109 protein-coding genes, 1 tRNA gene, 1 rRNA gene and 2 pseudogenes (2 of these 113 cut by a window edge) are annotated in these 115,343 nt (G+C 50.7%); 28 read left to right on the forward strand and 85 right to left on the reverse strand.

Annotation, left to right across the window (positions count from 1 at the left end; all coding sequences use genetic code 11):
• Together ade and E5336_RS00280 are read left to right on the forward strand one after the other, a co-directional pair.
• Positions 1-885, forward strand: the 3' portion of a protein-coding gene (ade, locus tag E5336_RS00275) for an adenine deaminase (RefSeq protein ID WP_135979091.1). It extends 789 nt beyond the left edge of the window; only the last 885 of its 1,674 coding nucleotides appear in the window; its start codon lies off the left edge, out of view; its stop codon occupies positions 883-885.
• A gap of 73 nt (positions 886-958) precedes the next feature.
• Entirely contained in the window at positions 959-1,639 is a 681-nt protein-coding gene (locus E5336_RS00280) for a FadR/GntR family transcriptional regulator (protein ID WP_135979092.1), read from the forward strand.
• A 55-nt stretch (positions 1,640-1,694) separates the two neighbouring features.
• Here E5336_RS00280 and E5336_RS00285 read toward each other — a convergent pair whose 3' ends face one another.
• From E5336_RS00285 to E5336_RS00330, 10 genes are all read right to left on the reverse strand, one after another.
• On the reverse strand, positions 1,695-2,801 hold the full coding sequence (locus E5336_RS00285; protein ID WP_135979093.1) for a tyrosine-type recombinase/integrase: 1,107 nt from the start codon (positions 2,799-2,801) through the stop codon (positions 1,695-1,697).
• Positions 2,802-2,952: 151 nt separating this feature from the next.
• Positions 2,953-3,441 carry a dUTP diphosphatase gene (locus E5336_RS00290; RefSeq protein WP_135979094.1) on the reverse strand — a complete coding sequence of 163 codons (489 nt, stop codon included), beginning with the start codon at positions 3,439-3,441 and terminating at the stop codon, positions 2,953-2,955.
• 19 nt (positions 3,442-3,460) lie between these two features.
• Positions 3,461-3,964, reverse strand: a complete 504-nt coding sequence (locus tag E5336_RS00295) for a DNA-deoxyinosine glycosylase (protein ID WP_135979095.1) — start codon at positions 3,962-3,964, stop codon at positions 3,461-3,463.
• A gap of 9 nt (positions 3,965-3,973) precedes the next feature.
• The gene (locus E5336_RS00300) at positions 3,974-4,213 is read right to left on the reverse strand and encodes a hypothetical protein (RefSeq protein WP_135979096.1); all 240 of its coding nucleotides are present in this window, start codon (positions 4,211-4,213) and stop codon (positions 3,974-3,976) included.
• Positions 4,214-4,246: 33 nt separating this feature from the next.
• Entirely contained in the window at positions 4,247-5,539 is a 1,293-nt protein-coding gene (gene rimO / locus E5336_RS00305; RefSeq protein WP_135979097.1) for a 30S ribosomal protein S12 methylthiotransferase RimO, read from the reverse strand.
• The gene (locus E5336_RS00310; protein ID WP_135979098.1) at positions 5,536-6,471 is read right to left on the reverse strand and encodes a 3'-5' exoribonuclease YhaM family protein; all 936 of its coding nucleotides are present in this window, start codon (positions 6,469-6,471) and stop codon (positions 5,536-5,538) included. The genes rimO and E5336_RS00310 overlap by 4 nt, the downstream gene beginning before the upstream one ends.
• Complete coding sequence (locus E5336_RS00315; RefSeq protein ID WP_135979099.1) at positions 6,461-8,437, reverse strand: glycosyltransferase; 1,977 nt, start codon at positions 8,435-8,437, stop codon at positions 6,461-6,463. The genes E5336_RS00310 and E5336_RS00315 overlap by 11 nt, the downstream gene beginning before the upstream one ends.
• Positions 8,428-9,480, reverse strand: a complete 1,053-nt coding sequence (locus E5336_RS00320) for a lysylphosphatidylglycerol synthase transmembrane domain-containing protein (RefSeq protein WP_135979100.1) — start codon at positions 9,478-9,480, stop codon at positions 8,428-8,430. Before E5336_RS00320 ends, E5336_RS00315 begins: the two co-directional genes overlap by 10 nt.
• A 25-nt stretch (positions 9,481-9,505) precedes the next feature.
• Positions 9,506-10,561 carry a glycosyltransferase family 4 protein gene (locus E5336_RS00325; RefSeq protein WP_277820709.1) on the reverse strand — a complete coding sequence of 352 codons (1,056 nt, stop codon included), beginning with the start codon at positions 10,559-10,561 and terminating at the stop codon, positions 9,506-9,508.
• A 308-nt stretch (positions 10,562-10,869) separates the two neighbouring features.
• On the reverse strand, positions 10,870-11,790 hold the full coding sequence (locus tag E5336_RS00330) for a helix-turn-helix domain-containing protein (RefSeq protein ID WP_135979101.1): 921 nt from the start codon (positions 11,788-11,790) through the stop codon (positions 10,870-10,872).
• On the opposite strand from E5336_RS00330, the gene E5336_RS00335 reads away from it, so the two are divergent.
• Genes E5336_RS00335 through E5336_RS00350 form a run of 5 tightly spaced genes read left to right on the forward strand, consistent with a single transcriptional unit; the run spans position 11,759 to position 17,335 of the window.
• Positions 11,759-14,446 (forward strand): glycoside hydrolase family 31 protein, encoded by a 2,688-nt coding sequence (locus E5336_RS00335; RefSeq protein ID WP_277820710.1) that lies wholly within the window; start codon positions 11,759-11,761, stop codon positions 14,444-14,446. The two genes, E5336_RS00330 and E5336_RS00335, sit on opposite strands and share 32 nt — an antisense overlap.
• A gap of 19 nt (positions 14,447-14,465) precedes the next feature.
• Positions 14,466-15,500, forward strand: coding sequence for a TRAP transporter substrate-binding protein (locus tag E5336_RS00340; protein WP_135979102.1), 1,035 nt, complete (start codon positions 14,466-14,468; stop codon positions 15,498-15,500).
• A 4-nt stretch (positions 15,501-15,504) separates the two neighbouring features.
• Entirely contained in the window at positions 15,505-16,017 is a 513-nt protein-coding gene (locus tag E5336_RS00345) for a TRAP transporter small permease (RefSeq protein WP_135979103.1), read from the forward strand.
• Positions 16,014-16,349, forward strand: a complete 336-nt coding sequence (locus E5336_RS12510; RefSeq protein ID WP_277820711.1) for a TRAP transporter large permease subunit — start codon at positions 16,014-16,016, stop codon at positions 16,347-16,349. Before E5336_RS00345 ends, E5336_RS12510 begins: the two co-directional genes overlap by 4 nt.
• A 5-nt stretch (positions 16,350-16,354) precedes the next feature.
• On the forward strand, positions 16,355-17,335 hold the full coding sequence (locus E5336_RS00350) for a TRAP transporter large permease (RefSeq protein WP_277820712.1): 981 nt from the start codon (positions 16,355-16,357) through the stop codon (positions 17,333-17,335).
• A 231-nt stretch (positions 17,336-17,566) separates the two neighbouring features.
• On the opposite strand, the gene E5336_RS00355 is transcribed toward E5336_RS00350, so the two are convergent.
• The 14 genes from E5336_RS00355 to E5336_RS00420 form a co-directional block, all read right to left on the reverse strand.
• A complete protein-coding gene (locus E5336_RS00355) occupies positions 17,567-17,887 on the reverse strand; it encodes a hypothetical protein (protein WP_135979104.1) in 321 nt (106 codons plus the stop codon).
• Between the two features lie 67 nt (positions 17,888-17,954).
• Positions 17,955-18,770, reverse strand: a complete 816-nt coding sequence (locus E5336_RS00360; RefSeq protein ID WP_135979105.1) for a PTS system mannose/fructose/sorbose family transporter subunit IID — start codon at positions 18,768-18,770, stop codon at positions 17,955-17,957.
• Positions 18,771-18,772: 2 nt separating this feature from the next.
• Positions 18,773-19,612: a PTS sugar transporter subunit IIC gene (locus tag E5336_RS00365; RefSeq protein ID WP_135979106.1), complete on the reverse strand. Its 840-nt coding sequence runs from the start codon at positions 19,610-19,612 to the stop codon at positions 18,773-18,775.
• 61 nt (positions 19,613-19,673) lie between these two features.
• Positions 19,674-20,165, reverse strand: coding sequence for a PTS sugar transporter subunit IIB (locus E5336_RS00370; protein ID WP_135979107.1), 492 nt, complete (start codon positions 20,163-20,165; stop codon positions 19,674-19,676).
• A gap of 63 nt (positions 20,166-20,228) precedes the next feature.
• Positions 20,229-20,660 (reverse strand): PTS sugar transporter subunit IIA, encoded by a 432-nt coding sequence (locus E5336_RS00375; protein WP_135979108.1) that lies wholly within the window; start codon positions 20,658-20,660, stop codon positions 20,229-20,231.
• Positions 20,661-21,055: 395 nt separating this feature from the next.
• Positions 21,056-21,664 carry a metallophosphoesterase family protein gene (locus E5336_RS00380; protein WP_277820713.1) on the reverse strand — a complete coding sequence of 203 codons (609 nt, stop codon included), beginning with the start codon at positions 21,662-21,664 and terminating at the stop codon, positions 21,056-21,058.
• Complete coding sequence (locus E5336_RS00385; RefSeq protein WP_168353480.1) at positions 21,657-23,564, reverse strand: BMP family ABC transporter substrate-binding protein; 1,908 nt, start codon at positions 23,562-23,564, stop codon at positions 21,657-21,659. The genes E5336_RS00380 and E5336_RS00385 overlap by 8 nt, the downstream gene beginning before the upstream one ends.
• A 101-nt stretch (positions 23,565-23,665) precedes the next feature.
• Positions 23,666-23,998, reverse strand: a complete 333-nt coding sequence (locus tag E5336_RS00390) for a hypothetical protein (protein ID WP_135979110.1) — start codon at positions 23,996-23,998, stop codon at positions 23,666-23,668.
• Complete coding sequence (locus E5336_RS00395; protein ID WP_135979111.1) at positions 23,991-24,779, reverse strand: HAD-IIB family hydrolase; 789 nt, start codon at positions 24,777-24,779, stop codon at positions 23,991-23,993. The genes E5336_RS00390 and E5336_RS00395 overlap by 8 nt, the downstream gene beginning before the upstream one ends.
• Complete coding sequence (locus tag E5336_RS00400) at positions 24,779-25,336, reverse strand: hypothetical protein (RefSeq protein ID WP_135979112.1); 558 nt, start codon at positions 25,334-25,336, stop codon at positions 24,779-24,781. Before E5336_RS00400 ends, E5336_RS00395 begins: the two co-directional genes overlap by 1 nt.
• A 165-nt stretch (positions 25,337-25,501) precedes the next feature.
• On the reverse strand, positions 25,502-25,891 hold the full coding sequence (locus tag E5336_RS00405) for a DUF956 family protein (protein ID WP_135979113.1): 390 nt from the start codon (positions 25,889-25,891) through the stop codon (positions 25,502-25,504).
• A 39-nt stretch (positions 25,892-25,930) separates the two neighbouring features.
• A complete protein-coding gene (locus E5336_RS00410) occupies positions 25,931-26,842 on the reverse strand; it encodes a PTS system mannose/fructose/sorbose family transporter subunit IID (RefSeq protein ID WP_135979114.1) in 912 nt (303 codons plus the stop codon).
• Positions 26,843-26,854: 12 nt separating this feature from the next.
• The gene (locus E5336_RS00415) at positions 26,855-27,661 is read right to left on the reverse strand and encodes a PTS mannose/fructose/sorbose transporter subunit IIC (protein ID WP_135979115.1); all 807 of its coding nucleotides are present in this window, start codon (positions 27,659-27,661) and stop codon (positions 26,855-26,857) included.
• Between the two features lie 18 nt (positions 27,662-27,679).
• Positions 27,680-28,675 carry a PTS sugar transporter subunit IIB gene (locus E5336_RS00420; protein ID WP_135979116.1) on the reverse strand — a complete coding sequence of 332 codons (996 nt, stop codon included), beginning with the start codon at positions 28,673-28,675 and terminating at the stop codon, positions 27,680-27,682.
• 352 nt (positions 28,676-29,027) lie between these two features.
• On the opposite strand from E5336_RS00420, the gene E5336_RS00430 reads away from it, so the two are divergent.
• Positions 29,028-29,498 (forward strand): PaaI family thioesterase, encoded by a 471-nt coding sequence (locus E5336_RS00430; protein WP_277820714.1) that lies wholly within the window; start codon positions 29,028-29,030, stop codon positions 29,496-29,498.
• 51 nt (positions 29,499-29,549) lie between these two features.
• The gene (locus tag E5336_RS00435) at positions 29,550-30,419 is read left to right on the forward strand and encodes a YihY/virulence factor BrkB family protein (protein WP_135979118.1); all 870 of its coding nucleotides are present in this window, start codon (positions 29,550-29,552) and stop codon (positions 30,417-30,419) included.
• Here E5336_RS00435 and E5336_RS00440 read toward each other — a convergent pair.
• From E5336_RS00440 to hrcA, 10 genes are all read right to left on the reverse strand, one after another.
• A complete protein-coding gene (locus E5336_RS00440) occupies positions 30,413-31,336 on the reverse strand; it encodes a diacylglycerol/lipid kinase family protein (RefSeq protein ID WP_135979119.1) in 924 nt (307 codons plus the stop codon). The two genes, E5336_RS00435 and E5336_RS00440, sit on opposite strands and share 7 nt — an antisense overlap.
• Positions 31,337-31,408: 72 nt before the next feature.
• A complete protein-coding gene (locus tag E5336_RS00445) occupies positions 31,409-31,774 on the reverse strand; it encodes a DUF1667 domain-containing protein (protein ID WP_135979120.1) in 366 nt (121 codons plus the stop codon).
• Between the two features lies 1 nt (position 31,775).
• Positions 31,776-33,035, reverse strand: a complete 1,260-nt coding sequence (locus tag E5336_RS00450) for an NAD(P)/FAD-dependent oxidoreductase (protein ID WP_135979121.1) — start codon at positions 33,033-33,035, stop codon at positions 31,776-31,778.
• Positions 33,025-34,461 carry an NAD(P)/FAD-dependent oxidoreductase gene (locus E5336_RS00455; RefSeq protein WP_135979122.1) on the reverse strand — a complete coding sequence of 479 codons (1,437 nt, stop codon included), beginning with the start codon at positions 34,459-34,461 and terminating at the stop codon, positions 33,025-33,027. The genes E5336_RS00450 and E5336_RS00455 overlap by 11 nt, the downstream gene beginning before the upstream one ends.
• Positions 34,462-34,500: 39 nt before the next feature.
• Positions 34,501-36,003: a glycerol kinase GlpK gene (gene glpK, locus E5336_RS00460; protein ID WP_135979123.1), complete on the reverse strand. Its 1,503-nt coding sequence runs from the start codon at positions 36,001-36,003 to the stop codon at positions 34,501-34,503.
• Between the two features lie 103 nt (positions 36,004-36,106).
• Positions 36,107-36,820 (reverse strand): MIP/aquaporin family protein, encoded by a 714-nt coding sequence (locus E5336_RS00465; protein WP_135979124.1) that lies wholly within the window; start codon positions 36,818-36,820, stop codon positions 36,107-36,109.
• Between the two features lie 400 nt (positions 36,821-37,220).
• Complete coding sequence (gene dnaJ / locus E5336_RS00470) at positions 37,221-38,378, reverse strand: molecular chaperone DnaJ (protein ID WP_135979125.1); 1,158 nt, start codon at positions 38,376-38,378, stop codon at positions 37,221-37,223.
• Positions 38,379-38,481: 103 nt separating this feature from the next.
• Positions 38,482-40,287, reverse strand: a complete 1,806-nt coding sequence (dnaK, locus tag E5336_RS00475; protein WP_135979126.1) for a molecular chaperone DnaK — start codon at positions 40,285-40,287, stop codon at positions 38,482-38,484.
• Positions 40,288-40,303: 16 nt separating this feature from the next.
• Positions 40,304-40,882, reverse strand: coding sequence for a nucleotide exchange factor GrpE (grpE, locus tag E5336_RS00480; RefSeq protein WP_135979127.1), 579 nt, complete (start codon positions 40,880-40,882; stop codon positions 40,304-40,306).
• Positions 40,857-41,912, reverse strand: coding sequence for a heat-inducible transcriptional repressor HrcA (gene hrcA / locus E5336_RS00485; RefSeq protein ID WP_135979128.1), 1,056 nt, complete (start codon positions 41,910-41,912; stop codon positions 40,857-40,859). The genes grpE and hrcA overlap by 26 nt, the downstream gene beginning before the upstream one ends.
• A 182-nt stretch (positions 41,913-42,094) precedes the next feature.
• Between hrcA and E5336_RS12315 the strand changes: the two genes are divergently transcribed.
• From E5336_RS12315 to E5336_RS00495, 3 genes are all read left to right on the forward strand, one after another.
• Entirely contained in the window at positions 42,095-42,271 is a 177-nt protein-coding gene (locus tag E5336_RS12315) for a hypothetical protein (protein WP_168353481.1), read from the forward strand.
• Between the two features lie 16 nt (positions 42,272-42,287).
• The gene (locus tag E5336_RS00490) at positions 42,288-43,064 is read left to right on the forward strand and encodes a purine nucleoside phosphorylase YfiH/LACC1 family protein (protein WP_135979129.1); all 777 of its coding nucleotides are present in this window, start codon (positions 42,288-42,290) and stop codon (positions 43,062-43,064) included.
• Between the two features lie 325 nt (positions 43,065-43,389).
• On the forward strand, positions 43,390-44,148 hold the full coding sequence (locus tag E5336_RS00495) for a DeoR/GlpR family DNA-binding transcription regulator (RefSeq protein ID WP_135979130.1): 759 nt from the start codon (positions 43,390-43,392) through the stop codon (positions 44,146-44,148).
• On the opposite strand, the gene E5336_RS00500 is transcribed toward E5336_RS00495, so the two are convergent.
• Complete coding sequence (locus E5336_RS00500; RefSeq protein ID WP_135979131.1) at positions 44,145-45,314, reverse strand: cation diffusion facilitator family transporter; 1,170 nt, start codon at positions 45,312-45,314, stop codon at positions 44,145-44,147. The two genes, E5336_RS00495 and E5336_RS00500, sit on opposite strands and share 4 nt — an antisense overlap.
• Positions 45,311-45,739: an RrF2 family transcriptional regulator gene (locus tag E5336_RS00505; protein ID WP_135979132.1), complete on the reverse strand. Its 429-nt coding sequence runs from the start codon at positions 45,737-45,739 to the stop codon at positions 45,311-45,313. Before E5336_RS00505 ends, E5336_RS00500 begins: the two co-directional genes overlap by 4 nt.
• 178 nt (positions 45,740-45,917) lie before the next feature.
• On the opposite strand from E5336_RS00505, the gene E5336_RS00510 reads away from it, so the two are divergent.
• Positions 45,918-47,216, forward strand: a complete 1,299-nt coding sequence (locus E5336_RS00510; protein WP_135979133.1) for an O-acetylhomoserine aminocarboxypropyltransferase/cysteine synthase family protein — start codon at positions 45,918-45,920, stop codon at positions 47,214-47,216.
• A gap of 3 nt (positions 47,217-47,219) precedes the next feature.
• On the forward strand, positions 47,220-48,152 hold the full coding sequence (gene cysK, locus E5336_RS00515) for a cysteine synthase A (RefSeq protein ID WP_135979134.1): 933 nt from the start codon (positions 47,220-47,222) through the stop codon (positions 48,150-48,152).
• 319 nt (positions 48,153-48,471) lie between these two features.
• Here the strand turns inward: cysK and E5336_RS00520 are convergent.
• The 11 genes from E5336_RS00520 to E5336_RS00565 form a co-directional block, all read right to left on the reverse strand.
• Positions 48,472-48,560, reverse strand: a tRNA-Ser gene (locus E5336_RS00520).
• Positions 48,561-48,650: 90 nt separating this feature from the next.
• Complete coding sequence (locus E5336_RS00525; RefSeq protein ID WP_135979135.1) at positions 48,651-49,883, reverse strand: MFS transporter; 1,233 nt, start codon at positions 49,881-49,883, stop codon at positions 48,651-48,653.
• A gap of 116 nt (positions 49,884-49,999) precedes the next feature.
• Complete coding sequence (locus tag E5336_RS00530) at positions 50,000-51,136, reverse strand: helix-turn-helix domain-containing protein (RefSeq protein WP_168353482.1); 1,137 nt, start codon at positions 51,134-51,136, stop codon at positions 50,000-50,002.
• Positions 51,123-51,761, reverse strand: coding sequence for an HAD family hydrolase (locus tag E5336_RS00535; RefSeq protein WP_168353483.1), 639 nt, complete (start codon positions 51,759-51,761; stop codon positions 51,123-51,125). Before E5336_RS00535 ends, E5336_RS00530 begins: the two co-directional genes overlap by 14 nt.
• The gene (locus E5336_RS12320) at positions 51,758-52,348 is read right to left on the reverse strand and encodes a hypothetical protein (protein ID WP_168353484.1); all 591 of its coding nucleotides are present in this window, start codon (positions 52,346-52,348) and stop codon (positions 51,758-51,760) included. Before E5336_RS12320 ends, E5336_RS00535 begins: the two co-directional genes overlap by 4 nt.
• A 75-nt stretch (positions 52,349-52,423) precedes the next feature.
• Positions 52,424-53,257, reverse strand: coding sequence for an Rpn family recombination-promoting nuclease/putative transposase (locus tag E5336_RS00540; RefSeq protein WP_135979138.1), 834 nt, complete (start codon positions 53,255-53,257; stop codon positions 52,424-52,426).
• Positions 53,254-53,688 (reverse strand): hypothetical protein, encoded by a 435-nt coding sequence (locus tag E5336_RS00545; protein ID WP_135979139.1) that lies wholly within the window; start codon positions 53,686-53,688, stop codon positions 53,254-53,256. Before E5336_RS00545 ends, E5336_RS00540 begins: the two co-directional genes overlap by 4 nt.
• Positions 53,685-54,581 (reverse strand): MSCRAMM family protein, encoded by an 897-nt coding sequence (locus E5336_RS00550; RefSeq protein WP_135979140.1) that lies wholly within the window; start codon positions 54,579-54,581, stop codon positions 53,685-53,687. Before E5336_RS00550 ends, E5336_RS00545 begins: the two co-directional genes overlap by 4 nt.
• Positions 54,563-55,336, reverse strand: coding sequence for a class C sortase (locus E5336_RS00555; RefSeq protein ID WP_135979141.1), 774 nt, complete (start codon positions 55,334-55,336; stop codon positions 54,563-54,565). The genes E5336_RS00550 and E5336_RS00555 overlap by 19 nt, the downstream gene beginning before the upstream one ends.
• Positions 55,320-56,984, reverse strand: a complete 1,665-nt coding sequence (locus E5336_RS00560) for an isopeptide-forming domain-containing fimbrial protein (RefSeq protein WP_135979142.1) — start codon at positions 56,982-56,984, stop codon at positions 55,320-55,322. The genes E5336_RS00555 and E5336_RS00560 overlap by 17 nt, the downstream gene beginning before the upstream one ends.
• A 14-nt stretch (positions 56,985-56,998) precedes the next feature.
• Positions 56,999-59,308 carry an MSCRAMM family protein gene (locus E5336_RS00565; RefSeq protein WP_135979143.1) on the reverse strand — a complete coding sequence of 770 codons (2,310 nt, stop codon included), beginning with the start codon at positions 59,306-59,308 and terminating at the stop codon, positions 56,999-57,001.
• An 89-nt stretch (positions 59,309-59,397) separates the two neighbouring features.
• Here E5336_RS00565 and E5336_RS00570 point away from each other — a divergent pair, with 89 nt between their 5' ends.
• Positions 59,398-60,069: a nitroreductase family protein gene (locus tag E5336_RS00570; protein WP_135979144.1), complete on the forward strand. Its 672-nt coding sequence runs from the start codon at positions 59,398-59,400 to the stop codon at positions 60,067-60,069.
• A gap of 263 nt (positions 60,070-60,332) precedes the next feature.
• Here E5336_RS00570 and E5336_RS00575 read toward each other — a convergent pair whose 3' ends face one another.
• From E5336_RS00575 to tilS, 10 genes are all read right to left on the reverse strand, one after another.
• Positions 60,333-60,545, reverse strand: a complete 213-nt coding sequence (locus E5336_RS00575; RefSeq protein ID WP_135979145.1) for a hypothetical protein — start codon at positions 60,543-60,545, stop codon at positions 60,333-60,335.
• A 71-nt stretch (positions 60,546-60,616) separates the two neighbouring features.
• Positions 60,617-61,201, reverse strand: coding sequence for a class I SAM-dependent methyltransferase (locus E5336_RS00580; protein WP_135979146.1), 585 nt, complete (start codon positions 61,199-61,201; stop codon positions 60,617-60,619).
• A complete protein-coding gene (locus tag E5336_RS00585) occupies positions 61,201-62,127 on the reverse strand; it encodes a transketolase family protein (RefSeq protein WP_135979147.1) in 927 nt (308 codons plus the stop codon). Before E5336_RS00585 ends, E5336_RS00580 begins: the two co-directional genes overlap by 1 nt.
• 3 nt (positions 62,128-62,130) lie before the next feature.
• Entirely contained in the window at positions 62,131-62,946 is an 816-nt protein-coding gene (locus E5336_RS00590; RefSeq protein WP_135979148.1) for a transketolase, read from the reverse strand.
• Between the two features lie 129 nt (positions 62,947-63,075).
• Positions 63,076-64,923 (reverse strand): 1,4-alpha-glucan branching protein GlgB, encoded by a 1,848-nt coding sequence (gene glgB / locus E5336_RS00595; RefSeq protein ID WP_135979149.1) that lies wholly within the window; start codon positions 64,921-64,923, stop codon positions 63,076-63,078.
• A gap of 75 nt (positions 64,924-64,998) precedes the next feature.
• Positions 64,999-65,967, reverse strand: a complete 969-nt coding sequence (gene dusB / locus E5336_RS00600; RefSeq protein WP_135979150.1) for a tRNA dihydrouridine synthase DusB — start codon at positions 65,965-65,967, stop codon at positions 64,999-65,001.
• Positions 65,960-66,823, reverse strand: a complete 864-nt coding sequence (gene hslO, locus E5336_RS00605) for an Hsp33 family molecular chaperone HslO (protein ID WP_135979151.1) — start codon at positions 66,821-66,823, stop codon at positions 65,960-65,962. Before hslO ends, dusB begins: the two co-directional genes overlap by 8 nt.
• 110 nt (positions 66,824-66,933) lie before the next feature.
• Complete coding sequence (ftsH, locus tag E5336_RS00610) at positions 66,934-68,898, reverse strand: ATP-dependent zinc metalloprotease FtsH (RefSeq protein WP_135979152.1); 1,965 nt, start codon at positions 68,896-68,898, stop codon at positions 66,934-66,936.
• Between the two features lie 12 nt (positions 68,899-68,910).
• A complete protein-coding gene (gene hpt / locus E5336_RS00615; RefSeq protein WP_277820715.1) occupies positions 68,911-69,453 on the reverse strand; it encodes a hypoxanthine phosphoribosyltransferase in 543 nt (180 codons plus the stop codon).
• A 23-nt stretch (positions 69,454-69,476) separates the two neighbouring features.
• Positions 69,477-70,676 carry a tRNA lysidine(34) synthetase TilS gene (gene tilS / locus E5336_RS00620; protein ID WP_168353486.1) on the reverse strand — a complete coding sequence of 400 codons (1,200 nt, stop codon included), beginning with the start codon at positions 70,674-70,676 and terminating at the stop codon, positions 69,477-69,479.
• 79 nt (positions 70,677-70,755) lie between these two features.
• Here tilS and E5336_RS00625 point away from each other — a divergent pair, with 79 nt between their 5' ends.
• The gene (locus E5336_RS00625) at positions 70,756-71,130 is read left to right on the forward strand and encodes an SdpI family protein (protein ID WP_168353487.1); all 375 of its coding nucleotides are present in this window, start codon (positions 70,756-70,758) and stop codon (positions 71,128-71,130) included.
• Positions 71,117-71,302 carry a hypothetical protein gene (locus E5336_RS00630; RefSeq protein WP_135979155.1) on the forward strand — a complete coding sequence of 62 codons (186 nt, stop codon included), beginning with the start codon at positions 71,117-71,119 and terminating at the stop codon, positions 71,300-71,302. The genes E5336_RS00625 and E5336_RS00630 overlap by 14 nt, the downstream gene beginning before the upstream one ends.
• A gap of 105 nt (positions 71,303-71,407) precedes the next feature.
• Here E5336_RS00630 and E5336_RS00635 read toward each other — a convergent pair whose 3' ends face one another.
• From E5336_RS00635 to lepB, 12 genes and pseudogenes are all read right to left on the reverse strand, one after another.
• Positions 71,408-72,352 (reverse strand): hypothetical protein, encoded by a 945-nt coding sequence (locus E5336_RS00635; RefSeq protein ID WP_135979156.1) that lies wholly within the window; start codon positions 72,350-72,352, stop codon positions 71,408-71,410.
• A 134-nt stretch (positions 72,353-72,486) separates the two neighbouring features.
• The gene (locus E5336_RS00640; RefSeq protein WP_168353488.1) at positions 72,487-79,200 is read right to left on the reverse strand and encodes a Spy0128 family protein; all 6,714 of its coding nucleotides are present in this window, start codon (positions 79,198-79,200) and stop codon (positions 72,487-72,489) included.
• 297 nt (positions 79,201-79,497) lie between these two features.
• Positions 79,498-82,071, reverse strand: a pseudogene (locus E5336_RS12680) (DUF7601 domain-containing protein); the annotation flags it as partial.
• A gap of 903 nt (positions 82,072-82,974) precedes the next feature.
• Positions 82,975-83,961: a MucBP domain-containing protein gene (locus E5336_RS00645; protein WP_135979158.1), complete on the reverse strand. Its 987-nt coding sequence runs from the start codon at positions 83,959-83,961 to the stop codon at positions 82,975-82,977.
• Between the two features lies 1 nt (position 83,962).
• The gene (locus E5336_RS00650) at positions 83,963-84,694 is read right to left on the reverse strand and encodes a hypothetical protein (protein WP_135979159.1); all 732 of its coding nucleotides are present in this window, start codon (positions 84,692-84,694) and stop codon (positions 83,963-83,965) included.
• An 18-nt stretch (positions 84,695-84,712) separates the two neighbouring features.
• Entirely contained in the window at positions 84,713-85,504 is a 792-nt protein-coding gene (locus E5336_RS00655) for a hypothetical protein (protein ID WP_135979160.1), read from the reverse strand.
• Positions 85,501-86,010 (reverse strand): hypothetical protein, encoded by a 510-nt coding sequence (locus tag E5336_RS00660; protein ID WP_135979161.1) that lies wholly within the window; start codon positions 86,008-86,010, stop codon positions 85,501-85,503. The genes E5336_RS00655 and E5336_RS00660 overlap by 4 nt, the downstream gene beginning before the upstream one ends.
• 3 nt (positions 86,011-86,013) lie before the next feature.
• On the reverse strand, positions 86,014-87,027 hold the full coding sequence (locus tag E5336_RS00665; RefSeq protein ID WP_135979162.1) for a hypothetical protein: 1,014 nt from the start codon (positions 87,025-87,027) through the stop codon (positions 86,014-86,016).
• A 21-nt stretch (positions 87,028-87,048) separates the two neighbouring features.
• On the reverse strand, positions 87,049-87,870 hold the full coding sequence (locus E5336_RS00670; RefSeq protein WP_135979163.1) for a class C sortase: 822 nt from the start codon (positions 87,868-87,870) through the stop codon (positions 87,049-87,051).
• 110 nt (positions 87,871-87,980) lie between these two features.
• A complete protein-coding gene (locus E5336_RS00675; protein WP_135979208.1) occupies positions 87,981-89,690 on the reverse strand; it encodes a SpaA isopeptide-forming pilin-related protein in 1,710 nt (569 codons plus the stop codon).
• Positions 89,691-89,819: 129 nt separating this feature from the next.
• Complete coding sequence (locus E5336_RS00680) at positions 89,820-93,914, reverse strand: DUF7601 domain-containing protein (RefSeq protein ID WP_135979164.1); 4,095 nt, start codon at positions 93,912-93,914, stop codon at positions 89,820-89,822.
• Positions 93,915-93,939: 25 nt separating this feature from the next.
• On the reverse strand, positions 93,940-94,530 hold the full coding sequence (gene lepB / locus E5336_RS00685) for a signal peptidase I (protein ID WP_135979165.1): 591 nt from the start codon (positions 94,528-94,530) through the stop codon (positions 93,940-93,942).
• A 308-nt stretch (positions 94,531-94,838) separates the two neighbouring features.
• Here lepB and rrf point away from each other — a divergent pair.
• Together rrf and E5336_RS00695 are read left to right on the forward strand one after the other, a co-directional pair.
• Positions 94,839-94,952: ribosomal RNA gene (gene rrf / locus E5336_RS00690) — 5S ribosomal RNA — on the forward strand.
• Between the two features lie 151 nt (positions 94,953-95,103).
• Positions 95,104-96,092 (forward strand): annotated as a pseudogene (locus E5336_RS00695) (IS30 family transposase).
• Here E5336_RS00695 and E5336_RS00700 read toward each other — a convergent pair.
• From E5336_RS00700 to E5336_RS00710, 3 genes are all read right to left on the reverse strand, one after another.
• Positions 96,084-96,650: a MurR/RpiR family transcriptional regulator gene (locus E5336_RS00700; RefSeq protein WP_168353489.1), complete on the reverse strand. Its 567-nt coding sequence runs from the start codon at positions 96,648-96,650 to the stop codon at positions 96,084-96,086. The pseudogene E5336_RS00695 and the gene E5336_RS00700 overlap by 9 nt on opposite strands.
• 137 nt (positions 96,651-96,787) lie before the next feature.
• A complete protein-coding gene (locus tag E5336_RS00705) occupies positions 96,788-98,134 on the reverse strand; it encodes an ATP-binding protein (protein ID WP_135979167.1) in 1,347 nt (448 codons plus the stop codon).
• Between the two features lie 79 nt (positions 98,135-98,213).
• Positions 98,214-99,299, reverse strand: a complete 1,086-nt coding sequence (locus tag E5336_RS00710) for a 6-phosphofructokinase (RefSeq protein ID WP_277820716.1) — start codon at positions 99,297-99,299, stop codon at positions 98,214-98,216.
• A 156-nt stretch (positions 99,300-99,455) separates the two neighbouring features.
• Between E5336_RS00710 and E5336_RS00715 the strand changes: the two genes are divergently transcribed.
• Complete coding sequence (locus E5336_RS00715) at positions 99,456-99,779, forward strand: PadR family transcriptional regulator (protein ID WP_135979168.1); 324 nt, start codon at positions 99,456-99,458, stop codon at positions 99,777-99,779.
• Entirely contained in the window at positions 99,772-100,686 is a 915-nt protein-coding gene (locus E5336_RS00720; protein WP_135979169.1) for a DUF4097 family beta strand repeat-containing protein, read from the forward strand. The genes E5336_RS00715 and E5336_RS00720 overlap by 8 nt, the downstream gene beginning before the upstream one ends.
• A 43-nt stretch (positions 100,687-100,729) precedes the next feature.
• Here the strand turns inward: E5336_RS00720 and E5336_RS00725 are convergent, their stop codons facing one another.
• Positions 100,730-101,710, reverse strand: a complete 981-nt coding sequence (locus E5336_RS00725; RefSeq protein WP_135979170.1) for an aldo/keto reductase — start codon at positions 101,708-101,710, stop codon at positions 100,730-100,732.
• A gap of 114 nt (positions 101,711-101,824) precedes the next feature.
• On the opposite strand from E5336_RS00725, the gene E5336_RS00730 reads away from it, so the two are divergent.
• On the forward strand, positions 101,825-102,601 hold the full coding sequence (locus E5336_RS00730; RefSeq protein WP_168353490.1) for a LysR family transcriptional regulator: 777 nt from the start codon (positions 101,825-101,827) through the stop codon (positions 102,599-102,601).
• A gap of 156 nt (positions 102,602-102,757) precedes the next feature.
• On the opposite strand, the gene E5336_RS00735 is transcribed toward E5336_RS00730, so the two are convergent.
• From E5336_RS00735 to E5336_RS00765, 7 genes are all read right to left on the reverse strand, one after another.
• Positions 102,758-103,738 carry a hypothetical protein gene (locus E5336_RS00735; protein ID WP_135979172.1) on the reverse strand — a complete coding sequence of 327 codons (981 nt, stop codon included), beginning with the start codon at positions 103,736-103,738 and terminating at the stop codon, positions 102,758-102,760.
• A gap of 185 nt (positions 103,739-103,923) precedes the next feature.
• Entirely contained in the window at positions 103,924-104,382 is a 459-nt protein-coding gene (locus tag E5336_RS00740) for a pyridoxamine 5'-phosphate oxidase family protein (RefSeq protein ID WP_135979173.1), read from the reverse strand.
• Entirely contained in the window at positions 104,379-104,972 is a 594-nt protein-coding gene (locus E5336_RS00745) for a histidine phosphatase family protein (RefSeq protein WP_135979174.1), read from the reverse strand. The genes E5336_RS00740 and E5336_RS00745 overlap by 4 nt, the downstream gene beginning before the upstream one ends.
• Complete coding sequence (locus E5336_RS00750) at positions 104,923-105,903, reverse strand: SIR2 family NAD-dependent protein deacylase (protein ID WP_277820717.1); 981 nt, start codon at positions 105,901-105,903, stop codon at positions 104,923-104,925. The genes E5336_RS00745 and E5336_RS00750 overlap by 50 nt, the downstream gene beginning before the upstream one ends.
• The gene (locus E5336_RS00755; RefSeq protein WP_135979175.1) at positions 105,833-106,621 is read right to left on the reverse strand and encodes a protein-ADP-ribose hydrolase; all 789 of its coding nucleotides are present in this window, start codon (positions 106,619-106,621) and stop codon (positions 105,833-105,835) included. The genes E5336_RS00750 and E5336_RS00755 overlap by 71 nt, the downstream gene beginning before the upstream one ends.
• 17 nt (positions 106,622-106,638) lie before the next feature.
• Complete coding sequence (locus tag E5336_RS00760) at positions 106,639-107,004, reverse strand: nuclear transport factor 2 family protein (RefSeq protein WP_135979176.1); 366 nt, start codon at positions 107,002-107,004, stop codon at positions 106,639-106,641.
• Positions 107,005-107,100: 96 nt separating this feature from the next.
• Positions 107,101-107,550 carry an Rrf2 family transcriptional regulator gene (locus E5336_RS00765; RefSeq protein WP_135979177.1) on the reverse strand — a complete coding sequence of 150 codons (450 nt, stop codon included), beginning with the start codon at positions 107,548-107,550 and terminating at the stop codon, positions 107,101-107,103.
• Positions 107,551-107,702: 152 nt separating this feature from the next.
• On the opposite strand from E5336_RS00765, the gene E5336_RS00770 reads away from it, so the two are divergent.
• Together E5336_RS00770 and E5336_RS00775 are read left to right on the forward strand one after the other, a co-directional pair.
• Positions 107,703-108,416 (forward strand): C39 family peptidase, encoded by a 714-nt coding sequence (locus tag E5336_RS00770; protein WP_168353491.1) that lies wholly within the window; start codon positions 107,703-107,705, stop codon positions 108,414-108,416.
• Between the two features lie 193 nt (positions 108,417-108,609).
• Positions 108,610-109,014: a hypothetical protein gene (locus tag E5336_RS00775; protein ID WP_135979179.1), complete on the forward strand. Its 405-nt coding sequence runs from the start codon at positions 108,610-108,612 to the stop codon at positions 109,012-109,014.
• Between the two features lie 42 nt (positions 109,015-109,056).
• On the opposite strand, the gene E5336_RS00780 is transcribed toward E5336_RS00775, so the two are convergent.
• The 3 genes from E5336_RS00780 to E5336_RS00790 all read right to left on the reverse strand — a co-directional run bounded on the left by E5336_RS00780 (position 109,057) and on the right by E5336_RS00790 (position 110,387).
• Entirely contained in the window at positions 109,057-109,356 is a 300-nt protein-coding gene (locus tag E5336_RS00780; RefSeq protein WP_135979180.1) for a Txe/YoeB family addiction module toxin, read from the reverse strand.
• A gap of 2 nt (positions 109,357-109,358) precedes the next feature.
• Positions 109,359-109,643 (reverse strand): hypothetical protein, encoded by a 285-nt coding sequence (locus E5336_RS00785; protein WP_135979181.1) that lies wholly within the window; start codon positions 109,641-109,643, stop codon positions 109,359-109,361.
• Between the two features lie 99 nt (positions 109,644-109,742).
• Positions 109,743-110,387, reverse strand: coding sequence for a hypothetical protein (locus E5336_RS00790; protein ID WP_135979182.1), 645 nt, complete (start codon positions 110,385-110,387; stop codon positions 109,743-109,745).
• Between the two features lie 923 nt (positions 110,388-111,310).
• Here E5336_RS00790 and E5336_RS00795 point away from each other — a divergent pair.
• The 4 genes from E5336_RS00795 to E5336_RS00810 all read left to right on the forward strand — a co-directional run bounded on the left by E5336_RS00795 (position 111,311) and on the right by E5336_RS00810 (position 113,859).
• Positions 111,311-111,988 carry a hypothetical protein gene (locus tag E5336_RS00795; RefSeq protein WP_135979183.1) on the forward strand — a complete coding sequence of 226 codons (678 nt, stop codon included), beginning with the start codon at positions 111,311-111,313 and terminating at the stop codon, positions 111,986-111,988.
• A gap of 660 nt (positions 111,989-112,648) precedes the next feature.
• Positions 112,649-112,861 (forward strand): hypothetical protein, encoded by a 213-nt coding sequence (locus tag E5336_RS00800; RefSeq protein ID WP_135979184.1) that lies wholly within the window; start codon positions 112,649-112,651, stop codon positions 112,859-112,861.
• Complete coding sequence (locus E5336_RS00805; RefSeq protein ID WP_135979185.1) at positions 112,861-113,415, forward strand: flavodoxin; 555 nt, start codon at positions 112,861-112,863, stop codon at positions 113,413-113,415. The genes E5336_RS00800 and E5336_RS00805 overlap by 1 nt, the downstream gene beginning before the upstream one ends.
• A gap of 72 nt (positions 113,416-113,487) precedes the next feature.
• A complete protein-coding gene (locus E5336_RS00810) occupies positions 113,488-113,859 on the forward strand; it encodes a hypothetical protein (RefSeq protein ID WP_135979186.1) in 372 nt (123 codons plus the stop codon).
• An 18-nt stretch (positions 113,860-113,877) separates the two neighbouring features.
• Here the strand turns inward: E5336_RS00810 and relB are convergent, their stop codons facing one another.
• On the reverse strand, positions 113,878-114,081 hold the full coding sequence (gene relB, locus E5336_RS00815; protein ID WP_135979187.1) for a type II toxin-antitoxin system RelB family antitoxin: 204 nt from the start codon (positions 114,079-114,081) through the stop codon (positions 113,878-113,880).
• 104 nt (positions 114,082-114,185) lie between these two features.
• Positions 114,186-115,343, reverse strand: the 3' portion of a protein-coding gene (locus E5336_RS00820) for a zinc-binding dehydrogenase (RefSeq protein WP_135979188.1). It continues 99 nt past the right edge of the window; the window shows 1,158 of its 1,257 coding nt (coding positions 100-1,257); the start codon falls outside the window, past its right edge; the stop codon is at positions 114,186-114,188.

Genomic DNA, 115,343 nt, shown 5'->3' on the forward strand with positions numbered 1-115,343 from the left:
GACCGGCATCTGGACGACATTTTGAACGAGGGACACATTTCGCACTGCATTCAAAAAGCGATCGCGCTGGGCGTCGACGAGTTTACCGCCTACAAAATGGCGACGCTACATCCGGCGACCATTTACGGACTGCGTCGCAAAGGCGCCGTGGCGGCGGGCTACCAGGCGGATCTGGTCGTTTTAAACGATCCCAAAACCGTGGCGATCGACTGCGTGTACAAAAACGGCCACAAAGCGACGCTCAAACATTTAAAGGCGATCGAGCCGAGCGAGGATTTGCTGCATACGGTTGTCATTCCGGAGGTATTGAAGGAAGACATTCAAATCAAGCGCCGGGATAAAAACCACGTGATCGAGGTGGAGAGCGACTCGCTGCTGACAAAGCATGTGGAGGAAGAGGTGCCCGGATACGTGTATTTTGAGCCGGAAGCCCCATACAACAAGGCGGTCGTCGTGGAGCGTCACGGCAAAAACGGCAACATCGCCACGGCAATCCTGAAGGGATTCAACTTGACGCAAGGCGCGATTGGCTCGACGATCGCCCATGATTCCCACAACATGATTCTCGTGGGGGACAACGACGACGACATCCTGCTGGCGGCCAAGACGCTCGAGCACTTCCAGGGCGGCTACGTGCTCGTGCAAAACCACGAGGTCAAGCACATCATCCCGTGCCCGATCGCGGGATTGATCAGCACGCAAAAAGCCCAGGTCGTCTCCGGCTTGCTGAAGGAGCTAAAAGAAGACGCGCATAAGATGGGCGTGCCGGCTTCCCTGGATCCGTTTCAGGCGCTTTCGTTTTTGGCGCTGCCCGTCATCCCGGAGATCCGCCTTTTGGATGGCGGCTTGTACGATGTCGTGCAGGAACAATTTATCAAGCCTTAGTATTTCTTAGGAAAAGTCAAAAAAACTTGATCAAAAGATCAAGGTTTTTTTGTGGTTGCGTTATAATAATGACATGAAGGAAAAGAAGGATGACACAAGAGATCCTTTGTATAAAGAGATCTCCTTAAAAATTATTGACTTTATGATTGAGCAGCACTGGCAGGAAGGAGACAAGATCCCAAACGAATACGAACTGGCGCAAGTGTTTCATGTCGGCCGGGGCACCGTCCGAAAGGCGATCGCCGAACTTGTGCGGATCCACATTTTGGAAATCCGGCGCGGCAAAGGCACGTTTGTGTGCGAAAACCTGCATTTTCACGACGAGAAGATCCGGGAGGCGTACCACGCGATGGAATACGACCGGGGGCTTTATTTGTTGCAGATTCGCGCGCTTATCGAGCCTTGGGCCGCGAAGGAAAACAAATTGTCCGCCCCGGTGCGAAGCGCGTGGCTCGCCTACGAAAAGGCGGACGGAGAACAACGAATGGAGCAGGACATCGCTTTTCACGAGGCCATTTTGGCTTCGACGGCCAACCCTTTGTTGCCGCAGCTCAACCGGTACGTTTCCGACTCGATCAAAGCCATCGACGACGCGCGGCCGGACGAGGCGTTTTTCCGGCGGGTCCAAAAAGAGCATCGGCAAATTTGTGAAGCGATCGAGGAAGGCGACCACGATTTGGCTTACGCGCTTGTCCTGGCCCATATCGAGCACGACAGCGAGTTTTTAAAGGAAGCCAAACACGCTATTTTATAAATGGAAAACTTTCTCTATATTCCTATTTTACGCGCCTCTTCAGGCGGGGAGGATGTCACAGGTTTAGCTTGTCTTCCAGCCGGTCGAGATTTTGACGCTTGGCGTCCATGGAAAGATGCACGTACGTGTCCCATGTGATTTGGCAGGAGGCGTGGCCTAAAATTTCGGACAACGCTTTGATTTCCACGCCGGCTTCCACGCAGCGGGTCGCGAACGTGTGGCGCAGCGTGTGGAAGTGGATGCCGTCCATGCCGCAGTCGCGCAAATACCGCTTGAAGTAGTTTTGCAGCGTTCTCGGTTCCATGTAGCGTTCGGCGCAGCCGGTCAAAACATACGCTTCGGGATCGTCCGGCCTGCACATCGCGCACAAAGATCGAAGCGGACGATTCAAAGGAATGATCCGGGTGGAGGCGGCGCTTTTGGGCGTGGAAATGACGACTTTTGTTTTTTTGCTTTCCTCGGGATGGCCGCGTAGCCGAATCATCGTGTTGGAAACGACAAGGAGAGAATCCGCCAGGGAGATATCTTTCCATTGGAGCGCGCAAATTTCTCCGATTCGCATCCCGGTCATGAGCGCGAGCAGCGTGCCGAATTTGCACGGATCGAGGTCGGCGCGCAAATACTCGATCAGGCGGGTTTGCTCCTCTTCGCTGAGCACCCGGGCAGGCGCTTTGTCGTCGCGGGGAAAGACGATTTGAATGCGGCGAAGACGGGGAAATCTTTTGGCCGCGTAGGCGAGGATCGAGTTTAAAATGGACAGGATGTCCCGGATGGTTTTGACGCGTAGCCCTTTGTCGAACAGCCCGGCGGTGAAGCGGTCAATGTGCTCGTCATCGAGTGCCTGAATGGAAACCGGTCCTAGATCGGCGCGGATATGGGCGTTGATCGAATACACGTATTTGTCGTAGGAAGCCGGCTTGACATGGAGCGCTTTGTGCCGCAGCCACTGATCGCACAGGTCGGCGACGGTTTTGGCGCGGATGGGTTTTGTTTCGATGCCCATCTCGATGAGTTCTTCCATTTCCCTTCGTTTTTTGAGCGCTTCCGCGTATGTTTTTCCATAGCAATAGCCGTACTGGATCTGGCCGTTGGCCCTGGTGCGGGGATAGCGCGCCTCCCATCGGCCGTCTTTGCGCTTGTAAATGTTGTTTCCTTTTTTCATATCGAAAAACCTCCTTGTGTCTGATTTCTTTGTAAACCAAAAGCTTCCGGAAGTTCATCTTTGTTTTCAGGAATTCGCCGTTTTTGCCGCGTGCGTCCAAACTGGTGTCAAAAAAAGACAAGGCGTTTTTTGCCTTGTCCGCTATGCCCTTTTATTTTCCCGAGCTGCCAAGTTTTCCGTCCTTGCGCTGCGATTCGATTTGATTGAGCGCCTCCATCGAGATTTCCTCGCTCTCGACTTGTGGCATCACAAGCATGACGCCTTGCGCCACCGCTTTCTCGTACGGATACACAACCACTTCCTTTGGCTGCTGCGCGATGGCGTTTTGTTTGACGATGCGCAGCGGTTTTGGATTGAGATTGGTTACCGGCGCCATGTACTCACCGCGATATCCGGAGTCAATCACGCCGCATCGCTGCGCGATGCCCCGCGTTCCTGTCGATCCGCGTTCTTTCAGGATCATCACATAGTTGCTGTCGAACGCCGAAGCGACGCCCAGGGGCACGAGCTTGGTTTCCCAGGGACCGATTTCCAAAAAGTCCTCGTCGAAACAAGGATACAAATCATATCCCGCGTCTTCGATCCGTTTTGTTGGAATGACCGCGTGCGGTCTTACTTTTGCCCAGTATAAGTGCATCATTGAATTCCCTTTCTGTTTTTTATTCGTTTTCAAGCGCTTCCTTGTAACGCGGCGCGAGCCGGTCCACACTTTCGTAGTCCAAATCCGCGCCGGATGGCGATGGCACATACTCGACCGGAATGTTTTCCATGAAGTTGGATTCGTTCAAAAGCCGTTGAGCGCCATGGGAAACGCAAATGATTTTTTGAATGGACGGATGCGCCTGCAAAAAGCCGTTGATATCGTTCAGCACGATATCGCGCATCGTGTCTTCCCGCGACATGTGACGCAGGCAGGACTTCACGACCGACCAGATCGCAATGCCATGCGTCTGGCAAATCGCCAGTTTTTCCTCGTCGGAGGCGTATGGCATGTTGTAAATGGCGCCCAGCACAGGCCAAAAATGGTTGGCCGGATCGCCAAAGTACATTTTGTGTTCCTCGCTCTTCACGCTCGGCATGGAAACGAGGAACAGCACTGTGCTGTTTTCGAACACGATTGGTTCCAAAGCGGTAAATTGTTGTAGTGACGTTGTATCGTACATGGCTTGCTCCTATAAAAGGTCAATGGCTTTTTGAACCACTTCGATCTTTTGGTTTGTCAAATCCAGCATCGTCTCATCGCCGTCCTTCTGGTATTGCTCGCTTAACGCGTTCAATGCCTTCAGCTTCATTTCCAGGTCTTCTTTCGAAAACGTTTCCCCGTCTGCGAACACTTCTTTCAATACCGCGTCGCCGGCTTCGCTGCCGCCGATGGCTGCTGTCAGCCGCGCCATGATTTCATTTTTTTTCATAGAAAGTCCTCCTTTGTTTCGCGTGGAAGACGATTACTCTTCGAACAATTCGCCCACCACATCGTATGCGGTCGCGCCCGTGATTTTCACGCGTGCGAAATCGCCGATTTCAAGCTGTTTCGAAGTTTGAATAATGACTTGTCCGTCGACTTCGTCCGGCGCGTCCGCCGCGCTTCGGCCCCGGTACTGGTTTTTCAAGCCTTCTTTTTCTTCGACCAGCACTTCGATCACTTTCCCTATCTTTTCCTCGTTCTTCTTTTTCGAAATCGCCTTCTGCGCCTCCATCAGCCGCGTCAGGCGCGCTTGCGCCACGTCCTCGTCCACCTCGTCGGGCATGTCGTACGCGGGCGTGTCCTCCTCTTTCGAATACGTGAACGCCCCCATGCGGTCCCATTCGATTTCCTGAATGAACGCGAGAAGCTCCTCGAAATCCTCCTCTGTTTCGCCCGGGAAACCGACAATAGCGGTCGTGCGCAACGTCGCGTCCGGAAACATCGAACGGATCTTTCCAACCAGGTCGATCACGTCCTGTTTCGTGCCGCGCCGGTTCATTTTCTTTAACAGCCGGTCGTTGGCGTGCTGCATCGGAATATCAAAATACGGCAGAATCTTTTTCGACGACGCCATAACATCCAGCACCGCGTCCTCGATTTCATCCGGATACATGTACAGCACCCGGATCCAGTGAATGCCTTCGATTTCATCCACTTGTCTAAGCAGCTCGGCGAGCATCAGCCGGCCGTAATTGTCGAGTCCGTACTTCGTCGTGTCCTGCGCGATCAGCGTGACTTCCTTTACGCCGATTTTTGCCAAATGACGGACTTCCGCCAGTACTTCTTCTATTACTTTACTCTTTTGATCTCCTCGAATCAAAGGTATTGCGCAATACGTGCAATGGTTCGAACAACCGTCGCTGATTTTGACATAGGCGCTCCACGGATTGCCCGAAAGCGGGCGCTCGCTTTTCGCGAAGCTTCCCAGCCCGGCATCACCTAAAACGTCTTGCAGGATGCTGGCGATATGTCCGTAATCCTTGAGCGGGATGATGGCGTCGATTTCCGGGATTTGCTCGCGCAGCTCGTCTTCATAGCGCTGCGCCAGACAGCCGCACACAATTAGCTTGTCCGTGTATTTCGACATTTCAAAAATCGTCTGGATGGACTCCTCTTTCGCGGATTCAATAAATCCGCACGTGTTGACGACGATGGCATCCGCTTGTTTGGGATCCGCGACGATTTGATGTCCGTTTTCCTGAAGCACGCCCATAATTTGCTCGGAATCCACAAGGTTTTTGCAGCATCCAAGCGAAACGAAACCTACTTTCATCGTTCTTCCTCCTTCCGATGATAAATCATCCGGTTGTCCAGCGCGAACATCCGCGGACCAAACGTTCCGGGCTGCGTCGCGTCGATGCTTTGCTTCATCATGACCATCCGTGAGTCCAGATTGTCCAGAAGCGTGAGCACTTCCGCTTCCGGAATCATCGGCAGCACCGGCGAGCCATACTCCATTTTTCCATGGTGGCTCAGCACCATGTGCTTCAGCAAAACGACCCGCTCGTCTCGTTCCAGATCCAGCGCCAAAGCGACGCGGTCGATCATGGCCGCCGCGATGCTGATGTGCCCAAGCAGGTTTCCTTCGCTCGTGTATTCCGCCAGCATTGGCGAAGACAGCTCTTCGACTTTTCCCAGGTCGTGCAGCAAAATGCCCGCGCACAGCAAATCCTCGTCCAGCCAGGGATACAGCGCCTTGACCGCTTTCGCCAGCCGTGCCATGCAAATCGTGTGGTAGGCCAGTCCTCCAACAAAATTGTGGTGGTTGCGCGTCGCGGCCGGATACGTGTAAAACTTCTCCTCGCTTGCCTGAATCACTTCTCTTGTCACGTCCCGGATGACGGGATCTTTCATCGCGTCCAGCATACTGTCGACTTCCGCTTTCATTTCCGCTTTGGTCATTGGCGCCTCGCGCACGTAGTCGAACAAATCCGCGTCCTTGTCTTCTGTCAGTTTCCGCAGCCGAAGCTGGGCCGCGTTTTTATGAAAGATGATCTCGCCTTGCGCTTCGACAACCATGCCGACGTGGTACATCGCCACCATTTCATCGGTCAAATTCCAAAACTTGGCGTCCAGCACGCCGGTTCTGTCTTCGAGCGTCAGCGACAAATACGGGGTGTTTTTGTTCGTGCGTCCCCGGTCGCATTTTGTGATCAGCGCCTTCACGCTGACTTTTCCTTCTTCATGAATTTCTTTAATCTTCAAATTGGTCACTCATTTCCTCCAACTGCTCGTCGATCTGGCCGCTAGAAAATCCTTTGCGTAAACAGTACTGCCGAACCTTGAGCACTCTTTTTTCATCTTCCAACGCCGAATAGAGCCGCATCGCTTTTTTGAGCGCGTTGCGGCACGCCTGCTCGTCGTCTTGCTCCATGTCGATTTCGTCGATCGCGGTGTTCGCGATATCGACGGAATAGCCTTTCATCACTAGTTTATGGATGACGTTTTTGCGCTTCAAACGCGATGACTGCATTTTAAACGTGTGCTTGACGCGTTCGGCCAGCGCTTTCGCGTTCGCCAGCTCAATCGAATCGTCCAGGCCGACGAGCGCCTCGTCAATCAAGTCCGAGGCAATGCCTACTTTTTTCAACTTGGTGGTGATGCTCTTTTTCGAATTTCCCATCTCGTGCCAGTACGCGCTTTTCTCGAGCGCGTACTTTCTGTCGTCCACCCAGTGTTTTTCTTTCATTTCCTGCACAAGCTGCTCGATTTTGCCTTCTTCCAAATCGAAATGATGGCGCAAATACTGCCGCAGCTCGTACGCGGTCATATCTTTGGAAAGCACCTTGCGTTTTATGATCGTGTACGCGTGGTAAAACTCTTGCATTTCCAAATAACCGGTAATCAAATACGCGTCCAGCTTGGTGTGGAGCGCGATTTTCAACTCAAAAAAATCGTCCAGCGGCACCAAAAGCCGAATGGGTTCCGGATCGCTTTCCCGTTCCACGGTCAACTCGACAAAATCGTCTTTCATCCGGATTTTTTCCACATCGAACGTATGGCTGTAGTCGTCGATGGCTTGCTCGTATACCGCCAGGATCTTCCGTCCGAATATCTCTTTTGAGTATGGCTCGCTTTTCTCGATACACGCCGCGCTTTGCGCGTTTCGCTCCGCTTCGCCCATCGCGAAAAACGTGTCCATCTTTTTGACAAGCTCGGCTTCGTCGTCAAAATAATAGCCGGTCTTTCCTTCTTCCACGAGGTCGTACAGCACTTCGTCGCGGCGGCCGAACACGGGCAGACCGCTGGCGAGCGCCTCGATGTACGTGAGGCCTTGCGTTTCCGACAACGAGGCGGACACGAACCCGTCAAACGCGACATAGTAATACGGAATGTGATCCCGGGGAACTTTGCCGACAAAATGTACCCGGTCCTGGGCGTCGCACGATTTGGCGATGGACTGGAAATATTCTTCGTCCGTACCCGATCCGACCACGACAAGATGCAGCTTTTCGTCGCGCGAGGCGGCTACCGCCCGGATTGGCATCTCGAGCGCCTTTTCCTTGGCCAGCCGGCCGACAAAAACAAGAACGTGGTCGTCGGGCTTTAGGCCCAGGGAGGCGCGTAGCTGAAGGGCATCGTCCATTTCGATGTGTTCGGGCTTGAAGGCGTCCAGATCCAGACCGGTTGGTACGACATAAATGGGCGCGCGCACCCCGTAGCTTTCGAGCACGTCTTTGGTTTTCTGACTTGGCGCGATGACGGCCTGCACGTTGTTGCCCATAAGGCGGGTGAATTTCTTCACGACCCATTTTCCCGCTTTATCCACCCGGTCGAAATCAAACGGATTGATGTAGTGGGTGTAGTCGGCGTACATCGTATGATACGTGTACACTTGCGGGATGCCCAAATCGTGGGCGACTTGCCGTCCATAAAGCGAAACGCCAAACTCCTGCTGCGTGTGAATCACATCGAGGCGCATTTCCTCGATGTAGTCGTGGGCGAAGTTGATTGGACTGCTCATGGTGTATCCATAAAGCCGCTTCAGCTCCACGCCGGGCAGCCGCAAAATTTTTTCCTCGGCGTCCATCGTGATTTTCGCGCCCTGATGGTTAGAGATAATAAAGACGGTGTGGCCGAGCTGCTCGAGCGCCTTTCTCAACGTCACGACACTCGTCACCACACCGTTAATATCCGGAAGATATGAATCGGTAAATATTCCTATTCGCATGGTTTTTCACATTCCTTTCCTTCGATGGCGTCCCGCCGGTCGTAGTACGCTTTCGCGACCATGAAAATGACCCCACCGACCACCAATATAATATGATATGTGGACACTCTCCACAAAATCAGCACCGCGCTCGTTAACGATCCCATGATTGGTGAAAAAAGAATCGAAAACATCATTTCCGTTCCGCCGCTCGCGCCCGGAATCGGGATGAAGCTGTTGGCCATGGTCACAAAGGAGCTGAGCGCGATGACGTCGACCAGCTGGTCCATCGCCAGATGGATGCCAAGCAGCCGGGCAATGAGAAACGGCAGCGCGTACAGCATCGTCAGCCGGACTGTGTTGATCAGCATGCATTCGACGATGGCTTTTTTATCGCCCGCGAGCTTTTTGATTTCCGATGTGAAAGACGTCATCTGCAATGTCCACGATTCCAGCGTCTTTTCGGGATTTTTCAGGATTCGCAGCCGGCTGAGCACTTTCACGATCCATTGGGAAAGATGGATATAGATTTTGGGAAACAGCGCCATGGTGTACAATCCGAAGATCACGACAAAATTAACGACATAACCGGCCAGCACCAGCGTAAACCAGGCGGACTGATGGGAATAGTAAAAAAACTTCATACAAAAAAGAATCGTCACGTAGACCATCATCGTGGTTTGGTAAATGATGAAGTCGGCCCACAAAATGGAGGCGCCGTCGCTGTACGCGATTCCCTGTTTTTTTAAAATATAGGCTTGCCCGAATTGTCCGCCCGTGGCCGAAGGCGTGATGCCGGAAAAAAACGTACCGGTAAACGCAACGACGATCCCGTTGAGAACCGAGTAGTTTTTTTTGAATTTCCTTCCCAGCACGACGTACACCAGACCCCAGACGCAGGTATATAAAATCCCCCACACGAGGATGATCGTCAAGGAAAACCCGTTGAGTTTTCCGATCGCGTGGACGACCTCCTGATAGTTGTCTTTCAGGGCGAACCACAGCGCGACGATCGTGATGACGGCGATGAGAACGAAATTCCACAAGTAGCTTGTTTTTTTCATAATTATTCGTTCTTTCTATTTTCTTTTAAGTGCGCAGCTCTTTTTGTTTTTGGGCGTAAGCGTCCAAATAAAATTCCTTCCACATTTTCGCGACGTGCTCTTTGGAATAATAGTTGCTGATGAGGGCGCTCTCCTGCTCGTATTGAGCGTATAGCGCGCGATCCGCTTTGAGCGCTTCCAGCTTTTCTACAAACCCGTCGTTGTCGCTGGCGGCTAAATAATGCCCAAACAAAATATCCCGGTATAAGTCAAGATCCCGCAGCACGAGCGGAATATGCAAGTTGACGGCCTCTAAAATCGTCATCGGGAACAATTCGTTGTAGCTTGGCACGAACAGAACGTCCGCCATATTGTACACGTTGACCATTTCATTTCGTTCCACGATTCCGATAAAATGCACGTTCGCCGGCGGATTTTCCATTACTTTTTTTAATTCCTCATACCCGTCGGTAATGATGCCGAACGAAAAACCACCCGCCCATACAAATTCCATATCGGGACAGCGTTTGGCGACTTCGCAAAAATCCAGAACCCCTTTGCGGGTTTGTACCTGTCCGGCGCCTACGACGACAAACGCGTCTTCGGCGATTCCGTATTTTTTTCGTTCCGCCTTTCTGGCTTCCAGCCCAAGCGGATGAAACGTGTCTTTGGACACATAGTTCGGAATATAGTAAATCTTTTCCTCCGGGATGCCGTAGCGAACCAGATCGGGAATAAAGCTCGGGTTGACGACAACCAGACGATCCGCCAGTTTGTAAAAATTAATAATATAATGGGATGTGATTGGCTGCAAACCAGAAGGGATATTCAAACTGCCGTCGATTACCGTATCCGGCAGAAAATGACAATACGCGACTTTTACCGTTTTTTTATCCAGCATTGGAATCATGAACGCCGGATCAATCGTGTGAAAATGTTTGATGTCGGCTTTTTTGAACCAGTCGTTGATTGAGATCGTAAACAAATCGCTCGCTTCCTGGCGAAGCAGGTCCACCTGCTCCCGATAAGCCGAGCCGACCCCTTGCCCATCCACTTTATCGGCACTTGAATACATTGTGATCCGAAGTTTGTTTTGAATCATACGCCACCTCTGCTTCTTTCTATCTGTCATTATATCAGATTCTATAGTTAAAAAAACCTTACATGATTGAGTCATCCAATCAAACGCAAAAAAAAGAAAAAAGGCTCCCAACGGATCCTTTTTCCAAGAAAGTTTTAAGAAAGGGAATTTGATTATGAAGTGAGCCTTATCTTTGGCTCGTCTATACTATATCGAAATCATCCCTCTACATTGTGTTTCAATTATGTGAAAATATGTTCTTTTGCGTTACTCAAGTAAGATTTTTAATAAATTTTACCCAAGTAAACTCAATAAAAATCAAATAATCTTCACATCGTCGACTGCCTCTCCCTTCCGTTTCGAATCTGCTTTCTGTAATCGGATGGTGTGATTCCATACAGCTTTCGAAAGCATTTCACAAAGCTTGAATAATCAGGAAAGCCGCTGGCATTGCAGGCTTCCAGTATCGTTTGTCCTTCGCCAAGCCCTCCTCGGAAGTGCTGCATTCGCAATTCCGTCAAATACTCATGAATGCTTTGGAGCGTATAGGCTTTAAACACTCTCGATAAATGCTCTCGACTTGTAAAGCAATCGGATGCGATTTTAGAAATCGTTAAAGTCGGATCGGTATAGCGCGCTTGTAAGATGGCGGTTGCCTGCGCGACGAGCTGGCTGCTTTCCGAAGCTTTTCCAATTCCGTTGACACTTACCGCCTGGTCAAGCAATACGACAAGCTCCATTAAATGACAATACAAAACGATTTGCTCTCCATCGTTCTTGATTTTTTTGGAAAGTCCCATCCGCTCAAACAGCTCTTTCACCTTCCAATCCATAACAGCCGATTCTTGTAAAATCAAAATCTCATTTTGCCAGGAGGCCGTTTGCAAATCACAAAGCTTGGATGCGATTTTCCAGCTTTCCTGATCAACTTGAAGAACCAGTCGTTCCGAATAATCCATCATAACGTTAAATTTTGCTGAATGATAAATCTCTTCGGGAAGCATAATCATTTGACCGACACCTAAATTAAATACCGCGCCGCCCACACTATAACGCACACTGCTTCCAGAAAGGGGAATAATCAATTCCCGGTATGGATGAGAATGCACGACAGCGCAAGAATTTTCCTGATTTCGATACTTTATTATTTTAACTTTATCGCCATATAAATCAACCCGCGCATGTTGCGATGTAAGAATAGAATCTTTGATAAGAGGTATGCGGTTTGCTTCTTTCTTTGAAAAAGTCATAGAAATCCCCCTTTCACCGCATCAGCATATCACATATCACCATTTTTTTGCCACAAATCACGAAGATATAAAAAACGCGGAATCATACAATAAGTTCGCATACGAAAGCGCATACAGAAAGGAATTCACTATGAAAATATGCCAAGAAGTCAAACAAGTTTATTATAACGATCCTTATTTTTCCATTCAAACCAACGGAGCGGAACTCCGTCTTTGGTTTCTAACCGATGATATTTTGCGAATTCGCGCCGGATTCGACCAAACATGGGACGAGGCCTCCTACTCTTTAGTCATGACCGCCTGGGATTCCAGAACGGATTCTCTTTTTGCCGGATGTCGAAAGAGAATAAATGTTGCTCCGGCTGCTTTAACCGATGGTCCTGAAATCGCGACGATTCAGGGAAACCGCTTAAAAGTTTTTATCCATAAAAATCCATTTATAATCGAGGTTCGCGATCAAGATGGCCAACTGATTCATAAAGATATTCCGGATCTGGCCTATCGAATGGACGCAAACGGACGACGCTTGCATTCCTCTCAAATTGAGGAAACGGATTCATTTTATGGTTTCGGAGAAAAAACCGGTTCTCTGAATAAAGCGGAAAAATTCATGTCGATGGCACCCGGCGACGCCATGGGATACAACCCGAAAGAAACCGACTCATTGTATAAGCATATTCCTTTTTATATTCGCTTAAACAAGTGCAACGGACAAGCCGTTGGCTATTTTTACCACAACACGGCCGAGTGTGATTTCAATATGGGACGGGAAAAGCGGAATTACTGGCATCGGTACTCCACCTACAGAACCGACGCTGGCGATATTGATTTATTCCTCATTGCCGGTCCTAAAATCACTGATATTCTTGAGCGTTATACCGATTTGACCGGTAAATCCGCCATGCTTCCAAAAGCGGCGCTCGGCTATTTAGGAAGTTCCATGTACTATCCTGAACTGGAGGAAAACTGTGACGATGCCATCCTCGATTTCATCGACACCACTAAAGAGGAAAATATTCCAGTGGATGGATTTCAACTTTCTTCAGGCTATTGCGCAATTCCTACAAAAGAGGGGGTAAAACGATGCTCGTTTACATGGAATTTCCAACGTTTCAAGGATCCTAAACAGTGGTTCCATCAAATGCAGCAGCGCGGCGTCCTCGTTTCTCCAAATATTAAGCCAGGGATGCTGCTAGTCCACCCTTTGCTTGAGGAAATGAAGAAAAAAGGCATGTTTATTGAAGCGTCGAAAGACAACCCCGGAATGGATCATTGCGCCATCGGCACTTGGTGGGGCGGTCCCGGTTTGTTTGTCGATTTCACCCATCCTACGACGAGAAAACACTGGAAAGACTATATTAAAGACAACTTATTGCGCTATGGGTGCCGTTCGATTTGGAATGACAACTGCGAATATGACAGTCTTACCGATAAAGACGCCAAAGTATACTTTGAAGGCGCAGGAAACACAATCGGAACAATCAAATCAATCATGAGCAATTTAATGTGCCAGCTTTCAAATGAAGCGATTGTGGAATACGACCCTGACTGCCGTCCGTTTACCGTTTGCCGATCCGGACATGCGGGTATTCAACGGTACGCGCAAGTATGGGCTGGCGACAATTTAACCTGCTGGGACTCTTTACGCTATAACATCGCCACAATTTTAGGAATGGGGTTGTCCGGCGTAGCCAACCACGGATGCGACATTGGCGGATTTTACGGGCCGAGTCCGGAACCGGAGCTCTTTGTGCGTTGGGTTCAAAATGGAATTTTTCAGCCCCGCTTTTCGATTCATTCCGTGAATACGGACAACACGGTGACCGAGCCATGGATGTATAGCCACCAAAAAAAGACGATTCAAGAAGCGATTGCCCTTCGCTATCAGTTAAGCCCGCTTTTATATTCCCTGATGGCAAGAGCGCATGAAACCGGTTTGCCAATTATGCAGTCTACATTCACTTTGTTTCAAGAAGACCCTGCGACTTACGACGAAGACATTGATTTCTTTTTTGGCGATCATCTTCTGGTTGCCAACGTTGTGGAAAAAGGACAAACCACGCGGACTGTTTATTTTCCAAAAGCGAAGAACCCAAAAGAAAATTTTTATGATTTCTATACCCGAAAGATGTATCGGTCCGGAAATCAATACGATATAGAAGTAACGCTTGATTCCATTCCGTTGTTTGTTCGAAGCGGAGCCATTATCCCTATGAGCGAAAATCGTCTGCATAATTTAATGAAGGAAAAAACGACTTCTTTGCATCTTCTCTTGGCGCCTGACGTAGACTCCCAGTTTACGCTTTACGAAGACGATGGGCAGTCCAACGAATATCTTTTAGGAAACTATTTGAAGACGACGATTCATGTACAGGCGGCTGAAAAAACACGCATTTTGTTTCATCACGAAGGAAATTATCCAACGGATGTTGAACAAATCCTGCTGGATGTGATTCACCATGAACAGGCACCGTTTTACATTCAGCTTGATCAGGAAACGCTTCCTCATTTTCTTCACCGCAAAAAATTTGAAGAAGCGTCTACCGGTTGGTATTATAGCCAATCATTAAAATCGGTTTTGATTAAATACAACAATCCAAAAGCGGATCACGAGGTGCTCATTTCGTTCGAAAAATTCGACATGATCGGCATGTAATAAAAAGAAGGAAATACTTATGAAAAAAAGAAAATTTTTAAATACACTTGTCTGCCTTGGGCTTTCAACGACTATGCTCTGTGGATGCGGAACTTCTTCCGTATCCGAAAGCAGTCAGGCAACGCCGGAAAATCCAATGATTCTCTCTTTAGCGCACGGACTTTCCGAGTCCCACACCGTCCATATCGCTATGACCGAATTCGCTGAAGAGGTAAAGGAAAAAACCGATGGCCGCATCGAAATAAAAATATATCCTAATGGCCAGCTTGGCTCTGAAAACGAAAATATGGAACAACTGCAAGCCGGTGTTTTATCTATGACGAAGGTTTCTGCGCCTGGTTTGGCGACCTATACGGAAGCTTACAATGTGTTTGGTCTTCCGTATATCTTCACGGATACAGTCGATTTCTACGATGTAATGGATTCCCAAGGCATGCAGGATTTCTTTTTATCGACAGGCAAAGATGGATATGTCACATTAACATACTATACTTCTGGTGCTCGCTCTTTTTATACGAAAGGCAAACCGATTCGCACACCAGACGATTTAAAAGGATTGAAAATCCGCGTGCAGGACATGAAATCACAAACCGATATGTTGTCCTATCTTGGCGGCACGCCAGTCGCAATGTCGTATGGAGAAGTCTACACCGCATTGCAGACCGGAATCATTGATGGAACGGAAAACAATGAAACCGCTTTAAGCACAGGAAAGCATGGTGAGATTTGTAAATTCTTTTCTGTAGATGAACACGCGATGATTCCGGATGTCATGATCATGTCTGAGAAAGTATGGTCACGCATCAGCAAACAGGATCAGGAAATCATCTTGGAAGCCGCGCGCCATTCTACGAACAGCCACAAGACGCTTTGGAATGACGCCATTGAGCAGGCAGTTCACGAAGCCGAATCCATGGGGGTTGAATTTATTTATGATGTGGATAAAGACGCGTTTCGAAAAGCAACGGAGCCAATGATCGAATCGTACACGGAACAATATCCGGATGTGAAAACGCTGCTGGATGTAATTGAAACCGCAAGAAAGGAAAAATAAATTTATGCAGGGAAAACTCGGAAAAATAAAATATGGAATGGATAAATTCCTGAGCTTCTTTTGTACGGTATTGCTGTCGTTTATGACTATACTCGTTTTAATACAAGTATTTTCACGCTATTTGTTTAACAACCCTGTCGCTTTCACTGAAGAACTCGTGCGTTACTCTTTAATTTGGACTGGATTTATTGGAGCGGCCTACGCTTTCAGCACCCGGGAACATATGGCATTAGGCCTTTTTAAAGATAAGTTAAAAAAGAAGCCTCGAAAGATTTTACTGACCGCTATAGATCTTCTTATTTTATTGCTTGCCATCTTTGTTATCACGATTGGTGGATTTAAGCTAGCTCTTTCCGCAAGTCGGGAATTTTCCGCCCTGCTTGGAGTCCCAAGAAGTCTTGTTTATGGAATCGCGCCGGTTTCTGGATTGTTTATTATTTTTGCGCAACTCATTAATATTTACGAAGATATTACAGGAAAAAAGATTCAATATGAAAAGGAGGAATCGAACGTATGAGTATTGCATTCATTACAATTTTGCTTTTCGCGGTATTTGGGATTTTACTCTTGGCAGGCGTTCCTATCTCCATTAGCATTTTAATATCCTCTATTGTAACCGCCCTCTCTTCTTTATCTTGGGATCAAGTTACTTTTATTACAATGCAGAAAATGTGTGCAGGCGTTGAGTCCTTTTCTCTACTCGCTGTTCCTCTATTTATTTTGGCGGGAAACATTATGAACAATGGGGGCATCGCGCGCCGCCTTGTTCATTTCGCCCAGCTTTTTGTTGGAAAAATTCCCGGTTCTATGGCCCAAGCCAATATTTTAGGAACCAAGCCAATATTTTAGGAAATATGCTGTTTGGAGCTCTTTCCGGGTCTTCTGTCGCTGCGGCATCCGCCATGGGTGGCTGCATTGCGCCGATTGAAAAGGAAAACGGGTACGATCCGGCCTATTCAGCGGCTGCGAATATCGCATCTGCGCCAACCGGACTTCTTATTCCGCCAACTTCGGCCTTCATCGTTTATTCAACGGTTGCCGGCGGTGTATCTATTTCTACATTGTTTATGGCAGGTTATATTCCGGGAATTTTAATGGGTGCCTGCTGTATGGCTATCGCCTTTATTCTCGCGAAAAAAGCCGGAATGAAAGCGGATTCCGCAGCGCACACACAGCATGTCCTACGAATTGTCTGGGAAGCTCTTCCTTCTCTTGCGTTGATCGTTATTGTGATTGGAGGAATTGTTGGTGGCGCATTTACCGCCACAGAAGGGGCTGGCGTAGCGGTTTTATATTGTCTGATCTTGTCTTTAATCTACAAGACAATCACATGGAAAAGCTTCATAGAAATTTTAAGCCGCTCTGCGAAAACATCCGGTATCATTTTGTTCCTTATTTCCGCATCCAGCGCCATGTCATTCGTTATGGCCTATGCTGGAATTCCTGAAGCGATATCAGATGGCTTGCTCTCGCTTACAGAGAACCGATTTATCATTTTCTTACTGATGAATATTATATTACTGATTGTCGGGATGTTTATGGACATTACGCCAGCCATCCTCATTTTTACACCAATCTTTTTACCGATCGCGATTTCGTTTGGAATGAGTGAAATCCAATTTGGAGTAATGCTTATTTTCAATATGTGTCTTGGAAACATTACACCGCCAGTCGGATCCGTCTTATTTGTAGGTTGTGGAATTGGCGATGTAACGATTGAAAAGGTAACCCCGAAATTGATTCCTTACTTTATCGTCTTAATTCTCGCTCTTCTGGCCGTAACGTTTATTCCAGCGCTTTCTCTCGGTCTGCCTAAGCTTCTTGGCTTAATATAAAATACGAACAAAAAGGATGAAACCTCGGATTAACCATCTGATGCTTCATCCTTTTTAGATCTTTGTTCTTTCAGAAAAAAAGGCCCTCCAGCGAGAGCCTTTTTTTCAAGAAAGTTTTAAGAAAGGGAATTTGATTATGAAATGAGCCTTTTGCTTCAGCTCACTTGCAGTATACACCCTTCTTGCGATCGCTTTGCGGAACGACCATGTGAAATTATGTAAATACTGATATCACGACCGGCCTTGATAGCGGTCGATCTTTTTGAGCAAATTCTTTTTCCCGTTATGACGCGCCGTTACGCTAAAGACGACCATCACACCCGAAAGCACAGAACCAATCACGCCGATCCATCGAATCACTGTGCGCGTGGCCGGCGAAATATTCGGCAGGAACGCGTCGTTCATTCCCGTAAACCCCCAGACGCACAACAACAGGAACACGGCCAGCGCCACGATGCTGTTGCGCACGACATGGCCAACTCGTTTCAGCATATCGTTTTCCTGCGCAATCGCGTTTGCCAGCGCCTCCCGTTCTCGTTTGGATAGTTTCATACCAAATCCCCTTTCTAGATAAGAAAAGAAGTGAAGACAACTGCCTTCACTTCAAGCAGACAATAAATTATCCTAAAATTCCAGCAACCGATCCTACGAAAGCGATCAAAGCCATCAAAAGGAGCACCTTGATTGGCGACATACCTTTTTTAGCCTGCAACCACCAGCAGAATACGACAAACAGCATTGTAAGGATTTTCGGGAACGCGCCATCGAGGTTCGCTTGCAGCATAACCGGTTCGCCTTCCGAGTTCGTCGCGATCTGGAGCGGCGTTGTGATGTTGACCCAAGAAGCCGCCATCGCACCAACGATAACCTGACCCATAACGATTACGGATTCACGGAACGCAGTCGCTTTTTCACCAACCAGAAGCTCAACGGCCGAACCACCAAGCGAGTATCCTTTGTCGAATACGAATTTCTGGAACAAAGTCGAAGTGACATTCCATACAATGATATAGAAGATAGGACCAAGAACCGATCCGCCTTCAGCCAAACCAACCGCGATACCCAGCAAAATAGGAATGTATGTACCAACGATCAGCGAGTCACCGATACCAGCGAGAGGACCCATCAAACCGGCACGAATACCGTTGATCATTTCATCGTCGATACCTTCGGCGCCATTCGCACGAGCTTCTTCAAGACCAGCCGTAACGCCGACAACGATACAACCGATCTGTGGCTCTGTATTAAAGAACGCGTAGTACGTTTCCAGTTTTTGCGACTGTTCGTCATGCGTGTCGTACAATTCCTTCAAAATAGGAATCATCGCCCACATGTAGCCAAATGTCTGCATGTGCTCGTGAGAGAAGCACGTCAGGTTTCCATACCACCAGCGCCAGAAGGATGAATTTAATGTTTTCTTAGAAATTTTTTTCATAATTAAATATCCTCCTCTTCTTCAATCATGACAGCCGCGCCGCCTTTGCTGGCTTCGATTTTGATCATCGTCATCTGGTAGTTGATCAGCGCGAATACGCCACCGACAACTGTCGCAGCCAACAGTGTCAAATGCATTGCTGCCGCCAAAACGAAACCAAGCAGGAAGAATAACAAATCGCTTGTTTTGTTGACAACGGATTTCAACAAGATCGCGATACCTACCGCAGGAAGAACGGAACCAACGCAAAGCAGGGCTTTGACGTACCATACCGAAACATCCAGTGATTTAAATACGGATTCAACCGCGCCGGAACCAAAGTAGCAAAGCAATGTAACCGGCAGGAAAGACAAGCAGAAGTGAGAGATTAAAGGGAACAACGTGTCGACTTTACCAACGATTTCGAAGTCGCCTTTATCCAGTCTTGCCCAACCAATGTGCTGCCAGATGAGGTTCATCATGGCCGTACCATAGAACAACGTGATACCAATCGTACCTGTCATCGCAGAAATCGAACTTGCTAGCTGGAATGCCTCGTCGCTTGCAGGGTCGATACCAGCAGCTTTGACACCTACATACGCCAGCGGAATACCGATATAAGAAACGGCACGCAAGTCGGAAGCAACAGTACCGCCTGGTGTAACCAGAGCGATCCACATCACCTGCATCGGAATACCGATCAAGATACATCCGGAAACATCCCCAAGAATGATTCCGACGATCATCGAGGCAACGAGTGGTCGGTTCAACGTATAGTTACCAACCGTCGTACCAAGACAAGCGATTGTGGAGGCAGCAGTACAAGATACCAAACCGATTAAAATAGCTTGAAATAAACTCATAAAACTCTTCTCCTTTTTTCAACTCTTGTTTTTATCTGAACACGGTTCTAAGCTCTCACCCTTAGTAACCGAATTTAGATCTGAATTTAGGCCATTCGCCAATCGAAGTTTCCTTCAACAACGCGAATTCAACCGTGTAGCCCGCGTTCGTGATGGCTTCCAGCGCATCCGCTTCCTCTTGCGTGATACTCTGGTTCTGTCCCAGTTTCGTCGCTCCCGGACGATCGTTGCAAGGACCGATAATCAAACGTTTCACATCGCTAGGCACAAATCCCATATCCACGAGAATCTCTTTCATGTCCACTGGATTTTTCGTAATCAGGAAGTAGCGTTTTGGAGAGTTCAGCACTTTCTCCTGTACTTCCTTGAAGTGGTCTTTCGTCCAGACGAACACTTTTTTATCCGTACTTGCCTTAAACGACTGCGCAAGCACCGGCGTCGTTGCCGCTTTGTCGTTAACGGCAATGATTCCATCGCAAGGATATTCCTTGGACCAACGAGTAATGATCTGACCGTGAATGATTCGGTCGTCAACACGCATAAAACTAATCATTTTTCTGTCCTCCTATAATGTTTTGTCTGTGTGTTTATTCAACGCTATGCGTCAAAATCGTTTTTAGAGGTCGTCCTCGTCGTCGTTTCCCTTTACGACAAACTCGGTCAAACCAGCTTTTCCTTCGCTAAGCAGCGTGTCTTTCAACAAGCTCAAATCGTCGAAGTTGTCCTTCATCAAAACCGCCGTAATCGCCAGCGGCATGTTCATGCCCGCGATAACCAGCGAATCCTCCAGCATTCCTTTTTCATCCAGAACGCTCAACGCGTTAGTGAATGGCGAACCGCTCAAAATGTCGGCAAGCAAAATCACCTGATCCTCGCCGGCTTTCAAATCTTTCACCAGTTCCCGGAAGTTTTCCGCGAACTCATCCGCGCTCATATCCGCTTTTAAACTGGTGGACAATACGTCATCGCGATCGCCGGTCATCATTTTTACAGCCGAATGAAGTCCCGGAGCAAACTCACCATGGCTAACCATCACAACATATTTCATAATCTGTTCCTCCCATAAAGTTTACTAAGGTCAGTATATAGGTATACCATTTAAGATGCAAGCGTTTTCTGGACATTTTATTGGTTTTTCTCCCATATTTCTCCATATTGTGAATCATTTTTCCAAAATAAAATGTCATAATATTGGTTTTTGAACACTTTTTTCTCCCAAAATTCACATCCCCGTTCAATCCGTTGCCATATATTTTGGTATATCATTTACCACTATATAAAAAGATGCCACATTCAATGTGGAATCTTTCAAGGCATTTTGGACGCGGATTCCCCTATACGACACTTCGCTTTCTTTACAAGCCCCAGTATTCCACAAGATCGCGCCAGTCACTAGTGATATTTGTCATCACTTTCTCTTTCGAACAAAAAAAGACGCCACAATCACTGCGGCATCTTGTAGTCGATCACATATCGTTCAAATCCATTCACGCAAAGGGTGTTTCCAATCCGGCATTCCCGCGCGTGGTCGCCATAGTTCAAATGCACATGCCCATACAAAAACAGTTTGGGCTGGTACTTTTCAATCAACTCGTTAAACACGCGAAATCCTTGATGGGCCCAGTCCTTGCCATCCTGGACGCCAAAAGCCGGCGAGTGCGTCACCAAAATGTCAAACCCCTTGTTTCGGAACAGCGGATACCAAAGCCGGCGCACCCGTTTTGTCATTTCCTTTTGCGTAAACTGCCAGCGGGTCCCGTTGTATTTGTGGCTGCCGCCCAGTCCCAAAATTCGCACGCCTTTGTACGTAAATATTTCATCCTCAATGCAAATGCAGCCTTCCGGAGGCTTTTGATCGTATTTTGCGTCGTGGTTGCCGTGGACATACAAGACCGGACCGCGAAACACCGTCGCGATGAACGTCAAGTAGTCTGCGGGAAGATCGCCGCACGAAATAATCAAGTCGATTCCCTTGAAGGTTTCCGGCCGGTAATATTCCCACAACAGTTTGCAAGGCTCATCGGAAAGGACGAGGATCCGCAGGCTAGTCATGGGACTGCTCCCGCAGCGAGTAAATGCCGTAGCGGCTAATCAGCTTGCGGGCGTCTTTGGAAAACGCGTCCAAATCCGGAATCGTTCCCACCACGTTGTCCAAAAGCCAATCCATGTCCGCGATATCATCAAGCGACATGTTGTGCGCGTCCTCGTTGCGAACCACGCCTTGCTGGTCAATCATTTCCGTCGAAAACAAGTTAAACTCGCCTTCTGCCATATGCTCTTTCATCACCTCCACCAGACGTTTCGTCTGTTTTGGCAACGTATCCGCCAAAACGAGGTCGATCATAAAATTGCTCAGTCCCCACCAGTAGCAAATGGACTCGCTGCCGTGGCGTTCCACTTGCTTAAACGACCCATTCAGCACGCTGGTCAGCAGCTGCTTGTAAAACTCCCCCCAGTAATACTGGCGTTTTGCCAGATGCATATACGATTGCGACTTCACATCGTATAAGCCATACGTCTTCGCCGAGTGGATGAGCGGATTGATTTCCTGGCTCGTAATGTACATCAAGTCCGCGTTTCCCATCTCTTCGCCTTCCAGCATCGCGTGATTTGTCGTCGACCAGTCCAAGTACACCTTCGCCTGCGGATCCACCATCCGGGCCCCGAGCGCGAACGCGTTGATGTTGGAAATCATGCCGTAAAACGGATAGTCGGCGATATAGCCAATCGAGTGGGTGTCCGACAAAATTCCCGCGATCATTCCATTTAAAAACTGCAGTTCATACAACCGGGCGTAGTATGTTCGCAAATGCCCGGTCCGCGTATTTAAAGAACAATTCAAAATCTTGAGTTTCGGGTATTTGGCCGCCATCATGATGCTGCTGCGCAGCATCGTCGGACTCGTCGTGAAAATCACTTCCGCGCCCCAGGCGATCGCTTCCTTGATCCGTTCCAGTTCCTGATCGAGATCATCCGCCTCGAAATACCCTTTCGTTTCGATTTCATACGGCATCAAATCCTGCACATACACCTGGCCGTCGTGATGCATCTTCGTCCAAAACGAGTCTTCTGGCGAACGGGAGTAAATGAACGCCGCCTTCAACGGCTGCCGCCGGCCCAAAAGCCGCCGCTTCAGCTGCTGGTCCAGCGACGCGGTTTCCAGCCTTGTTTCCAGCTTGTTTGGATAGGCGCGCAAGTCGTCCTCGATTTGGCGCAGTTCCCCCAGCAGCTCCGATCCGCTTTTTTCCAAAAAGTTTTCCACATCGTAAATTTCCAAATACAGCAAAAACGCGTCCCCGACATCCAAATGCATGTCCTCCGTCTTTACCTCGTGGAAAGCGCGCTCAAACAAGGCGTATTCGCTTTTGAGCTGCTTTTCCTGTTCGGCATCGAGCTTGTAGTCTTTGGGCAGCCCTAAAAGCTGGGCCAGCCGCGCATAGCCGCCCGCCTCGTTCAAGTGGATAAAATCAATGTTGTGCGTATGGGCGAAATCCAAGTACGCGTAATACTGTTTGGATTTTTCCGACTCGTCCCTTGGAGGCAAGATCCGCGTAATCGAAGCGAGAATCGTTTTCCCTCCTAAATATTTCATGACGGAAACCCGCTTGTTTCCTTCCTCCACATAATATTGATGCATGTATTCGTACACCTGGATGGGATCGCGCAGCCCTTCCTCGATTTGCGCGTCGTACAAACGCATCCATTTGTTCGCGAATTCGCTGTCGGGTTTGAGCAGCGGCAAAAAATCTTTTCCAAACGCGCTGACCCTTCCTTCATTTTTCATTCCGACAATTTGATCAAGCGGAATTTCTTTTTGTCCGACCCGTTCTTGCGCGTAAGGAACGGATGGATCCAGTATTTCATCCAGGACCGGCGGCGTATCGCCTTCCCTGGTTTCTCTTTTCGCAAGTTTTCGCGCTTTTTCATACGCGTCCGCGGCTTCCACTGACATAAAACGCCTCCTTTTGTGTTTTATTGATTCCATTGTACCCGTTTTGAGCTCGTTTCGCCTCCTCCACTGCCCGCGCGCAAAAAAAAAGACACCGAAGTGTCTTAGACGTGAAAATAATGCTGAATGAGTAAAACGAGCACCAGCAAGACGATAGGAATGATCACGAACATGGAATACCCTTTGACAAACTTGACCTCCAAAGCCTTGTATCCAAGATCGTCATAGTAGTATCGTTCGTCACTCGTCTGCCCGACGACGCCTTCCTCGACCAGATTGGCAATCGTGTACGCCAACGTTTTCGTATGGAGCGGCAAATCTTTGAACGCCGCCACCGGCACTGCCGTTTTGTCATCCAGCGCGTTGCGCTTTTTTAACGTTTCAAGAACCATCGAGGCGGCAGTCGCCCGCGGTCCCGCTTTTCTTTTTCTAGACATCGTTTCCCCTTCTTTCCTGCTCCAGCGCTTCTCGGACGCTTTGGATTCGATAAGCCGCCTGCGCCTGAACCGACGAATGCGCGTGCGCCATCACGTACGTCCGCTCCAAGACCCGGAAAAGCGGCACGTCGTTTTCCCCGTCGCCCGCGAACGCGATCGTATGCGGCTCGATGGCGAATCGCTCCATGAGCTGATGGAGCGCGGCCGCCTTGTCGCACCCTTGCTGTGTGATTTCGACATAGTCCACCGACGTTTTCATCACGCTGAGCGGCGCGAACCGCTCTTTTAACCGCGCCAGCACACAATCGGTCTGCCGGATATCCGGCACATACACGCTGATTTTTGGCACCTCGTGTCCGGCTGCCAGCAAATCAAAGACGTCCGTTTCGGAAAAATGCGCCAGATGCGCCTGTTTTTGTTTGGCTATCGGCAAGTCAGCCGCCCGAAAGTAATGCTTTCCGTTTTCCAGCGTCACAAACGCGATCAAATCCCGCTCCTTCGCGAGCGACTTCATCACGGAAGCCGCTTCTATGGACGACAAAACGGAAACCGCCACGGTTTGGCCCTGGCAAAACAACGTGGCCCCGTTGCTGGCGATCAAACAGTCCGGCACGATTCCAAACGCGCCCAGCAAATTTTTGCAATATGTTAAATCCCGTCCGGTCACCAAGCCAAACTGGTGTCCATCCGCCTGCCAGCGACGAATCGCCTCGATATCTCTTTCATCCATTCGACGGTCGTATGTGATCAGCGTCCCGTCCACGTCCGATAAAAAAAGCATTAGTGCTTTCTCCTTTTTTCCTTTCTTTCTTTTTTCTTTACCTTGTACTCGTTGAAACGAACCCGGATTTCCTCCCCGATTCGCTGCGACACTTCGATCACATCACCATTCTGAAACAAGACTTTGATGTTCTTCACGATCCCTTTCCGCTTTTCAAGCGTGACAATCATCCGGTACCGGTAGTATTGGGTGCCGATAAAAAATCCATCTTCGCTGAAAATGATCGTTCGATGCATCCACATTTCCAAAGTCAAGCCGGCGAACACGATCGCGATACACAAATACGCCACCCGATACAACAAGATTTGCGCCATATCGTCCGTAAAATGCTGCGCCAGCAGCGCCATCGCGATACAAGCGACGGTCATGACGACCAGAAGCGCGCACTGCCACTTCCCGTACCGGCATTCCACCGCGTCTTTGTGCGTTTCAAGAAACGCCTTGGAATTTTTTTTATACAGCGAATATTCCTTTCCGCTTTTTACGAGGCTGTACCCTACGTAAAGCACCAGCGCGATCGAGACGATCCACTGCAATGCGTTATTCATTTGAAACATACTGGATTTTCCCTTCTTTTCAAAACATTATACCAAAAACAAGCCGACATGCCACTCCCCATTTGGGAATTTTACAAGGCGCAAAACGCCGATTTCCCTCCTTCCAAAAGCCGAGCGCGCCAAAAGTAAAAAAGGGCGCCGGCCAAAAGCCGTTCACCCTTTTCGTTATTGTTTTTGTATTGTGTTTTTGCGTTTCAATCCACGTTTAATGACTTGGAAAAACGTCAACGATTTCAACATTCGATCCGCGGGAACATAATTTTTTATCGCTTTCAAAACTTTCAACGGTTCTTTCGAAGCGAATGTGTACATTCCGTTGTGCTTCGTGGAAATCGCGAACCGCGGGATCCATTTTCCTTTTCTATAGACAGAAGCGGCGACATAATCCACTTCCTCCCACGGAATTTGAATAAAATCCTTTGGATTGCGGTCATTGTAGTATTCGAACGCTTGGTCGCCAACCATGATCTTTCCATAGGAACCCAGTCCTAGAAAAGACGTCGCCTTCTCGACCAAATCGACTTTTGTATTTTTCGATTGAACACCGACACTCATCGTTCCACCTCGCCATGCTGAATTCGTGCGAATCCGTTTTTACAGTAAGCCAATCACGTGTCCCAAAATACCGATAATGAACAATCCGATGATGATCACGATCGGTGAAACGTTCTTCTTCAACAGCCACATGCAGAACAATGTCAGCAGCAGCGGAACCAGTCCCGGAATCAGCGAGTTCAAGTTGTCCTGAAGTGTGGTGACTTTGAACGGATCCAAAGCCAGACCCTGGCCTTGCTGCGTCAAAGCTTCACGAATGCCATCTACGCCCGGATCAAGCGTTGCCCAGTCGATGAACGCGCCGTCCGAAAGCTGAACCGTCGAAATAACCGGTTTGAAGTTGATCGTTACCCAGCGCTCAACGAGCGAACCGAGGACGAACATACCCAGGATGGAAGCGCCTTTTGTGACTTTCTGAAGCAAACCGCCCGACAAGTCGTCGGTAATCTTCATACCAGCCTGATAGCCGAATTCCTGCGTGTACCACATGAACGCCCAGCGGATAATGTTCCATGCCACGAAGAAGATGATTGGTCCAAGCACGTTGCCGGACATCGCCAGCGAAGCGCCCAGCGCGCCAAGCATTGGACGAACCGTGAACCAGAATACCGGGTCACCGACACCGGCCAAAGGACCCATCATGCCGACTTTCACACCGTTGATCGTCTGGTTGTCGACATCGCTTCCGTTCGCGCGGTCTTCCTCAAGCGCCAGCGTAACACCGATGATCGGGCTCGCCACGTAAGGGTGCGTGTTGAAGAACTCGAGGTGGCGCTTCAAAGCGGCCGCCTGGTCCTCTTTATTTGAATACAGTTTGCGGATCGCCGGGATCATCGAGAAACAGAACCCGCCGTTCTGCATCCGCTCATAGTTCCAGGAACCTTGAAGGAAAGTGGAACGCCATGCCACGGACAACCGATCTTTTTTGGTCAATACGATTTTATCTGCCATGTTTCGTTCCTCCTATTCGTAATCGTTCAAAATGTCGCCCAGCGGATCGCCAGTCGCGCCGGCACCCGATGCCGCCGCAGCCGAACCGCGGTCATACAGCGTCAAGTAAATCAGGGCGAATGCCACGCCGATCGCACCAAGAGCCATCAGCGTCAATTCGGAAATCGCCGCCAAGCAGAAACCGATCGCGAAGAAAGGCCAAACCTCGCGCGTCGCCATCATGTTGATAACCATCGCGTAACCAACCGCAACGACCATACCGCCGCCAATCGACATACCGTCTGTCAGCCAGTCCGGCATCGACTGAAGGAAGTTTTGCACGACTTCAGCCGGAATAACCAGAAGGAACGCAGCCGGAATCGCGATACGAAGACCTTGCATACAAATCGCGATAACCTGCCAAACTTCGATTTTTTTGAAGTCTGCCGTTTCCGCCGCGTGATCCATCACGTGAACGATTGGAACGGCCAGCGTACGGGCAAGCATCGTCAGGAACAAGCCGGCAACAGCCAAAGGGATCGCAACCGCGATCGCCGTGTCGACACCGCCGACACCTTGTCCGCCCAACACGAGAATGATCGCACTGGCAACAGAAGCCAGCGCCGCATCCGGCGCGACCGCCGCACCGATATTCGCCCAGCCAAGGGCAATCATTTGAAGCGTTCCGCCCAGGATGACGCCCGCTTCGAGTTGTCCGCTTACCAACCCGATCAATGTGCACGCAACCAGCGGCTGATGGAACTGGAACTCATCCAGGATACCACCCATACCCGCGAGGAACGCGACGATGATGATCAGGATCATTGTCAGGATATTCATTCAATGTTTCCTCCTATGTTATTTCGTTTTCAATTCTTCTTTTGCTTTCTTCAGCAAGTGGTCAATGTTTTCCGGCGAATCGGAAGGCACTTTGCGGACATCGAAGTCCACGCCGAGCTTACGCAGTTTCTCGATTGTTTCCACGTCTTTCTTATCCATGGCGATCGCTTTATTGACAACGACTTTTCCTTCCGAGTGCGCCATCGAGCCAAGGTTCAGCGTTTTGATATCCACGCCGCCCTCGATCGCGCGCAGCGCGTCTTCCGGCGTTTCGAACAAAATCATCGCTTTCGTATCCCCGAAGCGAGGATCCTGTACGACTTCGCACATTTTCTTAATTGGCACGACATTGGCGATAACCCCCGGAGGCGCCGCCTGTTCGATCATTTTCTTCCGCAGCTTGTCATGGGCAACAGCGTCCGAAACAACGATGATGCGGTTTGGCTGCGTCGTTTTTGTCCAAGTCGTCGCGACTTGTCCGTGAAGCAGACGCGTGTCGATTCGGGCCAAAACAAATTTGATATGTCCGTCTCCCAAAACGGTTCCTTCCGGAATGGCGCCGCCTTTCACGCCCGCTGCCGGGGCAGCGGCCGCCGCTTTTTCCTCTTTCGGTGCCAGGCTTTCCGGCTTGATCATCACGCCGTCTTTTGCCGCCTGCATAACGTGCGTCGCGATTTCCTGCGCGCTTTCCATGCTCATGCGCGCCGCGTACGACTCGATGAGCATAGGCAGGCTCAGCCCGGTTACGATCGCCCAAGTCTTTTCGTGTCCTTCGAACAGTCCATTGGCCTGGTTGAACGGTGTTCCTCCCCAAAGATCAATCAGAAACAATACTTGTTCCGGATCTTCGAAGGATGCGATCGCGTCTTCCATCTTTTTACGAATATCGTCCGGTCCTTCGTGCGGCATCAAGGTGCAGGCAACGACGTTCGGCTGTTCGCCGAAGATCATCGAGCCGGATTGTTTGATCCCGTTCGCGAATTCTCCATGGCTCGCAATAATGATTCCGACCATAATTCTTTCTTCCTCCTGTGTTTCGACCTTTCTGTAACGCGTATTCAGAAAAGCCACTTTTATAAATCAACGTTGTAAAATGAGGAAATCCCTTACATTTCGAGGGGATTATATCATTTACATATTTTTGCGTCAATTCTTTTGACCGGCACACAATTATCAAGAAATGTGTTAGCGCTTTCATTTTTTGTGCCGTTTTTTAGGCTTTCCAAGCTTTTTTTCCGAAAAGCCAAGAAATCAAGCTTGCTTTTTTCCGCGTTCCCCATTTCTTTCTCTGGATTAAAATAAAATATTTTCTTCAAATTTTTTTCGTTTTTCCCCTAATTTCCTTCTTTCGAGTATAATAAAAACTATGAACGACAAAAGAGAAACGATGCGCGAAGACGAAAAAAACGCGCTGATCCAGCGGCTGAACTCCTCCAGCCAGTACTTGCAAAGCAACGACATGAAAGTCGTGGACATCGACCGCGGCTTCGCCCGCGTCGAAATGATCATCGACGAGCACATCCTCAACATCCACGGATTCGTCCACGGCGGCGCCCTGTTCTCGCTCGCCGACACCGTCGCCGGCGCGGCGAGTTTTGCCACCGGCCGCGACAGCGTGACCTTGACAGGCTCCATCAACTACATCAAACCCGGCAAAGGCGGCAAGCTCATTGGCGTCGCCACCGAAATCAGCGCCGGACGCACAACCGGCGTCTACGAAGTGTTCATCTACAACGACGAGCAGGTGCTTCTTTGCCGTGCGACGTTTACGATGTTCTTTCTGGACGGGGAGCGCTACCGCGCCCAAAACAAAAACGACTCTGGCGAAAGCATTTGATTTCCCTTTTCGTCCCCAATCAGAAATCATAAGACCAAGGAGGAAAAAACGATGCTTAAACGAGTCAAAACGCTTCTTCATCGCTACGAGCACACCCTTGTCTTCGCCCTGGCGCGCCGCTACGTCGAAGACGATCTCGGCAGCAAAGCCGCCTCGCTGGCCTACTACTTTTTATTCTCGGTTTTTCCGCTCTTGATTTTGGCCGCCTCGCTGATTGGCGGGCTCCAAATCGAACCCGACGCCCTCGCCAAAGCGTGCGCCGGCTTTTTGCCTGCCAGCATCATTGAAATGATGACGACGTATTTAGCCTACATCAAGCAATCCTACAACACGACGATCCTGATTTTCTCGCTCGTCTTTTCCGTCTACTTTCCTTTCCGCGCCATCAAGGAGCTCATGCAGGACGTGCGCGCCAGCTTCCGCCAGCCGGACCGGACCCGTCCGAAAACCTACATCCTGCGCCAGCTCCTTTGCACCGTGCTCATGCCCGCCACCTTGTTTTTCTCCCTGCTTCTCATCGTGCTGGGACAAAATGTCATCGAGTACTTTTTACACTGGTTCCTGCCCGACACGATCCACTTGTCCCGGTTTCTGCTTTCCTTGTGGCAATACGCGCGCTTTGTTGCCGCCGCGGGGCTCATGGCCCTCTCTCTGGGCGTCCTGTACGCCTTCTCGCTAGATCGCGTCGCGCCCATCCGAACGATCGCGCCCGGCATCGTGTTCGCCATCCTGCTTTGGATCGCGTCGAGCGTCTGCTTCTCGTTTTACGTCGAAAACTACGCCAACTACTCCTTGATTTACGGCACGCTTGGCGCCTTGATCGTCCTGCTGCTCTGGCTGTACCTTACAAGCCTCATCTTGATTTTAGGCAGCGAGCTCAACGCCATCCGGGCGCAAAAAAAAGAGAGCCGAAATCAGTGATCCAAGCTCTCTTCCTCCTCTTGCGCCAGCGCGACCGGGAGCGCTTGCGGCACGACCCGGATCGAAACCGTTTCATGCGTGCCGCCATATTCGCCATCCAGCGTCCACGCGACCGGCTCGCCTTCGAAGCGAAACCACGGCGATTGCACCTGAATGATCAGCGGATTGTCCTCAAACGACTTCTTCGCCATGCTGGCCAAAATCGAATTCAGCTCCGGCAGGCAAGTCGGCCGCCGGATAAACACGCCTTCCAGCCGGCCGTCTTTCCAGTCGAACAACCCCCTCGTAAACGAATCCAGCCCCGCCACGTAGCGGGAATTGGATACCATGCCATAGAGAAAGTCCCCGCTCGCCTCGCCATCCTCCCATTCGATCTTTGTCGTCACGCAGTTGTTTTCCCAGTGCGCGAAATCCACGACATCCATCGCCTGCAGCACATACGCCAGCGTGCCAAGAACACGCTTTTTTTCATGCGGCGTGTCGTAGGCGATCGACGTCGCCAGGCCAAACGCGGCTACATAGGAAAAGTAATCGTCGTTGAATCCGCCAACGTCGATCCATTCGCGGCGTCCGTGGACCGCGATTTGCGCCGCTTGCAGCACGTCTTTTGGCAAACGGTGCGTATTCGCGAAGTCGTTGACCGTGCCCGAGGGGATGTATCCGAGAACGGCGTCCGTTTGCGCCCGGAACCAGCCATTGACACCTTCGTGCAGCATGCCGTCCCCGCCGCAAACGACGATTCGCTCAAACCCGGCGCCCCGCGCGGCGATCCGTTCCATCCCGTCCATGGGAGCCTGGGTCGGGTAAACGATCGTTTCATAGCCTTGCGCGGTAAAATACTCGCACAAATCCGGCAAATGCGCCCGAATGTGTCCGTCGCCGGATTTGGGATTGTACACCAAAAATAACGTCTTCATAGTCTCATTATACTTCTTTTTCTTTCCGTTTAAACCCGCAAGCAAAAAAGGCCCGCCCGGACCTTTTTCCTCTTATTGTGCCGCGACTTCCTTCGTCGCGATGATATCCGCGCCGCTGTTCGCCACGTTGGCTACCAAAACGTCGCCAATATGGATCGGCGCTTTGACACGCACATCGCCCAGGGCGCGCATGACGTCAAAAATCTGTTCTTTGCCAATCGGCTGCGACGTCTTGCAGGACACCATCAGCAAAGCCCCGTCGTCCACCGGCAGCACGCTGGTAACCATGCGGACCGGATGCGTCACTTCGCTGCGCCCATACGCCGCGCCGCGCGGACACGTATTGCCCGTGACCGAAACGACTTCTCCGGTTTCCCCCACTTCGACGCGCAGCGCGCATCCAAGCGGACAGTTGATACACGTGAGTTCCTTGATCATACTACGCCTCCTCGCTTTCCACGACGATTTCCTTCGTTTCCGGCGTGAACCACTCTTTTTTCAGCACGACGGACTCCATTTCCCCCGGCGCCATGATCAGCCGTTTTTTATGCACTTTGCGCTCGCCGTCCACCAGCACGTTGATAAAACCGCCTTTCAGCACCGAGCCAACGCGGAAACGAACGGTTTGCTCGTTGTCCATCCGCGCCGGATCAATCGTGCCCGGCACCGTGTAGCGGACGATGCCACGAACCGTGATCGGAATTTCATGCCCGCTCTTTTCCAGTCCGTGCAGCACGTATTCCGCCGCTTTGGCCCCCGCGGTGGCCGCCTCCTGCGAAACGAAATCGACCAGGTCGTGCACATGCAGCACGTTGCCGCACGCGAACACGCCTTCCACGCTCGTTTCCAGCGATTCGTTGACTTTCGGGCCGTTTGTCACCCGGTTCATCTCGATGCCCGCCTGATTCGACAACTCGTTTTCCGGAATCAGCCCGCAGCTCAGCAGCAGCGTGTCGCACGGATACTCGATTTCCGTTCCCGCGATCGGCTTGCGATCCGGTCCCACCTGCGCGATAGTCACCGATTCGACCCGGTCCTTGCCTTTGATGTCGACAACGGTATGCGACAGCTTCAGCGGAATGCCGTAATCGTCCAGACACTGCACGATGTTTCGCTTCAACCCGCCGGAAAACGGCATCAGCTCCGCCACGACATGGACTTTGGCGCCTTCCAGCGTCATCCGCCGCGCCATGATCAAGCCGATATCGCCCGATCCAAGAATCACGACATCCTTGCCCGGCATAAACCCGTCGATGTTTACGAGCTTTTGCGCCGTTCCCGCCGAGTAAATGCCCGCCGGCCGATACCCCGGAATGTTCAGCGCGCCACGTGGCCGCTCGCGGCATCCCATCGCCAAAACGATCGCGTCCGCCTGTACGGTGCGCAAGCCGTCGTTGTGGTTGATGTACGTCACGTTTTTGTTGTCGTCGATTTCAAGCACCATCGTATCCAGCAAGTACGGGATGTCCAGCGCCTTGGCCTGGTCGATGAAGCGCTGCGCGTATTCCGGTCCTGTCAGCTCTTCCTTGAATGTATGCAATCCAAATCCGTTGTGGATGCATTGATTCAAAATGCCACCCAGACGCTCGTCGCGTTCCAAAATCAAAATGTCGTCCAGACCCGCTTTTTTCGCCGCGATGGCCGCCGCCAGACCGGCAGGCCCGCCGCCGATGACCACCAGTTGTTTCTTATCGTTCATATGTCGCACCTTCTTTGTCTTTTCCCGTGATGATCCGGCTGTTTTGGTTGGCCTTCTGGATCGAGTCAAACGGAATGTTTTCTTCTCTGGCGATGATTTCCATGACTTTCGGAGAGCAGAACCCGCCTTGGCACCGGCCCATGCCGGCCCGGACGCGGCGCTTGACGCCATCCAGGCTGCGCGCCGGGATGGAACGCGAGCATGCGTCCACGATTTCGCCTTCCGTCACGGTTTCGCAACGGCAAATGATCGTGCCATAGCGCGGATCTTGCGCGATGAGCGCGCTCCATGCCTCGCGGTCGAGATCTTTCGGACGGACAAATCCTTTTCGCTCTTCAACGTAGCGCTCGTTTTTGCCCGGCTTCAGCTCGTCGACGATCATTTCCGCCACCATTTCGCCAATCGCCGGCGCCGAAGACAGTCCCGGCGACTCGATGCCCGCCACGTCGATAAAGCCGGGCGCGGTTTCCTCGATGACGAAGTCGCCGTGTTCCGGTGTGGCGCGCAAGCCGGCAAACGAGGTAATCACCTGATAATACGGAATTTCTTTCATCGTGATGGCCGCGCTGTTTCGAATGTGGTCGTAGCCGTCGCTTGTCGTGTTCGTTCCGTCTTTTTCCTCGATATCGGTCGCGGTCGGACCGACCAGGATGTTTCCATGCGTGGTTGGCGCGATCAGGACGCCTTTTCCTAAAACGGTTGGCAGTTGGAACAAGGTGTGTGAGCAAATCGACGCGGCGCCATGGTCAAGGAGAAAATACTCGCCTTTGCGGGCGGTGATTTTCATCGTCTCATCGCTTACGAGGTTGTGCATGTCGTCGGCGAAAACCCCGGCCGCATTGACAACCATTTTGGTTTTGTACTCGCCGTTGACAAGCCAGCCGTCCCCATCCCGCTCGATGGACGTCACCGGCGTGTCAAACACGAATTCGACTCCGTTGTCGGCGGCGTTTTCGGCCATGGCGATATTCATGCCAAACGGGCAGACGATGCCGGCCGTCGGCGCGTACAGCGCGCAAACGATCGAATCGTTAATGGAAGGCTCCATAGCCAGGATTTCCTCTTTTTCCAAAATCCGAAGTCCGGGCACGCCGTTTTTTTGTCCGCGCTCGTACAATTCCTCAATCGTGGCCCGGCCCGCTTCCTCGAAGCACAGCACGAGCGATCCGTTGTTTTCGTATTCAAAATGTAGCGTCTTGGCCAGTTCGGGAATCATTTGGCTGCCGCGCACATTCAGCTTCGCTTTCAGCGTTCCCGGCTTGGCGTCGTAGCCGGCATGCACAATGCCGGAGTTCGCTTTCGATGTGCCTTCGCACACATCTTCCTCTTTTTCCAGCACAATCGTTTTCAGATTGGTTTTGGAAAGTTCGCGGGCAATGGCGCTTCCCGACACGCCCGCGCCTATGATCAACACATCATATTCCATGACTGTTCGTTCCTCTTTTCTTTGTTTAATGTATCTTTTTTAAATATCCAGCGGTTTGAACGCCTTGCACGTGTCGACGGCGCGATGCCAGTTTTCGAAACGGGCTTCCATCTCGGCCTCGTCGCACTGGGCCTGGAAAGTCCGCTCCACTTCAATGTTCAAATCGTCTTCGCTCCAGAAACCGATTGCCAGACCGGCCAGGAATGCGGCGCCAAGCGCGGTCAGCTCGTTGACCTGGAACCGCTCTACCGGAATCTGGCACAAATCCGACTGGAACTGGAGAAGGAAATCGTTGGCCGCCGCGCCGCCATCGACTTTCAGACGGGTGATTTTCACGCCCGAATCCCGTTCCATGGCGTCCAGAACGTCTTTTGCCTGGTACGCCATCGACTCCAGCGCCGCCCGAACGAGCTGGTCGTGGTTCGTGCCCAGCGACAGCCCGACAATGGCCGCCTTGGCTCGATCGTCCCAGTATGGCGCGCCAAGACCGACGAAGGCCGGAATGATGTAGACGCCGGCTGTCGTTTGCGCCCGTTCCGCCATCTTGGCCGTTTCACCCACGTTTTCAAACAGCTCCAGCTCGTCGCGCATCCATTTCATCACGGAACCGGACACGAAGATCGAGCCTTCCAGCGCGTAAGTGACTTTGTCGCCGATTTGCCATGCGATGGTCGACAACAAGCCGTTTTGCGAACGGACGATGTCGTTTCCTGTGTTCATCAGCAGGAAGCCGCCGGTTCCATACGTGTTTTTCGCCATGCCTTTTTCAACGCAAAGCTGTCCAAACAGCGCGGCCTGCTGGTCGCCAACCATGGAGCAAATCGGAACGCGGGTGCCGAAGAAATGATAAGGCGCCGTGGTGCCGTAGTTGCTTGACGTTGGCACGATGTCCGGAAGAATGCTGCGCGGAATGTTGAACGCCTTCAGCAGCTCATCGTCCCATTTCAAGTTTTCGATATCGCAAAGCAGCGTCCGGGAGGCGTTGGTGGCGTCGGTGATGTGGCGTTCCTGTCCGGTCAGCTTCCAAACGATCCAGGAGTCCATCGTTCCAAACATCAGCTCGCCGTTTTCCGCTTTCTCGCGGGCGCCAGGCACATGCTCCAGCATCCAGGCGATTTTCGAAGCCGAGAAGTACGGGTCGATACGCAATCCGGTTTTTTCGCGAACCATGTCTTCCAGCCCTTGTTTTTTCCACTCGTCGCAAATGTCCGCGGTTTGCCGGGACTGCCAGACGATGGCTTTGTAAATGGGAAGTCCGGTTTTTTTATCCCAGAGCACACTTGTTTCGCGCTGGTTTGAAATACCGATGGCGGCTACCTGATCCGGGTCGATGCCGGCTTTGTTCAGCACACCGGCCATGACTGCCAGCGTGTCCAGCCAGATGGATACGGCGTCCTGCTCCACCCAGCCCGGATGCGGATAGTCCACGCCGCCCTCTTTTTGGGCGATGCCGGCAATGCGGCAGTCGTGGTCAAACAAAATCGCGCGCGTTGAAGTCGTTCCATGGTCGATCGCCATGATGTATTGTTTTTTGTTGTTCATGATAAGAACGGTCCTTTCTTTTGGATTCATCCAATATGTATTATGGTTTTTATTATGATCAATTCGAAATTTACGATTATTTGCGGGTTTCGCTTTTTTAAGTTTACCAAGGCAGAACGGCGAACAAAGCCACCGCGCTCAGCGCGCCAAGGATCGGGCCGAAAATCGGAACGAGCAGTCCGTATTTCCAGTTGGAGTCGCGTTTTCCTTTGATTGGCAGCACCGCGTGCGCCAGACGTGGGCCCAGGTCGCGGGCCGGGTTGATGGCGTAGCCTGTCAAACCACCAAGCGACATACCGATGGCCACGATGATGCCAAATACGAACAGCTTGTCCAGTCCGGCTGGAATGCCGCTCACGTTGCCGATGCCTTTGATGGCGAACACAAGAATGAACGTTCCGACAAACTCGCTAAAGAAGTTCAGCCAAAGGTTGCTGACGGACGGTCCCGTCGCGAACACGCCAAGCTTCGTGTCCGGATCCGGCGTGGCGTCGAAGTGCTTTTTAAAAAGCAAATACACGATACAGCCGCCTACGAACGCGCCAGCGACTTGCGCCGCGATATAGCCAGCCACCTGGCTCCACGGGAAGCTTCCGTCGAAAGCAAGCGCCAGTGTCAGTGCGGGGTTGAAGGAGGCACCCGAGGCTTCCCCGAAAATGAAGGCCGGAATCAAAACGGCCAGACCCCATGCAATCGTAATTTGGATCGACCCGGCCCCTTTCATGCCTGAGCGTTCCAGATTCACGTTTGCCACGACACCACATCCTAAAATGATCAGCAGCATCGTGCCGATAAATTCTGCAAGGTATGGTAGCATAGTTTTTAATTCTCCTGATTCTTTTTCTAGCCGTCCGTTCGAAATTGCCGGCATGAACGGAGCGGCAGATGCATCAACGGGTTCTTTTTGTGTAAGCGTTTACAACCCGTTTCCGGAACCCCATAATAACAAACACTTTTTGTGTCGTCAACGCATTTGTTCTACCATTTTCATGTTTTTTACGATGATTTTTACAGCATGTAACCAATTTCAGGATGCAGCGCTTTACATAAAGCATTTTATTCTTCTTTTTATCCAAAAATAAACAAAATCGAACATTTTTCTTCCATTATTCTTCCATATAAAAAACACTTACGAAATATATTCAAACAAATTCAATCATCTTTTTGACAAAGAAAAAGACGGATGCAGGTTTTTACACCCTTCTCCGTCGATTGGTTTACTTATTGTCTTTTTCGCCGTCAAACGCGTCCTTGAGCTTGTCGAAAACCGACGCGTGCTTTCCGCTTCGGATCTGCTCGTAAAGCTCTCTTTCCTTCTTGGAGACTTTCTTCGGGATCTCGACTTTGACTTCCACAAATTCGTCCCCTTGTCCCTTTTTGGATTTGACGCCTTTTCCTTTGAGCCGGAACCGCTGTCCTGGCTGCGTGCCTTCCGGCACTTTGAGCTCCACTTTGCCGTGGACGGTCGGCACTTCGATCGTCGTTCCAATCGTCGCGTCCACCGCGCTGATCGGAACAGTCACATGAATATCATTTCCCTGACGCTGGAAGAGCGGATCCGGTTTGACGATGATTTCAATGTACAAATCGCCATTCGGACCGCCGTGCTCGCCGGCGCCCCCTTTTCCCGGAATACGGATCTGCTGACCGGTGGAGATTCCTTCCGGAATCTTGATATCCAGTTTCACCTTGCGATGCTCGTATCCGCTTCCGTGGCACTCGTGGCACTTGACTTTGATCTTCTCGCCCTCGCCCCGGCACTCATCGCACACCACTTGCTGCTGAATCGTGCCAAACGGCGTCTGCACCTGTTCCATGATCGTTCCCGTTCCGTGGCACTTCGCGCACACTTCCACGTCGTCTGGCGACTCGGCTCCGGTCCCGTGGCAGTGCCGGCATGTTTCATCGACATCCAGTGTGATCGTTTCCGTCTTTCCAAATACCGCGTCCATGAAGTTGATTCGCATCTCCATGTAGTGATCCGCGCCCTGGCGAGGCCGGCGGCTCTGTCTTCTGGACTGCTGGCTGAATCCGCCAAAGCCGGATCCGCCGCCAAAGAACGAGCCGAAAATGTCGCCAAGATCCTCAAAGCCGCCAAAGCCCGACTGGCTGAATCCGCCAAAGCCGGATCCGCCACCAAAGCTCGGGTCGACGCCCGCGAAGCCGAACCGGTCGTAGTTGGCGCGCTTTTGCTCGTCGCTGAGCACCTCGTACGCCTCGTTGATTTCCTTGAACTTGTCCTCGGCTCCCGGTTCCTTGTTAACGTCAGGATGGTATTTCATGGCCATTTTACGATACGCTTTTTTAATCCGGTCCGCGCTGGCCCCTTTTTCGACGCCTAGCACTTCATAATAATCTCGTTTGTTTTCTGCCATGCTATCCCTCCATATGCGAATAGAAGAAGTCCTTTCGGACTTCTTTCTATTCTTGTTCTTTCATTTTTTTAATTCTATTGAATTTCAATCATTTGTCAATGACTTATTTTTCCGTGAATTCCGCGTCAACGACGTCGTCGTTTTTGTTGTTTTTGCCGTCGTCGATGTCTTCCTCATTCGAAGGCTGCGAATACATCGCCTGGCTTGCCGCCTGAGCCGCTTTTTCCAACGCGTCCATCTTCGCTTTCACTTCGTCCATGTTGTTTTCGTCCAAAGCTTTCTGCAAGTCGTCGCGCAGTTTCTTCACTTCTTCTTTTTCTTTGTCGCCGATCTTGTCGCCGTTGTCCTCGAGCATCGCGTCGATCTGGGCTACGAAGCTTTCCGCCTTGTTGCGCTCTTCGATCGTCGCTTTCCGCTTCTCGTCTTCCGCCTTGTTGGCTTCCGCCTCGGCAACCATCCGGTTGATTTCGTCCTCGCTCAAACCATTCGAGTTCTGGATCGTGATCGACTGTTCTTTTCCGGTCGCTTTGTCTTTGGCCGAAACGTTGACGATACCGTTGGCGTCAATATCGAACGTAACCTCGATTTGAGGCTGTCCACGACGGGCTGGAGCGATTCCAGTCAGCTGGAAGTTTCCAAGTTCCTTGTTGTCGTTGGCCATTGGACGCTCGCCTTGCAAAACGCGGATGTCAACGGCTGGCTGGTTGTCCTGTGCCGTCGAGAACACTTGCGACTTCTTCGTTGGAATCGTCGTGTTCCGCTCGATCAGCGGTGTCATGACGCCGCCCATCGTCTCGATACCCAAAGTCAATGGCGTTACATCCAGCAGGAGGACGTCTTTGACGTCGCCGGCCAAAACGCCACCCTGAATGGCTGCACCAAGCGCAACGGCCTCATCCGGGTTGACGGATTTGTTTGGTTCTTTGCCTGTAGCTTTCTTCACGGCTTCCTGAACGGCAGGAATACGAGTCGATCCACCAACGAGCAATACCTGGTCGATGTCTTTTACAGTCAAGTCCGCATCGCGCAATGCTTTTTCGATTGGGATGATCGTGCGCTCAACGAGGTCTTTTGTCATTTCGTTGAATTTTGCGCGCGTCAAAGTCGTATCAAAGTGCAGAGGTCCGTTGGCGCCAGCCGAAATGAATGGCAGGGAAATTTGCGTCTGCATCGTCGCGGACAAGTCTTTCTTCGCTTTTTCGGCCGCTTCCTTGATTCGCTGCATCGCCATTTTGTCGTTGCGCAAGTCAATGCCGTTTTCTTTCTTGAACTGCTCTACGATCCAATCGACGATCTTGTTGTCGAAGTCGTCGCCGCCCAGGTGCGTATCGCCGTTTGTCGACAACACTTCAAACGTACCATCCGCCAAGTCGAGGATGCTGACATCGAACGTACCGCCGCCCAAGTCGTATACGAGCACTTTTTGCTCTTTGTCCGTTTTGTCAATACCATAAGCCAGCGCTGCCGCGGTCGGCTCGTTGATGATCCGGGCCACCTTCATGCCGGCAATCGTTCCGGCGTCTTTTGTCGCCTGACGTTGCGCGTCGTTGAAGTAGGCAGGAACCGTGATAACCGCTTCCGTTACCGGCTCGCCAAGATATTCTTCGGCGTATGTACGCAAGTAGGAAAGAATCATCGCGGAAATTTCCTGTGGCGTGTACTGCTTTCCGTCAATGTCCACTTTTTCGTTGGAACCCATCTTCCGCTTGATCGAAGCGATCGTGTTCGGGTTCGTTACGGCCTGCCGTTTTGCGGCGTCACCAATGATTCGTTCCTCGTCTTTGAAGGCGACAACGCTTGGGGTCGTGCGGTTTCCTTCCGGATTTGGGATAACTTTTGGTTCTCCGCCTTCCATGACGGCCACGCAGCTGTTTGTTGTACCTAAGTCGATACCAATAATTTTACTCATGATTTTTCATCCTCCTCTATTCACTGACCTTAACTAAGGCCGGGCGCAAGATACGATCTTTTAACATGTATCCTTTTTGAAGCACTTCCACGACTATGCCTGAATCGACACCATCCACTTTTTCCTGCATCAATGCCTGCATCGTGTTGTGATCAAAAGGCTTGTCCTGTGCATCTATTTCCTTCACACCCTCGTTGAGCAGTGCGCTCTCGAGCTGTGTCCGGATCATTTCAAACCCTTTGGCGAAGCCTTTCGCCTCTTCGCTTTCCGGGACTTGCGTCAACGCCAGATTCATCGAATCCAGAATTGGCAAAAATTCAAGGGCCGCCGACTGGAAGCGATACTTTTTCGCCATGTCGGTTTCCTTTTGCAGACGCTTGCGCATGTTGTCCGTGTCGGCGTACGCGCGCGCCATATCGTTTTTCGCTTTGTTCAACTCTTCTTTCAACGCCGCGATCTCGTTTTCTTTTTGTTCAAGCGGGTCGATCACGACTTCCACTTCCTCCTCCACGGCTGGAAGCTCGTCGTCCTCGACGGTTTCAATCGGTTCGTTTTCCTTGATTTCCTCGTTACGATTCTTTTTCTGTTTGCTCATCGCTCTTCTCTCCTCCTTCGTGCAATCCAAATACACCCTCGATCACGCTGGACATGTAATCCATGAGCGCGATCACTTTGGAATACTGCATCCGGTTCGGTCCAATGACCATCAACTGCCCTTCCTCGCTATCGCTGTAATGAAACTTCGCGCTGATTACCGAGCAGTCCCCGATCTGGATCAGTTCGTTGCGTTCCCCGACCGGGATCGCGATGTTGTTTTCCTGCTCTGTCCATTGCTTGAACAAATCGCTGTCCTCGAGAATCTTCATCAGCCGCTGCAGCTTGTTGACGTCGCTAAACTCGGGCTGGTACAACATATGGCATCGGCCGGCCACGGCGACTTTCTCGCTGGCGAAGCGCATGAATGTCTGCGCGAACGCCTCGAACAGCACTTCGTGGCGCACCAGTTTGGCGGCCATGAGCGGCTCGATTTCTTTGAGCCGGTCGATCACGTGGTCGATCGGCGTGCCGGTGAGCTGGTCGTTCATCAGCTCCGTGCAGCTGCGCAAGTCTTCCATCGACACATCCTCGTCAAAGTGGAACACTTTCGTTTCGGTGTGGCCCGTATCGGTAATGATGAGCGCGACCGCGCTCTTGGCATCAATCGGTACGAGCTGGACGTGCACGAGCACCTGATGCCGGCTGTCAGGGCCGAGCACGATGCTGGTCAAGTTCGTCATCTCGCTCAAAATGCTGCAGCTCTTCTCCACGACTTCGTCAAGCGAGTAGTGCCGCTGTGAAAACAAAGCCTGTAAAGAATGCTTGATCGGATCCTCCAGGGAAGTTTCCATCAAATTTTCCACATAATACCGATATCCAAACCGGCTTGGCACCCGTCCGCTGGACGTGTGCGTCTTTTCGAGCAGCCCCGCTTTTTCCAGCACGGCCATCTCGTTGCGAATCGTCGCGGACGAAATGGGAAAATCCAGAAGCTGCATCAGCGCTTTCGAGCCGACCGGCTCGGCGCAATATGTAAATTGTTCCACAACTTTCTTGAAAATAATCCGTTGCCGCTGGGTCAATTCCATATTGTCAGCTCCTCTCTAGCACTCATTCGGTCTATCTGCTAACATGATACCACGCTTTTTAGCAGTGTCAACTCTCGTGTGCTATTTCGGACAAATTTATCTTGTCATATTCCACCTCAATTTACGACTTATATGCTTGGATCCCCGCACTTTTTTCCAGATTGGCGTGCTACAATGAAACCATGAAGAAAAAAAGCGAATCGTTCCGCACGATCGGCCACATTAGCTGGCAGGGGATCCCGATCGAAATGCAGATGACAAAAAAAGGCGAGCTGCGCTTTCTGGAGCGCGGCAAGGAAATCAAGGATCCCGCCCGGTTCGAGCAAATCGTCGCCTATCTCAAAGAAGCGAATCAATGAAAGGACATAAAAAACGATGAAACAAATCCAATGGATCGACACGACGGTGTATGGCGCCGTCACGCTCAAAGACCAAAGCGCCCCGGAGCAAAACAACATGGCTCTCCACGTTTGCCAGGACCCAAAGGCGGTGCTGAAAAACCGGATCGCCCTTTGCGAAACGACGGGAATCCCTTTAAAGAACTGGGCCCTGTCGTGGCAAAAGCACACGGCCAACCGCGCCGAAGTCAAACGGGAGCACAAGGGGCGGGGCGCCACGAAAAAGGAAACGAGCCTCATGGATGTGGACGCGCTTTTCACCCACGAGCCCAACGTTTTGATTGGCGTCTTTACCGCGGATTGTGTCGGGATCTTGCTGTGCGACGAGCAAACCCCGTGCGTTTGCGCCATCCATTCGGGCTGGAAGGGGACGGCCCAGGCCATCACGTACCATACCGTCAAGGCGCTGGCCGAAAACGGCGACCTCGTCCCGGCGCGAACGAAAGCGTTTTTCTCCCCGTCGATTTTGTTCGATTCCCTGGAGGTCGGCATGGAGGTGGTCGAACAAATCGAGGCGATGGGACGCGAGATTGATCTGGATGTCGAGCCCTTCATACGGCGCGTAAACGGCGGCAAGGCGTATATCGACAACCAGGGACTGAACATCGAAATGCTTCGCCGGCTTGGCGTGCGGGATATCGTCCCGACCGGGCTGGACACAAAAAAAGAGCCCGCCGACTGCTTCTCGTATCGCAACGACAAGCAATGCGGCGAACACTTTACGTATGGATTCATCAAAAAGGAAGAGAACTAAGCGCTTTTTCTTCCGGGACAGAAAAAATTCACACAGACAGGCTGGAAGCGAAAGCGCCCGACCGGCTTTTTCATGAATCCTGTATCAACACCAAGAGAAAGGCGTGCGTTTCGTACGCTTTTTTCTTGTCTTTAGTATGGCGCACCCTCAAAACCGGCGCCATCGTTTTTCGCTCCTTTTCAAAAATCAAAAAAAATTCTTTTCGTAAACCGGCTAAAAACGCTTCTATTTCTTTTGTTTCAAAAAATGCGCGGATATTGCTTCTTTTTCCTTTCCTCTTTTATAATAATAAAAACCAAGGTACACTGTCCGGAAAGGAGTCGTCATGTCACAAAAACGAGAAGAACGCCACCATCATTTGCGGGAGATCCTGCTGCGCCAGGGCCGGACGAAGATCAAAGACCTCGCCCAGCAGCTTTCGGTTACGCCCGAAACGCTGCGCGCCGACTTAAACGTCATGGAAAAAGCCGGTCTGGTCATTAAGGAGCACGGATTCGCACGTCTGAAAATGGGAATGGTCGAGTCCCCGGTCGCAATGCGCAACCAGGAAAACCAGGACGAGAAGCGGCGGGCGATGTCGTTCGCGCTCACGCTCGTGCACGATGGCGACGTCGTGTTCATCGACTCGGGCAGCACGACGCTGCCCGGCCTGCCGGCGCTGGTTGGCAAAAAGGACTTGATTGTCGTCACCAATTCGCTGCTGATTGCCAACGAGTGCGTCAAGCTGGATTTGAAAATCGTCATGATTGGCGGTTTCGTTTTCAACAATGGCATGCGCACGTACGGCAACTTCGCGACCGAGCTGATCGACCACCTGCAAATCGACATCGCCTTTTTAGGCACGGACGGGTTCAAGGACAGTTTGGGCTTTACGACGTGCAACGAAAACGAAATGGGGCTGAAGCGCCACTTGATCAACCGCAGCAAAAAGCTTGTCGTCGTGTGCGACGAGTCCAAGTTTGAAACGAAGGCGCCTTTCTCGTTTTGCCGTTTTTCGGAAATCGACGTTCTGGTCACGAACAAGCTTTCGCCCGAGCAAAGAAAAACGGTTGGCGCGGTGCCAACCGTGTATGAAATCGACTAAACGCCGATAGGATGGTCGATTTCGATAAAGAGCCTGACTTCGTCTCCCACGCCGGATTTGGCGCGGATCGCCTTCGCCAGCTCTTCTTCGCCGCGCGTTTCCGCGTACGGCACCACCAAGTCGAAAAACACGTCGACGTGGTCTTTGTGGGGGTCGACCCGGAAATCGTGGATATCCCAGTCGCAGCCGCCCAGCGCGAACACGGCTTGATCGAATACCGTGTGGTATTGGCGCGTCATCTTGTCATCCAGCAAAACCGGATCGACATGGATGGAAACGTTCACGCCGGTTTCTTCTTTGATTTGGCGCTCCACCTGGTCGATGGCGCTGTGCACGTCGAGCAGCGACTGCCGGGCGTCCACTTCGGCGTGGGCGGTCGCGTAGTTTTGATTCGGCCCGTACGAGTGAATGAGCACATCGTGGACGGCGATCACGACGGGGCATTCCAAAATCTGGTTGGACAGCGCATAGATCAGATTCGGGTCCGGCGCCTTGCCAAGTAGCGCGCTCATGACGTCTTTGAGCAAATCGTAGGCGCTGTAAAAAATGATGCCCGACACTATCAGGCCCATGTAGCCGTCCAGCTGGAAATGGATCACAGGCGAAAGCAGCGTCGAAATCAAAACGCCCAGCGTTCCGATGGTGTCGCTTTTGGAGTCCATGGCGTTGGCCAGCAGCAAAGACGAGTTGTATCGCTTTCCAAACCGGGTGTTGTACAGATACATCCAGAATTTCACTAAAATCGACAAGACGAGGACGGCGACCGCGCTCCATTGAAAGTCGATGGCTTCGGGATGGAAAATGCGGTGCACGCTGTCTTTAGCCGTTTCAAAGCCAAGGATGGCGATGGCGATGCCGACGAACATCGACGTGATGAGCTCCGTGCGTTCATGTCCATACGGATGGTCCTGGTCGGCGGGCTTTTCCGCGAGCCGGAACGAAATGATCGACACGATGTTGCTGCCGGCGTCGGTCAGGTTGTTGATGGCATCGGCCTGAATCGAGATCGAGTTGACCAGCACGCCGATCAAGTATTTGGCTACGAACAGCAGCGTGTTCAATACGATGCCCACGTAGCCGAGCACTTTGCCGACTTTGGCGCGCACGGCCAGCGACCGGGTGTCGCCGCTGTTTTTTACTAGTTTTTTTATTAAGAATCCAATCATGATTTTCTTGCTTCCATTTCTGCTGGTTTTGCGAGATCGGCCAGCGTGAACCGGGCCAAATAGTCCGAGATGACGGTGTCGAGTCCTTCCCAAAGCGAGAGCGTGCGGCACTGCTGGCGACGCTCGCAAGGCAGGCTGCCTTTTTCAAGACAGGCGACGGGCGTCAGCGAGCCTTCCATGCATTCGAGAATCGTCTTGACCGGATACGCGTCGGCCGCTTTGGCCAGCCGATATCCGCCGCCTTTCCCCCGCAAGGCGACGATCATCTTTTGTTTTCCAAGCGCCTTCACGATCGCTTCCAAATACTTTTCGGAAATTTGCTGGCGGGCCGCGATGTCTTTAAGCCGGACATAGCCGTCTTGTTCGTGCTCGGCCAGGTCGATCATAAATCGCAAAGCGTATCTTCCTTTGGTTGAAATGAGCATAGTCCCTCCTATCTCTCCCATCTTATCATGATTTGCGGCGGGCGCAACTGTTCGCCCCGGAAACGAGCAATCGTCTTTTTCATTTCTTTCAAAAAATTTCAATTTCTTTCAATTACCAATTTACATAGTAGGTTAATAGGAGTATAGTGGGACTATCTCACAGGAAGGAGACCTCTCTATGACAAACCCTCGTTTTGAAACATTGCAGCTGCATGTCGGGCAGGAAGCGCCCGATCCGGCGACCGGCGCCAGAGCGGTTCCGATTTACCAAACCACTTCGTACGTCTTTGACGACAGCGCCCACGCGGCCAGTCGCTTCGCCCTGGGCGATCCAGGCAATATTTACGGCCGGCTGACGAACTCCACGCAAGAGGTGCTGGAGAAGCGGGTCGCGGCTCTGGAGGGCGGCACGGCGGCTTTGGCGCTCGCTTCGGGCGCGGCCGCGATCGCCTACACGTTGCAGGCGCTGGCGCAGGATGGCGGCCATATCGTCGCGCAAAAGACGATTTATGGCGGATCCTACAACTTGATGGCGCATGACTTGCCGCATTTCGGCATTTCGACGACGTTCGTGGACGCCCACGATTTGCAAGCGGTGGAAGACGCGATCCAACCCGACACGAAAGCGATCTTTCTGGAGACGCTGGGCAACCCGAACAGCGACATTCCGGATATGGACGCGATTGCCCAGATCGCCAGACGGCACGACATTCCGCTGGTGGTGGACAACACGTTTGGCACCCCGTACTTGATTCGTCCGTTCGAGCATGGCGCCAACATCGTTGTCCATTCGGCGACAAAGTTTCTGGGCGGCCATGGCACGTCGCTGGGCGGTTTGATCGTGGAAAACAATTCCTTTCGATGGAACAACGGCAAGTTTCCGGCGTTGAGCGCCCCAAACCCGAGCTACCACGGCGTCTCGTTTGTGGACGCGGCGCCAAACGCGCCGTTCGTGACGTATGTCCGGGCGATCCTGCTGCGGGATCTGGGCGCGACGATTTCCCCGTTCAACGCGTTTTTGATTTTGCAGGGCATCGAGACGTTGTCGCTGCGGGTGGAGCGGCATGTGGAAAACGCGTTGCGGGTCGTGGAGTTTCTGGAAAACCATCCGCTTGTCGAGCGGGTCAACCACCCGGCGCTGCCTTCGCATCCCGACCACGATTTGTACACGCGCCTGTTTCCAAACGGTGCCGGGTCCATTTTCACGTTTGACATTCGTGGCGGTCAGGCAGAGGCGCACGCGTTGATCGACGCGCTGTCGTTGTTTTCGCTGCTGGCCAACGTGGCGGACGCGAAAAGCCTCGTGATCCATCCGGCGACCACAACGCACGCCCAGCTCACAGAAGAGGAGCTGGCGGCCCAGCACATCGGCCCGAACACGATTCGGCTGTCGATCGGGCTCGAGCATATCGACGACATTCTCGCGGACCTCGAACGAGGGTTCGAGGCCGTGTCCCAAAGAAAGAAGGAGGAGTGACTTATGTCCCGTTTTTACACTTCGGCGGATCAGCTGATCGGCCATACCCCGCTGTTGCGCCTGACGCGCATTGAGGAAAGCGAACAACTTCCCGCCAGCGTTTTCGCGAAGGTGGAATACTTCAACCCGACTGGTTCGGTGAAGGACCGCATCGCGAAGGCGATGATCGACGACGCCGAGGCGCAAGGCGTGTTAAAGCCAGGCGCGACGATCATCGAGCCGACTTCGGGCAATACAGGCATCGGTCTGGCGGCGGTGGGCGCCGCGCGTGGATACCGGGTGTTAATCGTGATGCCGGATACGATGAGTGTCGAGCGGCGCAAGCTCATGAAAGCTTATGGCGCCGAACTTGTTTTGACAGAGGGTTCCAAAGGAATGAAGGGCGCGATCGCCAAAGCGGAAGAGCTGGCGAAGTCCATTCCGAACAGCTGGATCCCGAGCCAGTTTTCGAACTCGGCCAACCCGGCGATCCACAAAAAGACGACCGGTCCGGAAATCTGGGACGATTTGGACGGAAAAGTCGATGTCTTTGTGGCGGGTGTCGGCACGGGTGGCACGTTGAGCGGCGTCGGCTCGTATTTGAAAGAAAAGGATCCAACGATTCGCGTCGTGGCGGTGGAGCCGGAAGACTCCCCGATTTTAAGCGAGGGCCATGCCGGTCCGCATAAGATCCAGGGCATTGGCGCCGGATTCGTTCCGGATACGCTGAATACGCGCATCTATGACGAAGTCATCACGGTATCGAACGAAAAAGCCTTTGACCTCGCCCGCCGTGTGGGTAAAAAGGAAGGCATTCTTGTGGGCATTTCGAGCGGCGCCGCGCTCGCGGCCGCTATCGAAGTGGCGAAACGCGAGGAAAACAAAGGAAAGAACATCGTCGTTCTGTTCCCGGACACGGGCGACCGCTATATGTCCACGCCGCTTTTTGAAGAGTAGGCCTCCTTTTCAAGATCATAAAACCTCATTTTTCAAAATCAGCACCAGAAAAAGCGATCGTCCCACGCGATCGCTTTTAATCATGGAGGCACTTATTGTTTTCATTTCTTCTATCGTAGCAGATGTTCTTTGCCACCTCATCTGCAAGTGGCTTGATCAGAAGATGGACGAAAAAAGCACAAAACCAAAAAACATGTCGGCTTATTGCTTTCGTGCCTATTCATACTTTATCATTCTCTATTTCAATATCAAATGGACGAATGCATTTTCCATCTCATCACAAAAGAAAAAACTCCCTTCCGGGAGTTGATTTTCAAAATGGCGCAGTCGGTGGGATTCGAACCCACGTGCCGGTTAAGGCAACTCGATTTCGAGTCGAGCTCGTTATGGCCACTTCGATACGACTGCACTGAATTATAAGCTCATTCATTTTAGCAGATATCAAAGATCCACGCAACAAAAAAAAGAAAAACCGTAAAAGTTTTCCTCTTCCCGCCTTCAATCGCTTTTCTTTTCCAGCAAAAAGATCGGTTCGATGTGCTTCCGGTTGCGCACCAGCAAGAGTGCATACACCCCGACCAGGCCGACCGACGTCCCCGCGATCAGCAGCCGGATCGGCACGATTTCCCCCAGCGCCCCAATCGCAAGCTGGAACACCATCGTCGCCAGCGCGTATACGAACGCCACAAACGCGTTGAGCTTCGCCCGCATCGAATCAGGAATGTACGTCTGCACGCTGCTCGAACGAATCGTAATCGACGTGATCCCCAGCATCCCCACAACAAACCGGTTGACGCACATGAGCGCGAACGGCAGCCACAACAAGCAGCCGTCAAACAGGGCGTACGTCATCATGACAAAAATATAGATCGCGAACCGATAGCGCTTTTGCGGCGGAAACTTGTAGTTAAGAAGCCCGCTCAACGTCCTTCCCGCAAACTCGATTCCCGAAAACAACGAATACTTCACCATGCCAAGTCCCGGCGTTTTTGAAAAGTAGGCGATCATCAGGTTTTGCTCCCCTGACCCCGTTCCTTGCGAAATCGCGATCGACACATACATCGCCAGCAATCCTTTTTCCTGTCGCAAATAAGAAAAGCCGTTTTTTAAATCCTGCACATACGCCTTGAAATCGAACCGGCCTTCGCCGCGCCGCTCCTCCAGCCGGATCTTTTGCTCGAACATCGCCGCAATCGTCAACAAAACCGCGTACACAATGGCGATCCAGCCCACCCCAAAGCGCGTATACAACAACGAGGCGATAGGCGTCATAACCATCGTGATCGTCGGATAAATCATGGACGACACCGTATAGCCCTGCTCGTAAAAACCCTCCGGAATCAAATTCGGATACACGCTCTCGTACGCGACCTCGTACACCGACCCCGTCGTCGCGATCAGCAAGGAAAAGACGGCGTACACGCCAAACGAGAACGAAAACGACAGGCAGTACAAGCCAAACAAGGCGTACAGCGCGCCATTGAGAAAGTCGAGCCCGACGATCCACGGCATCCGCGGAAACCGGTCGAGCACGCTCGATAAAAAGACAGGCAGCACGAAGCGCGGCACAAACGAGATCGCCGCGAACAGGCCTGCCAGAAACGTCGACTGCGTCTGGTCGAACACGACAAAGGAAAGCACAAAGTTCATCGCCACCGAGCCGATGCTCGAAATGATCGTCCCCAGCGTGATAATCGTAAAATTTTTCGTCCAAAGCGTTTGTTTTTGCATGGTAATGGTCCCCCTTTTTGTCTTGGTTTTCACACCTACAGCATAAAAAATCCCAAACAAAAAGCCAATCTTTCGTCCGTGATAAAAAAAGCCCGGAAAATCGGCTTAAAGAAACCTTAATCCCATTGTTTGATAAAATGCCGTTTCAGCAGCCCGTACGCCTCCTTGTACTGCCGGTTGGCTTCAAGCACATCCAAATAGTACGGCAAATGAAAGAGAAAGTAGCCGTAATGGTAGTTCTCGCTCGCCTCGTCCAGACACCGTTTCATCATGCGCGCGTACGCTTCCTCGCGCAAATAGTTTGGATGCTCCAAACGATACCGGACGACATCGAAAAACACCGACGACGCGCGTTGTTGTTCTTTCACGATCCACGCTTTCGCCAGCTCGTATTCGCCAAGTCCTTCGTAGCACAGCGCGATCTTATGCGCCGCCAGCGGACGATGGGCACAACCAAGCAGCAGTTCCAACGCTTTCGCGTACTCGCGACGCTCCAGCCGCGACGCCCCGACATTGTAGCGGGCGTTGTCCAGCATTTGCCTGGCCGAATCCGTCGCCGTCATCGTCGCCACCTTCTCGATTTGCGCGAACACCCGCTCCATCGACGGAATGTCCGAAAGAATGCTGAAAGCGACCAGCCGCCCGAGCAGGGCGTCCAAAATGCGCTCGACATCCATCTCCTTTTGCGCGATCGACAACGCCTCGCTCCAGTACGCCAGACAATCGAGCATCCGCTCGTGACGGCAGCTCGTCTCCGCCGCGAACGCGTACGCGAAAAAGTCATGATACGTCGCCAGAAACGCCTCCTCGCTCCACGCTCCCTGCAAAAGACGGAGCTCGTCGTACTTGCGACGCTGCCGCGCGTCGAAAAACGGCTCGTAGCTTCGCAATGTTTCGACCGCCTCCCTGTTTTGACAGCGAATGAGCATCGCGTCCAGCGCGAAGACGGAACCAAGCATGCGTTCAAGCTCTTCGGCTTCAAAGACCGGCGCCCCGTCCTCCTGCTCGTAGTGGCTGGCGTAAAACGCGTCCAGCTTCGCCTCGATGGGCGTCAGACTGGCATCCTCCAGCGTCAAGCCAAGCCGTTTGGCGAGCGCTTCGACAATGTCGGGCGCCGGCACGATCTTCCCGTTTTCGATTTTGGACAAATACGACACCGCGCAAATCCCGTTGGCCACGCTCTCCTGCGACCAGTCGCGTGCAAGGCGCGCCTGGCGCAGCAACACCGGCAAATACAAGCTATCGTACTTCACAAAAATCCTCGACAGCCGCCCGGTCCAAATATGGCTCGGTCTCCGTTTTCATCCCGATCCCCGTGATACCCAGCCTATCGGCCGTTTCCAGCGCGTAGCGGCTGTCCTCAAAGTAGAGCGTTCGTTGGGCAGAGATCCCCAGCGCGTCTAGCGTCCGCGTAAAAATTTCCGGTTCGCGCTTGCTCAGCTTTTGATCCTCGGCGCTCGCGATTCCGTCAAAGTCATCCCATATTCCTAACCGCTTCAAGACCGGCTCGACCAAAACCATCGGACTCGACGTGACGACGGCCAGTTTCTTTCCTTTTTCCCGACACGTTTTCACAAACGAGATCGCGCCAGGCACCGGCTGGATATGATACGTGTACTGCTCCAGCAAAATCGAGTCGGCGATTTTCTGCATCGCGTCTTCGTCCATTGCGGTTTGCCAGCGCTTTCGAATGTACGTGAACACTTCCGACACCTTCATCGCGTGATAGCGTTTCATGTCTTCCGGTACGGACGAGTCGATGCCGCTGGCTTCGTAGATCGCGCGCACGACTTGCTCCCACACGTGCATGGAGTCGACGAGCGTGCCATCCAAATCAAAAAGGACGCCATCATATTTCGTCCAGTCGATCCCCATCATACGTTCCAGCTCCACACATCGCCTGCGGCGAGTTGTTCCTTCAGCGCGGGCGTCTCGACCAGATCCGCCAGCAAGCCAAGAGCCGGTTCGGTTTCCCCGTGGAAATCGTCGAGCGCGAACTCGTTTTCCGCGACGACAAACACGTTTTCCGGTTTGATCCGGTCGTGGCCACATTCCGCCTTTTTGCCTTCACGCAGCGCCTGGCACAGCTGGTCGACGAGCGTTTTCTCCTCCGCCTCCGTCAACGTGTGCACTTTTTTCAGTTCCGCCAGCGACATCCGATACGGCTTCAGGATCTCGATTTGCCAGCCGGTGCCGCCCGGGATCTTTTTCACCTCGTATTCCTCGAACACGGCGATATGGGCTTTGGGATCCGCCTTGGCCAGCAAGTCGAGCCGGCGCTGGGCGTCCTTGCACTGTCTCAAGTATTCGTCCTCCGCCTCTTTCATCGTCATTCCCCGCGTCAGCAAGTCGAACACGTCGCCCTGCCGTTCGGGAAAACGCAGCACCTGCACGATTTTGCGGGTGTTGTTGTGGACAACCTCCATCGTCTTACCGCTGCGATCGAGCACTTTCGTATATTTCATAAACTTCTCGCTCCATTTCTTTTCGTCCATTGTATCACGAAAAAGGAGGAGCTTTATCCTCCTCCTGTTATCGTTTTATCTTTCATTTTTTCGAATCTTCTCGATTTCCTCTACTGTCATGTCCAGCAGCTCGGCGATTTTCTTTGCCGGCATGTGGTCGGCCAGCATTTTTTGCGCGATCTTCGCTTGTTTTTCATATTGTTCCCGCTGTGCTGTCTCATAGGCCATTTCGTAGCCCGCAAGCTGCGCCGCCTGCTCCCTTTTGCTCACCAGATCGCGTAAACTCTCGTTCATATACATGATGCCAACCTCCTCCTTTTTTAAGCGTTCGGCTCTTTTCTTAAGTATATCATACCGCATTTTGTCCGGATCCGCTTCCTTGAAGTCCTCCATCAAGTCTTTCAGACGCCAGTCGCCCGCATAATCCGCGTTGATGAAAATCAAGTGTTGTCCATCGCCCAGTTCCAGCCCGTTTTCGTCTTTCATCGTAAAGTGGTGCATCGGCGCGCCATCCCCGATCACGTCGCCACGACAAATGAAAATCACATACGAGTCCGCCAGGGTGTCATAGTTTTCTCCACGTGGAAGCATGTCCATATCCTCGTTGCTCAAGTAAAACCGGCCCCGCTTTTTCAAATCCGGATACAAAACGGTTTGAAACTCGGTGTCGTAGTGATTCGCTTTTTTATCCGTCGCCGCAATGTCGAACCGCGATGTTTTCGACGTCAAATTCAACACGACTTCCTGCACGCGCACCGATTCGATCTCGATTTGCGGATCGTCTAAAATGAGCCGCAGCATCCATTGCGCGCCTTCCTCGAAATCCTTGAAAAACACGTTCATATACAAATCGTCAAACAACGTGAATTCCTGAATGAGTCGCAGGTTTTCTTCCGGAATCTTCTTCATTCTTTCTCTTTGGCCGAAAACGAAAGCTTCTCCAGCACCGTACGCACGGCTTGTTCCTCGGCGCGGGAGCTCAAAATCATGCCTACCCGTCCTGGATCAATAGGAAACAACAGCGTGACCTCGCCATCGCGCACCATCCAGTCCAGCGAAAACGGTGTCGTTTCATGGGTGAATTCGTATTCTTCCTTCAGCCGTTCGACAAAGCGTTCGTACCCGTCGCCACTGAGCAAAACGCCTTCCATCACCTTCGTGTCCCGGAAGCCAATCGTCAAAACGTTGTCCCGGTACGCCCAATCGTGTCCATCGGTCGTATCCAGCGTGAGCTTCACCAAATCGCCGCTATCCGTCAGCAGCGTGAGGCTTTTCGCCGTCGTGCAGCCGCAAAACAAAACCGTCAGCGCAAGCAAGCCAATACCAGCCAGCCGTTTCATCGCCGGGTGCTCCATTTCAGCAGTAGCGCGATCGCTCCCGCGCTACACACCGCCAGCGAGGCGTACAACCCCGGATTCGTCATCAAACCCGTCGGAACGAACAAGCGGACCTTCTCGTTTTCATAGTCGATCTCGACTCGTTTGTCCTGCACGTTGGCCATGCGGCCATTGATCGTCACGACCCCGTTGCGCTCCTCCACCTTCACTACTTCGTCGCTCAGCCGATAGCCTTGGGGCGCCTTCGTTTCCTTTATATACATGACATCGTAAGCGAGCCAAAACGAAGCCGTTCCGGTTTTTGAATCGCCCGCCACGGTTTCGATGCGCCGCGTGCACGCCGCGTCCTCGTAGCTCGTAAACGCGAACTCGCTTCCCAAAACCGGCTCTTTCGTCTGCGCGTCGATCTTGCGGATCCGCAACTCGTCCAACTCGTTTCGCTTCGGCTCGACAACTACCGAAAACACCATCGTCTTCGCCTCCTCGTCCCAAACCGGAATCGAAACGATCAGCGGCGCCATCGTCCGGTCGTCGCTCCACATCAAATACGCGCCCGGCTCCATTTCACGAAACTCGATTTGGTTGCGCGCGTCGGCGACTCCCTCGATCAAGTCCGGACGATATCCGTCCAAATGATCAACCACCTCTTTTTTCAACACGGCCGCCAGCTCGTCCAGCTCGCGCGCCGATTTGATCTCGTTCAAATCGCAAGGCGTCCAGGGCGGACGCATCACGAACCGTCCCTGGTCGTAATCCGCGATCGGCAGCGCCGACACCTTCGTGCTTTCTTTCACCAGCACCGTCATCTCCCCTTTCTTCTCACTGGCATACGCCGGCCTGCACATGCCAAGCAAAGCCAGACCGACACAAAGCGCCATCAATAGTTTTTTCCACATATCCTTTTTTCCTTTCCTCGTCTGCATACCGCCCCAAGCAGCGCGAACGGAAGCAAGCCAAACGCCAGTTCCCGCCACGAAGGCAGCTTTCTTTTTTGCGGCGGCTCCTCCACGGAAGCCGATCCGTCGCGCTCGCCCGTCACCACAAGCCGGTGCGTGTTCAATCCATACGGCGTGCACGTCACAAGCGACAACAAGTCTTTCCCTTCCCGGGGCGCCAGCCGTTCCAGCGCCGAGGGCTCGATCACCTCGATCGTTTCCACCCGATACGCCAGCGACTCGTCATACACATCCAGCCAAATGCGGTCGCCCGGCTTCAACTCGTCCAGCCGGGTAAAGAGCCGGTGGCTCGACAAGCCCCGATGCCCCGTTAAAACCATCCGGGCCCCCGGTCCGCCAGGCGGCACATCCGAAGACGGCCAGTGTCCGACGCCTTTTTGCAGCGTTTCCTCCCCGGTTCCGGCATAAACCGGCAAATCCACGTCAATGATTGGAATGCGAACCCGGGCGATGATGCCCTCGGCTTCGATCGACGCGTACAGCGCCTCTCGCTCTTCGCCTTCGCTTTCGTTCAGCAACGCGCGCCGTTCTTTTTTTCGCGCCAGACTGCGGGCGTCCAGCGTCGCGTTCGCGCTTTGAAACGTCGACAACGCCTGACGCATCCGCCAGCTGCTCGCGCATCCCGCCGCCAGCGGATAAAACGCGCACAGCAAGCCGAGCCCAATCAACACGCCGCTTTTACTTCGCTTCTTCATCGCGGTCTTTGCGGCGCGCCTTACGCCCCGCCCAAATAAGCAGCGAGCCAGCCGAAAGCAGCACGATCGTCAACGCGGAGCCCGTTTTCGGCAGCGCGGCCTCGGTCTGGTTGACGACCTCCAGCAAAGCCGACCCAGCCGCCGAATCAGTATCCAGCTCGGTTTTCCCGTTCCAGTCCTGCGGAAACGACACCTCGGCTTCCAGCTTCGTCAAAATCCGGTCGGTCGCTCCTTCCCCTTGGCGGTACGCATCGCGCTCAGCCGGAAAGGTTGGTGTCAGCGTCAGACGGATCGGGCCGGGCAGCGGGCGGTATCCGTCCGGCGCTTTCGTTTCCTTCAAATAGTACGTGCCTTGATCCAGCCCGAAAACCGAAAACCGGCCCTCGGCGTCGGACACCATTTCCTCGCCCTCTTGCGACGTCGCCACATAGCCGTTTTCTATCTTTTTCAAGCGCACTTCATCCGCGCATGCCTCGTCACGATACAAACGGAACCGCGCGCCTTCCAGACGCGTGCCCGCCTCGTTGACTTTGGCGCCCTCCAGCCGGTACGTAAAACACACGACCGTGTCCCACGGCGTGAACCCGGTTTCACCTTTGCCATCGGAATCCGGATTGTTCGAAAATTCGAGCCGCACCGCGTTCTCGAAACCGGGCCGGCCGGTTTGATCGGCCGCCGTCTCGTTCAGGCGCGCGTCATAGCGCACCACGATCGTTTGCCCGCGCGCGTCCTGGCCAAACACCTCGTCCACGAACGCTTTCAAATCCGGCACGACGACTTGAAACGTTTCCCCTTCGACGCCGGTTTCGACCCGAAACGCGCTTTCCGGCATCGGCACGCTTCGCTCCCCGTCCATCACGGCGATCCGCACCGAATCCAAATCGGCATCCAGCGCGGGATCCATCTTGTCGTGGAACACGAGCGAGTACGTATCGTAGCCCGCCATCGCCGGCACCTTCGTTTCATAGCGAAACGGAATCGTCTGCCCGATCTCGAAGTCGCCTATATCGTTCCAGCCGATTCCCTGGTCGTCCTCTTCGATTTTTTTAATCAAATCCGGATAGTCGGACTTGATTTGAATACGAATGTCCGCGTTCGCGCTTGCCGCCAGGCAAAGCGAGGCCGCCGAATGCATGTCGTTGTTGTAGACATTGTGCTCGTCCACCAAATACCAGCCCGGCGCCAGATCCCGAATGACGACGCTGCCATCCGGCTCCAGCTCGTCCACCTCGATCCGGGTGCCGCTCTCGCTTTCCAGCTGGTCGCGCAGCGCCTCCACAAAAAAGCGCAAGGAAGAATCGGGCCCCTGGGCGTCCAGACCGGCAATGTAGTCGACCGCCTCCCATTCGCGCACCGTGTCGGGGGACTGGTTTTTGGCCGCGCCGACGGCGGCTTGAATCGCGGGCCGGTACGCCTCGTTCCACGTATAGTGGACCGAGCTTTGATCCGCGGACGTCACGACATCAAACAGCCGATGCGCGACAAATGTCTTGCCACGCAGCGTCTGGCCGGCGTTAGGCACCAAGGTAATCGAAACCGGCTCGGCCGTTTCCTGGGCCAGAGCGGGCGAAAGCACGCACGCCAGCGTGATCGTGCCGGCCGCAATCGCTTTAAAAAGTGGGAGAATGCTTGTTTTCTTTCGTTTCATATGTTGTTCCTTTTCTATTGTTTTTGACGCCGCAAGGCGATCCAAACCGTCATCGCGCCCAACGCGCTCATCCAACCATGCATGGCGCTACCCGTGACCGGAAGCGCGGTCTGGGTGTGGTTGACAAGCGCAATCGTAATGGTCGGCGCGCCATCCTCCTGTTCGATGGCGACCGCGTCATGACTCGTTTCCCCGTCAAAATGGACAAGCAGCTTGTCCTGGGCGGGAACGGCTTCGATTTTCAACGTGTGGGCTTCGGTTTGCGGAAGCCGGTAGCCATCCGGCGCCTTCGTTTCCTTCAGGAAATACGTCGTATCCACCTCGATGGGCGCAAACGCGGCCTCGCCGTTTTCATCGGTTTCGATCGTCTCGACTACGGTTTGGCACGCGGCGTCGGCATACAGTGTAAATTCGGCGCCAGCCAGCGGCGTGCCGTGCTCGTTGCGCTTCAAAAGCCGGATTGGAAACGGCTGGACATCGTTGTAGACCGTTAACGTGCCGGTTTCCGGATCGTAAGGGAACGTCTCGGCGTCGTGCACGACAAGACCGTTTTCATCGACTTCCACCCGGATCGGCTGCTGGATTTTCCCGTAGCCAAAAGACGGCTCGATTTCCTCAAGGGTGTGGACGCCAAACGCCAGACCGCGCCACACGATGACGCCGTTTTCATCGGTTCGCACTTGGTTCTGGGTTCCATCGGGCGCGGTATGCAAAAACGTGGTGCCCGGAATCGGGGTGTTTGTGCCGGTTTGCCGTTTTTCCAGCCGCAGCTCGATGGCGCGGTTTGGGATGGTCGTCGTTTGAACGAGGGAGAGCGCCGGTTCGGTCGTGCCGGTGTCGGCAATCGTCACCGTGTGGATCGTCGGGTCGATTTGGTAGCCGGATGGCGCTTTCGTTTCCTGGATCGTCAGCTGGCCAAGCGGTACGACCGGCCGGTTTTGATGGTCTTTGTACAACGGATCACCGTCGATTTGATACGCTTCGTCGAACCGCACCCGGCCTTGGGCGTCGGTGCGAAACACCCATGTCCGCGCGGGTTCCTTGGCGTCCTTTGGAAAATGACGGACAGTGAATTGCGCGTTTTCCAGGGTGGCGCCGGCAACCGGCTCGCCTAACTGCGTATCGGCGTCCACTTTTTGAATGAGAAGGTCGACGGGCGCCGCTTTTGGCGTGTCGGCGCATGTGACGACCGCGCGTTCATTGGCAGAAACGGAAACCGGATGGATGGCCGGATCCAGGGCGTAGCCTTGCGGGGCTTTCGTTTCCCGAATGTAGTATGTGCCCGGTGCCAAATCCGTGATGCGGTTGGAGGAGAGATCTTCTTGAATGGTGAAGGTTCCGATTTGCGTCGTGGCTTGCGCGTCCTGGTACAGCCCGTATTGCGCGCCGGTCAAATCGTAGGCGGGATTTTGGAAGGAAAGATCGGTGTTGGAGGATGTCTTTCGAATTTGCAGCTCGCCTTTGGGCGCGTATTGCCCGTAGGCAAGCGGCTGGAACGGCGCGGTTTGGCCGGCCCAGTTGACGCCTTCCCCCTTTGTGTCGACCATGTAGACGACGTACCCTTTTTCTTTGGGGTCGGGGCGGCTTTGCACTTCGTCGTAAAGCGGGCCGATCCAGTTGTTCCAGTGGTAGCCGTTGGCTGCATTCGTGCCAACGCTGGCGCCCGTATGGGCGAAGGAGACAAAGTCGTTGGTCGCCACGATCATTTGCTCGAGCGAATAGCCTTTGGCTTCCAATATGTTTTCCGGTCCGTTGTATCCATAGTAGAGCGCTTTGCGCAAGGCGGGGTTGTCGACTTCAAACGGGTCGCTTGTCGACTGGCCAATCGTCGGCGAGGCGTGCATGCCGTTGGCGCAAAACGCGAGCTGCTGATTGGACAGCCGCCACAGGCCGTTGACAATGTACCCGGCGCCCCATGACGCGCTCACTTGCGTGAAATCCGCGACTTGCATCGCTTTGGGCGTTTTCCATGTTTGATCGGCGCCCACCATCGCTTGCAGCTTGTTTTGGTAGGCCGGCGTTTGATACCGGTCTAAAAGCGGCAGGCGCCCGCGCATGACGGAAAACGGCGGAAACGTCGTGTAAAACGCGTCGCTGAGAAAATAGTCGGCGTCCACGTAGTCTTCAAGTCCGTACAACGCGCATACTTCTTTGCGCACATCGAGGTGCGCGGCAAAATTTCCATTTCGCTGATCGGCGAGAACTTCCTGGTCGGCGGTCGTCAGCAGCGCGTCTTCTTGCGCCTGGACCGGCGATTGAAGCAGGGCGAACGCCATCACGAGGATGGACGCGAAAATGGAAAAACAATAAATCGTTCGTTTCATACTGGTTTTTTTCCTTTCTGAAGGGCATCTGTGTGCCATTGGTGGATAAAAAGATTTAGAATAGAAAATACAAAAGGAGTTGAATTGTTATGGATATAATGAAACAAATGGAAGACCGTCACTCCGTCCGCAAATACCAGGATCTTCCGATTTCGAAGCCGGTTTTGGAGCGGCTGCAAGAGGAAATCGCAGCCTGCAACAAAGAAAGCGGACTGGATATCCAGCTGGTGCTGGACGAGCCCAAGGCGTTCGATCCAAAATACGGACATTTTGAAGGGGTGGAAAACTATATCGCGCTCATTGGTCGAAAAGGAGAAGATCTGGATGAGAAATGCGGATACTATGGCGAAAAAATCGTTCTGTTCGCGCAATCGCTCGGACTGAATACTTGCTGGGTTGGTGTCACATACAAACAAATCGAGGGAACGCTGCAAATCGGAAAAGACGAACGTCTGGTGGCGATGATCACGATTGGATACGGTGTCAACCACGGGCAGCCTCATGAATTGAAGGAAGTGTCGAAATTTAGCAATGAAAATCCAAATTCGCCGGAATGGTTCAAACGCGGCCTGCAAGGTGTCCGTCTGGCGCCATCGGCCTACAACGAGCAAAAATGGCATTTTTTCTACGACGAGGAAAACGGTGAAGGAAAAGTGGACGCGCGTCCGGGAGTCGGCGAATTCGCCAAAGTGGATCTTGGAATCGCGAAATACCAGTTTGAACAAGCATCCGGAAAGGATTCTTCAATCTGGATCAAATAAATTCAATAACGGAAAAGCCCGGAGGGGCTTTTTTTTACTCCTCCGTTATTCTTACACGACAAGACAGGATTTGAACAGCCTTTTTTCCATTTCAACAAGATTTCACATGTTTTTCCTCTTTTCGCAATCAAAAAAAGACCCGATCGGGTCAAAAAAGCAGAACGGCGGCTTCTCGTTTCCAATATGCGTAAAAACACGCGTAAATTCAATCGCAAAAAAAGACCATAGCGACATGGCCATCGTCTTTTGATGAATTGGCTTGCTTATCCGACGATTTCCTCAGCGGATTTAAGCGCCTTTGTGAGCAGCTTTTTCAGCGCTTCCTTGTCGTGTTTTTCCATGTTGTAGAAGAGGCGGTCGTTGATGATGTCGTCTTCTTTCGCGTCGTGGATCTTATGCGCGATCTGCATGAAATATCCCGTGATGCTGTCCTTATCCACTTTGTCCCGTAAGCACTTGCATTGTTTTTCTGCCATATTCCTATACCTCCCATATGTGGTTTTATTATAAGTCATTAAAAAAACGGAACAAACTCATGTGCTCCGTTTCATTTTTTTCGAACGAGAAGAATCCAGTATCCTTTGTCGCGTGTCACGCGCTCCACCCGACATCCGGCTTCTTCGAAGTGCTTCACGGCGCTTGGCGCGCCATGTTGTTTGCGCATCACCAGCCACAGCCGTCCGTGCTCGCTCAAATGCTCGACACACGAATCCAGCAGCGCGTACATCGCGGGCTTGCCGATTCGAATGGGCGGATTGAATACGATGCAGTCGAACACGCCGGTTTGGATGCCGTCCTGCGCCTCGACGCGCGCCTTGAGTCCGTACTTCTCCATGTTCGCCTTCGCGAGCTGTACGGCCCGCGCGTTGATGTCGATCATCGTCATGTCCGTATGGTAGCGGCTCTGCAAAACGACACCGACCACGCCGATCCCGCAGCCAAGATCCAAAATCGACCGGGGATCCGTTTCATGGTCCAGCACGGTTTCCAGCAGCAGACGCGTGCCTTCATCCAGCTTGTCCTTGGAAAATACGCCCTGGTTGGAATGCAAAGTGAACGATCGTCCGTCGATCTCGAATCCGATATCGAACGGCCGGTCTTTGACGTCGTCGTTGGTGAAATAGTGGGCCATCAGGCGTTTTCCACCGCGTTTTTAATGGCTTCGGCGTCAAATCCGAATTTATGATACAGCTCGTCCGGCTTTCCGCTTTCGCCAAAAACGTTTGGCACGCCCAAACGAACAAGTCTGGCGCCGCCTTCGGCGCTGGCCATGACTTCCGCCACCGCCGAGCCTAAACCGCCGGTAATTAAATGGTCTTCCACCGTGATGATCGTATCGCAGGTTTTCTTCAGCTCCTCGATCATTCCGGCGTCGATTGGAGAAATCGTATGCATGTTGACGACTTTCGGCTTCACATCGAGCATGTCGTACGCTTTCAGGCACTCCTGCACCGAGCTGCCCGAGCCAATGAGCGCGATCCGGCTGTTTGGGTCGCCTTCCTTGAGCACGACGCCCTTGCCAAACGTGAACACGTAGTTTTCGTCGTTGACCTGCTCGACGCCGCTGCGCCCGAGCCGCACGTAAAACGGCCCGTCCTGGTAGGCGATATATTTAATGGCCTGCAGCGCCTCGTTGTAGTCGCACGGAACGATGACGCGCATGCCCGGAATCGTGCGCATCAAGGAAACGTCCTCGATGCACTGGTGGCTCGCTCCGTCCTCGCCCACGCTCACACCCGCGTGCGAGGCGCACACTTTGACATTCAGCGCCGGATACACGATCGAGTTGCGGATTTGCTCGTACGCCCGTCCGGTCGCGAACATCGCGAACGTGCTGGCGAAAGCGATCTTTCCGCTGGCGGCCAGACCGGCGGCCACAGCCATCATGTTTCCTTCCGCGATTCCCATATCAAAATGGCGTTCCGGCGCGATTTTTTTCGCTTCCGCGCCTTTCGTGCTGCCGGCCAGATCGGCATCCAGCGCCACGATGTTGCGGTCCTCGGCCATCAGTTGTTTCAATGCGTCGCCATAAGCGACCCGTGTTGCGATTTTTGCCATGGATTATTTCGCCTCCAGTTCTTTGAGTGCGGCTTCTTTTTCGTCACTGTTTGGCGCCACACCGTGCCAGTTGACTTTGTTTTCCATAAACGACACGCCTTTTCCTTTGACTGTCTTGGCGATAATGACCGTCGGCTTGCCTTTGTTTTGGCGCGCTTTGGCGAACGCGTCGCGAATCTGATCGAAGTCGTGGCCGTCGATGCACTCCACATAGCATCCGAACGCCTTGAATTTCTCATCGAGCGGATACACGCTCATGACGTCGTGCACATGGCCGTCGATCTGCAAATCGTTGTTGTCGACGATCATGCACAAGTTGTCCAGTCCATAATGGGAGGCCGACATCGTCGCTTCCCACACTTCGCCCTCCTGGCACTCGCCATCGCCTAACAGCGCGTAGACGCGGTGCCCGTTTTGATCGAGCTTGTTGGCCAGCGCCATGCCGACCGCCGTCGAGATGCCCTGTCCCAGCGAACCCGTGGACATGTCCACGCCTTTCAGGTAGCGCATGCTTGGATGGCCCTGGAGCGGGGAACCAAGATGACGGAACGTGGGGAGCAGTTCCTTATCGAGAAAACCTTTTTCGGCAAGTACGCCGTATAACGCCGGGCTGGCGTGCCCTTTACTTAAAACGAATCGGTCGCGATCAGTCGTGTCCAGATTATCCTTTGTGATATCCATTTCTTCAAAGTAGAGACTTGTGATCAGGTCTGTGGCACCGAGACTCCCTCCCGGATGTCCACTCTGGGCAGAATGCGTTTCAATAATAATATCCTGACGGATATTGTTTGCATGCTTTTCCAGTTGTGCGTTTTGCATAGTCATATTTCTCCTTTTAGCCCATACATTATATCAAACTTCTTTCTCGTTTGTGAGGAATTCACCAAAAAATAGAAAAAGAAGCGCAATTTCCGAAAGGTTTGCACTTCTTTGTTTTTGTGGAATCGTTTACTTTTTCGCGGCTTCCGGCTCGTTGTCCACTTCGAAGATCTGCGCGCCAAGCGCCGGCACGTCGACCTCGATCATAAACGGCTGGTTGTTGCGTTTGAGCCGCACCGCCTTCACGCGCTGCGCCGTGTCGGTATTCAGCGATCCGTTGTATTTGGCCCACTGCGTGTTCATGACTTCCGTGTAAACCCCTTTGTGCGGCGCGCCAAACTGCGCCCGGTACGGGTTGGTCGAGAAGTTGAGAATCGTGATAAACGTCTTGTCCGTCGCCTTGCGCATGAAAACATACAAGTTGCGTCCCGCGTCGTCCGCGTCGATCCATTGGAAGTTGAGCGGATCATAGCCGTAGTAGTAGGCGTCGTTGTCCGCGTACAGCGCCGTCAAATCCGCGAAGAACTTGGCGAACGCGTCGTGCATCGGGTACTCGAGCAGGAACCAGTCCGTGCTCTTTTGCTCGTCCCATTCCCGCAGCATGCCGATCTCGTTACCCATGAAGTTGAGCTTCTTGCCCGGATGCGTGAACATGTACGTGTACAACGCCCGGCACTGGGCGAACTTGTCCTCGTAGCTTCCCCACATCTTGTCGACGATCGTTGCCTTGCCATGCACGACCTCGTCGTGCGAGAACGGCAGGATAAAGCGTTCCGAATAGAAATACGCCATCGAGAACGTGATGTCATTGTGGTGGTACTGGCGGTAGATCGGATCGCGCTTCAAATACTTGAGCGTGTCGTTCATCCAGCCCAGATCCCACTTGTAGTCGAAGCCCAGACCGCCATCCAGCGTCGATTTCGTCACGTTTGGAAAATCGGTCGAGTCCTCCGCGATGAGCATGACTTTGCCATGGTATTTCTCGTTGATCATGAAGTTGGCGCGCTTCATGAAGTCGCAGGCGCCCTCGTTGACGCCGCGCTCTTTGTTTCCCTTCCAGAAAATCGCGTTCGAGATCGCGTCCCAGCGCAATCCATCCATGTGGTAGACATCGAGCCAGTAGTTGGCGGCCGACATCAAAAAGGAACGGACTTCCTCTTTCCACAAGTCAAAGTTCGCGGTTCCCCACTCGGAATTGGCGTCGTCCGGATTTTGATATTCGTAAAGCGGCGTGCCGTCAAAGCGCGCCAGCGCGAAGTTGTCCTTCACAAAATGCACCGGCACGAAATCCATAATGATGCCGATGCCCGCGTCGTGCAGCTTGTTGACAAATTCCATCAGCTCGACGTTCGTGCCATAGCGCGATGTCGTCGAGAAATAGCCCGTGTCCTGATAACCCCACGAACCGTCGAACGGATGCTCGCAAAGCGGCATGACTTCGACGTGTGTGAAGTGGTATTTTTTGCAGTGGGCGATCAAATCGTCGACGATATCCAAATATTTCGGGAAATCGTTGGGTCCCATGTCCTCGGTGCGCTTCCACGATCCCAGATGCACCTCGTAAATACTAATTGGATCGTCGTATCCCTTCGTTCTTTCCTTCATCCACTTTTGGTCAGTCCAGCCGTCGAAGCTTAGATCCGCGATAATGGACGCCGTCTGCGGACGCAGCTCGGAATAAAACGCGAACGGGTCGATCTTGTCGACGATGTCCCCGCCCGCCTGAACCACGTGGTATTTATACGAGTGGCCCGGTTTCGCTCCTTTGATGCGGGCCGTCCAGATTCCCTGGTCGTCTTTTGTCATCGGCGCGTCTTCAACGTCCCAATCGTTGAAGGTTCCGATCACGGACACGCTTTGGGCATGCGGCGCCCACACAGCGAAATCCGTGTATGTTTTTTTCGGATGCGCGCCGAATAAGTTATATGCTTCAAGCTCCCGGCCTTCAAAAAAGGCTTGCGTCTTTTTCTTCTCCATAAAAGTTCCTCCTAAAACCATTTTATACTTTATGGTACAAAATAAAAAGCGCAAAAAGTGAAAAACTGTATGCGCTTAATTTCTTTGCGTTTTGCGAAAATCTTCTAAGATTTTCTCTAAATCCGCCAGCGTTTCCATGCGCGAAAACGCGTCCTTCGTGCCATGGGAGTTGGGCAGTCCCTTCAAATACCACGAAGCGATTCCCCGCATTTCGCGAATGCCGGCCAACTCGCCCTTCATGGCGCACAAGTCGCGGGCGTGCGCTAGACATACGCCGATCCGGTCCTCGATCGTCACCTCGTGGGTTTGGCCGTGCAGCGAATCCACGATGTCCCGAATCAAAAACGGATTGCCGATGATGCCGCGGCCGATCATGACAGCGTCGCAGCCGGTTTGCTCGCGCATCGCGTAAAAATCCTCGACGGTTTTGACGTCGCCGTTGCCAATGACGGGAATCGAAACGGCGTCCTTGACTTTTTTGATCCACGTCCAGTCGGCTTTCCCGTCGTACATTTGCGTTTTCGTGCGGCCATGGACGCAAATCGCGGCCGCCCCGGCTTCTTCCATCGCCTTGGCCATTTCCACGCAGTTGATGTGCTCGCAATCGTAGCCGATTCGCATCTTGACGGTGACCGGCTTGTTGACGGCGTCCACGATCGCCTTGACGATTTTTTTGGCGTACTCCACGTCCTTCATCAAATAGCTACCCGCCTTCGCTTTGATGACCTTCGTCACCGGACAGCCCATGTTGAAGTCGATGATGTCGCAATCCGTCTGCTGGTCCAAAAAGCGGGCCGCGTACACCAAGGTATCCTCGTCGTGACCGAACAGCTGAAAGCTGACCGGATGGTCGCCCGGCTCGCTTTGGCACATTTTCAGCGTTTTGTCCGAGTCGTAGTACAGCGCCTTGTCGGACACCATTTCGTTGCACATCAAACCTGCCCCGAACTGGCGGGCGATCTTGCGGAACGCGAGATTGCTCACGCCAGCCAGCGGGGCGGTGATGACCGGTTCGGCAATTTCCACAGAACCGATTTTAAGCATTCATCTCCTCCAGGATGGCTTCCAGCTCGTCTTTGGTGAACTGGTAGTGCTCGTTGCAGAAGTTGCACGTCACTTCGCAGCCGGCATCATCGTCGATCATTTGCTGGATCTCGTCTTTGGACAGCGTCATCAAAATGCCTTTGGTGCGCTCTTTGGAGCACGGGCACGAGAAATGAATATCGGTTGTTTCCAGAACTTGCGCGTCCTCGAACAGGTCCCTGGCCAGCTGGCTCATGTCGGTATCGCCATACTCCTTGATGATGGTCGACATTGGCTTGAGGCCTTCCACGACGTGTTCGACGATCCGGATGTCGGTGTCGGTGGCGTCAGGCATCATTTGCAGCACGAGGGCACCGGCCGCTTCCACTTTGCCGTTGGCGTCCGTGGACACCCCGACGGAAACCGCGCTTGGCGTCTGTTCGGAAAGCGTGAAGTAATACGTGAAGTCCTCTCCGATTTGACCGGACTGGAGCTCCACCGTTCCGGTAAAGTTTTCCACCATGTTCAAATCCTTGATGACGGTCAGCGTGCCCTCCGTGCCGACGGCTTGCGCCACGCTTGGCGCGTCGACGTGCGGATCCGAGACAAAGCCACGGACGTTGCCGTTGGAGTAGGCGTCCACCGTGATGCTGCCAATCGGCCCGTGGCCGTTGATAGAGATCGTGAGCATCTCCTTGTCGGATTTAAGCATGCCGCCCATGATGGAGGCGACAGAGAGCGTCCGGCCTAAAGCGTCCGTGGCGATCGGCCCCATATCGAACCGGTCCCGGGCTTCCTGCACCATGTCGGTGGTGCGGGCGATATAAATGCGCACATGCCCGTCCAGGGCGAGTGCTTTTACGAGTTCATCTTTCATCGTTTGAACCTCCTTGTTTCCATTATCCTCTTTTCTTTTCCATTTTACCTATTTATATGCTTTTGGCAAAGAAAAGGAGCGATGGCTTTTCGTTTCGCTCCTTTGGCTTCTTAGTCTTTTTTCTTGGTGAGTTCGCTCAAAGCCTGGTCGAGATCTTCCTCGCTGGCTTTTTTCGGTACCGGCGGCACGTCTTCCTTGACTTCGACGGTTTCCGTTTCCACGATGGTCGCCTCGATTGGCGCGTTCGGATCTTTGAGCTGTCCGTATTTCATAAGATTCGTGATTTCCTCGTTGGTGAGCGTCTCGTTTTCATACAGGTTTTTCGCGATCAAATCGAGCAGGTCGCGGTTTTCCGTCAGGATGCGGCGGCATGCCGTATGGCACTCGTCCACGATCTTGCGCACTTCCTTGTCGATTTCCTCGGCGACACCCACAGAGTAGTTTCCGCCTTGCGTGTAGTCGCGGCCCAGGAACACGTTGCCTTGCGGATTGGCGTACTGGATCGGTCCAAGCGACGACATACCGAAGACACGCACCATGTTTTTGGCGATGTCGGTTAGTTTTTCAATGTCGTTGACCGCGCCGGCACTGATTTCGCCAAACACGATTTCCTCGGCGGTACGTCCGCCCAGCAATCCGGTGATTTGCGCCAAATATTCCGAGCGGCGGTGGAAGTATTTTTCCTCGCGCGGCGTCATCAGGTTGTATCCGCCCGCTTCCCCGCGTGGAATGATTGTGACTTTTTGCACCATGTCGGCGTCTTCGACTTTGAGTCCGATCACGGCGTGTCCCGCTTCATGGTACGAAACGAGCCACTTGTCCTTATCGCCGTATTTCTTGCTTTTTTTCGCCGGTCCCATCATGACACGGTCGATGGCTTCGTCCAGGTCGTCCATCGTGATGACGGTTTCCTTGTTGCGCACGGCCAGGATCGCGCCTTCGTTGAGCACGTTGGCCAGATCCGCGCCGGAGAAGCCCGGCGTGCGCTTGGCGAGGTTTTCCAGTTCGACGCCTGGCGCCAAATGCTTGTTACGGGCGTGCACTTTCAAGATTTCCTGACGGCCTTTGATGTCCGGCAGGTTGACCGTGACCTGACGGTCGAACCGTCCGCTTCGCAGCAGGGCCGGGTCGAGGACGTCAGGCCGGTTGGTGGCCGCGATGATGACGATGCCGTTGTTGTCGATCATACCGTCCATTTCCACGAGCAGCTGGTTGAGTGTCTGCTCGCGCTCGTCGTTTCCGCCGCCCATGCCGGCGCCGCGCTGGCGTCCGACGGCGTCGATTTCGTCGATAAAGATAATGCAGGGCGCCGCTTTGGCTGCCGTTTTAAACATGTCGCGCACGCGGCTCGCGCCGGTTCCGACAAACATTTCCACGAAGTCGGAGCCGGAAATCGAGAAGAACGGCACACCCGCCTCGCCGGCGACGGCTTTAGCGAGCAACGTCTTTCCGGTGCCCGGAGGACCGACCATCAGGATACCCTTTGGAATGTGGGCGCCCATGTCGGTGAATTTTTTCGGCGCGCGCAAGTAGTCGATGATTTCCTTGACTTCCTCTTTTTCCTCCTCGCAGCCGGCGACGTCCTTGAACCGCGTTTTCACGTTGGATTCGATGCGGGCTTTCGATTTGGAAAATTCGAAGGCTTTGTTGTTGCCTCCGCCGCCCATGCGGGCGAACATGAAATAAAAGAACACGCCGACCAGGATGAATGGAATGAGCTGTCCAAGCACATTGAGCCAGACGCTTCCCTGGTTTGGATCGACGATGGAAATTTGTCCGCCGTCGCCGGTCAGCGTTTTGTTGAGCCATTCCAGATTGGCTTCGGTGTTGGGAACGAGGACGTTGAAGCTTGTCGCGTTCGCGCCCGGTTTGGAAGGATCGGTGTACGTTCCTTCCACATCAATGACCGTGGACGAGATGGTCATTGAGGAGTTTCCGAATTTCGCGTCCTGCGCGAGCTTCTGGAATTCGGTATAGTTCATATGGCGCATCGTGCCCTGGGCGCTGTACGCGATCAAGGAAACGATGATACAAACTATGAAAATCGTGGGAAGATAGTTGAGCCACTTCTTCATTAATTGATCCCCCTATTCGTAGATTTCAGGTTTGAGAACGCCGATGAATGGCAGATTTCGGTATTTCTGGTTGTAGTCGAGTCCATAGCCCACCACAAATTCATTCGGCACGGTAAATCCGACATAATCCGCTTCGATATCGACAACGCGTCGTTCCGGCTTGTCAAGCAGCGAAACGATTTTGACGTTGGTCGCGCCTTTGTTCAGGAACATCTTGCGTACTTCCGAAAGCGTGCGGCCGGTATCGACGATGTCCTCGACCACAAGAATCGCCCGGTCCTTGCTGGAAAGATCCATGTCTTTTTCGATGCGCACGTCGCCGATCGACTCGGTTCCATCGTACGAGCTGACCGACATGAAGTCGATTTCGCAAGGGAACGTGAATCGCTTGATCAGTTCCGCCATGAATGGAACGCTTCCGCGCAGCAGGCCGACGATGATCGGCACGGTGTTTTCCTGTTCGTAATCGTGTTCGATCTGCGCCGCCAGCTCTTTGCAGCGTTGTTCTATTTGTTCTTCTGTAAGCAATACTTTTTCAATATCTTTGCTGATCATTTTTGATTTCTCCTCTAGTAAACCTATCGCGCTAATTGTAACATAAAGGCCGTGGGTTGGATAGAAAAATGTGTGCGGTCGCAGCCGATTCCAGGCACGAAAACGACGTGTCCCTGGCTGTTTTCGAGCACGTACCACTGCTCGCGCCACAGGCGCGGAATCTTGCGGTCGATCCAAAACCGGCGCAGCGTCTTGGTGCCGCAGCGCAAGGCGATTCGGTCCGTTCCTCTGGCGGGACGGAGCGTGAGAGGAAAATCCTGGTCGGTCAAAGTCACGCCTTCCTTGACTTCCCCTTTATTATTAAACGAATATGTAAAATTTCCCAACTCTAATGATTGAAAATTTTTCACGCTTTCCCTATCGCCCAGTAAAAAGGTAGGATATTGCGTTTTTTGCGCCAGCAAAACCTTGTCGTCGTGGCGTTCCAGCTTGTAGTCGCGCAAGTCGACTACGCAATTCGTTTGCAGCTGCCGGCACAACGATTCAAGATGGCTTTGCGACAAATGGCGTTTCATGGATTCCGCCAAAAACAAGTCGAGATAAAACGGGGCGTCCGGATCGGCGAGCAGGGCCGCCATGCCTTGCCTGGCCAAACGCTGCCGGCCCGCTTTTTTTTCGGCCTCCCACGCCGCGTTTTTTTGGTCGATTTCCTGCTGAAGCGCAAGTTTTTGCGCGCGGGTCATCGCGTCGATGGTTTCATGCCGGATCTGATTGCGGGTGTAGTGGTCGGCAAGATTCGTTTCGTCGACGCCGTAAGGCACATCGTGACCGACGCAATACGCTTCGAGCTCTTTTTTCTCGTAAGCGAGCAAAGGACGATGGACGCGCAACCCATGGTATGTCGTTTCAAGGACAAGACCGTAGTGGTCGCAGCGCATATGGCGTCGCATTTGGAACAAATACGTTTCAAGGCTGTCGTCGAGATGGTGGGCGACGTACAAGTCGTCGATGCCTTCTTGATGGGCGATCTGAATGAAAAACGCGTACCGCGCGTCCCGGGCCCACGCCTGAAAGTTGCCTTCGCCGGGATATTTTGGATAGAGCACGTGGCATGGAATGGAGCGCTCTTGGCAATACGAGCGGACGATTCGCTCGTCGCGGTTGGCGCTGGGGCGCTTGGCGTAGTTGACGTGGGCGACGACAAGGGAATGGCCCTGCCGGTAAAGCTGGTCGAGCAGAGCCATCGAGTCGGGCCCGCCCGAACAGGCGATCAAAGCTTTCATTCTTTCCACTCTCCTTTCTGTTTTTTCCTCCACAAGCATACCATACCCCATCCGGATGAAAACGATTTATAATCGAAATATGAACGGAACTCCTTATTTTGGCATCGCGCTTCTCATCCCGCTGTTTATCACGGGCATTGGCGTCTGGTGCTCGCATTACCCGCCAAAAACGCGGCAGGCGTTGTTTGGCTACCGGTCCCCGCTTTCGATGCGGTCCGAGCGCAACTGGATGGCGGCGCAAAAAGCGCTGGGTCATTTGTGGTCGTGGCTTGGGCTGGCGGATCTGGCGGTCGTCTTTTTCGTGGAACTCGCGTTGACGGCGTCCAAAAACGTCGTGTGGATGGTGTATGGGTCGCTCGGCATGGTGGCGGCGCAAGTGTTCGTGCTTGTCGCCACCTATCTCATCATAGAAAGGAAACTGAAAAAACTGGATGCCTCGAATGAAAACATCTGAATCGAATACGCGTATTTCCAACGCCCGCATGGCAAGCGAGCTGAAACGTTTGCCGGTTTTGCTTATGCAGTCGGCCAGGCAAAAGATCGTTCTGGAAGGCAAGCGCGTGTACATCGTCGCGGCTACCCTGTCCAGAGAGATCACGGAGCCCTGGCGCAATCGAAGAGGATAGCTTCCTCTTTTTTTCATGGCGTCCGGTTCCGTTCTTATCCCATTCGTCAAAAGAGCCTGTCCGCAAGAAAAGCCCGCTAATTCAAACGGGCTCTCATGACTTATTTTAAGTTTTGTCTTCCATCAAGCCAAGGCGTTTTCCCACCTGGCGCGCTTCGCTGATTGTCAGATCCTTACGCTGGATTTCATATACCTTTTCGATCGGGACTCCAAATTCTTTGGAAAAGCGTCGAATGGCGTCAACCGACGCTTTCACAGCGCCTTCTTTTCGCCCTTGCGCTCGTCCTTGCACACGTCCTTCATTTCGTCCTTTCTCTCTTCCTTTCTCGATAAACCCCTGGCTCAAGTTGCACATTTTCCTCACCCTCCTTTGGTCTTCTTCCATTGTGAATCCATACGCTCTCAACTTCTCGTTGGCTTTCTTTTCCTCTTCGCACTTAAACAAATAATGTAGCACTTTCAATGAATCCTTGTCGTCTTCCCGGATCTCGTTTCCGATTTTGAACGTCGCCAGGTTCATCATGCCCTCCTTTGGCTCGTTTCTTGTCACCTGGCTTCCTTCTGTTTTCTCGATCCATTCCTTTTTGATTTCCAGCTCGCTTTTTTTGATCCGGAAATCGTTGACGACCCACATCGAATACACCGGCCGCAACGCGTTGTAGTCCACTTTCTTTCCCACCTGGTTACATACCATCGCGGCCACATACAAATTCTTTCGTGATTCCAAATCGTACGCTTTGGGCATGTCCTTTTGGAAATCCGCGTTGCCGTACGCCTGCCATGATTTCTTTTTCATGCCAAACAACAGGTCGGGCTCGACGTAGGCGCCCGAGCTAAACGCGATCTCGCCCGACGCGTACGGGATTTGATCGGTGTCGGTTTCGATATAGCCGCGAATAGCTTCGATGGGGTCCGAAGCCAGGGGCGGCACGCCGTCTTTGATCAAATACGACAAAAGCCGGGTGTCCCGGAGCCATTGTTTCGCCATACGATCGTACGCCCGTTGCTGCCGGCGCAGGCTTTTCCGTTCTTTTTTATTTTTATCTTTCATATCTATTATATACGACAAAGAGAGGACAAAAGGGACAATTTTTCTTTAATAATTTTTTTGCTTCCAAAATATCCGTTTTCCGGATCAAAAAAGGAACGGGCGTGTCTTTCCCGTTTCCGTTCCTTTTTCTTTCTTTATTGCGTCTTTTTTCTCTTCACCCACAAGCCGGCGAGTACGAGCATCGCGCTCATAAGCAAACTAATCCACAACGACTGGTTCGTTTGGGTCGCGGTTTTTGGCGATGTTGGCTTTCCGTTTTTGGAAGAGGCCGGCGTTCCCGGCTCGACCGTCACCGTGACTTCGTTGGATGGAGTTTGACCGTTTTCGTCCACGAGGACGCCGACATTGATCCAGGCGCTGTTGCGGGTTACGACTGGCACTTTGACTTGGAACGTCAAGTCGATCGTCTCGTCTGGTTTCAGCTCGTCGATCTTCCACGTGATCGTCTTGTTTTCAATCGTGCCGCCCCTCGTGATGGAGCCTTCAACGAATCGCAGTCCGTCCGGGATCGCGTCTTTGACTTGGATTTGCCGGGCGCTTTCCGTTCCGTGGTTTTGGATTCGCAAAATGTATGTGATCGTATCGCCCATATTGGCTTTGAGGCGCGTCTTGACTGGCTGGCCATCGTTTTTGGCTTGCAGCTTCTCGATCGTCACCCGAGGTCCTTCGTTTGGCGTCTTGATTTCCACTTCGTTGGACGGGGTTGGCTCGTCCGGGCGCGTCGATTCGACGACTTCGGCGATGTTGCGCCATACGCCTTCGGCTTCCGGTACATCGACCGCGAACGAAACCGTTCTCGATGTGCCGGTTTTCAGCGTGCCCAGATGCCATGTGATTTGGCCGTTTTCCACGAGGCCCTCGTCGCTTACGCTGCCTTCCAACAGCGTCAATCCTTCCGGGATCGCGTCGGTTACGACGACATCGGTCGCGTCGGCTTCGCCATCGCTTGTCACTTTGATGAAATACGTGACGCGGTCGTTGCCCACAACGGCGAGCACGTCTTTTGTCCGGTTGCCTTCGTTGCGTTTTTGCGATTTTTCAATCGTCAAATGCGGCGCGAAGGTTTCCACTTCGACTGGCGGCGTCGTTTTCGGATCCGGATCGTCCTCGCTGTATGTGCTGGCCACATTCGTCCAGCGCGTATGCGTTTTGACGGATGGCACTTGCACCTGGAACGTCACCGTCCTGGTTTGTCCCGCTTCCAGCTTGGCCAGCTTCCACGTAATGCGGCCGTCTTTCTCCACGCCGTTGTCGCTGATCGAGCCTTTTACGAGTTCAAGGCCTTCCGGCACGATGTCTTCGATCACGACCTGGCTGGCCGGTCCGACACCGTCGTTTGTCACGTCGATAGCGTAGGTGATCTTGTCGCCCGCTTTGGCCTGAAGCAAGGTTTGCGTGAGCGCGCCGTCGTTTTTCGCCTGTCTTTTCACCACGCGCAAAGACGGAACGTTCGTTTCCACTTCGACTGGCGGCGTTTCGATTTCCTCGCGCGGCTCGTCTGGATTTTCCGGGTTGTTCGGATTGTCTTCGTGGCTGACCGTCGCCACGTTGGTCCATTTCGTCTTTTCCTTGACGGATGGCACTTGCACGCGGAACCACACTTCCTTGGATTCACCCGGCTGTAAATCGCCGATTTTCCAAAGCATCGTTCCTGTCTGCTCGTCGTAAACCGGTTCGACAAGCGAGTTGTCCATCGCCTGCATCACAAGGCGGATGCCATTCGTTTCCGGAATCGTGTCTTTGATCCAGACGTCGTGGGCCGTTTCCAAACTTGTGTTGGTCGCTTTCAAATAATACGTCACCGTATCGTTCGCTTTGGCGTTCAATATCGTTTGCACCCGGTCGCCGTCGTTGAGCTTGTGCTCCTTTTCCAAAATGACAGCTGGCACGAGCGTGTCGACTTCCACCTCTTCGGATGGAATGTCCACCCGGCCCCCCTCTTCCGGATTGTTCGGGTTGTTTTCATAGTTCGTCACTGCCTGATTCGTCCACAAGGTGTTTTGCGTGACAGCCGGAATACGGACTTTGAACGTCACCGTTTTGGATTCGCCGGCGGCCAGGTCGCCAAGATTCCATGTGATTGTCTGGGTGTTTGGATCGTATCGACCGTTTTCGCCCGCTTCCACGAAAGTCAGGAACAATGGCGTCGTTTGGTTTTCGGCGGTCGGGATCGTGTCGCGCACGATGACATCTTTCGCCGTCGCGTTGCCCGGGTTGTTCACCGTCAGGCGGTACGTCAGCACCCAGCCCGCTTTTCCGGTCAGTTTTTCAAAGGTATACTCGGCGTCGTTTTCGAATTTCTGGTCTTTGACGATCGTCAACTGCGGCAAATCGGTACCGACTTCCACTTCATTCGATGGTTTCGGATCCTCGTCTTCGTAAACGAGCGTCGCGATGTTTTTCCATGTCGTTTTCTTGTCGACTGTCGGAACAGTGACAGAGAACGTCAGTTCCTTCCTTTCATTGGCCGGCATCGTGCCCACGTTCCAGGTAATCGTTCGGGATGCGGCATCGTACTGGCCATTTTCACTGGCACTGTTTTTCACATACGTCAACCCTTCCGGCACCACGTCGCGTACGAATACGTTTTCCACATCGTGTTCGGTTGGATTGGTCACATGAAGCATGTAGGTCACGGTGTCGTTGGCGTTGACCGCGAGAATCTCTTTTTGCATCGCGTCGCCATTGACAGACTGCCATTTTTCAATGTCGAGATTTTTCACGATCGTGTCGATTTCCACCGTATTGGATGGCGTCGGCTCCGGATCTTCTTTGTATGTCAAGGTCGCGGTGTTTTTCCATGCCGTGTCTTTGTCGACAACCGGCACTTTGACCTGGAACGAGACGATGGCGGTTCCGCCGTTGGCGGCCAGCGTGCCCACGTTCCATGTGATCTTCCTTGTGTTCTCGTCGTATTGTCCGCCATCAAAGGCTTGCACAAATTCCAGACCTTTCGGTACGATATCGGTCACGACAACCTCGGTCGCCGCTTCGTTTCCTTCGTTGGTGACAACGAGATCGTAGGTGACGAGCTCTCCGGCTTCGACGCGCAATGGCGGCGTTTCGCCATCGTACATTGGCGTCGTCGGCGTGGATTCGTATTTATGGATCGTCACTTCTGGTTTTCCAGGTTCGGACTGATCCGATACCGGATTGGACGGTTTTTCCGGCTGGTCGTCTCCTTGCACATGCGCAACATTCGTCCACGTCGTCGCGATATCCACTTTTGGTACCCGCACCTGGAAAGTGACGGAGCGGCTGGCTCCTACGCCCAGGTCGCCCAGTTCCCACGTAATCAAACCCTTCTCGTCCACTGTCGCGTCCACGAGCGAGTTTTCGAGCAAAATCAAACCTGCCGGTACCACGTCCGTGATCACAACGTTTTTCGCGATCGCGGTTCCGGAATTTGTGACTGTGAGTTTATACGTAATCACATCGTCGGCGTCGACAGAGATGGCATTCACAGTATCCGTAAACTCGCCAAAGTTTACCGACTGCTCTTTATGAATCGTCAATTTTGGTTCGTTTTCTTTATCCTCATATTGATTCGTAAACAGCATCGTGTTGTTTGGCAATGCGTTGCCATCCGAATCGGTGTATTGAATAGATTTGACTTTCAACGTGCTGTTGTTCCATTCTTCCACGGTCACAATCGCTTTAAAGACGATTCGATCGTACGTCATTCCCGAAATTCCCGTATTTTGTTCCAAAATCTCGTAAACATAGGTTCCAGGTTTGGTGTACGTGATTTCTCCGAACTCAAAGCGTCCGAACGCGTTGTTTCCAACGACTGTTTTCGCCGGCAGCGGCGTTTCGCTAGCTGGCATGATTTCCGCTTCGCGTTCTGTCAGCTTCAGCTTTCGCTTCAACTGAGCGTCGATTGGCGCCGGCGTTTCCTCGTTGTCGGCCGGTTCGGTTTCCGGTTGTTCCTCTGGTTCTTCTTCTGGTTGTTCCGGCTCTTCCGGTTCAAATGCCGGCAGCGTCGAACGATGCACTTCATACGATTCGTCGAGCGGTTCTTCTTCAACATCGTTTGGTTGCTCCGACCGGGTCGCGGTTTGACTTGATGAACCAGCCGGACGAATCTCAAACTGGAATGTTCCTTCTTTCATCTCAAACGGATCGCCGTCCGGACTCATCGTTTTAAAGCCATGGATGACCGCGTTGTCCGTGCTTGGTTTCAAGTTTCTAAACGTGACGGACGCGTCCACACCGCTGGACATCGTTCCGCTTGCGGATCCGATCGTGTCGATTTGCAAGTAGTTGTCGATCCAGTTGTTTTGCGTCAACTCGGTCACGACGTATGGGGTGCCCGCTTCCAAACCATAGACAATGAGCGTTTCGTCTGATTTCAAATTGAATTTCGCTTTGCCTTGCTCGTCAAAACCAAGGCTCTCGTCTTTCTTTGTACCGTCGGCCTGGATTCGTTTCGCTTCCAATGTCTGTTTTGCGAAAGCCGCGCCCAAATCGAGTTCGAACGGGAATGGGTAATTTTTATCCGCGTCTTCCAGAGTCTGTCCTGTTCCGGCAATCAGCTGTTTCGAGATCCGTAAGCCAGCGTCGTTGACAAACGCGTCACGGCCGCTTCTTGTCAGTTCGTTTACGACCAGCTTGCCGTTATCGTCCGTAACATCGAGCGTGTACGTCAGCTCGTTTGGATCATATTCTATATCGCCGGAATTTTGCGGTTTTACTTCCTGGATAACCGCGGTATAGCGTCCCGCTTTCGCAAAAGTGACGAGTTTGAAGTTGATTGTTCCATCTTGATTATTTTGCGCAGACTCGTTATAAATCACGGTTCCATCGCTGTCTGTCACCGTCATATTAAATGCAAATGCATCGGCTTCCAGTTGCGTGCCCAGCAGTTGTTTGGTCAGCATCGGCCGCCAGCTTCCGCTCGGCTGGTACTTGTTTGTAAACAAGACGGATCCTTGATCGACATCTCCTTTGAAATATGTCGGTTTCACTGTTAATTGACCCTTTTCGTCTTTTTCCACTTTTACATTGACCGTATACACATCGCCCGAATATTCAATGTTGTTGATCGAGCCGCGATGTTCTGTCACCTGATACTCGTACGATTTTCCTGCATGTTTGCTTTCAAAAACGATTGGATCAAACTGTGTATTTGCTGTGCTGTCTTGTCCATTGCCTTGAATCGTCACTTGCTGATGCTCCGGCATTGGCGCGTCCTGGGTGATGGCTTCCAGATTAAACACAAACTTGTCCTCTGGCGTCATCGCTCGTCCAGTCAATACCTTGGTAACCGGAATGGCCAGAGTAGCTTCCGGTTCATAGTCGTTCGTAAATTCAATTTTATCTTTCGAAGTGCTGCCAATCGTGTAAGTCGCCGTCGCAACAATCTCTTTATCAGCTTTTGATACCTCCACATTAACTGTATAGGCGGTCGTGTCGTATTTCATTCCCGAAAGGCCTGTCGAAATTTCCTGCACTTGATATACATACTTCTGACCGACATTCGCCTCGGTGTATAGAATTGGCGCAAATTCGGCGGTCACTTGTTCACCTGCTGTTGGCATCATGGAAAGAATCGTTTGTGCTGGCATTGGCGCGCCGTTCTCACCCGTGATTTCAAAGAGGAAGCGGTCGCCGTTTACAAATTGTCTTCCTTTCAATGTCTTGGTGACTGGAATTAAAAGCTGACCCGTCGCCTGATATGTATTAGTGAAAGAGAGTGGTTTATCTTCCGATAGATCAACCGAATTTGCGTTTTCATCTGTTGTATATACATGGGCATTAAGCGCTTTTCCACCATCTTTATTATCTATCAACTCAACATCCATATTCACAAGCCATACATTGGTGTCGTAGGCAAGCTGTTTAACCGAACCAGCTACCTCGCTGATTTTAAACTTGTATTGACCGGTCATCGTACGATCTAAATGCTTAAATTCAAAACTTCCGGCATCCTGTCCGGTTGTCGATTGAATCGAGACAATGTCCTTGTCAACGAGATCTTTTACTGGTCTTGGATTATTATTGTCCGCATCTTCGATTTTAAAGAAGAACTCGTCGCCAGTTTGCGGATCTCTTCCTTCCAGATTTTTTTGAATCGGTATTTCCACATTAATCGGCTGAATGTAATCGTTAATAAATCGAGGATTATCGACTGCATTGTCTGCTGCGTCAGTTATTGTCGATTCCGCTTTCAACTTTCCAGTCGTTACGTCTTGACTTACTGTTACATTTACCGTGTACGCCGCCTTCGAATACTCGACATGTTCTACATTCCCGGTCTTTTCGGTAACCGTATACTGATAACGTGTACCGACATGGCTCTGATTAAATTCGATTGGCCCGAACTCACCCCTCAACGTATCGGACGCGATTGGTGTTGCTGTGCCGCTCTCGCTCACATTTTGAAGCGTAATCGTAGAATTTTCCGGCATTGGTGCGTTTGGATCTACGCTTTCAATCGTAAACTGATATTGTTCGTTTCCGTTAAAATCTCTTCCTGTCATCGTTTTTGTGACCGGAATCTTGACTAACGCAACCTCTTTTGCATTATTCACAAAACTGATTTCGATTTTTTTGTTCGCTGCACCCGTAGCTGCAATCGTTCCGGAGGATTCTTTCTTCGTCGGATCTCCGTTTACACTATCCACATCGAACCGGTAATCTCCATTCTCCGTAATTAACGTGTCTTCCGTTACTTCATATTTTGTTCCCGCCGGAATGTTGTACAAAATCAATTCATCGTCTTTTTGGATGTCAAATGTAAATGTTCCATCTTTTCCGATTGCTTTTTCACCCAGCTCCTGCTTTCTCGGTGAAGCGGGGTCATTCGATTTCGATCCCTTTTTTAAAATGTATGGAACATTCTTCATCTGTTCTTTTCCTGCCGGCGGCGTCAGTGTGACGTGGAATCGGAATGCCTCCTCCGTCGGAACAGAACCAGTTACCAGTTCCTTTGTAAGAACTAAAATACCCGGGTCTTCCGCGTTGATAAATTTAACGTAGTTTTCCCCTTTGATTAAATTCTCAAACCGCTTTCCTTCTTGATACTCATTTTGTTTTAAACCTTCTTCAATGGTTCCACTAACAAAAGTAGTGGAAATATCCGCCGCATTTTCTAGATCAATTTGTGTTCCATCTTTTAAAATTCTTTTTGTCTCTTTAACAAAATATTTATATCCTCCATTTGTTGTTCCCACTTCATTCGGTCCAGTTCGCGGAAGTCCTGTAATCAACGCTTTTTGTGAATCTTTAAGTTTAAATGTATCTCCTGAAGAAATGTATTTTGGAAGACTTGAATCATTTTCTATTTTTATATCTTCTGTCGTTCCATCCGATTTCTTTGTTACATTATAAAATTCAATCGCATATTTATTATTTAACTCGTTCCCATTTGGATCTTGCAAATAAAGCTGAAATTCATATTGATCATCCGAAGGTGTCGTAGCTTCCGCCACTTCCGAACGTTTCACTTCTTTTTCCACCATGATCTGTCCATTCATCGCGGTTTCTTCCATATCCAATTCCTGGAAAGGCACGGAAAAACGCATGTAGCAAGACGATCCCGAAGCGCCACGCTCCAAGTAATATACGGCCAGTTCATAATGGTCGGCATTGACTTTTTGTGTTGTGTCCGACTCCGCCAGAGTCTGGATTTCCTGCTCTTCAGAAGCTTTCCCTGCATTCTTCTGATTTTCTGGGATTGTATAGGCATAAACGGTTTCATCTTCTCCGTTTACATCTTTTCGCTGTTCTACAAAAGTTTTGTTTTCACCATCAATAAAATCCCACAAATTGACAAAGGTTCCCATGGAAGTATGGACGCCACCTAAGTCGGCGATCTTCGTGGATTTTACAATTTTTTTATTTTCCCCTTCTCCTTCGACTTTATTCAAAAAGACAAACATGTCGTCATCTCCATAAAAGAAATAACGGAGTGGCGCGCAATACCCTTCTTGCAGAACAAACGGGATCGTTGTTGTCATACCGAAATAAACATTGTGATCTTCCCCTCCATCGCTTGCTGGAAGTAAAAGGTTATTTTCATTTGTTATAGCTGGATCTCCCGCAAGAATGTACTGTCTTCTTGCATTCGATCCAAATTTTACATCGTATCCTTCCTTGCCCCATGAAGAGACTAAATCCATTGGCCAAAATTCATTGGAACGAATACCAGCAACCCTAACCGGTAATTTAGTTAAATCATGATTTATCGAAGTGGTAGTATCTTTGCTTTTTACTGTAACCGACTCTAAAGTATAAGTTCCACCTAATCTTTCAAATTGAAGTTGAAACTTTTCATCTTGTTCCCCATCATGGGCATACACTGTTCTTCCTGTTGAGTTAACTCTTGGATCTGTTGAAAATAAAGCGGGCGCATTCACTCCCGGAGCCCATTGAAGGGTTCCATTTTCATTCATGCCAGTCGCCAATCCAAATGTCGCTCCTTGCAAATTTGATCCATCATAAGTTCCATAAGAAGTATTGGGAGCAAACCGATTACGATCATTCGACTTATTCAGTGTATTTTCGTTCCATGTCATTGAATCCCCTAAACCAGTATGTCCGCTTGTCTCCCCATTTCCAAAGGCTAAAAAGCTTTCTTTATTTGTACCATCCTCATTCTTAACATAGGAGTTAATTCCTTGAGATTTCGTATTGACCCATACTTTCTCACCTTTCGCAATTCTCTCCTCCGCTTCCTCTCTTGAAAGTACTTTATCCTCGGCTAAAGTTTCTGCTCCCCCTTTATCTGCATAAACCTTTCCATTAGTAATATCATAATCAAAAAAATCAACATCATTAACAGCTTGTTCGCCTTCTGTTGGTTCAAACACAAGCCGAATTACCATATCATTTGTCACCAAAACCGTTGCTTGAGTTGGATTGTTCGAACTATCGGTCTCTACTTTATACCTTATTTCATGATTATCAGGAGTAACACCTTTCAAATTCGCATTCTCCTCATTATTTGTAAAAATAAATTTAGAAGGATCATGACGACTCGGATCTGCGCTCAATCTTGGCGCTTTAATAATCGTAAAATCTTCTCTCTTAATACTATCTTTGTTATTTTTACCCGACTTCAACCATACTTCGGAAAGTGTATAATTTGAATTATAGCCATTTTCATTCGCACTATTATACAATTTGTTCATATAACGCATTTGTGGCTTCAATAAAAATGGCACCGTTTCATCGGCAAACATTTTATATAAAATGCTTTCTGTTTTTACGATTCCCTGAACTGGATCTGAAAAAACAATTCTTGATTTTGGATCTAAGTTTCTTTTTGTCCCATAGGAAAAATTAGGATCAACATTGCTTGGTAGTTGTCCTTTTCTTAAATTCGTATTCCATACAACAAGCGGCTTCTGATTCTGGTAGCTACCTTTACCCGACAAATAATTCTTTAAATCCGTTTCGTTCACTTGTTTATTATAGGCATCCGTCCCAGTACCAGTACCTAGATATTCTTCATTCGTATAATTTATTTTTTCTTTATTATACTCATCCTCCATATTCCCAAGCACCATCGCCGGGAAGTTGTAGTAATGCTGGATGGTAATATCTGGGTTGATGGTCTTATCGGTTGGCAAATTGTACGTTTCCCGCGCTGTGGGTTCCTCTGCCTGTACCGGCATCCCCGACAACAACTGGCTGCCCACCATGCCCGCGCAAAGACTAAGACTTACGAGTTTTTTGAATAGTTTTTTGTGCGTTAAAAATTTTTCCCAATTCATTTTTCTTTCCTCTCTTCTTAAAACTTCCTAAAAAACAAAAAACGCCCTTTTCGGTATGAAAAGAGGCGTAATACCACCGTGATTGCTTTTTGATTCTCCCTATCTTCCCATACTTTCTTTTTCGGTGAAATCAAAACCCAATTTAAAAGACGAAACATTGTCACAAATCATGACGACAACGATTTTTATTTTCTTTGGATCTCTCTTTCCAAAGCAATCAATTTATCGAATTCCGTAACCTTATCATACAAGAAAATATGTTCTATTGTCAAAATTATTTATTATGTCATGTTTTTTATAATACATTTAAAAGATAGGGAATGGAATCAGAGAAAATTGGAAAATAGAGAAAGGAATTTGAATAAAGTTGTGATAAAATAAAACCGAACTCGTGTTTCTTTCGTGGCTGGTTCGGTCGGCTGAGCCGGAGAACCGTAACTCCGTTCACATAGATGCGCAAATTCATTTTGCGCTGGAATCGGAGGTTTATTATGACTGATTTTGAAATAATTTCAATTTTTCTAATGATTCTTGCCATCGTAGTCAATCTACTCGTGGCATTGATGAAGGAGCATAATAAAAACAGCCACGGCAATAGTTTGGAAGACTAAGCGGCTGTTTTTATTGCCTCGATAAATCCGAACCATTCATTGAATGAAGCACTGGTTCTTTTTACATCTTCATTATACGGCGCCCTTTTTCAAAACGCAACATCCGGCTCGGTTTTGTGTTCTTTTGGACAAAATAAAAACAGCCACATAAATAGTTTTGTTTGGACGACTAGTTGGCTGTTTTTATTCCCAATTAAAATCCGAACCATTCATTGAATGAGTTCATGGCTGTTTTTACATACCCATTATACCGCGCCATTTCTTCATACACAATGAAAAAAGCCTAGACGCGCTAGGCTTTTGGAACCACCGGCAAATTGCGGTTGTCGTTGTCGTCATCCGGCTTGTTTCGTTCCTCTTCTTCTTTCTTTTTCTTTTGAATCAGGAAATACACAAGGCCTCCAATGAGCACGAGCGCCAGCGCGCCAAGACCCACGATCCACGGCCAGGAAACGGTCGATTTTTTCGTTTGCTGTCCGTTGTCGCTGTTTTCCGGTCCGGCCAATGGCACATCCGGATCATCCAAGTCGATGATTTCCTGCGGCGGTGTCGGCGTAGTCTGCTCCTGCTGTCCTTCGTCGCCGCCTGGAGTCGTCGTTTGCTCGTTAGCCGGCAATGTTTGCGTTTGGGTTTCCTCCTCCGGTGTGGTTTGTGGTGTCGTCGTTTGTGGCGGCGTCGCTTGCGGTGTCGTCTGCGCCGGCTCTTCCTCGTTCGTTGACGGCGTTGTGGTCTGCGTCGTCACGACAGGCGTGTACACGAACGTGAACTCGTTGTCGGCCGCGTTACTCGACAGCGTGCGCACCAAATTGTACGCCTGCGGCTGGTAGCCCTCGATATAGCGGAACGCCACGACCGGACGATCGCCCACGTTGCCAAAATACTCCACGCTGTCGACCAGCGTGTTGCCCTCCTGGTCCATATAGTTGACGCGATACGTCGTGCCGTTGCCCTTCACGCCATACACGACGACATAGTCCATGTCCCGGTCGGCGATCGCAGGAAGCGGCTGCACGGACGTCGCGTTGTCCTTGCCACTCTCCTTAAAGCCCTTCACATAGTATTTCTCGTTGTCCAGACGCACGTTGTTCATATCAAAATAGTCCGAAACCGGCTCGCCGGCCCGTACCGTCTTTTCCACGATCAATTCGTCGCCATTGAGGGCGCTGCCCTGCATGCCCGAGTAAATGCGGATCGTGTACGTGTATTCCTCCTGCGCGTGTACCGGAAGACCCAGCAGAAAAATCAGGCCAAACATCCAAATCGCTTTCAATCCTCGCATGCTATTTCGCCTCCCTGTTCTTCTTCCAGCCAAACAGCGCCAGACAAAGCAGGATCACGCCGCTCGCGCCACTCAACACGAGCCACGGCACTTTGGCCGCGTACGCCGACGTGTCCACCGAACGCGTCGTGCGCCCGGTCGAAGAGCTTGGCCGCGCGTCGTTGAGTTCCACCGCGAAGCGCATTTCCAAATCGGCCAGCGTCGACTGGTAGTTGTTGCCTTGCGTCTCGCCATCAAGCGCCACTTCCAGATCCACCGTGCCCCGCTGGTTTTGTTTAAGCGTGTCCAAAAAGAAATACTCGTCGAGCGCGTCCGTGGCCGCGTTCAAGCCGACGCCCGCCTTGTTTTCGCCTTCGCCGCCGACGCTTTGCGAGTCGAACAGCACCTGCTCGCGTCCGTTGGCACCTGTGTACGTCAGCCGGTACGTGTACGCGCCGCCCGAAGCCACGTCCACCGTGTCTTCCAGAGAGCGCAGCACGTCGTTGCTCATATACCAGTCGGTCGTTTCCTTGTTTTCATTGCGAATGGCGACGTGGATGACCGCGTTGTCGCCAGGCTGCATTTCGTACAGCACGTCGTCGATCGACGCCGTCGAGAAATTGCTCGCCATCTTTTCGTCTTTCGTAAACGAGACGGCCCAGTTATCCTTGCCCTGCATCGTTTCGGCAAAGACCGGCTCGATCCACAACGAACCCGCCATCAAAAGAGAAAGGATCCATCTGCTTTTTTTCATCGTTTTCCTCCCCCTTTCCTACGCGCCAAGCGACAGCTGATCGCCTTGCACTTGCACGCGTTTTCCCCACGAGCTGTGGATCGCGTCCTGCGCGTTGTGTTCCTGCACCGCGTCCACGTTGGCCTCGATACAAAAGCGCAGTTTATCGTACGTGTACGTAATCGTCGTTTTCTTTTTGCCATCCACAACTTCCTCTTTCACGCTCTTGTGCGCCTGGAGTTTGGCATCCACCTTGAACGAGTCGGTCAACGGCTTCGTGTCGCGGTTGTTTGCGTCCGTCCTGAGCAAGTCGCGGTAGTAGTACACTTCGCGCTCCGCGCTCGACGCTTCCGTATCGTGCAGCCACACGTCCTCGTTGATAATGCGCAAGTCGATGAGCGCCGGCGAAACGGTCGTGATCTTTTTCCCGTTTTCATCCATCCAGTAGCGGGTGACGACGACGCGGACAAACTCGTTGATGTCGCCCGAGTTGCGCACCGTCAGCACTTCCGGATAGCGTTTTCCAATGACGAAAGTTTCGTTTTCCTCCAACAGGCTTTCGAGCAGCTTGCCGTCGTTTTGGTCGTTGTTGTTGGTTTGATCCCATTTTCCGTTGGCGTCGTAGTCGCGATACGAAACGACTTCCCCGTTTTCGAGCAGGGACACGCCGATGCGCGACAACTGCAAACGCGACTGGTACGTGGGCGAGTAGTACGTGAGGGCGGCTCGCGTGCCCGACACGCCCGTGCCCAGCAACAGGCCGACGGCCATCACGAAAAGCAAGCCGATCACGATGGGTTTGGAAAGAAATGCCGTGATTTTCTTCATCATCCTTCACCTCGCTCGATTTCAATGGTTTTATTCCAGTCGGCTGGCAGCGGTTGGCCTTCCTCGTCAAATTCGACCGGTACCGATTCAGACACGACGATGACGTTGAAGTCCTGAACGACATCGGATGGCGCGTCCTCGATGCCAAACACGATTGGATCGGTCATGTTTTGCCCTTCTTCCGGATAAAGAGGGATAGCGTATTCCCAATACTCCCCGACCTGGTTCCAGTGGTTGGAGCCCGGTCTTGCGTCAATGGCGTACTGGCTGCCACTAAAGACGCGTACGCGCACGTAGACGGGCCGGGAGTCCATGGACAGCTGCACTTGCACGCGTTTGCTGCGCGAGTCGGGCAGCTCTTCGACGATTTCCGTCTCGGCTTGCAAGGTGATTTCCACCGTGCCCGAAGCGGAAGCGTATGTTGTAAAGTAGGCGATGGCGGCGGGCACCGATGCCGTAAGCACGAGTGCGAGCAACGCCGTCAGGCCGATGGTTTTTGTTTTTTTCATCCGTTATCGCCCTCCAAAGTCTTGTTGCGGCTCGTTCGGGCTTTGCCGCTCGTCGTACGTGTAGCGGTTGTTGACCGAACTGCCGTGATGGTCGGTATCGTTGGAATCGTTTTCGAACGCGACGCTGGCCGCAGGCTGGTCGAGCGGGGCGATCGTGACCGTTCGCGTGTCGGTGCCGACGATTTGGTACGAGGCGCCCGAGTACACTTCCCGTACGACGACGGTGGCGCCAATCGGGATACAGTTTTCCAAAACGACCCGTTCCTGTCCGGCGCCGTTCATGACGATCGACTCGACGTTGGAGTACACGAGCGTTTCGCGCGATTCGTCCTCGTACGCCTCGATGGAGAACACGAACGTGGCGGGGCCGTTGTCGTCAAAACGGTCGAGTGTCTTGACGATTTCGAGCGAGCCTTTGCGCGGCTCCTCCTCCACTTTGAGAGTGATCGTGGAATCGTAAATCCATTCGCCGTTGCCGGTCGAGATTTCCCCGTTGATGTTCTCTTTCGTTGGCAGGGAGAACAAGATGGGCGAGAAGTGGTATTCTTTCGTTGGCGACTGGGCGATCGTGTACGTTTCGCCACGCATGTTTTGTTTCGTGTAGTCGGTCAAGTCGTTCCCGTGCGGCACGGCCAAATACAAGCCGTTTGTCAAGTCGAGCTTTTCGTCCATGCCAATGCCGGCGACCGGCTCGATCGCTTCGTTTTCCAAAACGATGTTCATCGCGTTGGAGGCGGCGCGAGTGTATGTCTCGTCGTCGAGTGTGGACAGGTCGAGGGCCGAGAAAGCCGGATCGACTTCGAACGAGTACGTGTCGTACGAAGGATCGGGCACGACGTTTCCTACTTCGTACACGTCGATGACGACATTCGCGTTGACCAGATCGGGAAGCGTGCCGTTTTCAAACGTGACCGCGCATGGCTGGTCGGCTTCCCACGCTTGTATCGTTCCGTGGAGCAGGAGGCTTAGGCCTAAAAGGCCTGCCAGCAAACTTATATTTCGTTTTTTCTTTTTCATTTCGACACCCTTTCCAACTTTCTATTTCACAAACCGGTCTTTCAAGAAGATCCAAGCCATCAGGCCAATGAGCACGACGACCGCGATGCCAATGGCGACCAGATTGCGGTCGAACAAGGACGCGTCCTGCGTCGTCATGTCGTCCGGCAAATTCGCGATGCGATGCCCGCGGATGAGCATGCGGTGCGAGTTGATACCATATGGCGTGCATGTGACAAGCGTCACGAGATCCTCGCCGGGAACGATTTCGAGGTCGTTCACTTCGGCGGGTAAAACCGTGCGGATTTGATCGACCTCGTAGGTGAGCGTTTTTCCGAGCACCCGCAGCATAAACACGTCGCCCTCTTTGAGCTTGACGATGTCGGTAAACAGCTTGGCGGATGGCAGTCCGCGGTGGCCGGAAATAACGCAGTGCGTACTGGGCCCTCCGACTGGGAGGGACGACCCTTCGATGTGGCCGATGTTCTTTTGCAGCAAATCCTCGTCGGTTCCATGGAAGATCGGCAGGTTGATGCTGACGGAAGGAATCACGACCGTGCCCATCAGTCCGTCCTGATTGACGTTGAGAGTGCTTTCGTAGCGCTCATGCATCGTAGCGGTCGGAAAGTACCGGTTGCCTTCCTTGAGCAAATCCTCGTTGTATTTTTGCGCGTCCGCGAACATCAGCTCCAAATCGAGCTCGTTCATCTTCGCGACCGCCTCGTCATACGTCGCCACGGCGCGGGCCGCGTACATATTGTTCCACCAGTTCGCCACCGTCGGATACAACAGCAAGGACAACCCTACCGTGAAAGCCACAATAAGCAGAACTGTCGACCAATTCTTTTTTAAGTAATTTTTCATGTAAGGCTCTCCTCGCCATTGCGAGAGGAGAGGAAATCCTCTCCTCACAATGGCAATTCAATATTGAATTTTCAATTCACATATTGCGTACAGAAGGAAGAAATCAACGATTATCCTTCATGTCCCATTCTTTTCTTTGTCACAAGCAGAACTGCCGATCCAACGAGCAGAATACCACCTGCCACATAGAGCATTGTCGTACCCATACCACCGGTTTCAGGGAGGGTTGTACCTTTCGTATTTTCTACCGTCGTATTTACGGTTCCAGTTGATACAGTACCATTGACAGTTTTTTCGCCAATTTTAATTGAAACACTCTTTAATTCTTTATTTTCTTGAGTCGATGTAATTTCAAATTCAATAGGCGATGTAATTAAGTTATATCCAGCTGGAGCTTTCGTTTCTTGTAAGAAATAAGTGCCATCTCCAAGACCTTGAATACCAAATGCTCCCTTCTCATCAGAGATCAACAAATATTTATTTCTATCTGTTGCTTCATCAGCAATTTTTCCATTTAAATCTTCATCTGTTAAGACTTCCCAATCAGTTATTTTTTTGTTCGTATCCATTACTGCGTACTCTTTTTGATTATTATTATTCATTCGATAAACAACAAATTCCGCACCAGTTAACGTAGTTGAAGAATCTTCTTTTGCGACTTTTGTTCCATCTAATTCAAAAGAGAATACAATGGCTTTATCTTCAGGCGTTGTTCCTGTCGGAGGCGTTCCTTCACCATCCCAATTTGGATTATTTGAGTAGTTCACAACAACCTTATTTGGATTTCCTGTACTTCCAATAACCGCGTTATTATTTAAAGTTGCTTCGTATGTGATAAAAATATGTTTTCCAGCCGCGTAATTCGGATCCTCGGCTTTGCTATTTTTAATATTTTCATCTGTAAAAGTAAATGTTCTATCTGCGGTTCCAGTTCCTGTTACAATCGAGGCGGTGAACCAATTTGTGATGTCCTCATCGGCGTTTTCACCTTCTGTAACTAAAGTATCATCCTCTGACAAATAAGCCTTAAACACTACTTTCTTATCCGCATCAACAACTGGATCCAGTGCATTAGATGCAGTATCGGAGAATTGCAAGAAATAGGATTCATAGTTCGCTAAAGCGACTTCATCAATCACTTTAGTATGAAGTTTAAATGTGACTTTCTTACCAATGCTAGAATCTGTGGCTTCAGCAAAATCAGTATCCGTTTCGTTTTTAACTGTTTTATCCACAGTCACCTTATCTTTTTTCTCTTTCACTGTAACATTGCCATTTACCGCTAGAATTGCAGGGTTTAAAGAATCTCCACTTTCAACTTTCTTTGTTGTATCGACTATTAAATAGTACCCTTGGCGGACAGTCGTCTTCCCTGGATTAGTAAGCGAAATTGGAGTCCCAGTTTTATTGTCAAAAGCAATTTGAGCTACTTTATTCGCATCTTCCACAGACAAACCATTGAACTTATTCGCCACATCTGCTGCCGTAGAACTTGCGGTTAATCCCCATGCTGGAAACGCTGTGTTCAAATCAGTTATAAAAGCGCTTGAATTGATTCCATTACCCCATTCGATATTACTTAAAACGCCTGTATTCTCAGTTTTTGCAGTTTCTCCTTCACCGGTAGTAACGTCTTCGCGAATCGCATCACCTTTAAAAATCTGGTAAGCCACTAACTCGTGATCCTTAATATCCGCGAATATCTTTGACGTTGGATCTTTTGGAGCTGAAGTTATTTCTTCCGCAAACGCTGGCACCACGGTAAACATCGTCATAACCAATGCGACCAATAGCGCACTCATCTTTTTCAAAGTTTTCATAAATAATTTTCCTTTCTATTTTCTTTTTAAGAAACTTTATATTATGGTAAAACGCAATAACAACATATTGTTTAAACTATCACTCCTTCTCTCCCCTACACTCAATCTGTAAGTTTTGAATCCGTCCCCTTATTTTTTTCTTTTTTTCCACCTTCCCTTTCTTTGTAGTGCCAACGCGTAGAACGACGTTGTCATTACGCTGGCACCTCCTGCTATAAGTGGTGGATCTATACCTGGACTTCCTGTTTCTGGAAGTTGGTAGGTTTTGTTGTTGTACACATATACAAATTTTGCATAATTGCTGCCACTTTCTGGAATCTCTCCGCTTACCGTATATATACCATTAGGAGGATTATCACCAATTGGGAAATTACATCCTGTATAGTTACACGAAGAGACTAATGTGCTAGATTTATCTGCTTCACTAAGTAATTCACGAATAGTAAATCTAGTTCCTAACGGCAAATACTTCACCACGGCATATTGGCCATTTTTTAATTTAATTTCACCTTTACTATGGTACGTGACATTTGATCTTTCTAAATCGACAGTAACTTGTCCTTGATCATCTTTCTCATAGACAGTTAAAGCATAATCGTCATTTAAACCATTTCCTTCTTTATCAGAAAGTTCTACTTCAAAAGTGTATTCTTTTTCTGGATCTGGATCATTTGACTGTTTTTCTATTGTTAATTCTCCGGTTTTATTTTCTGGAATATCAAATGATACTTCCGGCAGCGTATACTCAATATAACAAGTCGATCCTGACTGCCCTCTTTCTAAATAATAGACAGTCAAAGTATGTTTTCCTGTTGGAAGTTCTTTTCCTGCTGCCACTGAATAGGCTTTTCGAATATCTAATTCTGCTCCAAGAGTCTGGTGAACACCACCTAAATCGCAAAGTAAATAACCATCAAGAAAAACCCACATATCATCATCGCCAAAAAAGAAATATTCTAAAGGACCTTTATAATTTTCATCTAAATTAAAATTAACATCATACCTCATTCCAAAAACCATATTGTGGTCTTGGCCATCATCAGTATCGTAAAGTGAAACATTATTTCGATTCTTTCCATCAGCATCTGCTGTATACATTTTTTTTGTAGTAGGCCCTCCATGATTTTTACTGATGTCATATTTATCTAAAGGCCAGAAACTATTATATTGAAAATACACTTTATGATCCCACGATTCGGTTGAATTAAATGTGTCTAAAGTATCTTTAGTATATTGATTTGGTCCCGTAACTCCATATAACCGATAAGTATCTCCTGTACGATGGAACTTTAAACTACCTTTCAAAGGGTCAGTTTTACCTTCTGCATCTCCATCAAAAAATAAATTAGGAGCATTTACGTTATAATGTATTTTACGCGTTACTGTTTTCTCTCCAGTTTCGGGGTTAATACTTTCTATTTCATCTTGTTTATTCCCTACTATCCCAAAAACAGGATGAGACTTTACTACTCTATCTATCTCTTGAGTAATTTCTGTTCCATCAGTTTTTTTATAGGTCTTATAAATTTTTTCGCTATAGTCTCCCGCTGATTGATTGATGTTTTTTCCATTCTTATTTAAATCATTAGCATGTCCTAACGGTTCACTAATATGTTTGTTTCCAAAAATTAAGGTTGAGTTGGACGTGTTAGAATAATTGCCTTGATTATTAATCCCTATATTTTTATTTCCAAGTTTTATATTCCCGTCTTTATCAAAGAAATCATAATCCCAAAAAGTAGTAGGTGAACTAGTATCAGTCTTTACTTCTGTAAAAATCAATCGAATCACTGTATTATCAGTAATCAGCACATACTTACCTTGCGGATTTGAATTTTCATCATACAAATCATCATGATTACTATAATTTGTAAAATGCACATCATTCCAATTAGTAAATTCATACCAATCATTTTTATCTACACTTTCCGCATTCTTTCCATCTTTCAATATCCAGATTTTTTCAGGTGTATAGCTGGAGATACCATCTAACTTATTAAAATATTTCAAACTTGGTGCTTGATGATAATGATATTCAGTAGATGAATATAAAATCTCTGGTTCCGGACTTAAATACTGAATGAATTTATTTAAATATTCACCATCTTTCCCTTTTTTATAATCATTAAATTTTATGTTTTTTCCAGAAAATGCACTTGGAATCCCATCCGACATATCAATTACTTGAAAAGTGTTCTTTTGCCTATCCAATACTGGTTGCGCATAATCTGTCTCATCAGCCTCTTTGTTTTTATATAATCTTCCATAAATCTGCACCTTAAACTCTGGGTTTGGCGTTTTATTGACAATCGTTCCCAATGGTTCATCCGCATTCAAAACCGTAATAATCGACTCCCCATCGTACGCGTCATTGATCAACAACGAGTCGTTGGTCTGCACTGTCGCCATCGGCATTGACATGGTCTGGATCGTTGCCTGTTCCGGTTGTTGTACTTCTTCCTCCGGGTTTGTTTCTTCTTTTGTTGTGTTTGTTCCCTCCACCAGATTGGCCGGGACTTCCGTGCCTGGTTGTACGACTTGCAAATAGTAGCCAACTTCCGCTTCCGGGGCGGCGTCCGGGAACTCCTGATCGACATCGCAGTTGTCCACAAACTTTTTCGTCGGCGTCAGCTCCGCGTCGAACTTCTGGTCGCCCAGGTCGATTTCCTGATCGTCCACGAAGAAACGCAGTTTATAGAAAGAGAGATCCAGCAGGTTTTCCTCGTCCACCTGCTCTTTGAGCTGTTCGATCTCTTCCTGATCCTCTTCGGTCGTTTGTTCCTCGATCTTCTCGAGTTTTACGGTCGGAACCGGTTTCTCCCTTTGTTCTTCCTGTTGTTTTTCGTTGTCCTGCGCGATTTGATCGAGCTCTTCTTTGGTCAACTCGTTTTCCTCGTCGATTTTGTCCTGCACGTTTTCCTGTTCCAATAGCGAATACTGTTTGATGTGCAAGCCTTGTTCCTCGTCTTCTTCGACTGGTTCGCTCGTTTTTTCTTCCTCTTTTGGCTGTTCCTCTTCCTTTTCATCGTCAAAGACGCGTGGTTTCAGCACGAGGGTGAAATCCTCGGTTTCAATGTCGAACTGTTCCGGAAGCTGGTAGTCGATGACCGGCTTATCTTCTTTCTCTTCCTTGTTTTCGTCGTCTTTTGGTTGTTCTTCCTCTTCGTCGACTGGTTTTTGTTCCTCTTCCTCATTGTTTGTTTCGTCGTCCTCGACAGGCGGTTGCTGTTCCCCGATTTCGTTTTTGATTTCGACATACGCGTTCGTTTCGTAGTCTTTTTCATCGAGGGTGATTTCCTTCACCTGCCCGTTCAGATCGCCGACGATGACTTTCTTGTATTCGAGGTCGGTGATAATGCCGACATAATTTTTGATTTCCTTGTCGGGAATGTTTTCATCTTTCTGGTCTTTGATAAAGATGAGATCGCCGTTTTTTGGCTCGTAGTCTTCCGAAGCGAACAGTTTCTTTTCGGTCAAATCCTTGATCCACTCGTTCCAGTCGTGGCCGTACGGAATTTGCTCGTTTTTGATGCCGGCGTATTTGAGAACGAACGACGTGAACATGACGTTCCAGTCCTCGTATGGTTTGCCATACCAGTCACCGTAGCGGGTGTAGTAGTGTTCCGCGCCATCCTCGTCGATTTCAAAGTTGTCTTTGACTTCCTTGTAGTCTTTTTGAGACTTGGCGATTTGCGCGACGCGGTCGGCCGTTTTTTCTTCCAGTTTGGCCGGAATGGAATGTTCCCACTCCTCTTTCGTCTCCTTGTCGTCCTTGTTGGACTCGCACTGTCTAGTGTGGGTGTGGGCTTCTTTGCCGCAAACGAGCTCGGTCGTCCAGAAGCATTTCTCGCTGTGGGTATGGCCTTCCACCGCTTCTTTTTCCTCTTTCTGGCAGACGAGTTTCTTTTGTTCCTCATAGCACTCGTCGGTGTGCTCGTGGTCCTGGTCGCATGTCAAAACAGTTTCGACTTCGTAGCAGTCGTCCGTGTGCGTGTGGCCTTCGACGGCTTCAGTTTCTTCCAGACCGCACTGGGGCTCGTCCTGGCTTTCGTAGCATTCGTCGATGTGCTCGTGCTCTTCCTTGCCGCAATAGTACACGATGTCGTCACGTTCCATCGTGACGGCGGGCAGGATGAGGGCGTATGTCGTGCAGAAGACGACGACGCAGCTCAAAATGGATACGAAACGATGCCATACGCGTTTTTGTTGTCGTTTGTTGTTCATGGTCTGGTTTCCCCTTTCTTGTGGTTTATACGCCGCCGATGGACGTGAGCGGCCAAAGCTTCATCGTCAGCTTGCCGATGATTTGCTCTTCGGCGATCGGTCCAATCGACTTCTTTCTTGAATCCATGGAAACGCTGCGGTGGTCGCCCATGACGAACCAGCGGTCTTCGGGTACCTGGTATGGATACTCGATGTCCGTTTCGCCGAGCGCTTTTTCCTGCAAATATGGTTCCTGCAATTCCTCCCCGTTGACGTACACGGTGCCATCGTCTTCGATGTACACCCAGTCGCCCGGGCCGGCGATAACCCTTTTTACTAAAACTTTGTTGTTATAGTAGAACGCAATAACATCTCCTGTTTTGAAGCCGCTTCCCTTGAGCGACAAAACGATTTCCCCTTCGTTAAGGGTGGGTGTCATGCTGTTGCCGTAAATTTGAAGGACCGGCATCCACATTGTCGCGGCCAGGACCGCGAAAGCGGCGACAACGATGAGCACGGCAATCGTGCTGCGTAAAGTCGCTTTGTATTTTTGATTGTGGCGAACCCGATCCCTCTCCTGGATTAAAAGCGCAAGTGACGGCATGGAAACCTCGACCCCCTGTTTCCGCGTCCTCATCGCTTTGGTCCTCTCGTCTTGCTTTCTTTTACTTTCCTGTTTCCCATTTTTGTCATAGATACCCTTTCTTATAAGTATATATAACTTTCAAAATCTTCTGTAATTTAGTACAATTATAATACTCTCTTTTGAAACAAGATGTCAACGTTTAGTTTCACGATTATATTGTATTAATGATTATAGTACATTTCATTTTTCCTCTCTTTATGTCGCCTTTTCTTTTCATCTTTAACGGTTTCTCAAGCGAAAAAAAATTTCTTCAAAAAAAGCTTGCGTTTTGTCTTCTCTTCGTGTAAATTAATAGAGGATTTAGTGATGATAGCGAAGAGGAAATACCTGTTCTCGTACCGAACACAGAAGTCAAGCTCTTCTGCGCCGACGATAGTTGGCTTCGCGCCTGCGAAAATAGGACGTTGCTAAGTCCTTTTTTTTATGCTTGGAGCCGATGCCTTCGGGCATCTTTTTTTCGGCCTTGAATTTACACTTTAAGTGCAACACTAAAAAAAGTGGAACATAGAAGCACCCATGATACACTAATGGTGACCAAACCAAATGAATCAGGAGGGCATATCTATGAACCACTACACTCATCTTACTATAGAAGAGCGAGAAGAGATACTAAAATATTCATTCTTAGGCTTCTCAATCTGTAAGATTGCGAAAATACTCCACCGAAATAAATCAACGATTTCCAGAGAATTGAAAAGGAATGCTTCCCAAGGCAAATACAGTCCTTCGATGGCCCAATCAGAGTATTCGAAAAGACGAACACATTGTGGAAGAAAGAAAATATTGAATGACCCTGTTCGCTATGAATGGGTACGTAACTGCTTCTTGGATCATCAATGGTCCCCTGAAGAAATCGCTGAAGATTAGAGTACGAAAAAGCGGATTGGTCAATCAGTCATAATACGATCTATAGAGCGATCTATGCCGGCTTGTTTGATGAAAAGAATCTCTCTCATGGCAATCGAGGAGCTATTCGAAAGCTAAGACATAGAGGAAAATCAAGGCATACGAAGGACTATATCGAAAAACGAGGAAAGATCCAGATCAGCAATGAATTAAAAGATCGTCCTGAAGAAGCCAATAATCGCTCACGACTTGGCGATTGGGAGGGAGATACAGTAGCTGGAGCGACCGGAAAAGCCTGTCTTGTGACATATGTTGATAGAAAGAGCAGATTTCTAAAATGCATGAAGATAGCCAAGAAGAAAAGCGACCTGGTAAAAGAAGCGACCATTCAACTTCTAAAAGAGGAGCCACTCTGCACGATTACCCCGGATCGAGGAAAAGAGTTTACTGCGCATCCGGATATAACGGAAGAACTGAATCAAGTCCAATTTTATTTTCCGCTTCCACGACATCCATGGGATAGAGGAACAAACGAAAATACAAATGGTCTTTTGAGAGAATACTTTCCGAAAGGAAAAGATCTCACCGATATACCAGAAGAGTACATCCAAGAAAAAGTAGATGAACTGAACAAACGGCCTAGAAAATGTTTAGGCTACAAAACACCATATGAAGTGTATTATTCGGAAACGTTGCACTTAATTTGACAATTCAAGGCATAAAAAGCCACCTTCCATCGTCACAAGTAGCGCGACAGACTGATTGCCAAGATAGAGGGCCACTTCCATCTGCTCCTGCAAATCGAGGCTCGTTTCGACGATTTTCCCCATTCGTGCCATGCGCGATTGAATGTGCAAGCCAATGACGCTTGCAAACTCAAGGCCGAACACCGCGATCCGGTCCGCCTCTTTCATCCACGTGCAAATCCGGTCCATCTGCTCAACGTCCACCGTCTCGAACGCGTTTTGGATATTTTGAATGGATTGCTCGGTAAAACGGGAATAAATCGGTAGCAAGTCCTCTTTTTTCGCCCGTTTCACTTCCAAAGAATAATCGGTTTCAATGCCAAGCGATTTTTCGCAAGACCTTTTAAACTCTGTAAATCCCGAATACCCTAAAAGACGTACAAAACGGGAGATAGAGGCACAGGATACAAAGCATATATCTGCCACGTCCTGAATTGTCATCGCCGGAAGCTCATCAAAGTGATTGAGCATCGTTTTCGCAATCATATAATTCGCGTCTTTTTGATAATTTTCGTTCATTAGATGCAATAGCTGATTCAATACAAATGGATTATTCATTCTGATTCCTTTCCCAAATTAAAAAGACATTTATTGTGACATTTATTGTGACATTTATTGTGACATTTTCGTTCACCTTATCATGATCCGGGCCGTTTCTAAATTTTATCCATATGAATTTCCCAATATCCATTTTTCTTACTGCCCACACGATGGATGATTCCTTTTTCTCGCAGTTGTTTTACGTGTCGTGCAATCGTCCTATCCGTCATATTCAATTTTTCCCTTAACACTTCTCTTGTATATCCCGGATCTTCTATTAATAAATCCAGTATAGCTTGTTGTGTTTTACTTAGAGACTTTGGCAATTCCATTCGATTGATTGGCTTCCGCACCACTTGCTCCTCCGATGCGGTAAATTCAATCATAATATCCTGCGGCTTCACAAAATATTTAGGGGCCGGCGCTTCGTTTTGAGCGCATGCCAACTGGATTTTTTCCACGCCGCGTCCCCAGCTTTCAATAAATCCGGCAATATGAAATACATTCGCAAGTTTCGGGTTATATGGCCTGGAAGCGTGTTTTCCCAACAAATCATCCATTGTCCAATGTTCCGGAAGACAACCTACGTTGGCGATATACACCCGGTCCTCGTACACGCTGACCTGAATCGGGATGCATGACTGATATTGTTTATGGACAATCGCGTTTAACAACGCTTCTCGCAGCGCTTCTTTCGGTACAAAATACCGTTCGATGCGCTGTATGCCTTCATACGTGATTTTCGCCCGCATGTACTTGAGATAGACGAGCTCCATGATCCGGTCGACAATCGTGATCAGCGGGCCGTGCACCTCGTCCTGATACAGCAAGTCCGCGTCCGTTTCGAAATAGCCGATTTTCACATACGCACCCGCCATCCATTGTTCGGGCTTTTTGGCGAACAAAAGCATCGCAGCGTTTGTCAAATAGCTGCCATGAGTCAAATGGAGCTTTTCCAGCAAAACCGCTTTCGGCTCATCCAAAAGTTTTGGCTCGATCCGGCCGCTTTTGGAAGCGAGTTCCTTGAAACAGGCAATCGCCTCGTCGTCGACATCGTCCATCGTGAACACCGGAAACGCCATGTTGTCCCAAGTGATGCCTCGCTTTCGCAAAAGAAATGCTTCCAGAGCTGGGCCAGTCAACACCTGCTTCGTGCTTCCGCTTCGAATGTAGTAGATGCCTTTGCACGAAATCCCGACCGGATAAGGCGGAACGACGATTTCAATATATTCCAATCCGTTTTCTTCATACACATTGACATCAACGAGGATCCCCATCGCATCCCGTACTTTGTTTGGAATGTCCTCCAGCAGCTTTTTCACGTCGCGTACGCCAACCACGTTTCCCGCATCGTCGCGGCCAATCACCAGCCTGCCGCCCTCCGCATTCGCGAAGCCGCAAATCCACTCCAAATATTTATCGTGCCATTTTTCTTTCCATTCTATGTTTTGTGTTTCCATCATTCCAACCCCTTGTCTTTTCAATGATTTTAACATATTTCTGAACCAGAAAATAAAAAAGCCCGATTTCTCGAGCTTTTCGCTAGTCACCAAAGCTAATGCCAATTAATTTCGCCTCGCCAATGATGCTGGAGTTTGGATCCACGAGCTTTAGCTTTCCGGCCGCTTCCTTCAATGGCACTTTCACCATTTCCCGGTTTTTATAGGCGACCATGTAGCCGTATTCGCCTTTGACGATCATCCGGCCGCCCGCCGCGCCAACACGGCTGGCAAACACCCGGTCGTAAGCGTCCGGCGCGCCGCCACGCTGCGTATGGCCAGGCACTGTGACCCGCACTTCCCGACCGGTTCGCTCTTCGATTTGAGCCGCCAGCTCGTAGGAAACCGAAGGATACGGGGAGTTTTTCAGTTTTTCCTTGTATTCTTTTTTCGTCAGCTTGGCGTCCTCTTTCGAGATCGCGCCTTCCGCGACCGCCAAAATCATAAACCGGCCGCCATTTAAGTTCGTCGTTTTTTTGTTTTCGATGACGTCGATGATCTTATCCAAATCGTACGGGATTTCCGGCAGCAAAATGATATCCGCGCCGCCCGCGATGCCCGCGTTCAACGGCAGCCAGCCGGTTTTGTGCCCCATGATCTCCACGATAAACACGCGGCCGTGGCTGCTGGCCGTCGTGTGGATCTCGTCAATGGCGCGCGTCGCGATATCGACCGCCGACTGGAATCCGAACGTCATGTCCGTTCCCCACAAGTCGTTGTCGATCGTTTTCGGCATCGCCACCACGTTGAGTCCTTCTTCCGACAACAAGTTGGCCGTCTTGATCGAGCCGTTGCCGCCCAGCACGACAAGGCAATCCAAATCGAGCTGCTTGTACGTGTGCTTCATCGCTTTGACTTTGTCAATGCCGTTTTCATCCGGTTTGCGAATCTTTTTGAACGGTACGCGGCTCGTTCCTAAAATCGTCCCGCCAATCGTCAGGATTCCATTAAAATCCGACTGCTGCAAGATCCGGTATTTCCCATACATCAATCCTTTGTATCCATCCTCGAATCCATAAAATTCCACCGGCTCGTCGGCCGCGTGGCGCACAGACTTGTAGATGGCGCGCATAGTGGCGTTGAGCGCCTGGCAGTCGCCGCCACTTGTGAGCATTCCTATTTTTAACATACGTCTGTTCCTCCTTCTTTTCATTATAGTCTTCTCCTGCCGTAAAACGAATCTTTTTGACATTTTTAAAAATTTCTATATATTTTTCGTTTATATATAGATTTTATATATATCATGCGTTATACTAGGATCATCAAAGAAAGGAGGCGACTGGATATGCGCTTTCCGCTTCCCGCGCCTTTGCTTGAGTTTTTGATCCTCGCCTCGCTGGAAAACGAGGATTCGTACGGCTATGAAATTTGCCAGACGATCAAAACCATTCAAGCTATTAAAGAACCTGTGCTGTATCCGATTTTAAAAAAACTTCAAAACGAAAACCAAATCGACAGCTATGAAAAAATCATTCGCAACCGCCGCCGCAAATACTACGCCCTGACCGAAGCCGGCCGAAACGAGCTGGCCGCCATGCGCCAGGACTGGCAGCTCTACGTCGACGGCATCGACAAAATCGTCCAGCCGAAAGGAGAAACCCATGCGTAACGACTATTACGAACAACTCAAATCCCGTCTGCTTCTTCGCCACAGCGCAAAAGAGGTCAAGGACATGATCGCCTATTTGCAGGAAGCCGCCAAAGACTCCGGCCTGTCCGAGGAAGACTATCTCGCTTCGCTTGGCCCAATCGAGGAAGTGGCCGCCTACTTCGAAGGCGAAGAACCGAAAGAAACCAAAACGCCTCCGATTCCAAATCCAGACAAAGCCGCGGCCAGCACCGGCTTTGAAACGCTGGAAAGCGTACTCGTCTCGATTCCAAACGGATCGCTCAAGCTTTCGTGCTCAGAGAATCCGGGCATCGTCTGCACCGAAGGGGAAAACGCCATCAACATCCGGTTTGAAGAAACAAAACTTGTCGTTTCGGCCAAACCGCAAGCAAAACTCGGCTTGTTCAACCGCAAATATCCAAATATCGCCCTGGAGATCGTGCTGCCCGACAAGTGCGTGCTCGAAACGCTGGAAGTCCACACCGTCAACGCCAACGCCCACCTTCACCACATGCTGGCAAACCGGGCCGCGTTTGAAACCGTCAACGGCGACTTCACGATTGGCGAATCGTCGTTTGGCACGACCCGCGCCTCCGCCGTCAACGGCGACATCCGTTTCGCCAACGCCAATCTTGGACGCGTCAAAATCGACACCGTCAATGGTGATCTCGCTCTCAAAGCCTGCGCGGTGACGGAAGGAAAAATCGACACGGTCAACGGCAAGCTCTCTCTCGATATGGAAACGGACGCCACGATCAAGGCCGAAACCGTGTGCGCGAAAATCGTTTCCGACACGGGGTTCGTTTATTCCGGCGTGCCGGGCACCAAGCTGAAACAGCCCGGCAGCCATCCCGACCATATGCTGAAAATTTCCTCGGTGGGTGGAAAGATCCACTTCGCCCGTTAACCAAAAAAGGAACGATCCTTCTCCTTCGATCGTTCCTTTTCTCTTATTCCATGAACTCGACGATTCCTCGATGCCCATGCACATCGAGGGTGTCTAACGCGGCATCGAGCGTCTCGAACTCCTCGTCCGTCAACGCCACATCGGCCGCGCCCAGATTTTCCAAAATTCGTTCCTGATTTTTCGATCCCGGGATTGGCACGATGTGAGGGGCTTTTTTCAGCATCCACGCCATTGAAATTTGCGCCGGCGTCGCGTCCTTTTTCGCGGCAAGCGCCTCGATCAGCGCGAGCACCGGCCGGTTACCGTCCAGATTTTCCTGACGCATTTGCGGAACCCAGCTGCGCACGTCGTCCACCGTTTCGAACTGCGATTCCGATTGTACCTTTCCTGAAAGATACCCGCTGGCGACCGGTGAAAACGGCACGAGCCCGATCCCGTGCGCCAGACAATACGGAATGACTCTTTTTTCGCAATCGCGCTCCAGCATGTTGTACAGGTTTTGCACGGCGCTCAGCGGACAAACGCGATGGGCACGCTCAATCGTATCCACCTCGACTTGCGACAATCCCCAGCCACGAATCAAACCTTCGTCGATAAGCTTCTTCATCACCGCGGCTACTTTTTCAACCGGCACATGGCGGTTGACGCGATGCCAGTAATACAAGTCCACATAACGGGTGCGCAGTCGTTTCAGGGAAGCGGCCAAATGCCGGCGGATTATCGCTTCCACGTCCCCTTCCTGTTCAAGTTCCTCGTTCGTAATCGTGATCTTGGTGGCGATGACGACTTGCCCGCGCACCGGCTCGAGCGCCTCGCCAACCAGCTCCTCGTTGTGCCCCGGATACCGCTGCTGATGGCCATACACTTCGGCGGTGTCAAAAAAGGTACAGCCATTGGCAAACGCTTTTCGAATCGCCTCCACGCTGTATTCGTGTTCCGGAATGACGCCATAGCCATGCGACAGTCCCATGCATCCCATTCCGATAGCGGAAACCTCGATTTGTCCCAGCTTTCTTTTTTCCATTTTTCATCCCTCTTTTCCTGCTTTTATTGTGCAGAAAGCCGAAAATTTTGTACAATGCATATAAACAAAGCCACTATGCGCGCCATGAATAGCGAAAAGAAGGAGGGGTCTTCCATGTTTACATTGGAACAACCGGAGCAGTTGCTTGCTGTCGAACGCGATCAAACGCTGTCGCGCGCCGCCCGCAGCCTGGCCGTCTCCCAGCCTACTTTGACCCGGTCGATGCAGGCGCTGGAGCGCGCGCTGGGCGTCCCGTTGTTTTCGCGCACGAAAAACCAAATCATCCTCAACGAAGCCGGAAAAAAGACGGCCGCGTTCGCGCGGGATGTGCTCAAACAATGCGAACAGTTTCAAAACGAGCTGGCCGACACGCCGATTCGAATCGGATCCCTGGCTCCCATGCCGCTGGAACACTTGCGTAACCAAATCCGGCAAGCCAATCCGCGCCGCGCCGTGGAAGCAAAGATGGCGGACGGCAACACCTTGCTTCGCGGACTCGAGGAAGGTAGTTTCGATCAAATCATTTTGGACGCCTGGCCGCGAACCAAACGCTTTTCATGCAAAGTGTTCGAAACCGAAACGTTGTTCATCCTCGTAAAACAAGGCCATCGTTTCTGGAACCGGCAAACAATCGACTTTGAAACATTGAACGGGGAAACGATGCTGCTGAACACGCAAATTGGAAGCTGGGAATCTTTGGTACGTGAAAAAATGCCCGACTCCACCTTTTTGATGCAGACGGACTTGCAGGCGCTCAATGTCGTGCGTCGCCACTCCAGCCTGCCCAGCTTCGTTTCCAACTTCACCCCGTATACACTGGCGTCAAACGAGCGGATGATCCCGCTTGTCGATTCCGAAGCGACGAAAACCTTCCTCCTCGTTACACGCTAAAAAAAAGGGGGGGAGTAGAAGCATCTTTCTAAAAAGACTGATTTTCTATTTCAAACGCATGAAAGTGGAAGAGTCGAATCCCTTCCACTTTCACAAAATGCATACCCGTTTTTTGGAAGAAGCAAACTTTGAACGCTTCATTTTATAGTTGGATGATCAACTCACAAGATATGGAAGCACAATCGCGCGTAATTCCCCGTCGTATCCGAGCAGGTCGCACGCTTGTTCGGCGGTAAGCCCTTGTTTGGCCATAAGCCGTTGGGCCGAGATCACAAATTGGGAAATCATAGAGTTTCGTTCTTTGTTCCACTCTTTTTCCTTTTTCTCAAATTTCAAATAAGCTTTTTCTTCAATATAGTCGATCACACTCCGCATCGTGATCCCTCCTTTCTTTCGCTCGTATAAATCAAATTGTTCCAAATACACATGCAGCGCCTCGGTCAGCTTCCTGTCATTGGAAAAAGCCGCCAGCGTCATCAGCGTTTCCTCCACATGCTCGATTTTCCATTGTTTTGGAGGTTCGTACATCGGATGGTCCGGATCCTTTTTCCGGCTACGCCGGATTTGCGCGCAATAGTCCGCGATGATCCGAAAATCACTTCGAATCGACGAGATCTTCTCCTCGCTCCACCACGCGATGTTTTCTAAATTCATTGTATAACCGGAAACGAAGGGTTTCAAGAAGGGCGTCTTCTCAAGCCGGGTCAAATCATCCAGGGATTTGGCGTTCCAGGCATCGTCGCCATAATGCAGAACAAATGTGACACACGGAATAAAACGAGAAAGAGGGATTTCGAATGGAGCTTTCGATTTGTGAAGGATCTGGCTTCGCTGCCAAAAGTAGAGGGTGTCGCCATAGCCTAAAGCGCGTATGGGCATCGTCCAGTCGCGCCAAATCTGGTTTTCAAAGCAGACGATAAAAAGCGGGTTCCCTCGTTTGTCGAGAATCATGGCGCAAACGTCGCGGTACAAGTCATGAAGCGAGTCGTCGAATACAAAATGGCTGGGGATGTCAAGATAGCGGATCTGATTCGAAGAAATGATGGGCGCGTTGTGAAACAAAAGCAGGTTCACAAGAGAGGCGAACACATCGGGGACGCGAAGAAGCGCCTTTTGGGTGATGTCTTTGTTGGACATGAATAAGAAATTCCTTTCTATTTAGGATTTCCATGGAAAGATCGTTTTGGGATGACCCGTCGAAAGACGGGGTTGAAATATTTCATCCCGATTATAACAATTTCCCCCTAAAACGCAAACAAAAGATGATTTTTCTGTTTCACAAAAAAGCGGAAGGATTCGATTCCTTCCACTCGTTTCATTTCTTATGGCCGGCATCTTGCCTTGCCGCTCCATTGCCGGATTGTCAGTTTGAACACCGCCGTGTCTTTCCAGGCGCGCTCCACGTACGCCTGTCCTTCCTCAAGCCGCTGCGGAGCGAATCGTTCAATCAGCGCAAGCAATCCTTTTTTCCTCTCGCGCTCGTCTTTCACGATTTCAATCGGCCCGTTGACAAGGATGCTCGCGTAGTCGGTGCTAAACAAGTCCGGCCGGTTGCGCGCGTGGTCGACCACGCAAAAGCACGCCTCGTTGTTGAAAAGGATATACTCGTAACGCAGCCCTTCCATGGCGCCATGCAAATACAGCGCGTCTTCCACCAGCACATAATTCATCGGCACGGCGTACGGCTTGTCGTTTCCGCTCAACGCGAGCACGCCATACGATCCCTTCGCCAAAATGTCCCGCGTTTGTTCCTGGGACAACGCGCATTTTTGTTTTCTCATGCTTCTTCCTCCAGTCCAGAAAAGTCATGGTTGACGGCTTGCACAAACGAAAACGCCTTCGTATCCGTGTCGTAGTCGTATTCGAACACCGCGCAGTTGTCGCAGTCCTGCTCGTCGCGCATTTTTGCGCCCATCAGCCACGCGTAAAAGATCCGCATGACCCCGCCATGCGTGACGCAAAGCACCGACGTGTGCTCCTCTTCCATCACCTCTTTGATTTTGGCCACGACGCGCGCTTCCACCTGCTCCAGCGTTTCCCCGCCATAGCGGGCAAAGTACGCTGGAAACAACTCGACCGGCGGCATCAGGCATTCAGGCTGGCCCTCAAATTCGCCAAAATCCATTTCCTTGAGCGCGTGGTGGCGCGTATACGGCAAATCCGTCACCAGTTCGAGCGTGTCCGAGCAGCGCTCGCTCGTCGAGCAGACGACCCGGTCGAACGCGATGCCGTTTTTCGCGAAGTATCGTTTCGCGATCTTCGCCTGCCTTTTTCCCTGTTCCGTTAGCGGCGCGTCGCACCACCCCTGGATACGGTGCCGCTCATTGAAGCGCGTCTGTCCGTGCCGCAGCATGTACAGTTTTTTCCTCATCCATTCCCCTCCTCGATTCGCTTCCAGTATACAACGATTCAAGGACTTCGTTCAAATCCGCGCGCAAAGCGAGCGTTCTCGATTCGATGGAGGCGGGAACGAGGATCTCAGCAGCGTCGATTGTCGCCAGCCTGGCGTTCGGGTTTTCCAGCACCCGGTTCCAAAACGGGTACTTGATGATGCCCGGTGTGTTGAAGCCGACCCCGAGCTCCAAAAACAACACCCTTTCCCCCTCGTGCGCGTCCAAAAACCGTCGATAGCGTTTCGCGGCCGCGCGCCAGCCATCGTCTTCGACAAACGTCGAATCGGATCGAAGGTTCATCGCCATCGGTTTTCCACACACCGGACAATGCGGAACGAGAACGTCGGGCACGGACATCGACACCGGACCGTTTGAAAAAAGACCGCCTTCCTCGTCGATCGCAAAGCCCTGGGCTTGCACCATCGCCCACATCGTTTTCTCGTTATCGTACGTCTTGTCGTGGCAAGGTGTCGAGCATTGAAACAAGCCGTAGTCGCCTTGCGTGTAAAACAGACGGTTCCTGTCGAACCCGGCCTTCTGAAAGCAGTGGTCGACGTTGGTCGTCAGCACGAAGTAGTCTTTGTCCTTGACGAGCTCGTACAACGCCTCGTATACGGGCTTGGGCGCGTCCATATACCGGTTGATGTAGACGTAGCGCGACCAGTACGCCCAAAACTCGTTCGGGCTGGCGAACGGATAAAAACCACCCGAATACATGTCGGTCAACCCGTAGCGCGCCATAAAATCAAAAAACGTCTGCTCAAAGCGGGTGCCCGCGTACGTGAAGCCGGCCGCCGTCGAAAGGCCCGACCCGGCGCCGATCACGATCGTGTCCGCCTCATCGAGCCACGCTTTGAGTCGCGCCAAGTTTTTGGCGGTAGCGCGCTTCGTCTTCCGCAGTAAACGCATCGAAAATCACCTCCAGTTTCGTTCCCGTTTCCCTTTGATACGCTTTGACCGTCTGGATCGCGATGTCGGCCGCCTCGTCAGGCGGAAAATGAAACTCGCCCGTCGAGATGGAGCAAAACGCGACCGAGCCTAAACCTTGCCGTTCGGCCAGCGCAAGGCATTGGCGATAGCACGAGGCAAGCTGTTCGCGATCAAGAGGGCTCAGCGCTCCGCGCACGATGGGTCCGACGGTGTGCAGGACATAGCGGGCGGGCAAGTTGAATCCGGGTGTGAGTTTCGCCTGCCCGGCCGGTTCCGGACGCCCTTGCTTTTCCATGATGGCCTGACACGTCAGCCGCAGCTGTACGCCCGCCTTCGAATGGATGGCGTTGTCGATGCAGCCATGGCACGGAACGAAGCAGCCGAGCAGCGCGCTGTTGGCCGCGTTGACGATCGCGTCCACCGCCAGCCGGGTGATGTCTCCGCGCCATACATACAATCCCGGTTCGACTGGTGTCAGATCGGCGATGGACACGACGCCGCCCTCTTCCTTCTCGTATTGAAGATAGGCGTCCTGGAGCGCTAAAAATTCGTCCGTTACCGGATAGGGCGGGCGCACGTTCATGAGCGCGCGAAACAGCCGTTTCTTTTCCGGCAGGGACGCCGGGATCGCGATGGATTCGTCGCATTCGGCCAGCCGCATCGCGATCAGCCGGTCGAGTCGTTGTTCCTGATTCATGAACTTGCCTCCTTTGTTTAAAATTTTCCGTTTGCATTGGCGGACCGCGATGGAATGGAAGCCATCACGTCCCAGTGTTCGGCGATCTTTCCGTTTTCGTCAAAGCGGAACACGTCAAAGGCGACTTGCTTGCCGGCGCCGGCAAAGTCATACACCGTATGCAAAAACACGTTGTCCCCATCCTCGAAGGCGCGGATGTTTTCCACCGTGGTTGGCGCGGGGGCCTTGGCAAGCGCTTTGACGCTGTCCACAAAAGCCGAACGCCCGGTAGCGTAAGACGGATTGTGCTGAATATACGAAGACGCGAGCAAATCGTATGCCTGTTTGGCGTCTCCGGTTTGGAATGTCGCGATGAGCGCGAGCGCTTTTTGAATCTTTGTCATGGGAACCCTCCTTTAATGTGTATATTCTTATTACATCGATAATATACGCCTTCTAAGATGTAATTTCAATAGTTACATTAACAAAAAAAGAAAAACTCACGATTGTGAGCTCTCTTTGGCGATCCATTGTTTCGTGTCGGCGACGACGTCTTGCAGCGTCGTCTTTTTCAATTCGGTTTCCAGCGCCGTCTGCGCCGCGTCCAGCTTGGGGTCGAGCACAAAATGAATGTTGCGTCCGACCGGGCATTGCCGGGACGGATCCTCGTGGAAGTGGAACAGGCCGTTTTCATCGACGGATTCGACGGTTTCGTACACGTCGTACAGCGTGATGGAATCCAGCGGTTTGGCGATCGTGGCCCCGCCGCTGCCGCGCTGGACATCGATCAGGCCCGCCTTTTTCATTTTAGACAGCAGGCGCCGGATGACGACCGGGTTGACGTGGATGCTTTGGGATAAAAAATCACTCGTCACTTTCCTGTCGTTTTGAAACACGTCCATAGCAATCAGCATGTGGACGGCGATGGTGAATCGGCTCGATATTTGCATAGGTTCCTCCTGTCTTTTTCGTTCCTATTCATTATACAACCCCATCGCTCTTTTCCTTAAAAAAAATGAGCTTTCGCCCACTTTGATCCGTTTTCAAAAGACGATTCCCCTTTTCCCAGGTTCGGCTTATAATGATGAAAAAGGAGAATCTTATGAAGAAAAAACTTTTATGGCTTGGTTTCACGATACTTCTGGCTGGATGCTCCAGCGCGCCCGCTCCAAAAGTGCCAACACCCGCCCCTTCCGCGATGAATGAACCGGTTGAATCCGAAGAGCCATCCGAGCCGGTTTTTGAACCCGAGTCTTTAGCTCCGGCGACTTCCACGATCTCCATCCAGCCATTCATGCAGGAAAATAGCTATTATTGCGTCCCGGCCTGCGTACAAAGCGTTTTGGCGCTCCATGGCGTTTCTCTTTCTCAAAGCGAGCTGGCCAGCGAGATGCGTACCGATCCGGTCACCGGCACCGAGTATGTCGATTTGGCGCGCGTCGTCAACCGCTACGCCTTTGGTGTCGAACAGCCCGGAACCGGCGAGCCTGGCTATCGGGTGCAAACGGTCGCCATTCACGAATCCGATCCAAACGCCAAAGCGCTCTTTTTCGAGCGGATCCAAAACGACTTGAAAACGAACGATCCTGTGTTTTGCGCCATCGACCGCCAAGGTGTTTTTTCTGAATTGTCCTCTGCCAATCACATGATTTTGGTGATTGGATGCCAAACCAGTCCCGATACGAACGAAATCGAGTCGTTCACGCTGTTCGACCCCTATCCGTATGAAACGCATCCTGAAGCCATATTTACCGTTTCCCCCGATTTGTTGTGGAAAAGTCTCGTTCAAAACGTGGAACCGGCGTATATTTGGTAGGAAAACATCATGTCAAACCGTCTGAAAGTCCCTTTCTTATGGATTGGGGCTTGTTCTATTTTTATTTGGATAAGCGACAAAAAAGCGTCTTTCGTCTTTTTTAACCTGTTTTAAAAACAAAAAAATTATTCCTATATATTTTCAATAAAAATGGAAGTATAATAAAAAGGTATTGAGAAAGGAAGAGAGTAAAATGCTGAAACGTATGATCCATCATGGCGTACCCGCGCTGCTTTTTTTCTTGGCGATCGGTGTGATCGCGTTTGGACTCAGCATGTCAAAATCCCATCCGCCTGATTTGATTGGCTCCTTCCAGCCTTCCGAAGCTAATTCGGACTTTCTCACTTTCGAAAAGGACACGTACATCTTTTACGAGTATAAGTCCCTTCGCGCGACCGAGGGCCGCTATGTGCTTGTCGGCCACACGATCACGTTTAAAACCGGCCCGCTGAAAAACATCCAGGCCACCATTCATAAAGACACGATCACGCTTCGCTATCCAAACGACCAAACTCAAACGTACCAAAAGGTTTCCGAGCTTCCGATACGGCTCCAGCCCGACGACATGAATCCCTGGACGTGGAATGAAGAATTGTGAAATGGCAGCCGGCTTCGACCGGCTTTTTTCTTTCCAACCCGATCAAGCGGTTTCCGCTTCCTTTCTCTCTTCTTCCGGAACGCGCTCGTAGTGCGACCAAAGCGACAAAATCTTGATTTGACGGCTTTTTTCCTCCACAGCGTAGACGAGTCGATGCTTGCGGTTGATGCGGCGCGAATACAAACCCGCCAAATCCCCTTGCAGCTTTTCATACGCCGGCGGCCGCTGGTATGGATTGGCGCGAAGGATATCAATGAGCGCCTTCGCCTTTTGATCCAAAAACGCCGCTTTCAGTTTTTTCGCGTCTTTCGCCGCCTCTTTCGCGTAGAAAATCGTGTACACGCCTACCACTCCACTTCCGATTCTTCCAAAAATTCAGCGTCTTCCAACGCGGCCAAAATCTTGTCTTTCAAGCCCGATTCCTGCGTGATTTCCACACTCGCCAGCAGTCCCCGGTACATTTCCTCGCTCAGCAGCACCGCGTTTCCTTCCGGACAGGCAATTTTAACCGCCTGGTCTTGCGCGATCGTCTGTTTGACTTGTTTTAGGCACTCGGTTTGAAACTTCTCCACATCCATCGTCAACATGGCTTTCACCTCGATTTCTTTTTCTTTCTTCCACCATAGCAAGCTTTCCCCCTTATGCCAAACCATTCGCCAACCAAAAAGAGAAAACCCGTTTCGATCCAACAAAGTTTCCTCTCTCTTTCCTATACAACGCCAGCCCATTCAACATCTTGTCAAAAACGCGATGTAATCCTCTTGGATTTCCATTCGTTTCGCATCCAAACCCGTTTCCTTACAGAAATGGATTAGGAACTGGTACACGATTTCCTCGGATTCCCGTTCGCGCTTTCTTTGATCTTCCTTAAGAACTTCCAAAGCCATTTTTAAAACCGTTTCGATTTCTTGTGAAAAGACTGCGTGAATCATTTTACACAACAGGATTTCCTCTTTTGTTTTGGCATATGGCTTTATATCCACCAAAGCTGATTTTGCGCGTTCCTGCTCATTCAGCATGTATAGACACAAAGGCGCGTAAACAAAATTAGAAAGCCCATGTTGAAACGTTTCTCTTTCCTTCCTCATTTGATCCAGCGCTTTTCTATACTCCCCCATCACACATAAAACCAGAACTTCGTTTTGCACGACGCAAAACCGCAAGTACGGATCATCCACGTATTCCATATTGGAAAGCAAGGCTTCAAAGCGGGCATATGCGCTACTATAGGCTCGTAAAGAAATTATTCCTACCGCTTCCAAATTATCAAGATACAACGCCCGAATATAATTGTGTGAAGCGTAAAACTTTTTACGTACCTGTACGCAATGTTCATATACCGCAAATGAAGCTCCGCTTCTCATCCACTCCATAATTTGATAATACTCAATCAACGCTTCCAGCCCGAACAGCTCTTTCTCGTCGACAAATTCCAGCGCTTTTTCAAAGAACCGCTCCATATTACCAAGACGTAGATTCCATCTCCCCTCCATTCCCCGTATCATATACAAAAGCGCCTTCTCGTCGTTGGATAAACAATTTTCAATCAAAACCAGTGAGCGAAATAAATCATCGCTTTTTTGATGGTCCATCACAACCTGAATAAAGTATTGAATCAGTTCCCCGACAAAGCAACCGTATGTGTTTTTCCAGCTTCCTTCTAGCGCCTCAAAACGTTCTCGAACTTTTTCCTGTTTCTTTTTATCAAAACGTAAAAAACAATCCACGATTTGAGCGAGAATTTCTTTCATTTCGAAAAACCGATTCAAATCCGTGTCAAATTGAATGTCATATTGATGTAAAAACCGGTCAAATACATCTTTTTTCATCATGCGAATGCCATTTTCCATTTCACTCAAATTCCCTTTGGACATAAACAAGTCTTTGGATACGTTTTCCAGTGAATATCCCAGCTCTTTTCGCTTCCGCTTTTCAAAAAAGCCAAAAAAGAGAGGAGAAATATCATCTTTTAGTTCTCGAAATTTAATATATTGTTTATTTTTATTCATATTTCTATAATACAGTTAGAACCCGGGAAAAAGAAAGGGGAAACTTTATGAGGCTGTTAAAAAAGGGTATTTTACTCTTGGCTGTCCTGCTTCTATCGTTCGGAGGAGTCGATGTACAGCCAAAACCATGCCTAAAACACAACACCAAGGACTTCTGTTGGCTTGAAAAATCAAGTCGAGGAAAAGAACTTGGTCAATAACATCCAATCTTTATAAAAGAGCTCTTTGTAGCTTTGTTAAATTTCAAAGCTTATATTTGCTACAAAACTAATTAGAAAGAGAATATCATGAAAAAAATCTTATTATCACTTTTGTGCATGTCTTTACTATCTTTTAGTAATCCACAGTCCATCAAAGCTCACCATTCAAACATCGAGAATGCGCAAACATATGTATTAAAAAGCAATGATGAAATCATTGAAACAGATTCATCAGCAGTTTCATTTGGCGAAAAGCTAAATTACGATGTAATCACTATAAAAACCATTCAAGAAAATAGTGGAAAGAAAGATTTATCGCAATCTCAAGCCATTACTGTATCCCACTATTTTCTTAATGAAGAGCAGTCTAGAATGGCACAATCTGCTACATTATCGGAAGGTGTTCTATACTATTCTGCAGTCGCAAGAGCCACAATAAATTATGATACGATTGTTAGTGATTTCGGTATCAAATATGGAGTTTTAAAAAGCGCATCTGGTTATATTTCCAATCTTGATTCTGGGGTTCAAATTCTTAGACAAAGTATTGTACTAGGAACTTGCGGATCATGCGATGGAAATCCATGGCTTGACCAGTCAACAAGTCCAATGAATGTTGTGGGACTAAATTGGGGCACCTATTATGGAGGGGCTAATTGGAAATATGTAAGCATGATTAGTTCTCATCTGATCGGAGTAACCAATACAATCACTCTCAAACATGGATCAACCACCTATACCGACACTATTCAATTTTCTGTATAAAATTTCAACCAATAGATTATAAACAAAAAAAGATAAAGTTTAGAATATATTCTAAACTTTATCTTTATTAAATTATCTAAAAATTAAAAAGGAGATAAAAATGAAAAAATAATTATATTCTTAATTCCTATTCTAGCCTTTTTTGTCCTATTATTGCTAGTCCCTTCTTCACAACTCTATTCTCCAAACAACCGTGTTTTTTTTCATACACTTTTTTGTGATTTATTCATTTCTTTAACGTTATTTATACTTATTGATATTTGGAAACAGCAAATAAAATCTTTCTTTTTACCAAAATCTGTCGCTTATGCATATCAAATAGGATTATCTCTCTTTTTTATTGGTGCTTGGATTTTTTGTTTTTTTTCAACAGTTCCTTATGCTTTATTTGCTAAAAATTATATATATATGTATTTGTTTATTTAATATATAGCACTCTATCAATACGTTTTTCTAATTTCTCTAAACAATAATCTCCTCATTCCTCCCAAAAAAGCCAAAAACGGGGAAAGAAAAGCCATTTTTGGCTTCTTACAATTAAATCTTTATCTTCTTTTTCTTATATATTTTATAATAAAATTGAAATTATAAAAGGCGTTAGAATAAACGCATAAATTCATTGTTTTCATAAAATAATTCTTTCAGAAAGGAGCTGAGCTTATGAAAAAGTACATATGGATCTTCGTTTTGATCGGAGCGATCGTGCTTGGAATGATCGTGTTCAGCTTCTTTGGCGGCGCCCCTCGCCCGATTGAAGTGGAACCGGTCGGCGAGCAAACGGATCGTGTTTCCGATATGATGGAAGATATGGATCTCTTTTCCTCGGAAAAGAAAGCGACAAACGAAATGATCGAAGGAACGGTGGGATACTGATGAAAAAACTAGGAATGCTTTTACTCATGGCTGTGTTCTTGAGCGCGTGCGGCAATGTTTCGCCTTCCAAAAGCCTCGTCGTCTACTATTCGAACAACGACGAGATCGAAGCGCTCGCCACGCAAATCGCCAAGGACTCCGATTCGGAGCTATTCCAAATCGTGCCAAAGAAAGACTACTCCTCCCTGAACGAGAAAATCGAAAACGACGAGGAACTGTCCGTTTCCGAAATCGAGGATTTGCAGTCGACCAACGTTTTGCTCGAACAAAGCGTTCCCGACCAGTGGAGCCAATGCGACACGGTGTACATCGGATTTCCGGTCCAGTCAATCACAGCCGCCCCGGCTCCCGTATCCGTGTTTTTGAGCCAGAACAACCTCAAAAATAAAACGTTCATTCCGTTCACGATCGGAACGCAGGACGCGCTCGACCACGCGAAAGATTCGCTCACGTTTGACGGCGCCCGCAAAGGATGGGAAAGCGGAAAAGCCTTCTCGCCAACGTACACCGACGCCGAAGTCAAGAAATGGGTCGAAACTGTCAACCAGCAATAAAACACCGCTTGACCGCAAGCCGTTGTTCCGGTTTGCGGTTTTCCGCTCCAAAAAGAAAGGGGACTCCTATTGATGAAAACCTGGAAAAAAGTGCTCGTACTCGCCATGCCGCTCGCGCCGCTCCCCGTCGCGTGGCTCTTATTTCCACTGCCTTCGATTGAAATGGACCACACGCTTTTCTTCCAGTCCATCGGGCTGGAAGCTCTGACCTGCCTGTTCACGTTCGGCCTCGTCAGCGTGTGGAAAAAAAGCGCGGCACGCCTCGTATTGCCTTCCCGGCTCGTTTGGGCGTACCGCCTCGCTCTTGCCACGCTGTTTATTGCCCTCTGGCTTGGGTGCCTGTACGGTTCCACATACGCCATGCTGTTCGCCACAAGACGCTTGTACGTGTTCTTCTACATGGCGTACGCGACCCTCACCATTTCCATTCCCACAACCGGCTGACGGCCGGTTTTCTCTTGCCTACAAACCAAGCTCTTTGGCCGTATACGTAACCGGATCAGCCTCGTATTGCCGTTTCGCCTCTTCGTATACACGCAAGTCGTACTCGTCCTCCATCTTTTCCTGAATGAGTCGACACACATACTCGGAAACACACATGCCCTTCTCTTTGGCGGCTTCTTTCACTTGTTCTTCCAAAACCGGATCCAACGCGATCGAAAACATCGGATTTCTCCTTTCCCTCTGCCTCCATTGTATGCCCTTCTCTTCTTTTTCCAAACAAAAACTCCCGGATTTTCCGGAAGCCGTTTGTTTGATTCTCGTTTTGTTTACGCCGCGTTGAAATGCTCCAGCAGCATCTTTTCCGCCTGCGCCGACCACAAGCCCTTGTTCGCCTTGCACACCGCGTCCAGTTCCTTAAAGAACGGATCGGTCTCGCCCAGCTTGCCAAAGTCCTCGATCGCCGTCATCGGCATGTCGATATGCGTGTACACAAGCTTTTTGCCACCCGGCACGTTTGGCAAATCCTTCGTCGTCTCCACGACCGAATCCAAGCCACCCACATGCGTGATCATAACCGCCGAGTTGATGAGGCCCGCGCTGTTTTTGTCGATCGCCTCTTTCATGTCGTCGATCGTTCCCCCCGTGCTGCCAATGATCTTGCTGCGCGAGTAGTGGCAGTCATACAAGTTCACATCCGCCGAGAATTTCGGATCCGTCGGCCCCGCGAACAAGTTCATGCACCCGTCGTACGCCATGATCTGGTTGCCAATCTCGCACACCGCCTTGTTCGGGATGTACACAAACACGTCGTCGTAGCCTTTGCCATCCGTCAAGTCCATCAGTTCCTTGACCTGGTCCTCCATTTTCGCCGTGTTGACATAAATGAGCTCCACGCCATGTTCCTTCGCCTCTTCCTCGCTAATGACTTCGCGCGCTCTGGCGATCCGGTCGTCGTTCACCTCTGTTACGACGATGCGTTTCGGCTTGTTTTCAAACGTCAAGCCATACGAAATCGCGCCCAGACCCATCGGACCGCAGCCACCCAAAATAATGAGGTTGCCGCCTTCCTTCGTCCCCATGATATGCTTGTAGCCGCCCGGCTCCGTATGGTAGTTCGTGTGGTAGCCACCAATACAGCACGACACCGGCTCCGCCACCGAGCTGGCAAAATACGCGTCACCATCAAACGTCCACAAGCAGCCCGCCTCGATAATGTCATTCGGGAAAATGCAGTATTCCGTGTCGCCCCCGCACCACTGGTACGAGTAGCCCGGCGACTCCATCTGGCCCGGAATGGCCGGCTGCTGGGCGAATTTCTGTCCCGGCTTGAACTTGTCCTGCCATTTTTTTCCTACCTTCACGATGTCGCCCGCGAACTCGTGCCCGATAATGATCGGGTTGTCAAACACGTCGTTTGGCACGCGCTTGTGCTTCTCGCCCTGCTTCACCGTCTTCCACGTCGACATGCAAATCGAATCCGAAAC

Source organism: Dubosiella muris (genome assembly GCF_004793885.1).
Taxonomy (GTDB): Bacteria; Bacillota_I; Bacilli_A; order Erysipelotrichales; family Erysipelotrichaceae; genus Dubosiella; species Dubosiella muris.

Excerpts from the sequence above, each read along its gene's own strand:
- E5336_RS00805 (WP_135979185.1), top strand. The coding sequence starts at position 112,861 with ATGAAAAAACTAGGAATGCTTTTACTCATGGCTGTGTTCTTGAGCGCG.
- ftsH (WP_135979152.1), bottom strand. The coding sequence starts at position 68,898 with ATGAAGAAGTGGCTCAACTATCTTCCCACGATTTTCATAGTTTGTATC.
- hrcA (WP_135979128.1), bottom strand. The coding sequence starts at position 41,912 with ATGGAATTGACCCAGCGGCAACGGATTATTTTCAAGAAAGTTGTGGAA.
- E5336_RS00655 (WP_135979160.1), bottom strand. The coding sequence starts at position 85,504 with ATGATGAAGAAAATCACGGCATTTCTTTCCAAACCCATCGTGATCGGC.
- E5336_RS00490 (WP_135979129.1), top strand. The coding sequence starts at position 42,288 with ATGAAACAAATCCAATGGATCGACACGACGGTGTATGGCGCCGTCACG.
- E5336_RS00390 (WP_135979110.1), bottom strand. The coding sequence starts at position 23,998 with ATGTCTAGAAAAAGAAAAGCGGGACCGCGGGCGACTGCCGCCTCGATG.
- E5336_RS00550 (WP_135979140.1), bottom strand. The coding sequence starts at position 54,581 with ATGTGGAAAAAACTATTGATGGCGCTTTGTGTCGGTCTGGCTTTGCTT.
- tilS (WP_168353486.1), bottom strand. The coding sequence starts at position 70,676 with ATGAAAGCTTTGATCGCCTGTTCGGGCGGGCCCGACTCGATGGCTCTG.
- hpt (WP_277820715.1), bottom strand. The coding sequence starts at position 69,453 with ATGATCAGCAAAGATATTGAAAAAGTATTGCTTACAGAAGAACAAATA.
- E5336_RS00370 (WP_135979107.1), bottom strand. The coding sequence starts at position 20,165 with ATGATTAGTTTTATGCGTGTTGACGACCGAATCATTCACGGTCAGATC.
- E5336_RS00320 (WP_135979100.1), bottom strand. The coding sequence starts at position 9,480 with ATGAAAAAAACAAGCTACTTGTGGAATTTCGTTCTCATCGCCGTCATC.
- E5336_RS00345 (WP_135979103.1), top strand. The coding sequence starts at position 15,505 with ATGCAGGGAAAACTCGGAAAAATAAAATATGGAATGGATAAATTCCTG.
- E5336_RS00680 (WP_135979164.1), bottom strand. The coding sequence starts at position 93,914 with ATGAACAACAAACGACAACAAAAACGCGTATGGCATCGTTTCGTATCC.
- E5336_RS00775 (WP_135979179.1), top strand. The coding sequence starts at position 108,610 with ATGCTGAAACGTATGATCCATCATGGCGTACCCGCGCTGCTTTTTTTC.
- E5336_RS00745 (WP_135979174.1), bottom strand. The coding sequence starts at position 104,972 with ATGAGGAAAAAACTGTACATGCTGCGGCACGGACAGACGCGCTTCAAT.
- E5336_RS00465 (WP_135979124.1), bottom strand. The coding sequence starts at position 36,820 with ATGCTACCATACCTTGCAGAATTTATCGGCACGATGCTGCTGATCATT.
- E5336_RS00435 (WP_135979118.1), top strand. The coding sequence starts at position 29,550 with ATGCTTAAACGAGTCAAAACGCTTCTTCATCGCTACGAGCACACCCTT.
- E5336_RS00705 (WP_135979167.1), bottom strand. The coding sequence starts at position 98,134 with ATGATGGAAACACAAAACATAGAATGGAAAGAAAAATGGCACGATAAA.
- E5336_RS00770 (WP_168353491.1), top strand. The coding sequence starts at position 107,703 with ATGAAGAAAAAACTTTTATGGCTTGGTTTCACGATACTTCTGGCTGGA.
- E5336_RS00725 (WP_135979170.1), bottom strand. The coding sequence starts at position 101,710 with ATGGAAAAAAGAAAGCTGGGACAAATCGAGGTTTCCGCTATCGGAATG.
- E5336_RS12510 (WP_277820711.1), top strand. The coding sequence starts at position 16,014 with ATGAGTATTGCATTCATTACAATTTTGCTTTTCGCGGTATTTGGGATT.
- E5336_RS00555 (WP_135979141.1), bottom strand. The coding sequence starts at position 55,336 with ATGAAGAAGCGAAGTAAAAGCGGCGTGTTGATTGGGCTCGGCTTGCTG.
- E5336_RS00750 (WP_277820717.1), bottom strand. The coding sequence starts at position 105,903 with ATGCGTTTACTGCGGAAGACGAAGCGCGCTACCGCCAAAAACTTGGCG.
- E5336_RS00795 (WP_135979183.1), top strand. The coding sequence starts at position 111,311 with ATGAAAAAAATCTTATTATCACTTTTGTGCATGTCTTTACTATCTTTT.
- E5336_RS12320 (WP_168353484.1), bottom strand. The coding sequence starts at position 52,348 with ATGAAATATACGAAAGTGCTCGATCGCAGCGGTAAGACGATGGAGGTT.
- E5336_RS00790 (WP_135979182.1), bottom strand. The coding sequence starts at position 110,387 with ATGGAGTGGATGAGAAGCGGAGCTTCATTTGCGGTATATGAACATTGC.
- E5336_RS00280 (WP_135979092.1), top strand. The coding sequence starts at position 959 with ATGAAGGAAAAGAAGGATGACACAAGAGATCCTTTGTATAAAGAGATC.
- dusB (WP_135979150.1), bottom strand. The coding sequence starts at position 65,967 with ATGCTTAAAATCGGTTCTGTGGAAATTGCCGAACCGGTCATCACCGCC.
- E5336_RS00535 (WP_168353483.1), bottom strand. The coding sequence starts at position 51,761 with ATGATGGGGATCGACTGGACGAAATATGATGGCGTCCTTTTTGATTTG.
- E5336_RS00355 (WP_135979104.1), bottom strand. The coding sequence starts at position 17,887 with ATGAAACTATCCAAACGAGAACGGGAGGCGCTGGCAAACGCGATTGCG.
- glpK (WP_135979123.1), bottom strand. The coding sequence starts at position 36,003 with ATGAACAACAAAAAACAATACATCATGGCGATCGACCATGGAACGACT.
- E5336_RS00315 (WP_135979099.1), bottom strand. The coding sequence starts at position 8,437 with ATGCGAATAGGAATATTTACCGATTCATATCTTCCGGATATTAACGGT.
- E5336_RS00715 (WP_135979168.1), top strand. The coding sequence starts at position 99,456 with ATGCGCTTTCCGCTTCCCGCGCCTTTGCTTGAGTTTTTGATCCTCGCC.
- E5336_RS00650 (WP_135979159.1), bottom strand. The coding sequence starts at position 84,694 with ATGAAAAAAAGCAGATGGATCCTTTCTCTTTTGATGGCGGGTTCGTTG.
- E5336_RS00585 (WP_135979147.1), bottom strand. The coding sequence starts at position 62,127 with ATGGCAAAAATCGCAACACGGGTCGCTTATGGCGACGCATTGAAACAA.
- E5336_RS12315 (WP_168353481.1), top strand. The coding sequence starts at position 42,095 with ATGAAGAAAAAAAGCGAATCGTTCCGCACGATCGGCCACATTAGCTGG.
- E5336_RS00450 (WP_135979121.1), bottom strand. The coding sequence starts at position 33,035 with ATGAACGATAAGAAACAACTGGTGGTCATCGGCGGCGGGCCTGCCGGT.
- E5336_RS00410 (WP_135979114.1), bottom strand. The coding sequence starts at position 26,842 with ATGGCAGATAAAATCGTATTGACCAAAAAAGATCGGTTGTCCGTGGCA.
- E5336_RS00330 (WP_135979101.1), bottom strand. The coding sequence starts at position 11,790 with ATGACTTTTTCAAAGAAAGAAGCAAACCGCATACCTCTTATCAAAGAT.
- E5336_RS00580 (WP_135979146.1), bottom strand. The coding sequence starts at position 61,201 with ATGGCCCACTATTTCACCAACGACGACGTCAAAGACCGGCCGTTCGAT.
- E5336_RS00405 (WP_135979113.1), bottom strand. The coding sequence starts at position 25,891 with ATGAGTGTCGGTGTTCAATCGAAAAATACAAAAGTCGATTTGGTCGAG.
- E5336_RS00700 (WP_168353489.1), bottom strand. The coding sequence starts at position 96,650 with ATGAACGAAAATTATCAAAAAGACGCGAATTATATGATTGCGAAAACG.
- cysK (WP_135979134.1), top strand. The coding sequence starts at position 47,220 with ATGTCCCGTTTTTACACTTCGGCGGATCAGCTGATCGGCCATACCCCG.
- E5336_RS00495 (WP_135979130.1), top strand. The coding sequence starts at position 43,390 with ATGTCACAAAAACGAGAAGAACGCCACCATCATTTGCGGGAGATCCTG.
- E5336_RS00325 (WP_277820709.1), bottom strand. The coding sequence starts at position 10,561 with ATGATTCAAAACAAACTTCGGATCACAATGTATTCAAGTGCCGATAAA.
- E5336_RS00510 (WP_135979133.1), top strand. The coding sequence starts at position 45,918 with ATGACAAACCCTCGTTTTGAAACATTGCAGCTGCATGTCGGGCAGGAA.
- E5336_RS00455 (WP_135979122.1), bottom strand. The coding sequence starts at position 34,461 with ATGGAATATGATGTGTTGATCATAGGCGCGGGCGTGTCGGGAAGCGCC.
- E5336_RS00760 (WP_135979176.1), bottom strand. The coding sequence starts at position 107,004 with ATGACAAAGATTCAAAAAGCGCTCGCGCTCATCGCGACATTCCAAACC.
- E5336_RS00505 (WP_135979132.1), bottom strand. The coding sequence starts at position 45,739 with ATGCTCATTTCAACCAAAGGAAGATACGCTTTGCGATTTATGATCGAC.
- E5336_RS00365 (WP_135979106.1), bottom strand. The coding sequence starts at position 19,612 with ATGAGTTTATTTCAAGCTATTTTAATCGGTTTGGTATCTTGTACTGCT.
- E5336_RS00575 (WP_135979145.1), bottom strand. The coding sequence starts at position 60,545 with ATGGCAGAAAAACAATGCAAGTGCTTACGGGACAAAGTGGATAAGGAC.
- E5336_RS00670 (WP_135979163.1), bottom strand. The coding sequence starts at position 87,870 with ATGAAAAATTACTTAAAAAAGAATTGGTCGACAGTTCTGCTTATTGTG.
- E5336_RS00415 (WP_135979115.1), bottom strand. The coding sequence starts at position 27,661 with ATGAATATCCTGACAATGATCCTGATCATCATCGTCGCGTTCCTCGCG.
- E5336_RS00445 (WP_135979120.1), bottom strand. The coding sequence starts at position 31,774 with ATGATCAAGGAACTCACGTGTATCAACTGTCCGCTTGGATGCGCGCTG.
- E5336_RS00290 (WP_135979094.1), bottom strand. The coding sequence starts at position 3,441 with ATGATGCACTTATACTGGGCAAAAGTAAGACCGCACGCGGTCATTCCA.
- E5336_RS00395 (WP_135979111.1), bottom strand. The coding sequence starts at position 24,779 with ATGCTTTTTTTATCGGACGTGGACGGGACGCTGATCACATACGACCGT.
- E5336_RS00380 (WP_277820713.1), bottom strand. The coding sequence starts at position 21,664 with ATGACTAGCCTGCGGATCCTCGTCCTTTCCGATGAGCCTTGCAAACTG.
- E5336_RS00375 (WP_135979108.1), bottom strand. The coding sequence starts at position 20,660 with ATGAAATATGTTGTGATGGTTAGCCATGGTGAGTTTGCTCCGGGACTT.
- dnaJ (WP_135979125.1), bottom strand. The coding sequence starts at position 38,378 with ATGGCAGAAAACAAACGAGATTATTATGAAGTGCTAGGCGTCGAAAAA.
- E5336_RS00295 (WP_135979095.1), bottom strand. The coding sequence starts at position 3,964 with ATGTACGATACAACGTCACTACAACAATTTACCGCTTTGGAACCAATC.
- E5336_RS00755 (WP_135979175.1), bottom strand. The coding sequence starts at position 106,621 with ATGAATCAGGAACAACGACTCGACCGGCTGATCGCGATGCGGCTGGCC.
- E5336_RS00740 (WP_135979173.1), bottom strand. The coding sequence starts at position 104,382 with ATGAGAAAACAAAAATGCGCGTTGTCCCAGGAACAAACGCGGGACATT.
- rimO (WP_135979097.1), bottom strand. The coding sequence starts at position 5,539 with ATGAAAGTAGGTTTCGTTTCGCTTGGATGCTGCAAAAACCTTGTGGAT.
- E5336_RS00350 (WP_277820712.1), top strand. The coding sequence starts at position 16,355 with ATGCTGTTTGGAGCTCTTTCCGGGTCTTCTGTCGCTGCGGCATCCGCC.
- E5336_RS00420 (WP_135979116.1), bottom strand. The coding sequence starts at position 28,675 with ATGGTCGGAATCATTATTGCGAGCCATGGAGAATTCGCGAACGGGATC.
- E5336_RS00800 (WP_135979184.1), top strand. The coding sequence starts at position 112,649 with ATGAAAAAGTACATATGGATCTTCGTTTTGATCGGAGCGATCGTGCTT.
- E5336_RS00720 (WP_135979169.1), top strand. The coding sequence starts at position 99,772 with ATGCGTAACGACTATTACGAACAACTCAAATCCCGTCTGCTTCTTCGC.
- lepB (WP_135979165.1), bottom strand. The coding sequence starts at position 94,530 with ATGAGGACGCGGAAACAGGGGGTCGAGGTTTCCATGCCGTCACTTGCG.
- E5336_RS00675 (WP_135979208.1), bottom strand. The coding sequence starts at position 89,690 with ATGAAAACTTTGAAAAAGATGAGTGCGCTATTGGTCGCATTGGTTATG.
- E5336_RS00440 (WP_135979119.1), bottom strand. The coding sequence starts at position 31,336 with ATGAAGACGTTATTTTTGGTGTACAATCCCAAATCCGGCGACGGACAC.
- hslO (WP_135979151.1), bottom strand. The coding sequence starts at position 66,823 with ATGAAAGATGAACTCGTAAAAGCACTCGCCCTGGACGGGCATGTGCGC.
- grpE (WP_135979127.1), bottom strand. The coding sequence starts at position 40,882 with ATGAGCAAACAGAAAAAGAATCGTAACGAGGAAATCAAGGAAAACGAA.
- E5336_RS00400 (WP_135979112.1), bottom strand. The coding sequence starts at position 25,336 with ATGTTTCAAATGAATAACGCATTGCAGTGGATCGTCTCGATCGCGCTG.
- E5336_RS00640 (WP_168353488.1), bottom strand. The coding sequence starts at position 79,200 with ATGAAGAATGTTCCATACATTTTAAAAAAGGGATCGAAATCGAATGAC.
- E5336_RS00665 (WP_135979162.1), bottom strand. The coding sequence starts at position 87,027 with ATGAAAAAGAAAAAACGAAATATAAGTTTGCTGGCAGGCCTTTTAGGC.
- E5336_RS00660 (WP_135979161.1), bottom strand. The coding sequence starts at position 86,010 with ATGAAAAAAACAAAAACCATCGGCCTGACGGCGTTGCTCGCACTCGTG.
- E5336_RS00570 (WP_135979144.1), top strand. The coding sequence starts at position 59,398 with ATGGATATAATGAAACAAATGGAAGACCGTCACTCCGTCCGCAAATAC.
- E5336_RS00300 (WP_135979096.1), bottom strand. The coding sequence starts at position 4,213 with ATGAAAAAAAATGAAATCATGGCGCGGCTGACAGCAGCCATCGGCGGC.
- E5336_RS00545 (WP_135979139.1), bottom strand. The coding sequence starts at position 53,688 with ATGAAACGGCTGGCTGGTATTGGCTTGCTTGCGCTGACGGTTTTGTTT.
- E5336_RS00735 (WP_135979172.1), bottom strand. The coding sequence starts at position 103,738 with ATGTCCAACAAAGACATCACCCAAAAGGCGCTTCTTCGCGTCCCCGAT.
- E5336_RS00565 (WP_135979143.1), bottom strand. The coding sequence starts at position 59,308 with ATGAAACGAACGATTTATTGTTTTTCCATTTTCGCGTCCATCCTCGTG.
- E5336_RS00335 (WP_277820710.1), top strand. The coding sequence starts at position 11,759 with ATGCGGTTTGCTTCTTTCTTTGAAAAAGTCATAGAAATCCCCCTTTCA.
- E5336_RS00340 (WP_135979102.1), top strand. The coding sequence starts at position 14,466 with ATGAAAAAAAGAAAATTTTTAAATACACTTGTCTGCCTTGGGCTTTCA.
- E5336_RS00540 (WP_135979138.1), bottom strand. The coding sequence starts at position 53,257 with ATGAAGAAGATTCCGGAAGAAAACCTGCGACTCATTCAGGAATTCACG.
- E5336_RS00630 (WP_135979155.1), top strand. The coding sequence starts at position 71,117 with ATGAAAACATCTGAATCGAATACGCGTATTTCCAACGCCCGCATGGCA.
- E5336_RS00360 (WP_135979105.1), bottom strand. The coding sequence starts at position 18,770 with ATGAAAAAAATTTCTAAGAAAACATTAAATTCATCCTTCTGGCGCTGG.
- E5336_RS00590 (WP_135979148.1), bottom strand. The coding sequence starts at position 62,946 with ATGCAAAACGCACAACTGGAAAAGCATGCAAACAATATCCGTCAGGAT.
- relB (WP_135979187.1), bottom strand. The coding sequence starts at position 114,081 with ATGTTTTCGATCGCGTTGGATCCGGTTTTGGAAGAACAAGTGAAAGAA.
- E5336_RS00765 (WP_135979177.1), bottom strand. The coding sequence starts at position 107,550 with ATGCAAATATCGAGCCGATTCACCATCGCCGTCCACATGCTGATTGCT.
- E5336_RS00285 (WP_135979093.1), bottom strand. The coding sequence starts at position 2,801 with ATGAAAAAAGGAAACAACATTTACAAGCGCAAAGACGGCCGATGGGAG.
- E5336_RS00810 (WP_135979186.1), top strand. The coding sequence starts at position 113,488 with ATGAAAACCTGGAAAAAAGTGCTCGTACTCGCCATGCCGCTCGCGCCG.
- E5336_RS00710 (WP_277820716.1), bottom strand. The coding sequence starts at position 99,299 with ATGTTAAAAATAGGAATGCTCACAAGTGGCGGCGACTGCCAGGCGCTC.
- E5336_RS00625 (WP_168353487.1), top strand. The coding sequence starts at position 70,756 with ATGAACGGAACTCCTTATTTTGGCATCGCGCTTCTCATCCCGCTGTTT.
- E5336_RS00645 (WP_135979158.1), bottom strand. The coding sequence starts at position 83,961 with ATGCGAGGATTGAAAGCGATTTGGATGTTTGGCCTGATTTTTCTGCTG.
- E5336_RS00730 (WP_168353490.1), top strand. The coding sequence starts at position 101,825 with ATGTTTACATTGGAACAACCGGAGCAGTTGCTTGCTGTCGAACGCGAT.
- dnaK (WP_135979126.1), bottom strand. The coding sequence starts at position 40,287 with ATGAGTAAAATTATTGGTATCGACTTAGGTACAACAAACAGCTGCGTG.
- E5336_RS00430 (WP_277820714.1), top strand. The coding sequence starts at position 29,028 with ATGAACGACAAAAGAGAAACGATGCGCGAAGACGAAAAAAACGCGCTG.
- glgB (WP_135979149.1), bottom strand. The coding sequence starts at position 64,923 with ATGGAGAAGAAAAAGACGCAAGCCTTTTTTGAAGGCCGGGAGCTTGAA.
- E5336_RS00525 (WP_135979135.1), bottom strand. The coding sequence starts at position 49,883 with ATGCAAAAACAAACGCTTTGGACGAAAAATTTTACGATTATCACGCTG.
- E5336_RS00385 (WP_168353480.1), bottom strand. The coding sequence starts at position 23,564 with ATGTCAGTGGAAGCCGCGGACGCGTATGAAAAAGCGCGAAAACTTGCG.
- E5336_RS00560 (WP_135979142.1), bottom strand. The coding sequence starts at position 56,984 with ATGAAACGAAAGAAAACAAGCATTCTCCCACTTTTTAAAGCGATTGCG.
- E5336_RS00500 (WP_135979131.1), bottom strand. The coding sequence starts at position 45,314 with ATGATTGGATTCTTAATAAAAAAACTAGTAAAAAACAGCGGCGACACC.
- E5336_RS00635 (WP_135979156.1), bottom strand. The coding sequence starts at position 72,352 with ATGAAAGATAAAAATAAAAAAGAACGGAAAAGCCTGCGCCGGCAGCAA.